The sequence below is a fragment of the Streptomyces sp. NBC_01635 genome (assembly GCF_045209715.1).
In the GTDB taxonomy this organism is placed as follows: domain Bacteria; phylum Actinomycetota; class Actinomycetes; order Streptomycetales; family Streptomycetaceae; genus Streptomyces; species Streptomyces hirsutus.
The window spans coordinates 5,982,250-6,097,592 of sequence record NZ_CP109277.1; the positions used below are offsets into that span (position 1 = coordinate 5,982,250).

General features: G+C 71.7%; 101 protein-coding genes, 2 tRNA genes, 1 pseudogene and 1 riboswitch (2 of these 105 only partly in view). Of the genes and pseudogenes, 58 read left to right on the top strand and 46 right to left on the bottom strand.

Annotation, left to right across the window (positions count from 1 at the left end):
• Positions 1-95 carry the 5' end (the start) of an enoyl-CoA hydratase/isomerase family protein gene (locus OHB56_RS27920; RefSeq protein ID WP_055597287.1) on the bottom strand. The gene continues 709 nt to the left of window position 1, outside the view, so the window shows 95 of its 804 coding nt (coding positions 1-95); its start codon is at positions 93-95; the stop codon falls past the left edge of the window.
• Positions 96-472: 377 nt separating this feature from the next.
• Between OHB56_RS27920 and OHB56_RS27925 the strand changes: the two genes are divergently transcribed.
• Positions 473-640, top strand: a complete 168-nt coding sequence (locus OHB56_RS27925) for a DUF3117 domain-containing protein (RefSeq protein WP_003966491.1) — start codon at positions 473-475, stop codon at positions 638-640.
• Between the two features lie 128 nt (positions 641-768).
• On the opposite strand, the gene OHB56_RS27930 is transcribed toward OHB56_RS27925, so the two are convergent.
• The gene (locus tag OHB56_RS27930; RefSeq protein WP_079048158.1) at positions 769-1,452 is read right to left on the bottom strand and encodes an O-methyltransferase; all 684 of its coding nucleotides are present in this window, start codon (positions 1,450-1,452) and stop codon (positions 769-771) included.
• Positions 1,453-1,701: 249 nt separating this feature from the next.
• Between OHB56_RS27930 and sigE the strand changes: the two genes are divergently transcribed.
• The 5 genes from sigE to OHB56_RS27955 all read left to right on the top strand — a co-directional run bounded on the left by sigE (position 1,702) and on the right by OHB56_RS27955 (position 7,209).
• Entirely contained in the window at positions 1,702-2,403 is a 702-nt protein-coding gene (sigE, locus tag OHB56_RS27935; RefSeq protein ID WP_079035230.1) for an RNA polymerase sigma factor SigE, read from the top strand.
• Positions 2,400-3,404: a zf-HC2 domain-containing protein gene (locus OHB56_RS27940; RefSeq protein ID WP_326754615.1), complete on the top strand. Its 1,005-nt coding sequence runs from the start codon at positions 2,400-2,402 to the stop codon at positions 3,402-3,404. The genes sigE and OHB56_RS27940 overlap by 4 nt, the downstream gene beginning before the upstream one ends.
• Positions 3,405-3,581: 177 nt before the next feature.
• Positions 3,582-5,603 (top strand): trypsin-like peptidase domain-containing protein, encoded by a 2,022-nt coding sequence (locus OHB56_RS27945; protein WP_406356315.1) that lies wholly within the window; start codon positions 3,582-3,584, stop codon positions 5,601-5,603.
• 239 nt (positions 5,604-5,842) lie between these two features.
• Positions 5,843-6,286 (top strand): sec-independent translocase, encoded by a 444-nt coding sequence (locus OHB56_RS27950; protein ID WP_326754617.1) that lies wholly within the window; start codon positions 5,843-5,845, stop codon positions 6,284-6,286.
• A gap of 248 nt (positions 6,287-6,534) precedes the next feature.
• Positions 6,535-7,209, top strand: a complete 675-nt coding sequence (locus tag OHB56_RS27955; RefSeq protein ID WP_055597697.1) for a hypothetical protein — start codon at positions 6,535-6,537, stop codon at positions 7,207-7,209.
• 140 nt (positions 7,210-7,349) lie between these two features.
• Here the strand turns inward: OHB56_RS27955 and OHB56_RS27960 are convergent, their stop codons facing one another.
• The 3 genes from OHB56_RS27960 to OHB56_RS27970 are packed head-to-tail and all read right to left on the bottom strand — an operon-like array spanning position 7,350 to position 10,480.
• Positions 7,350-8,483 carry an Mrp/NBP35 family ATP-binding protein gene (locus tag OHB56_RS27960; protein WP_326754619.1) on the bottom strand — a complete coding sequence of 378 codons (1,134 nt, stop codon included), beginning with the start codon at positions 8,481-8,483 and terminating at the stop codon, positions 7,350-7,352.
• 43 nt (positions 8,484-8,526) lie between these two features.
• A complete protein-coding gene (locus tag OHB56_RS27965) occupies positions 8,527-9,138 on the bottom strand; it encodes a DUF1003 domain-containing protein (protein WP_326754620.1) in 612 nt (203 codons plus the stop codon).
• Entirely contained in the window at positions 9,128-10,480 is a 1,353-nt protein-coding gene (locus tag OHB56_RS27970) for a magnesium transporter MgtE N-terminal domain-containing protein (RefSeq protein WP_326754621.1), read from the bottom strand. The genes OHB56_RS27965 and OHB56_RS27970 overlap by 11 nt, the downstream gene beginning before the upstream one ends.
• 252 nt (positions 10,481-10,732) lie before the next feature.
• Between OHB56_RS27970 and OHB56_RS27975 the strand changes: the two genes are divergently transcribed.
• Complete coding sequence (locus tag OHB56_RS27975; protein WP_326754622.1) at positions 10,733-11,533, top strand: hypothetical protein; 801 nt, start codon at positions 10,733-10,735, stop codon at positions 11,531-11,533.
• 23 nt (positions 11,534-11,556) lie between these two features.
• Here OHB56_RS27975 and OHB56_RS27980 read toward each other — a convergent pair whose 3' ends face one another.
• Both OHB56_RS27980 and OHB56_RS27985 read right to left on the bottom strand, forming a co-directional pair.
• A complete protein-coding gene (locus OHB56_RS27980; protein WP_326754623.1) occupies positions 11,557-12,078 on the bottom strand; it encodes a hypothetical protein in 522 nt (173 codons plus the stop codon).
• A 110-nt stretch (positions 12,079-12,188) separates the two neighbouring features.
• The gene (locus OHB56_RS27985; protein WP_364739872.1) at positions 12,189-13,307 is read right to left on the bottom strand and encodes a magnesium and cobalt transport protein CorA; all 1,119 of its coding nucleotides are present in this window, start codon (positions 13,305-13,307) and stop codon (positions 12,189-12,191) included.
• A 580-nt stretch (positions 13,308-13,887) separates the two neighbouring features.
• Between OHB56_RS27985 and OHB56_RS27990 the strand changes: the two genes are divergently transcribed.
• From OHB56_RS27990 to OHB56_RS28005, 4 genes are all read left to right on the top strand, one after another.
• Positions 13,888-14,472: a suppressor of fused domain protein gene (locus OHB56_RS27990; protein ID WP_326754625.1), complete on the top strand. Its 585-nt coding sequence runs from the start codon at positions 13,888-13,890 to the stop codon at positions 14,470-14,472.
• 366 nt (positions 14,473-14,838) lie between these two features.
• Positions 14,839-15,483, top strand: a complete 645-nt coding sequence (locus tag OHB56_RS27995) for a DUF6758 family protein (protein WP_326754626.1) — start codon at positions 14,839-14,841, stop codon at positions 15,481-15,483.
• A gap of 186 nt (positions 15,484-15,669) precedes the next feature.
• On the top strand, positions 15,670-16,527 hold the full coding sequence (locus OHB56_RS28000; RefSeq protein WP_406356320.1) for a PHP domain-containing protein: 858 nt from the start codon (positions 15,670-15,672) through the stop codon (positions 16,525-16,527).
• A gap of 186 nt (positions 16,528-16,713) precedes the next feature.
• The gene (locus tag OHB56_RS28005; RefSeq protein WP_326754628.1) at positions 16,714-17,319 is read left to right on the top strand and encodes a MarC family protein; all 606 of its coding nucleotides are present in this window, start codon (positions 16,714-16,716) and stop codon (positions 17,317-17,319) included.
• A 166-nt stretch (positions 17,320-17,485) separates the two neighbouring features.
• On the opposite strand, the gene OHB56_RS28010 is transcribed toward OHB56_RS28005, so the two are convergent.
• The gene (locus tag OHB56_RS28010) at positions 17,486-17,638 is read right to left on the bottom strand and encodes a hypothetical protein (RefSeq protein WP_095534322.1); all 153 of its coding nucleotides are present in this window, start codon (positions 17,636-17,638) and stop codon (positions 17,486-17,488) included.
• Between the two features lie 237 nt (positions 17,639-17,875).
• On the opposite strand from OHB56_RS28010, the gene OHB56_RS28015 reads away from it, so the two are divergent.
• On the top strand, positions 17,876-18,769 hold the full coding sequence (locus OHB56_RS28015) for an NYN domain-containing protein (protein WP_055597230.1): 894 nt from the start codon (positions 17,876-17,878) through the stop codon (positions 18,767-18,769).
• A 188-nt stretch (positions 18,770-18,957) separates the two neighbouring features.
• Here the strand turns inward: OHB56_RS28015 and OHB56_RS28020 are convergent, their stop codons facing one another.
• The 4 genes from OHB56_RS28020 to OHB56_RS28035 form a co-directional block, all read right to left on the bottom strand.
• Positions 18,958-20,049, bottom strand: a complete 1,092-nt coding sequence (locus tag OHB56_RS28020) for a CU044_5270 family protein (RefSeq protein ID WP_406356323.1) — start codon at positions 20,047-20,049, stop codon at positions 18,958-18,960.
• A complete protein-coding gene (locus OHB56_RS28025) occupies positions 20,046-20,714 on the bottom strand; it encodes an RNA polymerase sigma factor (protein ID WP_406356325.1) in 669 nt (222 codons plus the stop codon). The genes OHB56_RS28020 and OHB56_RS28025 overlap by 4 nt, the downstream gene beginning before the upstream one ends.
• A 428-nt stretch (positions 20,715-21,142) precedes the next feature.
• Entirely contained in the window at positions 21,143-22,105 is a 963-nt protein-coding gene (locus OHB56_RS28030) for an alpha/beta hydrolase (RefSeq protein ID WP_326754631.1), read from the bottom strand.
• A gap of 120 nt (positions 22,106-22,225) precedes the next feature.
• Entirely contained in the window at positions 22,226-24,745 is a 2,520-nt protein-coding gene (locus tag OHB56_RS28035; RefSeq protein ID WP_406356327.1) for a DEAD/DEAH box helicase, read from the bottom strand.
• A gap of 475 nt (positions 24,746-25,220) precedes the next feature.
• Between OHB56_RS28035 and OHB56_RS28040 the strand changes: the two genes are divergently transcribed.
• A complete protein-coding gene (locus OHB56_RS28040; RefSeq protein WP_055597224.1) occupies positions 25,221-25,976 on the top strand; it encodes a ferritin-like fold-containing protein in 756 nt (251 codons plus the stop codon).
• Positions 25,977-26,028: 52 nt separating this feature from the next.
• Here OHB56_RS28040 and OHB56_RS28045 read toward each other — a convergent pair whose 3' ends face one another.
• The 4 genes from OHB56_RS28045 to OHB56_RS28060 form a co-directional block, all read right to left on the bottom strand.
• Complete coding sequence (locus tag OHB56_RS28045; protein WP_055597223.1) at positions 26,029-26,298, bottom strand: hypothetical protein; 270 nt, start codon at positions 26,296-26,298, stop codon at positions 26,029-26,031.
• A 369-nt stretch (positions 26,299-26,667) separates the two neighbouring features.
• Complete coding sequence (locus tag OHB56_RS28050; protein WP_326754633.1) at positions 26,668-26,895, bottom strand: DUF3107 domain-containing protein; 228 nt, start codon at positions 26,893-26,895, stop codon at positions 26,668-26,670.
• Positions 26,896-27,069: 174 nt separating this feature from the next.
• Positions 27,070-27,708 (bottom strand): TetR/AcrR family transcriptional regulator, encoded by a 639-nt coding sequence (locus OHB56_RS28055; RefSeq protein ID WP_055597228.1) that lies wholly within the window; start codon positions 27,706-27,708, stop codon positions 27,070-27,072.
• A gap of 227 nt (positions 27,709-27,935) precedes the next feature.
• A complete protein-coding gene (locus OHB56_RS28060) occupies positions 27,936-28,163 on the bottom strand; it encodes a hypothetical protein (RefSeq protein ID WP_326754634.1) in 228 nt (75 codons plus the stop codon).
• 197 nt (positions 28,164-28,360) lie between these two features.
• On the opposite strand from OHB56_RS28060, the gene OHB56_RS28065 reads away from it, so the two are divergent.
• From OHB56_RS28065 to moeZ, 7 genes are all read left to right on the top strand, one after another.
• On the top strand, positions 28,361-29,455 hold the full coding sequence (locus tag OHB56_RS28065) for an alpha/beta hydrolase (protein ID WP_326754635.1): 1,095 nt from the start codon (positions 28,361-28,363) through the stop codon (positions 29,453-29,455).
• An 8-nt stretch (positions 29,456-29,463) separates the two neighbouring features.
• Complete coding sequence (locus tag OHB56_RS28070; protein ID WP_406356331.1) at positions 29,464-30,996, top strand: DUF3152 domain-containing protein; 1,533 nt, start codon at positions 29,464-29,466, stop codon at positions 30,994-30,996.
• 243 nt (positions 30,997-31,239) lie between these two features.
• Positions 31,240-33,021 carry a DUF3492 domain-containing protein gene (locus OHB56_RS28075; RefSeq protein WP_406356333.1) on the top strand — a complete coding sequence of 594 codons (1,782 nt, stop codon included), beginning with the start codon at positions 31,240-31,242 and terminating at the stop codon, positions 33,019-33,021.
• Entirely contained in the window at positions 33,018-34,199 is a 1,182-nt protein-coding gene (locus tag OHB56_RS28080) for a hypothetical protein (protein WP_406356335.1), read from the top strand. The genes OHB56_RS28075 and OHB56_RS28080 overlap by 4 nt, the downstream gene beginning before the upstream one ends.
• A 40-nt stretch (positions 34,200-34,239) precedes the next feature.
• Positions 34,240-35,259, top strand: coding sequence for an NAD-dependent epimerase/dehydratase family protein (locus OHB56_RS28085; RefSeq protein WP_055630982.1), 1,020 nt, complete (start codon positions 34,240-34,242; stop codon positions 35,257-35,259).
• Positions 35,247-36,071: a spherulation-specific family 4 protein gene (locus tag OHB56_RS28090; protein ID WP_326754640.1), complete on the top strand. Its 825-nt coding sequence runs from the start codon at positions 35,247-35,249 to the stop codon at positions 36,069-36,071. The genes OHB56_RS28085 and OHB56_RS28090 overlap by 13 nt, the downstream gene beginning before the upstream one ends.
• 64 nt (positions 36,072-36,135) lie before the next feature.
• Positions 36,136-37,314 (top strand): adenylyltransferase/sulfurtransferase MoeZ, encoded by a 1,179-nt coding sequence (moeZ, locus tag OHB56_RS28095; protein WP_326754641.1) that lies wholly within the window; start codon positions 36,136-36,138, stop codon positions 37,312-37,314.
• 92 nt (positions 37,315-37,406) lie between these two features.
• On the opposite strand, the gene OHB56_RS28100 is transcribed toward moeZ, so the two are convergent.
• The gene (locus OHB56_RS28100) at positions 37,407-38,882 is read right to left on the bottom strand and encodes an alpha/beta hydrolase (RefSeq protein ID WP_406356338.1); all 1,476 of its coding nucleotides are present in this window, start codon (positions 38,880-38,882) and stop codon (positions 37,407-37,409) included.
• A 153-nt stretch (positions 38,883-39,035) separates the two neighbouring features.
• Positions 39,036-41,858 carry a YbhN family protein gene (locus OHB56_RS28105; protein ID WP_406356339.1) on the bottom strand — a complete coding sequence of 941 codons (2,823 nt, stop codon included), beginning with the start codon at positions 41,856-41,858 and terminating at the stop codon, positions 39,036-39,038.
• Positions 41,859-42,056: 198 nt separating this feature from the next.
• Here OHB56_RS28105 and OHB56_RS28110 point away from each other — a divergent pair, with 198 nt between their 5' ends.
• The 5 genes from OHB56_RS28110 to nudC all read left to right on the top strand — a co-directional run bounded on the left by OHB56_RS28110 (position 42,057) and on the right by nudC (position 52,560).
• Entirely contained in the window at positions 42,057-42,500 is a 444-nt protein-coding gene (locus OHB56_RS28110) for an MGMT family protein (RefSeq protein WP_406356341.1), read from the top strand.
• A gap of 219 nt (positions 42,501-42,719) precedes the next feature.
• Entirely contained in the window at positions 42,720-46,118 is a 3,399-nt protein-coding gene (locus OHB56_RS28115; protein ID WP_406356343.1) for an ATP-dependent helicase, read from the top strand.
• A 264-nt stretch (positions 46,119-46,382) separates the two neighbouring features.
• Complete coding sequence (locus OHB56_RS28120; RefSeq protein ID WP_406356345.1) at positions 46,383-50,036, top strand: UvrD-helicase domain-containing protein; 3,654 nt, start codon at positions 46,383-46,385, stop codon at positions 50,034-50,036.
• A 10-nt stretch (positions 50,037-50,046) separates the two neighbouring features.
• Positions 50,047-51,459, top strand: coding sequence for a dipeptidase (locus OHB56_RS28125; protein WP_406356347.1), 1,413 nt, complete (start codon positions 50,047-50,049; stop codon positions 51,457-51,459).
• Positions 51,460-51,603: 144 nt separating this feature from the next.
• Positions 51,604-52,560 carry an NAD(+) diphosphatase gene (gene nudC, locus OHB56_RS28130; RefSeq protein WP_326754648.1) on the top strand — a complete coding sequence of 319 codons (957 nt, stop codon included), beginning with the start codon at positions 51,604-51,606 and terminating at the stop codon, positions 52,558-52,560.
• A 177-nt stretch (positions 52,561-52,737) separates the two neighbouring features.
• On the opposite strand, the gene OHB56_RS28135 is transcribed toward nudC, so the two are convergent.
• The gene (locus OHB56_RS28135) at positions 52,738-52,980 is read right to left on the bottom strand and encodes a mycoredoxin (RefSeq protein ID WP_326754649.1); all 243 of its coding nucleotides are present in this window, start codon (positions 52,978-52,980) and stop codon (positions 52,738-52,740) included.
• Positions 52,981-53,216: 236 nt separating this feature from the next.
• Here OHB56_RS28135 and OHB56_RS28140 point away from each other — a divergent pair, with 236 nt between their 5' ends.
• The 4 genes from OHB56_RS28140 to OHB56_RS28155 all read left to right on the top strand — a co-directional run bounded on the left by OHB56_RS28140 (position 53,217) and on the right by OHB56_RS28155 (position 56,773).
• Positions 53,217-55,454 carry an ATP-dependent DNA helicase UvrD2 gene (locus OHB56_RS28140; protein ID WP_406356349.1) on the top strand — a complete coding sequence of 746 codons (2,238 nt, stop codon included), beginning with the start codon at positions 53,217-53,219 and terminating at the stop codon, positions 55,452-55,454.
• Between the two features lie 143 nt (positions 55,455-55,597).
• Positions 55,598-55,912, top strand: coding sequence for a hypothetical protein (locus OHB56_RS28145; RefSeq protein ID WP_326754651.1), 315 nt, complete (start codon positions 55,598-55,600; stop codon positions 55,910-55,912).
• Positions 55,913-56,084: 172 nt separating this feature from the next.
• On the top strand, positions 56,085-56,453 hold the full coding sequence (locus OHB56_RS28150) for a WhiB family transcriptional regulator (protein ID WP_055573144.1): 369 nt from the start codon (positions 56,085-56,087) through the stop codon (positions 56,451-56,453).
• Positions 56,450-56,773, top strand: coding sequence for a hypothetical protein (locus OHB56_RS28155; protein WP_326754652.1), 324 nt, complete (start codon positions 56,450-56,452; stop codon positions 56,771-56,773). The genes OHB56_RS28150 and OHB56_RS28155 overlap by 4 nt, the downstream gene beginning before the upstream one ends.
• A gap of 412 nt (positions 56,774-57,185) precedes the next feature.
• Here OHB56_RS28155 and OHB56_RS28160 read toward each other — a convergent pair whose 3' ends face one another.
• Positions 57,186-58,718, bottom strand: a complete 1,533-nt coding sequence (locus OHB56_RS28160; RefSeq protein ID WP_406356351.1) for an ABC1 kinase family protein — start codon at positions 58,716-58,718, stop codon at positions 57,186-57,188.
• Entirely contained in the window at positions 58,711-59,937 is a 1,227-nt protein-coding gene (locus OHB56_RS28165) for a ThiF family adenylyltransferase (RefSeq protein WP_406356352.1), read from the bottom strand. Before OHB56_RS28165 ends, OHB56_RS28160 begins: the two co-directional genes overlap by 8 nt.
• 231 nt (positions 59,938-60,168) lie before the next feature.
• Between OHB56_RS28165 and OHB56_RS28170 the strand changes: the two genes are divergently transcribed.
• The 4 genes from OHB56_RS28170 to OHB56_RS28185 all read left to right on the top strand — a co-directional run bounded on the left by OHB56_RS28170 (position 60,169) and on the right by OHB56_RS28185 (position 64,177).
• Complete coding sequence (locus OHB56_RS28170) at positions 60,169-60,765, top strand: M48 family metallopeptidase (protein WP_326754655.1); 597 nt, start codon at positions 60,169-60,171, stop codon at positions 60,763-60,765.
• Positions 60,766-60,900: 135 nt separating this feature from the next.
• Positions 60,901-62,712, top strand: a complete 1,812-nt coding sequence (locus OHB56_RS28175; RefSeq protein ID WP_406356355.1) for a TerD family protein — start codon at positions 60,901-60,903, stop codon at positions 62,710-62,712.
• Positions 62,713-62,723: 11 nt separating this feature from the next.
• The gene (locus OHB56_RS28180; RefSeq protein WP_406356357.1) at positions 62,724-63,404 is read left to right on the top strand and encodes an AIM24 family protein; all 681 of its coding nucleotides are present in this window, start codon (positions 62,724-62,726) and stop codon (positions 63,402-63,404) included.
• Positions 63,405-63,421: 17 nt separating this feature from the next.
• Entirely contained in the window at positions 63,422-64,177 is a 756-nt protein-coding gene (locus tag OHB56_RS28185; protein ID WP_326754658.1) for an AIM24 family protein, read from the top strand.
• A 137-nt stretch (positions 64,178-64,314) separates the two neighbouring features.
• Here the strand turns inward: OHB56_RS28185 and OHB56_RS28190 are convergent, their stop codons facing one another.
• Together OHB56_RS28190 and OHB56_RS28195 are read right to left on the bottom strand one after the other, a co-directional pair.
• Positions 64,315-64,842, bottom strand: a complete 528-nt coding sequence (locus OHB56_RS28190) for an NUDIX hydrolase (protein ID WP_326754659.1) — start codon at positions 64,840-64,842, stop codon at positions 64,315-64,317.
• Positions 64,839-66,323, bottom strand: a complete 1,485-nt coding sequence (locus tag OHB56_RS28195) for a zinc-dependent metalloprotease (protein ID WP_326754660.1) — start codon at positions 66,321-66,323, stop codon at positions 64,839-64,841. Before OHB56_RS28195 ends, OHB56_RS28190 begins: the two co-directional genes overlap by 4 nt.
• Before the next feature lie 192 nt (positions 66,324-66,515).
• Between OHB56_RS28195 and OHB56_RS28200 the strand changes: the two genes are divergently transcribed.
• The 4 genes from OHB56_RS28200 to OHB56_RS28215 all read left to right on the top strand — a co-directional run bounded on the left by OHB56_RS28200 (position 66,516) and on the right by OHB56_RS28215 (position 69,844).
• Entirely contained in the window at positions 66,516-67,631 is a 1,116-nt protein-coding gene (locus OHB56_RS28200; RefSeq protein ID WP_326754661.1) for an SDR family oxidoreductase, read from the top strand.
• A gap of 86 nt (positions 67,632-67,717) precedes the next feature.
• Complete coding sequence (locus tag OHB56_RS28205) at positions 67,718-68,176, top strand: molybdenum cofactor biosynthesis protein MoaE (RefSeq protein WP_406356360.1); 459 nt, start codon at positions 67,718-67,720, stop codon at positions 68,174-68,176.
• 294 nt (positions 68,177-68,470) lie between these two features.
• On the top strand, positions 68,471-68,650 hold the full coding sequence (locus OHB56_RS28210) for a hypothetical protein (RefSeq protein ID WP_055595654.1): 180 nt from the start codon (positions 68,471-68,473) through the stop codon (positions 68,648-68,650).
• Between the two features lie 99 nt (positions 68,651-68,749).
• Positions 68,750-69,844, top strand: a complete 1,095-nt coding sequence (locus OHB56_RS28215; protein ID WP_326754663.1) for a PDZ domain-containing protein — start codon at positions 68,750-68,752, stop codon at positions 69,842-69,844.
• 45 nt (positions 69,845-69,889) lie between these two features.
• Here OHB56_RS28215 and OHB56_RS28220 read toward each other — a convergent pair whose 3' ends face one another.
• Positions 69,890-70,432, bottom strand: coding sequence for a PPA1309 family protein (locus OHB56_RS28220; RefSeq protein WP_055595652.1), 543 nt, complete (start codon positions 70,430-70,432; stop codon positions 69,890-69,892).
• 164 nt (positions 70,433-70,596) lie between these two features.
• Between OHB56_RS28220 and OHB56_RS28225 the strand changes: the two genes are divergently transcribed.
• From OHB56_RS28225 to OHB56_RS28240, 4 genes are all read left to right on the top strand, one after another.
• Complete coding sequence (locus OHB56_RS28225) at positions 70,597-73,527, top strand: UPF0182 family protein (protein ID WP_326757161.1); 2,931 nt, start codon at positions 70,597-70,599, stop codon at positions 73,525-73,527.
• A gap of 56 nt (positions 73,528-73,583) precedes the next feature.
• Positions 73,584-73,657: transfer RNA gene (locus tag OHB56_RS28230), tRNA-Met, on the top strand.
• Positions 73,658-73,880: 223 nt separating this feature from the next.
• On the top strand, positions 73,881-75,698 hold the full coding sequence (locus OHB56_RS28235; protein ID WP_326754664.1) for a tetratricopeptide repeat protein: 1,818 nt from the start codon (positions 73,881-73,883) through the stop codon (positions 75,696-75,698).
• Positions 75,699-75,806: 108 nt separating this feature from the next.
• A tRNA-Met gene (locus tag OHB56_RS28240) sits at positions 75,807-75,880 on the top strand.
• Positions 75,881-76,059: 179 nt separating this feature from the next.
• On the opposite strand, the gene OHB56_RS28245 is transcribed toward OHB56_RS28240, so the two are convergent.
• Entirely contained in the window at positions 76,060-76,476 is a 417-nt protein-coding gene (locus OHB56_RS28245; protein ID WP_055595667.1) for a Fur family transcriptional regulator, read from the bottom strand.
• 146 nt (positions 76,477-76,622) lie between these two features.
• Between OHB56_RS28245 and OHB56_RS28250 the strand changes: the two are divergent.
• Positions 76,623-77,009 (top strand): annotated as a pseudogene (locus tag OHB56_RS28250) (catalase); the annotation flags it as partial.
• A 157-nt stretch (positions 77,010-77,166) separates the two neighbouring features.
• On the opposite strand, the gene OHB56_RS28255 reads toward OHB56_RS28250, so the two are convergent.
• Positions 77,167-77,571 carry a cyclic nucleotide-binding/CBS domain-containing protein gene (locus OHB56_RS28255; RefSeq protein ID WP_055595648.1) on the bottom strand — a complete coding sequence of 135 codons (405 nt, stop codon included), beginning with the start codon at positions 77,569-77,571 and terminating at the stop codon, positions 77,167-77,169.
• A 251-nt stretch (positions 77,572-77,822) separates the two neighbouring features.
• On the bottom strand, positions 77,823-78,623 hold the full coding sequence (gene hisN / locus OHB56_RS28260) for a histidinol-phosphatase (protein WP_055595647.1): 801 nt from the start codon (positions 78,621-78,623) through the stop codon (positions 77,823-77,825).
• A 181-nt stretch (positions 78,624-78,804) separates the two neighbouring features.
• Here hisN and OHB56_RS28265 point away from each other — a divergent pair, with 181 nt between their 5' ends.
• Positions 78,805-79,419 (top strand): TetR/AcrR family transcriptional regulator, encoded by a 615-nt coding sequence (locus tag OHB56_RS28265; protein ID WP_326754665.1) that lies wholly within the window; start codon positions 78,805-78,807, stop codon positions 79,417-79,419.
• Between the two features lie 28 nt (positions 79,420-79,447).
• On the opposite strand, the gene OHB56_RS28270 is transcribed toward OHB56_RS28265, so the two are convergent.
• The 4 genes from OHB56_RS28270 to OHB56_RS28285 all read right to left on the bottom strand — a co-directional run bounded on the left by OHB56_RS28270 (position 79,448) and on the right by OHB56_RS28285 (position 83,202).
• Complete coding sequence (locus tag OHB56_RS28270; RefSeq protein WP_055595646.1) at positions 79,448-79,771, bottom strand: multidrug efflux SMR transporter; 324 nt, start codon at positions 79,769-79,771, stop codon at positions 79,448-79,450.
• A gap of 190 nt (positions 79,772-79,961) precedes the next feature.
• Positions 79,962-80,972: a ribosome small subunit-dependent GTPase A gene (gene rsgA, locus OHB56_RS28275; protein WP_326754666.1), complete on the bottom strand. Its 1,011-nt coding sequence runs from the start codon at positions 80,970-80,972 to the stop codon at positions 79,962-79,964.
• A 10-nt stretch (positions 80,973-80,982) separates the two neighbouring features.
• A complete protein-coding gene (gene aroA / locus OHB56_RS28280) occupies positions 80,983-82,299 on the bottom strand; it encodes a 3-phosphoshikimate 1-carboxyvinyltransferase (RefSeq protein WP_326754667.1) in 1,317 nt (438 codons plus the stop codon).
• Positions 82,300-82,479: 180 nt separating this feature from the next.
• Complete coding sequence (locus tag OHB56_RS28285; protein WP_326754668.1) at positions 82,480-83,202, bottom strand: M50 family metallopeptidase; 723 nt, start codon at positions 83,200-83,202, stop codon at positions 82,480-82,482.
• Positions 83,203-83,307: 105 nt separating this feature from the next.
• Between OHB56_RS28285 and OHB56_RS28290 the strand changes: the two genes are divergently transcribed.
• The 10 genes from OHB56_RS28290 (at position 83,308) to OHB56_RS28335 (ending at position 94,140) form a co-directional block, all read left to right on the top strand.
• Positions 83,308-84,162 carry an SOS response-associated peptidase gene (locus OHB56_RS28290; RefSeq protein ID WP_406356367.1) on the top strand — a complete coding sequence of 285 codons (855 nt, stop codon included), beginning with the start codon at positions 83,308-83,310 and terminating at the stop codon, positions 84,160-84,162.
• A gap of 79 nt (positions 84,163-84,241) precedes the next feature.
• Positions 84,242-84,946 carry an alpha/beta family hydrolase gene (locus OHB56_RS28295; RefSeq protein WP_326757162.1) on the top strand — a complete coding sequence of 235 codons (705 nt, stop codon included), beginning with the start codon at positions 84,242-84,244 and terminating at the stop codon, positions 84,944-84,946.
• Between the two features lie 309 nt (positions 84,947-85,255).
• Positions 85,256-85,942, top strand: a complete 687-nt coding sequence (gene sigR, locus OHB56_RS28300; RefSeq protein ID WP_326757163.1) for an RNA polymerase sigma factor SigR — start codon at positions 85,256-85,258, stop codon at positions 85,940-85,942.
• The gene (rsrA, locus tag OHB56_RS28305; RefSeq protein WP_055595641.1) at positions 85,939-86,301 is read left to right on the top strand and encodes a mycothiol system anti-sigma-R factor; all 363 of its coding nucleotides are present in this window, start codon (positions 85,939-85,941) and stop codon (positions 86,299-86,301) included. The genes sigR and rsrA overlap by 4 nt, the downstream gene beginning before the upstream one ends.
• A gap of 191 nt (positions 86,302-86,492) precedes the next feature.
• Complete coding sequence (locus OHB56_RS28310) at positions 86,493-87,998, top strand: HD-GYP domain-containing protein (protein WP_326754670.1); 1,506 nt, start codon at positions 86,493-86,495, stop codon at positions 87,996-87,998.
• Positions 87,995-89,329 (top strand): HD domain-containing protein, encoded by a 1,335-nt coding sequence (locus OHB56_RS28315; protein ID WP_326754671.1) that lies wholly within the window; start codon positions 87,995-87,997, stop codon positions 89,327-89,329. The genes OHB56_RS28310 and OHB56_RS28315 overlap by 4 nt, the downstream gene beginning before the upstream one ends.
• 291 nt (positions 89,330-89,620) lie before the next feature.
• Positions 89,621-90,601, top strand: a complete 981-nt coding sequence (locus OHB56_RS28320; protein WP_326754672.1) for a hypothetical protein — start codon at positions 89,621-89,623, stop codon at positions 90,599-90,601.
• A gap of 114 nt (positions 90,602-90,715) precedes the next feature.
• The gene (gene def / locus OHB56_RS28325) at positions 90,716-91,366 is read left to right on the top strand and encodes a peptide deformylase (protein WP_055595638.1); all 651 of its coding nucleotides are present in this window, start codon (positions 90,716-90,718) and stop codon (positions 91,364-91,366) included.
• A 321-nt stretch (positions 91,367-91,687) separates the two neighbouring features.
• Positions 91,688-92,773, top strand: coding sequence for an epi-isozizaene synthase (gene cyc1, locus OHB56_RS28330; RefSeq protein WP_326754673.1), 1,086 nt, complete (start codon positions 91,688-91,690; stop codon positions 92,771-92,773).
• The gene (locus tag OHB56_RS28335) at positions 92,770-94,140 is read left to right on the top strand and encodes a cytochrome P450 (RefSeq protein WP_326754674.1); all 1,371 of its coding nucleotides are present in this window, start codon (positions 92,770-92,772) and stop codon (positions 94,138-94,140) included. Before cyc1 ends, OHB56_RS28335 begins: the two co-directional genes overlap by 4 nt.
• A 19-nt stretch (positions 94,141-94,159) precedes the next feature.
• On the opposite strand, the gene OHB56_RS28340 is transcribed toward OHB56_RS28335, so the two are convergent.
• Positions 94,160-95,122 carry a helix-turn-helix domain-containing protein gene (locus OHB56_RS28340; protein ID WP_406356372.1) on the bottom strand — a complete coding sequence of 321 codons (963 nt, stop codon included), beginning with the start codon at positions 95,120-95,122 and terminating at the stop codon, positions 94,160-94,162.
• Between the two features lie 79 nt (positions 95,123-95,201).
• Here OHB56_RS28340 and OHB56_RS28345 point away from each other — a divergent pair, with 79 nt between their 5' ends.
• Positions 95,202-95,468 (top strand): hypothetical protein, encoded by a 267-nt coding sequence (locus tag OHB56_RS28345; RefSeq protein ID WP_406356373.1) that lies wholly within the window; start codon positions 95,202-95,204, stop codon positions 95,466-95,468.
• Positions 95,469-95,540: 72 nt separating this feature from the next.
• On the opposite strand, the gene OHB56_RS28350 is transcribed toward OHB56_RS28345, so the two are convergent.
• The 7 genes from OHB56_RS28350 to nagB all read right to left on the bottom strand — a co-directional run bounded on the left by OHB56_RS28350 (position 95,541) and on the right by nagB (position 103,901).
• Positions 95,541-96,560 carry a ribonucleotide-diphosphate reductase subunit beta gene (locus tag OHB56_RS28350; protein WP_055595635.1) on the bottom strand — a complete coding sequence of 340 codons (1,020 nt, stop codon included), beginning with the start codon at positions 96,558-96,560 and terminating at the stop codon, positions 95,541-95,543.
• Positions 96,560-98,992, bottom strand: a complete 2,433-nt coding sequence (locus OHB56_RS28355) for a ribonucleoside-diphosphate reductase subunit alpha (protein ID WP_406356375.1) — start codon at positions 98,990-98,992, stop codon at positions 96,560-96,562. Before OHB56_RS28355 ends, OHB56_RS28350 begins: the two co-directional genes overlap by 1 nt.
• Before the next feature lie 146 nt (positions 98,993-99,138).
• Positions 99,139-99,232, bottom strand: a riboswitch (cobalamin riboswitch).
• A gap of 102 nt (positions 99,233-99,334) precedes the next feature.
• Positions 99,335-99,880, bottom strand: a complete 546-nt coding sequence (locus OHB56_RS28360) for a GNAT family N-acetyltransferase (RefSeq protein WP_406356377.1) — start codon at positions 99,878-99,880, stop codon at positions 99,335-99,337.
• A gap of 78 nt (positions 99,881-99,958) precedes the next feature.
• A complete protein-coding gene (gene mctP / locus OHB56_RS28365) occupies positions 99,959-101,608 on the bottom strand; it encodes a monocarboxylate uptake permease MctP (RefSeq protein WP_406356379.1) in 1,650 nt (549 codons plus the stop codon).
• On the bottom strand, positions 101,605-101,871 hold the full coding sequence (locus OHB56_RS28370; RefSeq protein ID WP_055597707.1) for a DUF3311 domain-containing protein: 267 nt from the start codon (positions 101,869-101,871) through the stop codon (positions 101,605-101,607). Before OHB56_RS28370 ends, mctP begins: the two co-directional genes overlap by 4 nt.
• Positions 101,872-102,123: 252 nt before the next feature.
• A complete protein-coding gene (locus OHB56_RS28375; RefSeq protein ID WP_055629794.1) occupies positions 102,124-102,888 on the bottom strand; it encodes a GntR family transcriptional regulator in 765 nt (254 codons plus the stop codon).
• Positions 102,889-103,118: 230 nt separating this feature from the next.
• Positions 103,119-103,901 carry a glucosamine-6-phosphate deaminase gene (gene nagB, locus OHB56_RS28380; RefSeq protein WP_326754682.1) on the bottom strand — a complete coding sequence of 261 codons (783 nt, stop codon included), beginning with the start codon at positions 103,899-103,901 and terminating at the stop codon, positions 103,119-103,121.
• 640 nt (positions 103,902-104,541) lie between these two features.
• On the opposite strand from nagB, the gene OHB56_RS28385 reads away from it, so the two are divergent.
• A complete protein-coding gene (locus OHB56_RS28385; protein ID WP_326754683.1) occupies positions 104,542-106,008 on the top strand; it encodes a PAS domain-containing sensor histidine kinase in 1,467 nt (488 codons plus the stop codon).
• 320 nt (positions 106,009-106,328) lie between these two features.
• Here OHB56_RS28385 and OHB56_RS28390 read toward each other — a convergent pair whose 3' ends face one another.
• Together OHB56_RS28390 and OHB56_RS28395 are read right to left on the bottom strand one after the other, a co-directional pair.
• Entirely contained in the window at positions 106,329-106,586 is a 258-nt protein-coding gene (locus tag OHB56_RS28390) for a WhiB family transcriptional regulator (RefSeq protein ID WP_030219886.1), read from the bottom strand.
• Positions 106,587-106,904: 318 nt separating this feature from the next.
• Complete coding sequence (locus OHB56_RS28395) at positions 106,905-107,873, bottom strand: diacylglycerol kinase family protein (protein ID WP_326754684.1); 969 nt, start codon at positions 107,871-107,873, stop codon at positions 106,905-106,907.
• 219 nt (positions 107,874-108,092) lie between these two features.
• On the opposite strand from OHB56_RS28395, the gene OHB56_RS28400 reads away from it, so the two are divergent.
• Positions 108,093-108,536, top strand: coding sequence for a hypothetical protein (locus OHB56_RS28400; RefSeq protein WP_326754685.1), 444 nt, complete (start codon positions 108,093-108,095; stop codon positions 108,534-108,536).
• Between the two features lie 50 nt (positions 108,537-108,586).
• On the opposite strand, the gene OHB56_RS28405 is transcribed toward OHB56_RS28400, so the two are convergent.
• From OHB56_RS28405 to OHB56_RS28425, 5 genes are all read right to left on the bottom strand, one after another.
• Entirely contained in the window at positions 108,587-109,729 is a 1,143-nt protein-coding gene (locus OHB56_RS28405) for an RNA polymerase sigma factor SigF (protein ID WP_326754686.1), read from the bottom strand.
• Between the two features lie 17 nt (positions 109,730-109,746).
• Positions 109,747-110,160 carry an anti-sigma regulatory factor gene (locus OHB56_RS28410; RefSeq protein ID WP_004925829.1) on the bottom strand — a complete coding sequence of 138 codons (414 nt, stop codon included), beginning with the start codon at positions 110,158-110,160 and terminating at the stop codon, positions 109,747-109,749.
• A gap of 301 nt (positions 110,161-110,461) precedes the next feature.
• Positions 110,462-111,493, bottom strand: a complete 1,032-nt coding sequence (locus OHB56_RS28415; protein ID WP_406356384.1) for a 1-aminocyclopropane-1-carboxylate deaminase/D-cysteine desulfhydrase — start codon at positions 111,491-111,493, stop codon at positions 110,462-110,464.
• Between the two features lie 121 nt (positions 111,494-111,614).
• Positions 111,615-112,097, bottom strand: a complete 483-nt coding sequence (locus OHB56_RS28420; RefSeq protein WP_406356386.1) for a DUF6010 family protein — start codon at positions 112,095-112,097, stop codon at positions 111,615-111,617.
• A gap of 173 nt (positions 112,098-112,270) precedes the next feature.
• Positions 112,271-112,861, bottom strand: coding sequence for an N-acetylmuramoyl-L-alanine amidase (locus OHB56_RS28425; RefSeq protein ID WP_326754688.1), 591 nt, complete (start codon positions 112,859-112,861; stop codon positions 112,271-112,273).
• Positions 112,862-113,157: 296 nt separating this feature from the next.
• Here OHB56_RS28425 and OHB56_RS28430 point away from each other — a divergent pair, with 296 nt between their 5' ends.
• Positions 113,158-114,564 (top strand): family 2B encapsulin nanocompartment shell protein, encoded by a 1,407-nt coding sequence (locus OHB56_RS28430; RefSeq protein ID WP_326754689.1) that lies wholly within the window; start codon positions 113,158-113,160, stop codon positions 114,562-114,564.
• A gap of 143 nt (positions 114,565-114,707) precedes the next feature.
• A protein-coding gene (locus tag OHB56_RS28435; RefSeq protein ID WP_406359232.1) for a family 2 encapsulin nanocompartment cargo protein polyprenyl transferase crosses the window boundary here: on the top strand, positions 114,708-115,343 show its 5' portion. The gene runs 453 nt beyond the window's last position; the window shows 636 of its 1,089 coding nt (coding positions 1-636); its start codon is at positions 114,708-114,710; its stop codon lies off the right edge, out of view.

Below are 115,343 nucleotides of genomic sequence, written 5' to 3' on the forward strand. Positions count from 1 at the left end.
TTCGCCGCCACGTTCAGCGCGTTCATCGCCTCCGGGCGGTTCAGTGTGATCGTCGCGAGTCCGTCGCTCACCTCGTAGAGCACGGTGTCGGCCATGGTGTATCCCTCCGCGTCGCGGCTCGTGGACCTACCCGTCAGTAGTCCCTCTGCAGGACAGCATGACGGAGATCGTCGGCGCCGGCGTGGGGCCCGCATGTGACCTGCGTCAAAGAATTCCGGACCGATTTCCGTCGGGGGAGTGGCGTAAGGGGGCGCAGTATCGCAGCCACATCGCCGAATTGGGTGGTTTTGCTCGCGCGCGTTGCCCAAGCGATGCCGACTGGTGTTGGTCATCGGGTCCTGAGATGCGGGATAATGGCCTGGAAGCAATGTGTTCGATGCCGGTGGCGTGTGTCCTGCTTCAAGGACCGCAGGTGCCCTTCAGTGGGCCGTCGGCTAGACGGTTGAGCTGGGTTTCAGGAAGGGGAACGAGCATGGCGGCCATGAAGCCGCGGACGGGTGATGGCCCGCTCGAGGTGACCAAGGAGGGGCGGGGCATCGTCATGCGCGTTCCGCTCGAAGGCGGCGGGCGGCTCGTCGTCGAGCTGACCCCGGATGAGGCCGACGCGCTCGGCGATGCTCTCAAGAAGGTCGTCGGCTGACGCGCAAGCGACCATACCCTTTCAGTCGCCCCGGTGCCGCATACGGCACCGGGGCGACTGTTTGCGCAGGTGGGAGTGGTGCCGGAGAGGTTCGCCGCGTTTCACGTCCGCGCGTCCGGAACCGTCCGCTACCGCTTCACGGCGCAGAGCAGTCCGTCACCCACGGGCAGCAGGGACGACACCAGATCCTGGCTCTCGCGCAGGGCCCGGACCAGTTCCCGCAGCCGCAGCACCTCGGTGGGCTGCGGACCGGAGTCCACCGTCCGGCCGTTCGCGAAGACCCCTTCGAAGGCGACCAGGCCTCCCGGGCGCAGCAGACGCAACGATTCCGCGAGATAGTCCTGGTACTCGAGCCGGTCCCCGTCGCAGAAGACGAGGTCGTAGCCGGAGTCCGCGAGGCGGGGCAGGACGTCCAGCGCCCGCCCCGGGATGAAACGGGCCCTGTTGGCGGCGAAGCCCGCCGTGCGGAAGGCCTGGCGGGCGGACTGCTGGTGCTCCGGTTCCTGGTCGACCGTGGTCAGCACACCGTCCGGCCGCATGCCGTGCAGCAGGTGGATCCCGGAGACGCCGCAGCCGGTGCCGATCTCCGCGACCGCCTTGGCGTCCACGGTGGCCGCGAGCAACCGCAGGGCCGCACCCGTACCGGGCGACACCGAGCGCAGCCCTGCCTCCTGGGCCCGGTCCCGGGCCCAGTGCAGCGCCTCGTCCTCGGCGACATAGGCGTCCGCGAACGCCCAGCTCGTCTGCCGGTTGGCGGTAATGACCCTCTCCTGTCCCCGTGGTTGCCTCGGCGTGACTTTATCCGTTGACACCGGGAACCCACTGATGGGACCGGTCGTTTACAGGGAAGAGCGAGCGGCGTGTGCCGTGGAGGGGGTGGGCGTATGAGCGGGGACACCGAGCAAGTGCTGACGCAGGGCCACGAGCCGTGGCAGCCCGCATCATTTTCTCGCAAAACCGCTTATCCGGAGCTAACGGGCGAGGTGGCTATGGTAGGGGCTCTACTGGACACCACCAGAGCCGATAGGGGAGGTGCGGCTGCACCTGTGGATCGGGGAGGAGTGCTGAGGCGCTTCCTTGGATCGGCGGGTAGGCCGAAATCCGTGAACGACACCGCTGCTGACCACAGCCACGCCGCCGAGCCGGCCCAGACCGCGAGCTTCTCCACCGACGCGGACGGGCAGGCGTGGACTCCGCCCACGTGGGAGGAGATCGTCAGCACGCACAGCGGCCGGGTCTACCGGCTCGCCTACCGCCTCACCGGTAACCAGCACGACGCGGAGGACCTCACCCAGGAGGTCTTCGTCCGCGTCTTCCGCTCGCTGTCGACGTACACACCGGGCACCTTCGAGGGCTGGCTGCACCGCATCACGACCAACCTCTTCCTGGACATGGTGCGCCGCAAGCAGCGCATCCGTTTCGACTCGCTGGGCGACGACGCGGCCGAGCGGCTCCCCAGCAAGGAGCCCACCCCCCAGCAGGTCTTCAACGACACCCACTTCGACGCGGACGTCCAGCAGGCCCTCGACACGCTCGCGCCCGAATTCCGCGCCGCGGTGGTCCTCTGCGACATCGAGGGACTGTCGTACGAGGAGATCGCCGCGACCCTCGGCGTCAAGCTCGGTACGGTCCGCTCCCGGATCCACCGCGGGCGCTCCCAGCTGCGCAAGGCCCTCGCTCACCGCTCGCCCCAGGCGCGCACGGAGCGCCGCTCCTTCGTGCCGCGTGTTCCCGCATTGGGAGGAGGGGGCGCGAGCACGTGAGTGGTTCACGTCCGAAACCTGCCGAGGGACACCTCGCAGAGGAGCACCTGGGAGACCGGCTTTCCGCCCTGGTGGACGGAGAGTTGGGTCATGACGCGCGTGAGCGCGTACTGGCGCACGTCGCCACCTGCACGAAGTGCAAGTCGGAGCTGGACGCGCAGCGCCGTTTGAAGAACGTCTTCGCGGAAGCCGCGCCCCCGCCCCCGTCCGAGAGCTTCCTGGCCCGCCTTCAGGGCCTTCCGGCGGGCGGCGATCTGGGCGGCGGCTCGCCCCTGGACGGCGGAGGGCTGCCGGGCGACCCGCCCGCGCGGTTCGGCGGGATGCCCGGAGCCTTCGGGACCGGCAGACGCGGTGAGCGGTTCGAGTTCCCCTACACGGCCGCCCGGCGGCCCTCCCCCCTGCTCCCGCCCCCGTCGGGCAGGGCCACGGCGGACCGGGGCTTCCCCATCCACGACGTCGGCCGGCACGAGCAGGACCGGGCCTCCTCGCGCGGGATGCGGTTCGCCGCCGCCGCGGCGGGGGCGGTGTCCCTCGCGGCGATCGCCCTCGGCGGTGTCGCCACCATCACACCCACCGACGCGGAGATCCGCGGTTCGGGCAACGGCAGCAACGTGACCCCGCTGCGCACCCAGGGCGGCACGCCGACGACGACGCCCGATTCCCAGCGTCGCCGGAGCTCCGCCCCCCTGCTGGGCCAGCTGCAGGGCCAGAGCGCGCGGGGCGGCACCCCGGCCGCCCCGACCCAGGCGTCCGCGCCGCTGCTCCCCGGGGCCCCACCGCCCGCCCCCCGGCGCCACAGCCCCCTGGCGGCCACTCCCGTCATGGCCGACGCCGCCCTGAGGGCCCCGCTGATACCGCCGTTGTCCCTGACGGAGTGGGAGACGACCCCGGGGCTCAGGGCTCCCGGCGGCTTCCCCGCCGCCGTCCCGTCGCCCCCCGAGCCCTCCGCCTCCTCCGGCGGCGTGACCGCGGCGCCCGCCCCGCCGCTTCCTCCCGCATGATCCGCTGACCGGTACACCGGCCTGTGCACGCCCGTCCGCTGCGCACGGGCGTGCGAACCTGGTTGAATCCAGGTGGCGCGCCCAGGCTCATGGAGCCGGGTGCCGGACCAGGGCTTCGAAGCGCGGAGGCGTACGGAGCCACGGAGTCGACGATCTGCGGCCAGCTGTGGGGAGAGCATGAACGACGGGAAGTCCCCGAAGGCGAGCCCATCGGGGGAGCGGGAACAACTGGCCGAGCCGGACCGGAACGGGGACTTCGAGCTGGAGCGCCCGGCGCCGGCGGGTGGCACCACCGGCTCCGACGGCCCCGGCGGCACGGACCTCACCGACGGTGCCGGTCCGGCTTCCGCTCCGGTGGACACACCGGAGGACGCCGACTTCGAACTCGCCCGGCCCACCGCGTCCTCGGCCGAGGCAGGGGGCGACTACGAACTGCGCCGGCCCCTGAGCGCCGAGGGGACGGAAGCCGGCGTGCCCGCGGAGGGCGGCGAACCCGCGGGAGCCGCCGGCCCTCGCGAGGCCGTCGTGGCCACGGATTCCGCACGGCCCGCCGATCCTGCCGAGTCCTCCGGGTTCTCGGAATTCCCAGGGTTCTCCGAGCCCGTCGCGACCGGTTCCTTCGGGGACCGGTCCGAACAGCCCCGGCCGCTGCACGACCCCGATCCCTACAGCACCCCGCCGTACGGTGAGCCGGGCCCCTGGGCGCCCGCACCCCCGGTCCAGCATCCGGCGGCAGCCGCCGCGCCGGACGCGGCGGTTCCCGCCCCGACAGCACCCCCGGCGCCGGGCACACCGCCGCACGGCATGGCCGTGCCCGGCGCGCCTGTTCACGGCGCACCGGAACCCGCTGCCGCTGCCCCGTCCGCGCCCGGCGTCCCCGGGCCCGGGGACGGGGCCCCGGACGCGAGCCACCCCGCACCCGCGGTCGAGCCCGCACCCGCACCCGTGTTCCCGGCTCCGGGCGCTCCGGCAGGGGATGCCCAGGAGCCGGCCGACCCCTGGCAGCGTTACGACCCCTGGGCCGCCGCCGCGGCGGCGGCCCCGTTGCAGCAGACCGGGGGCGCGGTCGACACGGAGGACCGGCGGCGCAAGCGGGCCAGGAGGAAGCTCGTCGGCCTCATGCTGCTGGTCGCGCTCCTCTCGGGCAGCGTCGGCGGGATCGTCGGCACCCAGCTGGAGCGCAACGGCGGCGTGGGTTCCGTGGAACTCCCGCAGGCCGAGGAGGAGCTCGCCGGACGGGAACCCGGAAGCATCGCCGGGATCGCCGCGCAGGCCCTGCCCAGCGTCGTCACCCTGCACGTCAGCGGGGCGGCGTCGGCCGGCACCGGTACCGGATTCGTGCTCGACGGCCGCGGACACATCCTCACCAACGACCACGTCGTGCAGCCCGCCGGACGTGACGGCGAGATCACCGTGACCTTCCACAGCGGCGACACCGCCGAGGCCACGGTCGTCGGCCGGGACAGCGGCTACGACCTCGCCGTGGTGAAGGTCAAGGGTGTCGACGGGCTGGCCCCCCTACCCCTCGGCAACTCGGAGAACGTGCAGGTGGGCGATCCCGTGGTCGCCATCGGCGCCCCCTTCGACCTGGCCGGCACGGTCACCACCGGCATCATCAGCGCGCGCGAACGCCCCATCACGGCGGGCGGTGGGCAGGGCGACGGCAGCGACGTGTCGTACGTCGACGCCCTGCAGACCGACGCGCCGATCAACCCCGGCAACTCCGGCGGCCCCCTGCTCGACGCCGAGGGCCGCGTGATCGGCATCAACTCCGCCATCCGCTCCGCCGCCGGCGGCGGCGAGGCCGAGGGCGGCCAGGCCGGCTCCATAGGCCTCGGCTTCGCCATCCCGATCAACCAGGGCAAGCGCGTCGCCGAGGAGCTGATCAACACCGGCAGGGCGACCCACCCGGTGATCGGCATCACCCTGGACATGGACTACGCCGGTGACGGCGCCCGCGTCGGCACCGAGGGCAGCGACGGCGGGTCCCCGGTCAGCACCGGCGGGCCCGGCGACAAGGCCGGGATCAAGGCCGGCGACGTCATCACGAAGGTCGACGGGCAGCGCGTCCACTCCGGTGAGGAACTCATCGTCAAGACCCGCGCACACCGTCCCGGGGACCGGCTGGAGCTCACCCTGGAGCGGGGCGGCAAGGAGCGGGAGATCTCGCTGGTCCTCGGCTCCTCCGGCGACGACTAGACACCGGACGGCACGACGGCCGGCACGGCGGCGCGTGCCACGGGAGCGCGGCAGGCACGGGAAGGCGAACAGCCGGCGAAGACCGTCCCCGTCACGCAACCGGAGGCCCCGGCGCAGTACCGGTCGTGCGGGGAGGCCGGGTACCGTGGACCCGGCCCGGACCACGGAAGACCGCACGGACGCACGGGCGCGTCGACGCACTGACCACCGAGGGCCGAGGACATCGCAAGGAGCTTCAGGTGTTCAATGACATAGGACCGCTCGAGCTGGTGACGCTCGTCATCCTCGCCGTGCTCGTCTTCGGTCCGGACAAGCTCCCCAAGGTCATCCAGGACGTGACCAGGACGATCCGGAAGATCCGCGACTTCTCGGACAGTGCCAAGCAGGACATCCGCGAGGAACTGGGCCCGGAGTTCAAGGACTTCGAGTTCGAGGACCTCAACCCCAAGACGTTCATCCGCAAGCAGCTGGACAACGACGATCTGGGGCTCAAGGAGATCCGCAGCGGCTTCGACCTGAAGAAGGAGATGGCCGAGGTCACGGACGCCGTCCAGGGCCGCGACCCCGAGTCCTCCTCCGCCGCCTCCTCCGCGTCCGCCTCGGGCGGTCGCCTCGACATGACGAAGAAGCCCGAGAAGGCGGCCGCCGACGACCGTCCGCCCTTCGACGCGGACGCCACCTGAGCCTCGCCCGGCGCGACCGCGGCCGGGTGCACGGGGGTGTACGCCCCCGCATACGTGACGCGTTTCATACTCCGTCAGGGCCCCGCACGGCCCGAACCGGACGTCCACGCGGCCCACGCGCCGGGCGGTTTCCCGGGCAGGTGCCCAAGAGGTGGCTATGCTGCCCCAGTTGTTGCGCGGTCCGGACGAGTACGCCCGAAGGGGGGCGGGCCGCCCCCGGTCCGACGAGAGCGAGGAGGCGTCCGGGCATGGAGACGACGAGTCGGGCAGTCGCGCAGGCGTCGGCCGCGGAGGACGGACAACCGGTTCACTCCGCCCGGCGTACGGTCGACGGCTACCTGAGCGCGCCCTTCCCTTGGTACGGCCTCGACGAGGCGTTCACGGGGCGGCGCTGGCTGATGCAGGTCGGCACCGCGGCGGACGGGGTCGTCGAGCACGGATCGATCGGGCACGGCGACGAGCCCTCGGTGCGCAGCGAGTACACGGCCCAGAGCGGCCAGGAGACCAAGGAGAGGTTCGCGGTCGCCGTGACGGTGGCCGCCAACCCGGTGCGCCGCAGCGCGGACGGCACCGGCCTGCTGGAGGCCACCTCCGTGTCCTCCGCGGCCTGGCTCGCCGGAGTGGGGCTGCTGTCGTTCACCTGGCCGGGCCAGATGGACCACTCCCTGCGCGACGACTGGCTGGAGCAGCAGACGGAGACGGCCTGGGTGCTGGCGGACGACCTCGACGGACCGGACTGGTCGACGCTGTCCCTCCCCGTGGACGGGGTGCCGACGCCGTTCCACTACCGGGAGTCCGAGTTCGGCTGGGTGCTCGCGGGATCGACGCGGGCGGGCGTGCACGTCGGCGCGTACGGCAGGGGCATGAGCGCGTACGGGCTGGGCTTCGCCGTGGTCAAGGACATCACCGCCTACGCGTCCTGAGTCGGGGAGCGTACCCGCCGGGCCCCGGGCGGGGAACGCACCGCCGTCCTCGTACGGCGAAGGGCGCCGCCCCGGAGGACGGCGCCCCGGCAGGACGCGGCACAGCGGCTCTCAGGGCCCCGTACGGGCGCCCGGAGCCCTCAGAACTTGTTCCGGGGCGTGATGCCCAGTGCCAGGCCCGCCAGACCGCGCTGGCGCCCGCCGAGCTTGCCGGCGATCGAGCGGAGCGCCGCACCCGCGGGGGACTCCGGGTCGGACAGGACGACCGGCTTCCCCTCGTCGCCGCCCTCGCGCAGGCGCACGTCGATGGGGATGGAACCGAGCACCGGGACGGTGGCGCCCGTGGTGCGGGTCAGGCCGTCGGCCACCGACTGGCCGCCACCGGTGCCGAAGACGTCGACCATCTCGTCGCAGTGCGGGCAGGGCAGGCCGGACATGTTCTCGACCACGCCGACGATCTTCTGGTGGGTCTGCACGGCGATGGAGCCCGCCCGCTCGGCGACCTCGGCCGCCGCCTGCTGAGGCGTGGTGACGACCAGGATCTCGGCGTTCGGCACGAGTTGCGCGACCGAGATCGCGATGTCGCCGGTGCCCGGCGGCAGGTCGAGCAGCAGCACGTCCAGGTCGCCCCAGTACACGTCCGCCAGGAACTGCTGCAGCGCGCGGTGCAGCATCGGGCCGCGCCACACCACCGGTGCGTTGCCCGGGGTGAACATGCCGATGGAGATGACCTTCACGCCGTGCGCGGACGGCGGCATGATCATGTTCTCGACCTGGGTCGGACGCCCGTCGGCGCCCAGCATGCGCGGCACCGAGTGACCGTAGATGTCGGCGTCCACGACGCCGACCTTCAGGCCGTCGGCCGCCATCGCCGCCGCCAGGTTCACCGTCACCGACGACTTGCCGACACCGCCCTTGCCGGAGGCGACCGCGTACACCCGGGTGAGGCTGCCCGGCTTCGCGAAGGGCACCTCGCGCTCGGCCTGGCCGCCGCGCAGGGCGTTCGCCAGTTCCTTGCGCTGCTCGTCGCTCATCACGTCCAGGGTGACGTCGACCCGCGTGACACCCTCGAGCCGGGAGACCGCGTCCGTCACCCGCTGTGTGATCGTGTCCCGCATCGGGCAGCCGGAGACCGTCAGGTACACGGTGACCGCGACCGCTCCGTCTGCCCCGATCTCCACCGACTTGACCATCCCGAGCTCGGTGATGGGCCGGTTGATCTCGGGGTCGTTCACTGTCGCCAGTGCCTCGCGCACCGCGTCTTCCGTAGCCATGGTGTCGATGGTACGGCGCTCCGCACGTCCCCCGGTAAGCCCGCTACCGGTCGTCTGCGTCACGTCCGGGAGACCTCTGTGCCCGCATTGCCGCGATGGAGCCGTGGTGGTCCCGGTGTCCGTTCTGTCTTTCCTCGAGATCCTTCATCATGTCCTGGAGCTCCGAGCGGATCCAGTCGCGCGTCGCGACCTCCCCGAGCCCGATCCGCAGGGCGGCGATCTCCCGGGTCAGATACTCGGTGTCCGCGATCACGCGCTCGTCCTGCTTGCGGTCCTGCTCCAGGTTGACCCGGTCGCGGTCGTCCTGCCTGTTCTGCGCCAGCAGGATCAGCGGGGCGGCGTACGAGGCCTGGAGGGACAGCATCAGGGTCAGGAAGATGAACGGGTACTCGTCGAAGCGCAGTTCCTCCGGCGCGGACACGTTCCACACCAGCCACACGATGATGACGACCGTCATCCAGACGATGAACCGGCCGGTCCCCAGGAAACGCGCGATCCGCTCCGAAAGGCGCCCGAAGGCCTCCGGATCCCACTCGGGCAGCAGTCGGCGCCTGGGCGGACGCGGCTGGTCCAGCCGGGGCGTCCGCACGCGGCCGGCGGCCGTGGCGCCCGCCGGGTGACGCTGCTCGCGCACGCCGTCGCGCTCAGGTGCCATCGGTCACCACCCCCCCGTCGTCGTCCCTGACACCCCTGCCGTCCGCGTCGTCCGTGTCCTCCGCGCCGTTCGGTGCGTCGTTCTCGTTCAGATGGAACTCGGTCTCCCGCCAGTCGTCCGGCAGCATGTGGTCCAGTACGTCGTCCACCGTCACCGCGCCCAGCAGCGCACCCGTCTCGTCGACCACGGGCGCCGCCACCATGTCGTACGTGGCGAAGAACCCGGCGACCACGGGCAGCGCCGCCTCCGGTGCCAGACGCTGCAGATCGTCGTCGAGGATCGAACCGACCAGCGTGTACGGAGGATCGCGCAGCAGCCGCTGGAAGTGGACCGTGCCCAGGTACTTGCCGGTCGGGGTCTCCTCCGGCGGACGGCACACGTAGACCTGGGCCGCGTGCGCCGGGGACAGGTCCGGGTTGCGGATGCGGGCCAGGGCGTCGGCGACGGTCGCGTCGGGCCTCAGCACGATCGGCTCGGTCGTCATCAGACCGCCCGCCGTGTGCTCCTCGTACGCCATCAGGCGCCGCATGTCGGCCGCGTCCTCCGGCTGCATCAGGCTCAGCAGCCGCTCCTTGTCCTCCTCGGGCAACTCGGAGAGCAGGTCGGCGGCGTCGTCCGGATCCATGGCCTCCAGGACGTGGGCGGCGCGCTCCTCCTTCAGCTTGCCGAGGATCTCCACCTGGTCGTCCTCGGGCAGTTCCTCCAGCACGTCCGCGAGGCGGTCGTCGTCCAGAGCGGCGGCCACCTCGGCGCGGCGCTTGGCGGAGAGGTGGTGCAGGACGTTGGCCAGGTCGGCGGGGCGCAACTGCTCGAACGTGGCGAGCAGATTCTCGGCGCCCTGCCCCTGCTCCTCCAGCGAGAACCCGCTGACCGCCGACCACTCGACGGTGAGCGTCTCCCCCTTGCCCCGCCGAAACGTTCCACCCTTCTTGCCCTTGCGGACGAACACCCGGTCGATCAACCATTCCCGGCGGGCCGACGGCTGGTGCACCGACAGGTCGAGGACGGTGACCTCCTCACCGGTCTCCACGAGCGTCACCCTGCGGTCCAGGAGCTCGCCGAAGACGAGCCGTTCGGTGGGCCGCTGCTCGAAGCGCCGGACGTTGAGCACGCCGGTGGTGATGACCTGACCGGACTGCACGGCGGTCACCCGGTTCATGGGCAGGAAGATGCGGCGCCGACTGGGGAGTTCGACCACCAGACCGAGCAGCCTCGGTGGTCGCCCGCCCACCCGCAGCATCACGACCAGATCGCGCACACGCCCCACCAGGTCACCGGCCGGATCGAAGGCGGCGACGCCGGAGATGTGGGAGACGAAGAACCGGGGGGCGCCCGCTGCCATGGCGGCGGCTCCTTTTCGTACGGGTCGGTGCTGCCGTGCGTGTGTGCTGCTGCTTGCTCTGGCCCTGCTGTGCTGTCCTGTCCGCTGCTGTGTCGGTTGTCCGGATGGCCCGTTCGGGCGGCTTCAGGCTAGCCCGTCCCGATCAGCGGTGCCTTTGTGGCCGGTCCGGACGGACTGCCTCCGACCGGCCGGTACGGCCCCGGTAATCTGCGGTACGCCGTTCAGGTCCCCGTCAGAGAGGCAGCGCAACCTGTGACTCCGATCTCCCCGGGCCGTTCCCGCACAGCCATGCTGGCGAGTGCCGTGTGCGTGCTGCTCGTGACCGGAATGGCGCTCACGGGATGCTCCTCCGAGGAAGAAGACCCGAACAAGGGCACCAACGGCGTCGGCAAGCTGTCCGCCGCCGAGATCCAGAACAGGACACGGACGGCCGCCAAGTCCGTCGACACCGTGCGGCTGCACGGAAACGTCGTCACCAGCGGGCGTACGTACACGCTCGACATGCGGCTCAAGCCCGAGGGCGGCATCGGATCGGTCACCGCCGAGGGCCGGACGTTCCGGTTGCTGAAGGTCGACGACGAGCTCTTCCTGAAGGCCGACGCCAAGTTCTGGGGCCAGGCGAACGACGGGACCGGCGAGGACGGCGCGCAGGGCGAGGGCGAAGGGGACGGGGGCGGGGCTTCGGACGCGGCAGCGGCCGGCAAGCTCGCCGAGAAGTACGTGAAGGTGCCGGAGGGCGACCCCTCGTACAAGAAGTTCATCGGGTTCGCGGACAAGGACGTCCTCCTCAACAGTCTGCTGCCCCTGCACGGCACCCTCGCCACGGACGGCCACCACGAGCAGGGCGGCGTCCGCACCATCCGCATCACCGGCGACGAGGGCTCCGGCGGCACCCTGGACGTCTCCCTCGAGGGCAAGCCGTACCCGCTGCGCCTGGTGCGCGCCGGCAAGGCGGGCACCCTCACCTTCTCGGCCTGGGGCGCCGACTTCGCCCTGGAGCAGCCGGCCGAGGACGAGACGCTGGACTACGAGGGCCAGCTCCCGACGTCGTAGGAGGACCGGGGCGGGGTGATCGGTCAGCGGCGCTTCCCGCGCCCCGCCAGCAGCCGGGGCAGGCCCGCGGGGGCCGGGTGCCGGGTCGTCACCGGCGTCGGCAGCGGGGGCTCGGCCAGGGAACCCTCGGGCAGCGGTGCCGTCGCCCCGGTCGGCTCCAGGCGCAGCACCCGGCACTCACGCGCCCAGCGCTCCGTCATCGTCTCGCCGTCGGGCGCGTTGAGCCGCTTGCCCTTGAGCACGGCGACCGCCGCGTCCCACTCCTCGGACCCGGAGGGCAGCTCCACGACCGTCGCGGCCCAGGAGACCAGCCGGCCGCCCTTGTCCTTGCTGCGCACCGTCACCTCGGCCGGCCCGCCGTCCGCCAGCCCGGGCAGCGGCTGCTCCCCGGGACCGTCGCCGACCAGGCACATCGCGCCCTCGTGCCACACGTGCCACAGCGGCCGGGCCGGGCCACCGGAACCCCGGACCCAGACGAGGCCGGACTTCTTGGTGGCCTCCTCGACGAGGGCCCGGTCGAACAGCGCACTGGTCGCACTTGTCATGGGCCCAGCCTATCCAGGGCCTCCGAGCCGGATTCCGGATTCCGGGGTTCATCCTGGTCCCGTCCCGTGTCCGGCCCGTGCCCATTCCGGCGCTGATCCCGGAGCCGGTGTCAGAGCCAGCCGTTGCGCTTCAGCGTGCGGTGGATACCCAGGCAGAGGGCCACGGTCACGCTGAGGATCACCGGGTAGCCGTACTTCCAGTCCGTCTCCGGCATGTAGTCGAAGTTCATGCCGTACACCCCGCAGACCATCGTCGGCACGGCGATGATGGCGGCCCACGAGGTGATCTTGCGCATGTCCTCGTTCTGCGCCACGGAGGCCTGCGCGAGATTGGCCTGGAGGATGGAGTTGAGCAGCTCGTCGAAGCCGATCACCTGCTCGTGCACCCGGGCCACGTGGTCGGCGACGTCACGGAAGTACTTCTGGATCTCCGGGTCGATCAGCCGCATCGGCCGCTCGCTCAGCAGCTGCATGGGCCGCAGCAGTGGGGACACCGCTCGCTTGAACTCCAGCACCTCCCGCTTGAGCTGGTAGATCCGTCCGGCGTCGGTGCCGCGCGGGGTGCCCCCGCGGCCGGGCGAGAACACCTCGGTCTCCACCTCGTCGATGTCGTCCTGCACCGCGTCGGCGACCGCGATGTAGCCGTCGACGACGTGGTCGGCGATGGCGTGCAGAACCGCCGAGGGGCCTTTGGCCAACAGTTCGGGGTCTCCCTGGAGGCGGTGCCGCAGGCCCCGCAGGGAGCCCTGGCCGCCGTGCCGGACGGTGATGAAGAAGTCCCGGCCGGTGAAGCACATCACCTCACCGGTCTCGACGACCTCGCTGCCGGAGTCGAGCCGGTCGTGGTCGAGGTAGTGGATGGTCTTGAAGACCGTGAAGAGCGAGTCGTCGTAGCGCTCCAGCTTGGGCCGCTGGTGGGCCTGGACGGCGTCCTCCACGGCCAGTGGGTGCAGTCCGAACTCGCGGGCGATACCGGCGAACTCGTCCTCGGTCGGCTCGTGCAGGCCGATCCACACGAAGCCCGAGTCCCGGCGCACCAGGCGCATCGCCTCCTGAGGGGTGAGCGGGCTCTCGGTCTCCACACGGCGGCCGTCGCGGTAGATGGCGCAGTCGACGACCGCGGTGGTCGTCGCCGGGTCGCGGGTGGTGTCGTACGGGGCGCTGCTCTCCTTGCGCAGCGGGGCACGGGAGGGACGGACCACGGCACGCAGGTCGCGGATCATCGACATGGCGGGCTCCTTCGCGAAACGGGCAACGAAAGGCGCCGGCGCGACGGGTGGAACCACCCGGAATGAGGACGTCCTGACCAGAGATGACCCGGCTTCCGGAAAAAGCCCGGGCAGGGGATGTTTGGCACGTCCACAAAGCGGGGAGCACCGCACCGTCGCGGTGGCGAGTCTCGTCGCTGATGCAGCTACTGGGGCAGATCAGTCGGGACGAAACGAAATGCTCTTCCGATGAAGACGCGATGATGCGAGGTGACAGCCGGAACGGAGCAGCTACATCAACGGGTGGAAGAGCGGGTGCTACTGCACGGTCGACTTCGGTCCATGCCAGCCCCACCTCCTCCGGCCGGTCCCTCGTAAGGGACGATCCTCATCCCCTGAAGGGGATTCCCCCGTAGGGGGAGTGTCAGAGCGGTACCGGGGCTCCGCGGACTCTCCCAGTGCCCTGAAAATGCCCTGCCGGGCTTGGGCGTTGCCTGGGGGGCCTCCTGCGTGCTGCCCCGAACCACCGGGCCAGACTAGCAGCCGACCGCTGTGTCAAGGTGCCGCTTCGCCTGCTGCCGACGGGTTCTATGCTCGCCGCATGGCAGATGTTCTTCCTCTGGTCGAGGCCCGGTTGCTCACGGCTCTGGGCGAGCCGGTCGCGCGCGCGGCAGTCACCTTTCTGGGTACGGACCGCGTCGAGGTGCTGCGCTTCCAGGAGGGCGACATCGTGCGCTACGCCACCCTCGGCATGTCCGCGCGGCCCATGGCCGACCCCACGGCGGTGATCGCGGATCCGGTCGCGGGCCCGCGCGCGGAGCTGGTGCTGTCGGTGCGCGGCGGTCTCGCCGACACCGACAAGGTGCTCCGCCCGCTCGCCGTTCTTGCCGCGTCCCCGCAGGTCGAGGGTGTGGTCGTGACCCCCGGCGCCTCTCTCGACGTCGGCGAACCGCTGTGGCCCGGAGCCCCGTTCACCTCGGTGCTGGTCGCCGAGCCGGGCGGTCTGGTGGAGGACCTGGAACTCGACGAGCCCATGGAGCCCGTACGGTTCCTGCCGCTGCTGCCCATGACGCCGAACGAGGCGGCCTGGAAGCGGGTGCACGGCGCCCAGGAGTTGCAGGAGCGCTGGCTGGCCCGCGGAACGGACCTGAGGCACCCCACTCGGGCCTCCGTCGCGCTGGACTGACGCGCTCCCGCCTTCGACGGGCGGCCGTTCGTCGAAGTGAGCAAGATCACCCATGTCGGGCCGTCAATGACGAGCCGGGACAGTTCAGTTGGCGGGGCGGGGCGGGGCGGGGCGGGGCGGGGCGGGGCGGGGCGGGGCGGGGTGGCGGTGGCGGTGGCCGGGTGCCGGCCGGGTGTCTGCCGGGGACAGCCGGTGTCTGTCGGGTCGGTCGGGTCGGGGCGTGCGCCCCGGATGCGGCCACCGGATGAGCGGTGCCGTAGTCCGAACCGGTCGGTGTGTACCGTTTCCGGCCCCCGGGTGACCGGTTCGGTCCGGACGGGTGATCGTCCTTGACGTGGAGGGGCGAGGGTAGGACCGTGGGGCCCTATGAGGGGCGAACCCAGTTGCCCGAAGTGTGGTGGCCGGGTCAGGGCTCCCGGCCTCTTCTCCGATGCCTGGCAGTGCGATGTGCACGGCATCGTGCATCCGGTCCAGCCCGTGATACCGCCGAGCGTCGAGGCGCTCGACGTCGTCGTGCACCGTACCCGGGTACCGGTGTGGATGCCGTGGCCGCTGCCGGTGGGCTGGCTGTTCACCGGGGTGGCCAGCGCGGGCGACGACCGCGGAGGCGGCCGCGCCAGCGCCGTCGCGTGCACCGGACCAGGACCGCTCGGCGGCATGGGCGAGCTGATCCTCGTGGCCGAGGAACTCGGCGTCGGGCTCGGCGCCCGGTACGCGGGTGTCGACGGCCCGGACCCGGGGCCGTACCTGGACATCGAGAAGGCCGCCGAGACCAAGGTGCTGGCCGCCGGCCGCCCGACCCCGCTCTGGCGCGTCTCCGGGGCGCCGGACGACCGGGCCGTCTTCGCGGGCGAGGCGCTCGGGATGTGGCTGTGGGCGGTGCTGTGGCCCGAGCAGTCCGGGCTCCTGATGTACGAAGAGCTGGTCCTCACCGACCTCCGGGACGCCGGGGCCGAGTCGGAACTGGTGCCCTGCGGGGCTCTGTCGCCGCGGCTGATGGAGACGCCGTGAGGGGCGGCGGCGGGAGGGCCGACGCGGAGGGCCGGCGCGAAGTGTGCGGGTAAGCGGGCACGGGGCGCGGGCACGGGGCGCGCGTGTAGGGGGCGCCGGGCGGGTTCGGGTGTGACGGAAGCGTGCGGAAGTGCGGCTATCCTGAAGCGTCCCCCGTCCGCCCGTCACCGCTTGGAGCAACGCGTCGTGCGTATCGATCTGCACACCCACTCCACCGCGTCCGACGGTACGGACTCCCCGGCCGGTCTGGTGCGCGCGGCCGCCGCCGCCGGCCTCGACGTCGTCGCGCTGACCGACCACGACACCACCCGCGGCCACGCCGAGGCCCTCGCCGCGCTTCCCCCGGGGCTCACGCTGGTGACCGGTGCCGAGCTCTCCTGCCGGTACGACGGCATCAGCATGCACATGCTGGCCTACCTCTTCGACCCCGGGGAACCGGCGCTGCTCGCCGAGCGTGAGCTGGTTCGGGACGACCGCGTACCGCGGGCCCAGGGCATGATCGCCAAGCTGAACGGCCTGGGGGTGCCCGTCACCTGGGAGCAGGTCGCCCGGATCGCCGGCGACGGCTCGGTGGGCCGCCCGCACATCGCCACGGCACTCGTCGAGCTGGGTGTGGTGGAGACGGTGAACGACGCCTTCACCCGGGAATGGCTGGCGGACGGCGGCCGGGCCCACATGACGAAGCACGAGACCGACCCCTTCGAAGCGCTCCGGCTGATCAAGGGCGCGGGCGGGGTGGCGGTGTTCGCCCACCCGGCCGCGAGCAAACGCGGCCGGACCGTACCGGAGTCCGCCATCGCGGATCTGGCCGAGGCCGGTCTCGACGGCATCGAGGTCGACCACATGGACCACGACCCCGACACCCGGGCGCGGCTGCGGGGCCTCGCGAAGGAACTGGGGCTGCTCGTGACCGGGTCCAGCGACTACCACGGCAGCCGGAAGAACTGCGTGCCCGGCGAGTACACCACGGATCCCGAGGTGTACGGCGAGATCACGCGTCGCGCGACCGGCGCGTTCCCGGTGCCGGGGGCCGGCGGGGCCTGAGCCACCCGTACCTCCTGGGCCCGCCCCGCGCCGGGGCGGCGCCCGCTTTCCCCTTGGGCTCTTTCGTTGAGCACACCTGAGCGAGCACACCCGAGCGCGCGCCTTCCCGAGTGCCGCATGCTCACCGCTCTCCCTCACCCTTCCCCCCTCCCCTCTCGTTTCGTTTCGTTTCCCAGCAAGGCAGACATGTTCGACGTCGCCGTCTTCGGCTCCCTCTTCCTGACCCTCTTCGTCATCATGGATCCCCCCGGGATCACCCCGATCTTCCTGGCCCTGACCGCGGGCCGGCCCGCCAAGGTGCAACGGCGGATGGCCTTCCAGGCCGTCTGCGTGGCCGGAGGCGTGATCGTCCTGTTCGGGCTGATCGGGCAGCAGATCCTCGACTACCTGCATGTGTCCATGCCCGCGCTGATGATCGCGGGCGGACTGCTGCTCCTGCTGATCGCGCTCGACCTGCTCACCGGCAAGAACGACGAGCCCCAGCAGACCAAGGACGTCAACGTCGCTCTGGTCCCGCTCGGCATGCCGCTGCTGGCCGGGCCCGGCGCGATCGTGTCGGTCATCCTCGCGGTGCAGAAGGCCGACAGCACCCCGGCCCAGGTCTCGGTGTGGGCGGCGATCCTCGCCGTCCACGTGGTGCTGTGGCTGGTCATGCGGTACTCGCTGCTGATCATCCGGGTCATCAAGGACGGCGGGGTGGTCCTGGTGACGCGGCTCGCGGGCATGATGCTCTCCGCGATCGCCGTGCAGCAGATCATCAACGGGGTCACGCAGGTGATCCAGGGCAGCTGACCGCCCCGCCCTCGCTCGCCCCGCCCTCGCTCGCCCCGCCCTCGCTCGTCCCGCGGGGCGCGGGGCGCGAGGCGCAGGAAGTGGGACGCACAAAGCCCCCGTACCCGTCGAGGTGGTACGGAGGCTTCGGAACAGGCGGTACCGGTACAGGACCCGGCGTTCTGCGTTATGAGGCCGGCGTGTCGGCCGGACGGATCCACAGGCGCTGCCCGATGGAGGCGGCCTGCTGCACGATGTGGTTGACGGAGGCGGCGTCCACGACGGTGGTGTCCACGGCGGTGCCGTCGACGTCGTCGAGTCGCATGATTTCGAAGCGCAAGGGCTTCTCCCTTCGTCTGGTCATCCTCCTGAAGGAGAACTGCTGGATGGGTGGCCACGAGCCGGACCGGCCCGTGTTTCATCAGTAAATAACGGTTTGCCCCCTGCAAACATTCCCTATGCTAAGAAAATTCTTTGATTGGCTAAATACTGACGGGTTGTCGATGGGCGAATGTTTGGAAGGAGACCGATCGGGACCGGTTGTGTTCGCACAGTGACCGCCGGGACAATGGAGATGATGAACGACGACCTGGCGGACCTGAACTCCCGTATCGACCGCACGAACGAGCTGCTTCAGCGCATGCTCGCCGAAGTGGCGAAGACGCCCTCCACGCACGCGATCTTCGTCGACGCGGGTTATCTGTACGCGGCGGCGGGGCGGCTGGTGGCCGGGACGGAGGACCGCCGGGCCTTCGACCTCGACGCCGAAGGACTCATCGACGCGCTCATCGACCGGGCCCGCACCATCTTCGCGGACAGCAGACTGCTGCGCGTCTACTGGTACGACGGCGCCAGGCGCCGCATCCACACCGCCGAGCAGCAGACCATCGCAGAGCTCCCCGACGTCAAGGTCCGCCTCGGCAACCTCAACGCCAACAACCAGCAGAAGGGCGTCGACTCCCTGATCCGCTCCGACCTGGAGTCGTTGGCCCGGCACCGCGCCATCAGCGACGCCGCCCTGCTGGGCGGCGACGAGGACCTGGTCTCGGCGGTCGAGGCCGCCCAGGGGTACGGCGCCCGCGTCCACCTCTGGGGCATCGAGGCGCCCGAGGGCCGCAACCAGGCCGAGCCCCTGCTCTGGGAGGTCGACAGCCAGCGCACCTTCGACCTCGACTTCTTCAAGCCGTACGTCTCCCGGCGCACGGCCCCCGGATACGAGCCGACGGCAGACCGGCCCACCCGCGAGGACGTCCGCTTCGTCGGGGCGCAGATCGCCGCGAAGTGGCTCTCCGAACGCGGGCGGGACTCGCTGGTGGAACTGCTGCCCGGCCATCCCTATCTGCCCGGATCGGTCGACCAGGACCTGCTGGTGGAGGCCGAAGGCCTGCTGCAGTACTCCCTGCGCGGCCAGGCCGACCTGCGACGCGCCCTGCGCGACGGCTTCTGGGCCCACCTCCAGGCGCAGTACTAGGCCGTTTCGTTTGGATCAGCTGATCGTTGGTCCGGACCTGTCGTTGACTGATGCGCAGTGGGCGAGGATCGAGCCGTTGCTCCCGGCCCGGATGCCGAAGCGTGGTGCTCGGCGTGCCTGGCGGGGATCGTGCAGAGAGCGACCGGTGCCGGGGCGCGTAGCCACACCTCGGCAGCTCCCTGTCGGGATCAGGTCGTCGTTGACGGCTTCTCGGTCGACGGCCTTTCGCGGAGGGCGTTGACGACCGCGCGCTCCAGGACCGCCGACTGGTTGATCAGGGTGCCCTTCTTGCCCATGGAGGTGTCCCTGATGAGGTAGCTCCGTTCGCCCAGGTACTCCAGGGTGGTCGAGTCGAAGATCCAGGCGGTGCGCCAACCGGCCCGGGTGTTGTCGCGGGCCACGCCGATCCCGTGCCGGCCGGCCGCGTCCACCGCGTCGGAGTCCTCGGTCACGCCGGAGATCTTCGCCGCGGCCTTGTAGAGGGCGGCCGCGGTCTTCGGCGGCATCACCGTCTCCCGCAGCAGCTCACCGATGGCGTCGAAGGCGTCCTGGTCCGGGTCCCGGTCCTCGGCCGGGGTATCACGCGCGTCCTGGTCCGTGGTGATCTCGGTGGCGAGCCGCTGGAGCAGGGCGTCGGGGTCGGTGGGCAGGGAGGCCAGCCACGTGTACGTCGGCCGGCTGAGGCCCGCCGGGTAGCCGACGGCCGTCTCGCCGTCCGGGGCCCCGACGGTGATCGGGATGTACGAGCCGTCCTGGTGGATCAGGCCTTCATCGATCACCGGCCCCGACTTCTGCGTGATCCAGACCTCACGCTCGCGGGGCTCGGTCAGCTTCACCGGGCCGTCGAACTTGCCCTCGTTCTCGGTCTGCAGTGTCCTGACGTACACGAACTGGTCGCCGGTGACCTTCTGTTCGCCCTTCTTCGCGGCAATCGAGGCGACCCGGTCGAGCAGTACGGCCGCGCCACGCGGGGCCGTGGCCTGAGAACCCGTGCCCGCGGCGGACGGTGCCGGAGCGCGGTCCTGGCCGGTCACGGTGAGCGTGGTCAGCAGCACCCCGCCCAGGGCCAGTCCGGCGGCGGGCAGCAGGACGGCGGGGCGCAGGAGGCGGGGTCGGGGGCGTGCGGTGGTGTGGTCGCCGTCCTGGTCGATCAGATGCATCAGGGTGTCCTTGTGGTGGAGATGACGGCCCGGGGGCAGGTCCCGTTCGGCCGGGGCCGGCAGCAGCCGGGCCAGTTCCTCGTGTTCGGCCCGCTCGGGGCCGGAGGTGCGGTCGTTCATCGGGCTTCCTCCTGGATGGGCAGGGCCACGAACGCGGCCCTGCTCTCTACCTCTCCGCAGCGGGGGCGGGGTTCCCTTCCGGATCGGACCGCTTCTCCGGGTCGTGCTTCCCGCGCGGACCCGTCCGGTGTCCGGCGGAGCTGCTCGTCGGTGAGCCGTCGCAGCTGGGTACGGGCGCGGGACAGCCGCGACCGCACGGTGCCCACCGGGATACCGAGGGCTTCGGCGGCCTCGGCGTAGTTCAGTCCGGACCAGACGCAGAGGGCCAGCACCTCGCGTTCCTGGCGGCGGAGTCCGCCCAGTGTCTGCCGGATCGCGGCGAGCCGCCGTGTGTCGTCGACGCGTCCGGCCGTGGCGTCCGCGATGTCCGCCACCGGTTCCGGGGCGGGGCGGCGGGCCAGGAAGGCCAGGCGCCGCCCGATACCGCGGTTGGCGTTGCGTGCCTTGTTCGTGGCAATCCCGAGCAGCCACGGCCGCAGCGAGTCGCCCTCCGGCTCGACGGCGTGACGGGCGCGCCAGGCGGCCAGGAAGGTCTCGGACAGAACCTCCTCGGCCGTCGACCAATCGCCCGTCAGCCGGTAGGCGTGGTTGTAGACCGCCCGCGCGTACTCCTCGTAGAGCGCGGCGAACGCCTCGCGGTCGCCCGCTCTGATTCGTGCGCGCATGCGCTCCCGATCTTCCTGTTCATCACATCTCACACCCCCTACCTCTCCGGCCGGGTCGAGGAGTTCCCGTGACCCGCGCCACACCACGGGGCCGCTGATACCGGACGCGGATCCACGGACCACCGGTGAGACGCAGCCTTCCCGCTGCTGCCCCACGGCTGAGGCGGCCGGGGACCGAGAGCAGGGACTTGCGGCGGCGCGGCACCCGTTTCGCCGGGCCCGGACCGGCCGTGGGGGCAGGAGTCCCGGCATCCGCACTTACTGCGCACCGGTCTGGAACTTCCAGGCGATCCCGTCGATCACCCCACGGTGGTCCCGCCGCCGGCCGCCTCGCCGTCCGGCCCGGCAACAGCGGCTCAATCCGCGCCCCCTGGGCGACCGTCAACGGCACGACCGGACCAACGGTTTGATGGTCTAAACGAAACGGCCTAGGCGAGGGGGCGGGCGTCGGTGCCGGTGGCGGTGTCGTTGTGGGGGGCCTGGAGGCCGTCCCAGAAGGCGGCGAGGGCGTGCGCGGTGGGCTCGGGCCGTTCGACGGCGGGGGAGTGCTCGGCGCCGACGACGACCGTGCGGTGCGCGTTCAGGCGTACGGCCATGGCGTCGAGATCCGGTACCGGCCAGGTGTCGTCGTGCGCACCCGACAGCACGTGGAACGGCAGCGGCACGGTGGCGAGTTCGTCGACCAGGTCCGGCTCCGCGCACAACTGCCGCCCAGTAGCCAGTAGTTGAGCGGGACTGGTGCTCAACCAGCGTCGGCGCAGATGCTCCTGGCCGCCGAGCCCGCGTGCGGGCCCACCGACCTCCTCCGGCGGGCCCAGGGCCAGGATCGCCTCCCAGCACTGCGCCATCGTCATCCGGGAGAGCGCGTCCCGCAGCAGCGTCACGCGCTGCTCCTGGGAGCCGGAGATCCGAGCGGGGCCGGACGAGATCAGGGTGAGCGAACGAAAGGGGGCGTGGTCCTCGAGCACCGCCGCACGGGCGATCTGGCCGCCCAGCGAGTGCCCGACCAGATGCAGCGGTACGTCCGTGCCGAGCGCCTCCGCCTGCGCGAGCACGTCCCGCGCCAACTGCGCCCGCGCATAAGCGGACTCGTCGTCCACGGGCCCGTCCGACTCGTACTGTCCCCGCCCGTCCACGGCGACGCTGCGGTACCCGCGAGCGGCGAGCGGCCCGTGCACCAGTGTGAAGTCCTCCTTGCTCCCCGTGAACCCGGGCAGCGACAGCACGACCCCCTTCGGTTCGGCCCCCTCGGCCGGCGGCACGTCGACGACGGCGAACTCCCCACGAGAGGTGCGGAGTCGGTACGTCCGAGCGCCGGGCGGCGTCGCGCGGAGGAGAGAGGGGGAGAGGGAAGAAGCAGGAGGGGAAGCGGAGGCGGCGTCGCTGGTCACGGGGTGAGGGTAGCGGGCGCCGGTGCGAGGACGGGGTGCCGGGGGACGCCTGTCGGGGGACGCCGACGGCCCGGCCCCACAGAGGGGGACCGGGCCGTCGAATCGTGCCTCTGGTGCGGGTCAGGCCTCCGTGGACTCCGCGGGAGCCGTTGCCGCGGCCTTGCGGGTGCGGCGGACCCGGGGCTTCGCCTCGGCCGTCTCCGGCGCGGCCTCGGATGCGGCCTGTGCCGGGATGCCGACGGCGGCCTCGGCGGTCACGGTGGCCTTGCGGGTACGGCGGCGGGGCTTGGCCTCGGCCACCTCGACAGCCTCGGCGGCCTCGGTGGTGTCGACGGCCTTGGCAGCCGCCGTCTTCCTGGTGCGCTTGGGCTTCACCTCGGCTGCGGCGTCCACCGCGGCTTCCGGCTCCTGCACGGCGGTGGCCGCCTTGCGGGTGCGGCGCGGCTTGACCTCGGTGGCCTCGACCGTGTCCACGGCCGTCTCCGCCTTGGCAGGAGCCTTGCGGGTGCGCCGGGGCTTGGCCGCCTCGGTCTCCGCCGGCTCGGCCTCGGAAGCGGCCTGTGCCGGGATACCGGCGGCGGTCGCGGTGGCCTCGGCGGTCACGGTGGCCTTGCGGGTGCGGCGACGGGGCTTGGCCTCCGTGCCTTCGGCGGTGTCGAGCACGGCCTCGGCCTCGGCAGCCTCGGGGGCCTTGGCCACGCTCTTGCGGGCGCGGCGCGGCTTGGCAGGAGCCGGCTCCGGTGCGGATCCGGCGGTCACCTCGGCGGTGTCCACCACCGCCTCGGCAGCCGAAGGCGCGGTCGCGGCCACGGACTTGCGGGTCCGGCGGCGACGCGGCTCGACGGGGGCCTCGGGCTCCCCGGCCTCCGGGGCTGTCCCGGTCACGGCGGTGCTCTCGGCCGACGGGGCGACGGCGACCGCCACCGCCGCGTCGGCCTCGACCGGCGAACCGGCCGGGGCCGCGGTGTCGACGGCTGCCGTCTCCGCGGACCTGCGGGAACGGCGGCGGCGCGGCTTCGACGGGGTCTCGGGGCTCTCCGGGTGCTCCACAGCGTCCCCGGACGTGCCCTCCACCGTCGCGACAGCGGCCTCGGCGGACTCCACGGGCCCGGTGGACTCGACCGGTCCGGTGGACTCGACCGCGGTCACCGGGGAGGTCGTGGCCTCGGCCGGGGCTCCGCCGCGCATACGGCGACGGCGACGCGGGGTGCGGGAAGCCGTACCGGCCTCCGTCTCACCGGTGTCCTCGACGGGCAGGGCCGTCGGCTGCTGCGCCGAGTCGCTCAGCGGCGTACCGCCCCGCGTACGGCGACGGCGGCGCGGCGTACGGGCCGGACGCTCGTGGTCGGCGGACGGGGAGTCGCCCCGGTGGTCGGCCCGCTCACCCCGGTCGGTCCGGTCGGCCCGCTCGTTGCGGCCACCGCGTCCGCGCGGGCCGCCACGGCCGCCCGGCTCGCCCAGGTCCTCCAGCTCCTCCGCGTCGAGCCCGGCGCGGGTGCGCTCCGAGCGCGGAAGGACACCCTTCGTGCCCTCGGGGATGCCGAGGTCGGCGAACAGGTGCGGGGAGGTGGAGTACGTCTCCGGCGGGTCGCTGAAGCCCAGGTCCAGCGCCTTGTTGATCAGCTGCCAGCGCGGGATGTCGTCCCAGTCGACCAGCGTGATCGCCGTACCCTTCGCTCCCGCGCGGCCGGTACGGCCGATGCGGTGCAGGTACGTCTTCTCGTCCTCGGGGGACTGGTAGTTGATGACGTGCGTGACACCCTCGACGTCGATGCCGCGGGCGGCGACGTCGGTGCAGACGAGTACGTCCACCTTGCCGTTGCGGAAGGCGCGCAGCGCCTGCTCGCGGGCGCCCTGGCCGAGGTCGCCGTGGACCGCGCCGGAGGCGAAGCCGCGCTGCTTGAGCTGGTCGGCGAGGTCGGCGGCGGTGCGCTTGGTGCGGCAGAAGACCATGACCAGGCCCCGGCCGTCCGCCTGGAGTATCCGCGAGACCAGCTCGGGCTTGTCCATGTTGTGCGCGCGGTAGATGAACTGCGTGGTGTTCGCGACGGTCGCGCCCTCGTCGTCCGGCGCGGTGGCGCGGATGTGCGTGGGCTGCGACATGTAGCGGCGGGCCAGCCCGATGACCGCGCCCGGCATCGTCGCCGAGAACAGCATGGTCTGACGGCGGGCCGGAAGCAGGTTGATGATCTTCTCGACGTCGGGCAGGAAGCCCAGGTCGAGCATCTCGTCGGCCTCGTCGAGGACGAGGGCCTTGACATCCTTCAGGTTCAGCTTCTTCTGCCCGGCCAGGTCGAGCAGCCGGCCCGGGGTGCCGACGATCACGTCGACCCCCTTCTTCAGGGCCTCGACCTGCGGCTCGTAGGCCCGTCCGCCGTAGATCGCGGTGACGCGGACATTGCGCACCTTGCCGGCGGTCAGCAGGTCGTTGGTGACCTGCGTGCACAGCTCGCGGGTGGGGACCACGACGAGCGCCTGCGGCGTGTCGGTGAGGTCCTCGGGCTTCGCGCGGCCCGCCTCCACGTCCGCGGGGACGGTCACGCGCTCGAGGAGCGGAAGGCCGAAGCCCAGCGTCTTGCCGGTACCGGTCTTGGCCTGGCCGATGACGTCCGTACCCGTCAGGGCCACGGGGAGCGTCATCTCCTGGATGGGGAAGGGAGTGATGATGCCGACGGCTTCCAGGGCCTCGGCGGTCTCGGGGAGAATCCCGAGCTCTCGGAACGTAGTCAGGGTGCTGCCTCTTCTGTGTGCGCGGTGCGAGGCGAGCGCGGGGGTCGTCTATGGACCGTGCCGGGGACGTCGGCTGCCTTACGGGGATGCCGTAGGGCACGGGACCACTGCCGACGCTCTAGCGCTCGTACCGCTGAGGGTCCCTCCGATCGTCGTACGCAATGTGCCGTACGGTCAGGGAGAGCGGTCGGGGCGGAGCCGATCGGGCCTCCGACCGGGCATCCTCATACACGCGCCCTGCCGACTACGTCAGAGTATTCGGCGGGCGCATTACCACCATACCCTGGATTCGCGCACACACCATGGCCGATTTGGCCACGTAGCCGTCGTCACACGTGTTGACCAGCGCCTTACGGCCCGCGACGAGCGGGCTATTGTGCGGATTATGACGAGCTCTGACAAGCCTGACCGCGCCGGGGACACCCCCGACACCTCTGCCGCGCCGACCGGCGTCGCCGCCATGGACTGGGCGGCGGCCTCCGCCGATCCGCAGTACCGCGCGGCCATCGTGGACCTGCTCGGCGCGCTCGCGTACGGGGAGCTGGCGGCGTTCGAGCGGCTCGCGGACGACGCCAAGCTGGCCCCCACGCTGGATGACAAGGCGGAGCTGGCGAAGATGGCGTCGGCCGAGTTCCACCACTTCGAGCGGCTGCGCGACCGCCTGGCCGGGATCGGCGAGGAGCCGACCGTCGCGATGGAGCCGTTCGTGGCCGCGTACGAGGGCTTCCACAAGCAGACCGCGCCCTCCGACTGGCTCGAGGGACTCGTCAAGGCCTACGTCGGCGACTCGATCGCCAGCGACTTCTACCGGGAGGTCGCGGTCCGGCTGGACTCCGACACCCGCGCGCTGGTGCTGACCGTGCTCGACGACACCGGACACGGCGGGTTCGCCGTGGAGAAGGTGCGCGCGGCGATCGACGCGGACCCGCGGGTGGGCGGACGGCTCGCCCTGTGGGCGCGTCGGCTGATGGGTGAGGCGCTGTCCCAGTCGCAGCGGGTGGTGGCCGACCGGGACGCGCTGTCGACGATGCTCGTCGGCGGAGTCGCGGACGGCTTCGACCTCGCCGAGGTCGGCCGGATGTTCTCCCGGATCACGGAGGCCCACACCAAGCGGATGGCGGCCCTGGGCCTGGCGGCCTGAGAGCCGCCGGGCCCCGCCCGCTTCCGTCCCTCCGTAGGGTGCCGGTGGCCGGTCAGGCGGTCGCCGACCGGCCTCGGAGTCTGCCCGCGGGACGCAGGAGCAGCGACAGTGACGCCACGGAGAGGATCGCCGCGCCGGACAGGGTCGTGAGCAGGTTGCCCGCGTCCAGCGCGCTGTGCGTGAGGAACGCGCCCAACAGTGCCCCGGCCGCGCCGGTCGACAGGACCAGGGCGCGGGCGGGGAGGCGGTGCGGCAGGCGGCGCGTGGCCGCCCATGCCAGAGCCAGGCCGAGCATCACTGAACTGAGCGCTTCCAAGAGCATGTCGGGGTCCCTCCCACATGGCCGGCCTGCTCGCATCGGTCGTAGCCCGTCTTACCCCTGACCTGCGGAGTCCAATCCTCCCCTGGAGGGGCCTATGTCCCGTCCGTGCGGGTGGAGACGCTGGCGCGCGGCAGCGGAAAACAGCCGGGGGCGCAGGGGGAGGACAGGGAGAGAAGCCGAACGGAGCAGAGGCGGAGGCCGCGCGGAGGCGCCGACCGGAAGAGGGCGGAGAGCCGGAGCGGCGGAGCGTGGGAACGACGGGGAGAACGGGGAGGCGGAGCGACGGAGAGCCGCGGAGCGGGGACACGGAAGGGCCTGGCGGCTCGAGGTGTCGAGCCGCCAGGCCCTTCCGTGTCTGCCGGTCGTCGCCTACAGCGCGCCGAAGCCCACCTTGCGCGGGGCCGGCTCGCCGATCTCGACGTACGCGAGACGGTCGGCCGGGACCAGGATCTTGCGGCCGTGCTCGTCCACGAGACTCAGCAGCTGAGACTTCCCGGCCAGCGCCTCGGCCACCAAGCGCTCGACCTCCTCGGCGCTCTGACCGCTCTCCAGAACGATCTCGCGGGGCGCGTGCTGCACGCCGATCTTGACCTCCACGGCTATGTCCCTCCGACGGTCAGTGAAGTGCGCGGCCTTCCGCGCCGTACTCAGCACACATTAGCCCGGTGCGGGGACCCGCACGCTCAGCCCCCACAACGCCAGGAGCGAACAGCCGACGGGAACACAAGGCGGCCCCCGCCGGCTCGCACGCGCCGTCCGGCGCTGTCGGAACTACTGCTCGCTGCCGTGCAGCGGGAATCCGGCGATGCCCCGCCAGGCCAGCGAGGTCAGCAGTTGGACCGCCTGGTCGCGCGGCACACTGCGGTCGCTGTGCAGCCAGGACCGCGCGACGACCTGGGCCAGACCGCCCAGCCCCGAGGCGAGCAGCATCGATTCCTGGCGGGACAACCCGGTGTCCTCGGCGATGACGTCGCAGATCGCCTCGGCGCAGTCGTTGGTGACCCGGTCCACGCGCTCGCGCACGGCGGGCTCGTTCGTCAGGTCCGACTCGAAGACCAGGCGGAAGGCGCCGCCGTCGTCCTCGACGTACGCGAAGTAGGCGTCCATGGTCGCCCGTACGCGCTGCTTGTTGTCGTGCGTCGACGCGAGCGCGTGGCGCACCGACTGGATCAGCGATTCGCAGTGCTGGTCCAGCAGCGCCAGATAAAGGTCGAGCTTGCCCGGGAAGTGCTGGTAGAGCACCGGCTTGCTGACACCCGCACGCTCGGCGATGTCGTCCATCGCCGCCGCGTGGTAACCCTGCGCGACGAACACTTCCTGGGCGGCGCCCAGGAGCTGGTTCCGTCGGGCACGGCGCGGCAGGCGTGTACCCCTCGGGCGCACGGTCCCTGTCTGCTCGATGGCTGTCACGCCGCCTCCCATTGTCGTCCACGTGCGGTGTGAGCCGCGCCGTCATCGTACTTTTCGGTAACCGTGCTGTGCGCGGTGAGAGCGCAGAATTTCACGGACCGGACGATGCCGAAAGGCGTACAGACGGTTTCAAAAGCTGCCAGACGGGGCAAAGTGAAGCCTCGCTTCCACATGTGTCTTTCCCGTGAAGGTGCCCTTCGGTGGCCTCCCCGGCTCTCTCGTCGCCGTTACCGGTAGTCGTCCTCGTCGAGGGAGACGACCCTGGCCTGCTCGGCGAGGTCCGCCTCATTGGCCCGGTCGGCGTCCGCGCCGGTCAGCGGGTCGTCGCGGTCCGGGGTGAGCTCCGCGAACTGTTCGGCCGCATCGGCCTCCGGCGCCTCGACGCCGTACTCCATGCCTTCGTCGGCGTCGTTGCTTTCCTCGAACGTCTCGGGATCGGTGGGGTCTATGGCCATGGCTGGGCTCCCTTCCTACGAACGTCCCCGGAGCATGCGGGGGCCACATACGGGTGCCCTGGGTACGAGCCTAGGAGACACCCGATCCGGGCGCTATGCGATCCGCGGCCGGGATGTGCCGCGGCGCGCACGCGCCGGGGTCGTCCTGTGACCGCAGACACAGGAGTCCCGGCGTGATCGTCTCGTAACATTGCCGCATGTCTTCGACCGACCTGCCGCCCGTGCCGCCGCCTGTGCCGCCCGTGCCGCCCGCGACCGTGCTTCCCGAGGCGGCCGCCGTGAGGGTCGCCGAGGGCGAGCGTCTCAGGTCGGTCGAGCTCCCGGGCGTCACCCTGTCCGTGCGGTCGAGGTCACCCGCGCGCGAAGGGCTGCCGCCCGCACTCCACATCCACGGGCTCGGGGGATCGTCGCAGAACTGGTCGTCGCTGATGCCCTTCCTGGAGGACGTCGTCCACAGCGAGGCCGTCGACCTTCCGGGCTTCGGCGACTCGCCGCCCCCGGACGACGGCAACTACTCGATCTCGGCGCACGCACGCGCGGTGATCCGTTATCTCGACTCCACCGGGCGCGGCCCCGTGCACCTCTTCGGTAATTCTCTCGGCGGCGCGGTCGCCACCCGCGTCGCCGCCGTACGTCCCGACCTCGTCCGCACGCTCACGCTCGTGTCACCGGCCCTTCCCGAGCTGCGCGTGCAGCGCACCGCCGTGCCGACGGGACTGCTGGCGCTGCCCGGGGTGGCACGGCTGTTCACCCGGATCAGCCGGGGATGGACGGCGGAACAGCGCGTCCGGGGTGTCGTGGCGCTCTGCTACGGGGACCCCGGGCAGGTGTCGCCGGAGGCGTTCCGCCACGCCGTGCAGGAGATGGAACGGCGGCTGCGGCTGCCGTACTTCTGGGACGCCATGGCACGCTCCGCGCGGGGACTCGTCAACGCGTACACCCTCGGCGGCCAGCACGGGCTGTGGCGTCAGGCCGAGCGGGTGCTCGCGCCGACCCTGCTGCTGTACGGCGGCCGGGACCAGCTCGTCGGCTTCCGGATGGCCGGGCGCGCGGCCCGCGCGTTCCGCGACTCCAGATTGGTCACCCTGCCCGACGCGGGCCATGTGGCGATGATGGAATACCCGGGGGCGGTGGCTGCCGCGTTCCGTGAACTCCTCTTGGATACAACGGATTCGGCCGAGAAGGGGGATACTTTGGAGCTGGGCGCGAAGGGCGCACCGGGCTCGGCCGCCGGTATCACCGCGGACGAGGCCGCCGACGGCGGGGCCACCGCCGAGAGACTGAGGGGCTGAGGCGCGACGTGGGACGCCACAGCCGTCGTGGACCCGCACCCAAGGGCGACGCCCGCCCGGCGCGGGGGACGACGCCCCCGGAGCAGGGGGCGACCTCCGGCGGAACCGGCGCGTACAGCCCGCCCGGCCCGTACGGCTCACCCGGGCAGGGAGCACAGGGGGGCGTCCGGCCCGCAGGGCCCGGGACCCCGGCCCACGGCGTACCGCGGCTTCCGGACGGCTGGCTCCCGGACGGGACACCGGCGCGTGGAGTGCCCCGCCCGCCCGACGGTACCCCCGCCCACGGCTTCCCCCGCGTCCCCGACGGCACCCCCGGGCACGGCGTACCGCGGGCCCGCGGCGCCGGCCATCCCGAGCAGCGGGACCCCGGCGGCGGCTGGGGCGAGTGGGAAGGAAGCAGCGCGGATCCCGGGTACGCCGGGCCGGCCGGCAGGGCGGCCGTACCCCTGCCGCGACAGCGCCAGGCACCGCCCGAGGGGCCGCGCGGGTCACTGGGGCCGCGAGGGCGGCGGGGCCCGCGGCAGGACTACCTCGACGCCTTCGACGAGGGTGACGACTTCTTTGCTTCCCGCCCGCCCGCAGCGACCCGCCCGGCCTCCGTGCATCCCGCGGACCCCTACGACGCCGTCACCGACTGGCGCGCCGCCTCGGCCGCCCGGCCCCCGGCCGGCACCGACGACGTCGCGCCACCCACCGGGACACCGGCACAGGCCAAGGGCGCCAAGGGGCGCGCGTTCACCGGGATCGCGGCCGCCGCCGTCACCACCGTGCTGGCGGTCGTCGTGGCCGGCCAGGTCGCCGAGGGAGGGGACGGTTCCGACGACCTCCAGGCGCAGTCCGCCCCCGAACAGGCGGCGCGCGACGCCCGGGACCCCGGTGTGAACGGGGGCGCGGGTGATGAGCGGAACACGTCCCCGGACGCTCCCCGCGCCGCCGGGCCGCTGACGTACGCCCAGAAGATGGACAAGAAGTACCCGCTCGGCGCCACGGCCGAGGGCTCGGGGAAGTTCGACGCGGTCCCCGGCATCGCCGACGCGCCGGGCAAGGGGCAGAGGGTCACCTATCGCGTGGACGTGGAGCGGGGGCTCGGTCTGGACGGCGTGCTCTTCGCCGATGCGGTGCACAGGACGCTCAACGACAACCGCAGCTGGGCGCACAACGGCGCCCGCGCCTTCGAACGGATCCATTCCGGCAGTCCCGACTTCGTCATCACCCTCGCCAGTCCCGGGACGACCGCCGACTGGTGCGCCAGGTCCGGCCTGGACACCACGGTCGACAATGTCTCCTGCGACTCGGCCGCCACCGAACGCGTCATGATCAACGCGTTCCGCTGGGCGCAGGGCGCCGAGACGTACGGCGACGAGATGCTCGCCTACCGCCAGATGCTGATCAACCACGAGGTCGGCCACCGCCTCGGGTACAACCACCTCAGCTGCGACAAGGACGGCGATCTGGCCCCGGTCATGCAGCAGCAGACCAAGTTCCTCGACCACGACGGAATCAGCTGCCTGCCCAACGCCTGGCCGTACCCGAAGGGCTGACGGACGCGTCGGGGCCGGCACGGGCCGTGGGCGCCCGTGCCGTGTCCGTCGCCGTCCGCATGGTCATCCGATCTCTTGGCGCGACCAAACGCGCCCCGCGCCGGAAAGTTACGACCGTTCACCCCTTCCGGTGGTGCGACGGACAACCGTCCATCACGCCACCCCCTTGACCGTCTACGTTCGTCCCGCTGCGAGCCGCCGGGCCAACGGCGGCTCCCCATACGGGAGATCGGGGGTGCACTCGTGCGCATCGGACTGCTTACGGAGGGTGGTTATCCGTATGTGAGCGGTGACGCCGGACTCTGGTGCGACCGTCTCGTGCGCGGGCTCGGGCACCACGAGTTCGACGTCTACGCGTTCAGCCGCAGCGAGGCCCAGGAGGACGGCGGCTGGGTGCCGCTGCCGCCCCAGGTCGGACGGGTGCGCACCGCGCCGCTGTGGACGGCCGAGGACGACGGGGTGGTGTACGGCAGGCGCGCGCGCCGGCGCTTCGCCGAGCACTACGGCGAACTCGCCGCCGTCCTCTGCACGTCGGACCCGGGGCCCGCGTCGGACCCCGCGGCCCCCGACGCGGACCCCGGGACGGGAGGGACGCCCCGTGCCCCGGCCGAGGCGGACCGTTTCACCGGAGCTCTGTACGGCCTCGCCGAACTCGCCCGCGACGAGGGCGGTCTCGTGGCCGCCCTCCGCTCCGAGACCGCCGTACGCGCCCTGGAACGCGCCTGTCGTGCGCCCCGCGTGCTGCCCGCCGCGCGGGAGGCCCGGGTGTCGGACCTGCTGGCTGTGGCAGCGCACCTGCACGAGGCCCTGCGCCCCCTCTCGCTCGACTGGTACGAGGAGGACGGGCTCGGCGCGGTCGACCTGTGCCACGCCGCCTCCGGCGGCACGGCCGCCCTTCCGGGCCTGCTCGCCGGCCACTTCTTCGACGTCCCCCTGCTGGTGACCGAGTACGGCGTACGGCTGCGCACGCACTATCTGACCCGGCCGGACTCCTCACCCGCCGTCCGGTCCCTCCTCGCGGCCTTCCACGGCCGGCTCGCCGCCGAGACCTACCGGCGGGCCGTTTTCCTCACTCCGGGCAACACGCATGCCCGCCGCTGGCAGGAGCGCTGCGGCGCCGACCGGGCGAAGGTCCGCACGGTCCACCCCGGGATGGACGCGGCGCCCTTCGCGGAGGTGGGCGAGTCCCCGGAGCGCGCCGATCCGCACACCCTGGTCTGGACCGGCCGGGTGGAGCCCGCCAAGGACCTGGTCTCGCTGCTGCACGCGTTCGCCGGGATCCGCGCCGCCGAGCCCGGGGCCCGCCTGCGGATCATCGGCGGCCCGGCCGGCCCCGAGGGCGCCGCCTACCTCGAGCACTGCCGGGAACTGGCCGCGCGGCTCTTCCCGCACGGGACCGGGTCCCCGCACGCCGACGGCGCCGGTCCGGTGTCCTTCGAGGAGGTGGGCGGTCCGGGGCTCGCCGGCCCCGCCGACGCGTACGCCGCAGCCGCCGTGACCGTTCTGTCCAGCGTGGTCGAAGGCTTCCCCACCGGACTGGCCGAGGCGATGCTCGCCGGCCGCGCGACGGTGTCCACGGACGTCGGCGCGGTGGTCGAGGTCGTCGGCGGCACCGGACTCGTCGTACCGCCGCGCGATCCGCAGGCGCTCGCGGAGGCGTGCGTGTCGCTGCTGCGCGATCCCGAGCGGCGCGCGCGCCTCGGTGCCGCCGCGCGCGCCCGCGCACTCGAACTCTTCACCGTCGAGCAGAACATCGCCGCGTTCCACGACCTGTACCTGGAGATCGTCGCGCGTACCCCGGCCCGCCGCGTCCGCCTGAACGGCACGGGTGATCCCTTGCCCTTCGCCGCCCCGGTCGAGGCCCACGTCCCCGGCCACTGGACCGACCTCGCCTCCCGCCGGCCACCCCGTACCACCCCCACCTGGGCCACGGACACACCGGCTCGGGCCCTCTCTCCGGCTCGGGCGGCCACCGACCCGGTGCCGGGTGCATCACCGGTCCCCGCGACGGAGGCGGCACGATGACGGACCTCGACGAACTGGACCGCGAGTCCGCCCGGCCCGGCGCCGGCCGAGGCACCGCCGACCCCGTGAAGGCGCTGCTGCACCGCCACCGCGAGCTGTGCGAGAGAGCGGTGGACCCCCTGGAGATCGCGGCGGGCCTGGAGGCGCACGGCGTCACCGACCGGACCGCCGCGCGCTTCAAGCACCGGGACGTCTTCTCCCTCGCGGAGGAGCTGTACGCCCGGATCCCGCGCGACGGCGACGCCCCCCGCCCCTCCGCCGCCACGACCGCCCCGGGGCCCCGCGTCGGCTGGGTCGTCCTCACCCTGCTCCCCGGCGCCCTCGGCCTCGCGTCGGTGGCCGCCCTGCGCCTCACCCACGGCCAGAGCCGCCTCTACGCGGTCGCCGCGGGCGTCCTCGCCATCGCCCTGGCCCTGCGCGCGGCCCTCCGACGCGGCAGCCCGCTCGGCACCACGCCCACTACGTCCACCCCGTCCACCACGGGCACGGCGGCCTGGACCTGCTGGCTCCTCGGCTACGCCCTCCTGGGTGACGGCCTGCTCCACACCGCGATCACCGGTGGCCCCGACGGCCCGCCCACCCGCGGCCCCGGCAGCCCCGAGGGCGACTGGGCGCTCGCCGTAGCCCCGGCCCTGGCCCTCACCCTGGCCTTCGCCCCCGGGGCCTGGAGTGCCCGGCTCTTCGCCGTACGGGCCCGCCGCAAGGTCGCGGCCAGCCGCGGCCTCGAAGACTTCGCCGACTCCGTGCGCCCCCTGCTGTTCGGAACCTTCGGCCTGTTCCTGTGCGCCCTGGCAGCTCTCTTCACCCTCTGCGCCACGGTCCTGGACGAGCCCTTCACCCACCACGAAGTGCTCACCCTGGGCGCTCTCCTCTTCCTGGCCCGCCTTCTCACCCTCCACGGCTTCACCCATGCGCCGAAGGTGGTCCTCGCTGCCGCCGCCCTCGCCCAGGCCGCGGCCCTGGCCGCGGTCTTCGCGGCCCGCCTGCCCGGCTGCGGGGCATTGGCCACCCCCGTGGAAACCCTGGTCACCACCTGGGACCCCAGCGGCGTCGCCACCCTCATCTGCGGCGCGGCCGCCCTGACCCTTCTGATCCACGCAGCACGCACCCTCACCCGAGCCTCGGCCCACGCCCAGCACGCCCAGCCGGAGGCACCACCCCAAGGAGATCCCGCATGATCACCCGCCCAGCAGCCTCGGCCGTCACAGGAGCCACCCGATGAGAGTCCTGCTGATCGGAGCCAACGGGTACATCGGCCGCTTCGTCGCCGACCGTCTGCTCGCCGACCCGGCCGTCCAGCTCACCGCCCTCGGCCGCGGCGACGACGCCGACGTCCGCTTCGACCTCGCCACCGGCAGCCCCGGCGCACTCACCCGGTTCCTCGACGCCGTCCACCCCGGCGTCGTGGTCAACTGCGCCGGCACCACCCGCGGCGGAGCCCGCGACCTCACCCGGCACAACACCGTCGCCGTCGCCACCGTCTGCGAGGCCCTGCGCCGCAGCGGCTGCGGCGCCCGGCTCGTGCAGATCGGCTGCAGTGCCGAGTACGGCCCCAGCCAGCCCAACTCCTCCACGGCGGAGGACGCCGTCCCCCGCCCCGGCGGCCCGTACGGCGTGAGCAAGCTCGCCGCGACCGAACTCGTCCTCGGCTCCGGCCTGGACGCCGTGGTCCTGCGGGTCTTCTCACCCGCGGGACCCGGCACCCCCGCCGGTTCGCCGCTCGGCCGCCTGGCCGAGGCCATGCGCCGCGCCATGCAGTCCGGCGACGGCGAACTGAAGCTCGGCGGTCTCGGCGTCCAGCGCGACTTCGTCGACGTCCGGGACGTGGCCCGGGCCGTGCACGCGGCCTCGCTCTCCGCCGCGCAGGGGGTCATCAACATCGGTTCGGGCCGTGCTGTCCGCCTGCGGGACGCCGCCGCGGTACTCGCCCGCGTGGCCGGCTACGGCGGTGCCCTCCAGGAGCTCGACGGCCCGCCCGGGGCCCACGCCTCCCACGGCGGTCATGGCGGTCACGCGGGGCACATCGCCCACACCCCGCATCTCAGGCCGGCCATCGGGCACCCACGCGGCGAGTCCGACCCGCACGCGGCATCGGTCGCGTTCCCGTACCCGGACGGCTGCGGCAGCTGGCAGCAGGCGGACGTGCGCACCGCGCGCGACCGGCTCGGCTGGCGCCCTCGGATCAATCTCGAGGAGTCCCTCGCCGACATCTGGATGGAGGCGGCATGTCGTATCTGATCAACCGGAGCCATCCGAGCGGTCCAGGTCATCCGAGCGATCCGGTCCTTCCCGTCCCTCCGGTCGCCGCGGGCGACAGCAGGCCCGGCACCGGCGTCGGTGCCCGTACCGGCTTCGGGGTGCCCGGCCTGGCGCACCCCCTTCTCGCCCCGGCCGAGTGGAACGCGCTCACCCGCCCGGGAGGCGCAAGCCCTCTGCACTGGGTCGTCCTGAACGTGGCCGACGGGCCCGGAGTACACCCCGACCCGAGCTGCCTGGAAGCGGTCGGCCGCCTGCGCAACGCCGGTGTCCGCATTCTGGGCCGTCTCGACTCGGCATACGGCCTCCGGGACGTCGGCGAGCTGCTCTCGGACGCGCACCGGTTCATCGACTGGTACCGAGCCGACGGCTTCCTCCTGGACCGCTGCCCCGCGGACCGCGCCGCGCTCCCCGCGGTCCGGCGCGCGGTCCGTGTCCTCCGGGTGATCCGGGACGACGCCCACATCGTCCTCGGCCACGGGACCCACCCGCACCCCGGCCACGCCGACATCGCCGACCAGCTGGTCACCTTCTCCGGCTCGTGGCACGACTACCGCTGGTCACAGGCGGCCGAGTGGACCGTCGACCACCCGCCCGAGCGCTTCTGCCACTTCGTCCACGGAGTGCCCCGGCCGCATCTGGAGGAGGCGCTGCGCATCGCCCGCTGGCAGGGCGCCGCGACCGTCTGGTTCACCGACCGCACCGACCGCGACAGCCGCATCAGCCCCTGGGAACCGCTGCCCGGCTACTGGGACGAGGTCGTCTCGCAGGTCGGGATGGGTGTCTCGGAATGAAAAGGGCCATGGCACTGTTGGAGGGAAGAACAACCGTAGTGATTGACCGACCAACGGAGTCCCCGTGTCGTTGCCACCCCTGGTCGAGCCGGCCGCCGAGCTCACCGTAGACGAGGTCCGCAGGTACTCCCGCCACCTGATCATCCCCGACGTGGGGATGGCCGGGCAGAAGCGGCTGAAGAACGCCAAGGTGCTGTTCGTCGGCGCCGGTGGCCTGGGTTCGCCGGGGCTGATGTATCTGGCCGCGGCCGGCGTGGGCACGCTCGGCATCGTGGAGTTCGACGAGGTCGACGAGTCGAACCTGCAGCGACAGGTCATCCACAGCCAGGCCGACATCGGCCGGCCCAAGGCCGAGTCCGCGCGCGACACGATCAAGGGCATCAACCCTTACGTGAACGTGATCCTCCACGAGGAGCGCCTCGAGGCCGACAACGTGATGGGCATCTTCAGCGACTACGACCTCATCGTCGACGGCACGGACAACTTCGCGACCCGGTACCTGGTCAACGACGCGTGCGTGCTGCTGAACAAGCCCTACGTCTGGGGTTCGATCTACCGCTTCGACGGCCAGGCCTCCGTGTTCTGGTCCGAGCACGGCCCCTGCTACCGCTGCCTCTACCCGGAGCCCCCGCCCCCCGGCATGGTCCCCTCCTGCGCCGAGGGCGGCGTCCTGGGCGTGCTGTGCGCGTCCATCGGCTCCATCCAGGCCAACGAGGCCATCAAGCTCCTCGCCGGCATCGGTGAGCCGCTCGTCGGCCGCCTGATGATCTACGACGCCCTGGAGATGCAGTACCGCCAGGTCAAGGTTCGCAAGGACCCCGACTGCGCGGTCTGCGGCGAGAACCCGACCGTCACCGAGCTCATCGACTACGAGGCCTTCTGCGGCGTCGTCTCCGAGGAGGCCCAGGCGGCGGCCGCCGACTCCACGATCACTCCCAAGCAGCTCAAGGAGTGGATGGACGAGGGCGAGAACATCGAGATCATCGATGTCCGCGAGCCGAACGAGTTCGAGATCGTCTCCATCCCCGGCGCCCGGCTGATCCCGAAGAACGAGTTCCTCATGGGCAGCGCCCTGGAGAGCCTCCCGCAGGACAAGAAGATCGTCCTGAACTGCAAGACGGGCGTCCGCAGCGCGGAAGTCCTCGCGGTCCTGAAGTCCGCGGGCTTCGCCGACGCCGTCCACGTCGGCGGCGGCGTGGTCGGCTGGGTCAACCAGATCGAGCCGGCGAAGCCGATCTACTGACCGATCGGCAGGCCCGGGCTCGCCACCGCGACCCCGGACAGGTCCCGGGCGGGGGCCCCACGCACCACGGGTGCGTGGGGCCCCCGCCGCCGTCATGAACAGACCTTGCCGTCCTTCGGCACCGTGCCGTCCAGCAGATACGCGTCCACGGTGGAATCGACACAGTCGCTCCCACTGCCGTACGCGCCGTGGCCCTCGCCCTCCCAGGTGAGCACGATCCCCACGCCCTCGCCCAGCTCGTCCGCCATCCGCTGAGCGCCCTCGTACGGAGTGGCGGGATCGCCGGTGTTGCCGATCACCAGGACCGGAGCGGCACCCGGCGCGCTCACCTCCGGGGTGTCGTGCTGACCGGGGACCGGCCAGTCGTGGCACCAGCCGGCCGTGTCCCAGCCGAGGAAGGGGCCGAACACCGGCGAGATCCGCTCGAACTCCGGCAGCAGTTCCCCGGTCTGGGCCGCGGTCATCCGCTGCTTGTCGTCCAGGCACGATATGGCCCGCTGCGAGTGGGTCGTCGTGCCGTACTTCCCCGACGCGTCCCGTTCGTTGTAGCCGTCGGCCAGCGCCAGCAGCTCCGAACCGTCGCCCTCCTCGGCCGCCTCCAGCGCGCTGGTCAGCACCGGCCAGCCGTCCTTGCTGTACAGGGGGAGGACGATGCCGGTCAGCGCCAGCGACTGGGTCAGCTCCCGCCCCTTCGAGGACGTCGGCAGCGGCTCGGCGTCCATCCGGTCCAGCAGCTCCGCGATCTCACGCGACCCCTGCCCGGGGTCCCGGCCGGTGGACTTCAGATAGTTGTCCAGCGCACGCTGGAATCCGCGGGTCTGGTTCTCGGCGTGCCCCACCGTGTCGGCGCTCGGGTCGACCACCGCGTCGAGGGTCAGCCGCCCCACCTTCTTCGGGAACAGATGGGCGTAGACGCCGCCGAGTTCGGTGCCGTAGGAGATGCCGAAGTAGTTGAGCCTGTCGTCGCCCAGAGCCTGCCGGATGCGGTCCATGTCACGGGCGGTGTCGGTGGTCGACACATGGGCCAGCAGCTTGCCGGCCGACTCCTGGCAGCCCTTGCCGAAGTCCGCCGCGTCCGCGAGGTACGCCTGCTCCTCGGCCGGGGTGTCCGGGGTGGAGTCCACCGACTCGGCCGCCTGGATCTCCTCGTCGTCCCGGCAGCGGATGCCCTCGCTGGCGGCCACCCCGCGCGGATCCCAGCTCACCAGGTCGTACCGCTCGCGCAGCTTCGAGGCGGTGGTGGCGTAGGAGGGCATCATGGAGACACCGGAGCCGCCGGGCCCGCCGAAGTTGAACAGCAGGGACCCGAGGCGGTCGTCCCCCGTGGCCTTCGCCCGTATCAGCGCCAGCCCGATCGTCCCGCCGTCCGGTTCCGACCAGTCGAGCGGCACCCGGAGGGTGCCGCACTGCCATTCCTCACCGGGCGCGGGCGTGTCCCCGGAGGCCTCGCAGCGCCCCCAGTCGATCGCCGTACCGCCCCTGTCGTGGTCGTCGGAGCCGCCGCTGCACCCTGCCGTCAGCAGCGCGGCACAGGCCGCCAGAGCCGTCCACCGTGCGAAACGCGTCATGTGCCCCATTCCCCTCGCGGGCCGTCCGCACCGTGCGGCGGATGGCGGTCAGGCCATGGTAGGCAGGTCCCGCGTTCGCCGCGGAAGCCTGTGGACAACCTTCTGACCTGCTGTTTCATGGTGTTCGTTGTCTGCTCGTGCCGCCTGTTGCGGCTACAGCGCTTGCTTGCGGGTGAGGTGGTTGAAGGCCAGCCATCCCGGGAGGACCGGCAGCCACAGGGTCAGCAGCCGGAACAGCAGCACCGCCGGCGCGGCGACCTCGCTGGGCAGTCCGACCGCGATCAGACCGACCGTCAGCGTCGCCTCGACCGCTCCCACACCGCCCGGGGTGGGAGCCGCCGACCCCAGCGCGTTGCCCGCGAGGAAGACCACCGCGACACCGGCCAGGCTGATCGACGTCGTCCCGTCGCCGAACGCATGGACGGAGGCGTACAGGCACAGCACGAAGCAGGCGGTCAGCAGCAGCATGCCGCCGATGCCGGTGACCAGCTTCTGCGGGCGTTGCAGCACATCGAGCATCCGCGGCACGACACCCGCGAAGAGCGATCGCACACGGGTGAAGAGGAACTTCCGCAGGAACGGCACCGAGGTCACCACCAGCACCAGCACCGCCACCGTCAGCAGACCCGCGATGACCGTACGGGACGGTGACAGCGAGGGAGTCTTCTCGGTACCGGTCAGATAGCCGAACGCCAGCAGCATCAGGATGTGGCAGCCCAGCCCGAACAGCTGGGAGGCGCCGACACTCGCCACCGCGAGCCCCGGGCGCACCCCGGCACGCTGGAGGAACCGGGTGTTCAGGGCGACACCGCCCACCGCAGCCGGGGCGACGATCTTCACGAAGGAACCGGCGACCTGCGCCGCCACCGTCCTGACGAACGGCACCCGCTCCGGCACGAACCCCAGCAGCGCCAGGGCGGCGGCGAAGTAGCTGGCGGCCGAGAACAGCGCGGCCGCAGCCACCCAGCCCCACTCCGCGTTGGCGATCAGCGGCCCGAACTCGATGTGGGTGAGCTGCGTCAGCAGGAAGTACCCGCCGATGGCGCCGGCGATGAAACTGATCAGCGTGCGCGGACGCACCCGCTCCAGGCGGACCGGCTCGACCGGCGCCTGCGGCCTGATCCGCAGCACCTCGTGCCGGATCTGCGTGAGCATGTCCTCCTCGCGGGCCTCCTCCAGTGCCTCGTCGAGCGCCCGCTTCTCGGCCCGCTGCTCCGCGCGTACGGCCTTCTTGTCGGGCTTCCCCGCGACGGCGGGCCCGTCGGCCGGGGGCTCCCCGGAGAGGTCCGCGGCCTGCTCCGCGCGCAGCTGCTTGGCCTGACGGGAGGCCTCCAGGACCGCCTCGCGCTCGCGCTCGGCCCGCTCCCGGGCGAGCCGGCGCAGCGTCGCGCGCGTGGAGCGGCTCAGCGCGATCGGCTGAAGCATCGGCAGGCAGTCCGCCACGGCGTCGGGACCGAGCACGCCCAGCGCCGAGGCCACCGCGCGTTCGGCGCCCACCCGCAGCCCCAGCGTCACCAGCAGCTGGGCGACGTCCATGCGCAGCAGCACTTCGCCGGCCGCGATCTCCCCGACCCGCAGATCGGTGAGGATCACCGTGCCGGAACGATCCACCAGGATCGCGTCGCCGACCAGCCTGCGGTGTGCGATCCGGCGGGACTGCAACGCCTGCACCTGACACCAGGTGTCGTGCAGCAACGCGTCGGTGATCTCCTCGTCCGGCAGCGAGTCGAGGGTGCGCCCGCCGCTGTGCTCGTAGACGAGCATCACCGCGTCGGGCCCGAGCTCGGACATCGCGATCAGCTTCGGCGCATTGGCACCGGCCGCGATGGCCGCGTACGCCAGCAGCGCCTCCTGCTCGAGCGCCTGGCGCAGGGACTGGAGGCTTCTGCGGGTGGCGAAGCCGCGCAGGGTCAGATTGCGCCACGCGCGGTAGAAGAAACCCTGCGCCTGCTGCTCGCGGTCGACCACGGTCACGTCCAGCGGCGGACCGTTCTCCAGGGTGACGAAGTACCGGCGGCCCCGGTCCCCGGCCTCGACGGCGTCCGGCGTCTCCTGGCGGGACGCGCTCACCGGACGGAAGCCGACGGTCCGCAGACCCGCCATCAGGGTCTGCCCGGTGGGGCGCACATTGGGCGACCCGACCGCGTAGAGGGTGCCGTAGGCGACGGTCCAGCCGAGCAGCACCGTCAGGATGATGGAGAACGGAGTCGTGTACCCGGTGACGAGCATCGAGAAGGCGTCGAGGAGCAGCACGACCCACAGCACCGCGCGCCATCTGGGTCTGCGGGACATGCCGACGGCCGTCATGTAGGCGATGACCGGAGCCAGGTAGCCGTGCACCGGATCGGTGAGGACGTGGATGTCGCCGGGGGAGGGCTGGGTCAGCGCATCCTGGATCGAGCCGGGGGCGGCCCGCGCGACCCACAGATCGGTGGCGAGTGTCACGCCGTGCGCGAGGACGGCGGCGAGCACCCCGTCGGCGATCCGCAGCCCGTCCCGTTTGATCAGCCGTTCGATGGCGAAGGCGACCGGCACGAGGAGGATCGCGATGCTGGAGGCCAGACCGGCGATCTTGATGAGCAGGTCGGGCGCCTGACCGGTGCCCTTGGTGATGTCCTGTTCCAGCCCCGAGGTGGTGCCGTGGGCGAACGCGGCGATCGCCAGCAGCACCCCGATGGCGAGCACGCCCACCAGGAGCCGCATGAGATCGGACGGACGGTGCACGCGCGCGGGGAGAAGGGGTTCGTCGCCCTCGACCTCCTCGACGTGCGCCGGATCGGTGCCGTTCGTGCCGTCGGCGCGGTGGGCGTCCAGAGCGGCCTGCTTCCCGGCCGCCTCGGTGCCGGCGTCCTTGGTGTCGGCGTTCTGCGGATCGATGGGATCGATGTCCTGTGGACCGGTGCGACCGGGGTCCGGGCGCGACGAAGCGGCAGGGGTGCCCGCCGTGTCCCCGGGGTGCGCACCCTGCTCCGTCATTGCCTCTTCTTGATCTCTTATCACCAGTCACCGCCCGCACGATGGTGGCATGCCGCGCCGCCGCACGCGGGCAGCAGGGTCGACGCGCGGGGTCGCACAGTCTGCCCGAAGCGCGGTTCCCGGGCGAGGCGTACACACGCCCCGGTACGCGACACATCGCCGGCCGCGTTGTCGGTGGGGTGGTGCAGGATGGGACGGATGAGCCAGCAGCGCCTTCCGTCCGAAACCGGCCCGGAGCACGCGGACGCCCTGCCCGAGTACGCCGAGCGTGTCCTCGACGTGGCCGAGCGGATCCCGCCGGGCCGCGTCATGACGTACGGCGACGTGGCCGAGTGGCTGGAGGAGGGCGGTCCCCGGCAGGTCGGGCGCGTGATGGCGCTCTACGGGGGAGCCGTCCCGTGGTGGCGGGTCGTCCGCGCGGACGGGGTGCTGCTGCCGGGCCACGAGCTGAGAGCCCTCGACCACTACCGCGCGGAGGGGACTCCCCTGAAGGAGGCGAGCCGGGCCGCCGACGGGCACCTGCCGCGCCTCGAGATGAAGCGCGCGCGGTGGGACGGCGGCGGGCTCGCGGACGGCGACGGGCACGCGGGGGATCACATCGGCCGGCTTCCGCCCTCGGACGTACCGCCGTACGGCCTGTGAGCCGTACAGGCAAAACAGGACACGCCCGTGGCATGACGTACGTTCGTGAGGCGGGTGGCACGAGTGCCGCAGGTGCCGGGAGGGAAGAAACGGAAGCTCTGCTTCCATGCTCTCTGTCGGCGTAGCGTCAACCGCACGTGTCCCCCTCGACCCCGCGGCCACCGCCCTCCACACGCGGTGGAACGGCAACCAGCACACCCACCAGGACCGGCGAACCACGTGAGCTCCTCTTTCTCCACTCATGGCCTGTCGCACCCCCAGGTGCGGCGGGGGAACCGTGGCGTTCATCGACTGGTTCGTACCCCGCCGGCCCGTACATCCCCCCCTCGGCTGGACGCTGCACAGCGCTCCGTGGTTGACCACGGGACCGGACCGATGCTCGTCCTCGCAGGTCCGGGCACCGGGAAGACGACCACACTGGTCGAGTCGGTGGCCGCGCGGATCGCCCGCGGAGGTGATCCCGGACGCATCCTCGTGCTGACGTTCAGCCGCAGGGCGGCGGTCGAGCTGCGCGACCGCATGGCCCTGCGCACGGGGGCCGCGCACGCGCCCCAGGCGACCACGTTCCACTCGCTGTGCTACGCCTTGATCCGCGCCCACCAGGACAGCGACCTCTTCGTCGAGCCGCTGCGGCTGCTGTCGGGCCCCGAACAGGACGTCACCGTCCGTGAGCTGCTCGCGGGCCAGGTCGACCTGGAGCGCCTCGGCCTGGCGCATGTGCGCTGGCCGGACGAACTGCGCGCCTGCCTGACCACCCGCGGCTTCGCCGACGAGGTCCGCGCGGTGCTCGCCCGCAGCCGCGAGCTGGGCCTCGGCCCCGACGCCCTGGACGCCTTCGCCCGCCGCATCGGACGCCCCGACTGGCGTGCCGCGTCCGCCTTCCTCGCCGAGTATCTCGACGTCCTCGACCTGCAGGGCGTCCTCGACTACGCCGAACTGGTCCACCGCGCGGTGCTCCTCGCCCGCCGCCCCGAGACCGCCCGGCAGCTCGCCGCGCGCTACGACGCCGTCTACGTGGACGAGTACCAGGACACCGACCCGGCGCAGGTGCGGCTGCTGCAGGCGCTGGCCGGCGGCGGCCGCACCCTGGTCGCCCTCGGCGACCCGGACCAGTCGATCTACGCCTTTCGGGGCGCGGACGTGAACGGCATCCTGGACTTCCCCGACGCTTTCCCCCGCGCGGACGGCCGTCCGGCCCCGGTCGAGGTGCTGCGCGTCGCGCGCCGCTCCGGCGCGTCCCTGCTGGCGGCCACCCGTCTGATCACCCAGCGCATGCCGCTGCCCCGGCTGCCCGCCGAGAAGGTCCGCGCCCACCGGGAGCTCGCCCCGGTGCGGGACGGCGGCCGGGCCGAGGTCTACACGTATCCGACCTCCGGCACGGAGCTGGACAACATCGCCGACATCCTGCGCAGGGCCCACCTGGAGGACGGCGTCGCCTGGAACGACATGGCCGTCCTGGTGCGGGCCGGTTCCCGCACCCTTCCCGCCGTCCGCCGCGCCCTCGCCTCGGCGGGCGTCCCGGTGGACGTCGACGGCAACGACCTTCCCCTGCGCCACGAACCGGCGGTGGCCCCGCTGCTCACGGCCCTGCGAGCGGTGGCGACGGCGGAGGCGGCCGACGGGCCGGAGCAGGAGCCGGAGGCTCCGGGGCAGGAGGCTCCGGGGCAGGAAGCTCCGGGGCAGGAACAAGGGCGGGAAAAGGGACAGACACAGGAGGCAGGGTCGGAGCAACCCTGCTGGCTCGACACCGAGACCGCGCTCACCCTGCTCACCTCCCCCCTCGCCGGCATGGACGCCGCGGACCTGCGCCGTCTCGGCCGGGCCCTGCGCGAGGAGGAGCGGGCCGCGGGCAACGTGCTGCCACCGCCCTCGGACGAACTCCTCGCGCGGGCCCTGGCCGAACCCGAGCGGCTGGTCGTGCACGACCCCGCCTACACGCGCGGAGCCCAGCGGCTCGGCACGCTGCTGCGCACGGCACGTGAGCGCCTGGCGAGCGGCGGCACCGCGGAGGAGGCGCTGTGGGACCTGTGGGACGGCACCCCGTGGCCCACGCGACTGGAACGCTCCGCCCACCGCGGCGGTGCGGCCGGCCGCAACGCCGACCGGGACCTCGACGCGGTGTGCGCCCTGTTCGCCACCGCCGCCCGTGCGGAGGAACGCACCGGAGGCCGCGGCGCCCTGAACTTCCTGGAGGAGATCGACGCCGAGGACATCGCCGCGGACACCCTCACCCGTCGCGCCGTGCGCCCCGACGCCGTACGCCTGATGACCGCGCACCGCGCCAAGGGCCTGGAGTGGCGGCTGGTCGTCGTGGCCGGTGTCCAGGAGGGCCTGTGGCCCGACCTGCGCCGCCGCGGCTCCCTGCTGGAGGCCGACCGCATCGGCCGCGACGGGCTCGCCGAACCGCTCACCCCCGGTGCGCTCCTCGCCGAGGAACGCCGCCTGTTCTACGTCGCCGCCACCCGCGCGCGTGAACGGCTCGTCGTGACGGCCGTGAAGGCCCCCGCCGACGACGGCGACCAGCCCTCCCGCTTCCTGACCGAACTCGGCGTCGAGCCCAAGGACGTCACCGGGCGCCCGCGCCGCCCGCTGTCCGTCGCCGCGCTCGTCGCCGAACTGCGTGCCACCACCGTCGACCCGCGTGTCTCCGACACCCTCAGGGAGGCCGCCGCCCGCCGGCTCGCCCGGCTCGCCGCCCTCGCCGACGAGGACGGCCGCCCCCTGGTGCCGTCCGCCCACCCGTACCGCTGGTGGGGCATGTACGAGCCCACCCGGAGCAAGGTGCCGCTGCGCAGTCGCGACCAGCCCGTCGTGCTCTCCGGCAGCGCCCTCGACCAGCTCGCCAACACCTGCGCCCTGCAGTGGTTCCTCGGCCGGGAGGTGAAGGCCGACGCCCCCGCGACCGCCGCCCAGGGATTCGGCAACGTGGTGCACGTCCTCGCCGACGAGGTGGCCTCCGGGCACACTCCGGCCGACCTCGCCGTCCTCATGGAACGGCTCGACTCCGTGTGGAACGCACTCGTCTTCGACGCGCCCTGGAAGTCCCAGCAGGAGAAGCAGAACGCGCGTGTGGCCCTCGAACGCTTCCTGAAGTGGCACGTCATGGACCGCACCGGCCGCACCCCGGTGGCCAGTGAGCACGACTTCGACGTCCGGCTCGAAGCAGGCGACTACGAGGTCCGCATCCGCGGTCAGATGGACCGCGTCGAAGCCGACGGCGAGGGCCGCGCCTACGTCGTCGACTTCAAGACCGGCAAGCACGCCCCCAGCTCCGCCGAGGTGGCCCGCCACCCCCAGCTCGCCGTCTACCAGCTCGCCGTGCAGGAGGGTGCCGTCGACGAGGCGTTCGACGGGACGCGGCCCGGGACGGGCGGCGCCGAACTGGTCCAGCTGCGCCAGCCGGCCGCCAAGCGGGACGGCGGGGAGACCCTGCCCAAGGTGCAGGCCCAGGAGCCGCTGGAGGGGGAGCAGGGGGAATGGGTCGGCGACCTGCTGGCGACGGCCGCGGGGAAGGTCCTCGACGAACGCTTCACCCCGAGCGCGGGGCAGCACTGCGCCCACTGCGCCTTCCGCGCCTCCTGCAGCGCCCGCCCCGAGGGCCGGCACGTGATCGAGTGACCGGGCGGATCATCGCGGTGGCGCCCACGGCCCCGTGAGGCGCGCGAGGGGCGGTGCACGCCCCGGAGGCACAGGACCTGACGGGACGCACGACCTGGTGGGACACACCACCTGACGGGACACGCGACCTGGTAGGACACACCACCTGGCGCGGGGCGCCGACGGCCGGCGTGACGCATCGCACCATCCGCGCCGACCTGCGGTTATCCGGCAGGTGAGGGACGGTACGGCCTTTTTGTCAGCGGCCGCCGCTAGCCTCTGCATGTGCATGCACGCATCAGCGATCCCGAGCAGCTCAAGGAGCTCCTCGGGATCCCTTTCACTCCCGAGCAGACGGCCTGCATCATCGCGCCGCCCGCTCCTCAGGTGATCGTGGCCGGAGCGGGCTCCGGCAAGACGACGGTGATGGCGGCACGCGTGGTGTGGCTGGTCGGCACCGGCCAGGTCGCCCCGGAGCAGGTGCTCGGCCTCACCTTCACCAACAAGGCCGCCGGCGAACTCGCCGAACGCGTCCGCAAGGCGCTGATCAAGGCGGGCGTCACCGATCCGGACACCATCGACCCGGACAACCCGCCGGGCGAACCGGTGATCTCCACCTACCACGCCTTCGCGGGCCGCCTCCTGACCGACCACGGGCTGCGCATCGGCCTCGAACCGACCTCCCGCCTCCTCGCCGACGCCACCCGCTACCAGCTCGCCGCGCGGGTGCTGCGCGAGGCCCCCGGCCCCTACCCCGCCCTCACCCGCTCCTTCGCCGACCTGGTCGGCGACCTCCTCACCCTCGACGGCGAACTCTCCGAGCACCTCGTACGGCCCGAGGACCTGCGCGGCCACGACACCGAACTGCTGCGCACCCTGGAGAACACCAAGCTCACCAACGCCGACCTGCGCAAAGTGCCCGAAGCGGCCGCCGCGCGGCGCGAACTCGCCGACCTCGTCCTGCGCTACCGGGCCGCCAAACGCGAACGCGACCTGCTCGACTTCGGCGACCAGATCGCCCTCTCGGCCCGGCTCGCCCGGATCCCCGAGGTGGGCCGCGTCCTGCGCGACGAGTTCCGCGTGGTCCTCCTCGACGAGTACCAGGACACCTCGGTCGCCCAGCGCGTCCTCCTCGCAGGCTTGTTCGGCGGGGGCACCGGCCACCCGGTCACCGCCGTCGGCGACCCCTGCCAGGCGATCTACGGCTGGCGCGGCGCCTCCGTCGCGAACCTCGACGACTTCCCCGAACACTTCGCCCGGGCCGACGGCGGCCCCGCCACCCGCCAGTCGCTCAGCGAGAACCGCCGCAGCGGCGGCCGCCTCCTGGACCTCGCCAACGGCCTCGCCGAGCCCCTGCGGGCCATGCACGCGGGTGTGGAAGCCCTCCGCCCGGCCCCGGGAGCCGAGCGGGACGGCACCGTCCGTTGCGCCCTGCTGCCCACCCACGCCGAGGAGCTCGACTGGATCGCCGACTCGCTCGCCCACCTCGTACGCACCGGCAAGGAGCCCGGCGAGATCGCCGTCCTGTGCCGCACCGCGACCGACTTCGCCGAGATCCAGAGCGCCCTCGTCGCCCGGGACGTACCCGTCGAGGTCGTCGGCCTGTCCGGGCTGCTGCACCTGCCCGAGATCGCCGACCTGGTCGCCGTCTGCGAGGTCCTCCAGGACCCCGGTGCCAACGCCTCGCTCGTCCGCCTGCTGACCGGCCCCCGCTGGTGCATCGGCCCGCGCGACCTCGCCCTCCTCGGCCGCCGCGCGCGCCTGCTCGTGTCCCACGCGCGCGTGGACGGCGAGGACGACCCCGACCGCCGCCTCGCCGAAGCCGTCGAGGGCGTCGACCCGTCCGAGGTGATCTCGCTCGCCGACGCCCTCGACACGTTCCTGGAGACCCCGCTGGACGGCCACGGGGACGACGACGGGCTGCCCTTCTCGCCGGACGCGCGCGTGCGGTTCGCCCGGCTGGCCGCCGAACTGCGCGACCTGCGCCGCTCCCTGGCCGATCCGCTGATGGACGTCCTGCACCGCGTCCTCGCCGTCACCGGCCTGGAGATCGAACTGTCGGCGTCCCCGCACGCCCTGGCCGCCCGCCGCCGCGAGACCCTCTCCAACTTCCTCGACATCGCCGCCTCCTTCGCCGCCGGGGACGCCGAGGCCGGCCTGCTCGCCTTCCTCGGCTTCCTGCACACCGCCGCCCAGTACGAGAAGGGCCTCGACAACGCGCTGCCCGGCGGCGAGAACACCGTCAAGGTGCTCACCGCGCACAAGTCCAAGGGTTTGGAGTGGGACGTCGTGGTCGTCCCCGGACTGGTCACCGGCACCTTCCCCAGCGGCCAGGGCCGCGAGAAGTGGACCGCGCAGGGCAAGGTCCTGCCGCACGAACTGCGCGGCGACGCCGACACCCTGCCCGACATCGAATCCTGGGACTCCCGGGGCCTGAAGGCCTTCCACGAGGCGATGAAGGACCACCAGCACACCGAGGAGCTCCGCCTCGGCTACGTCACCTTCACCCGCCCCCGCTCGCTGCTGCTCGGCTCCGGCCACTGGTGGGGGCCCTCCCAGAAGAAGCCGCGCGGGCCGTCCGCGTTCCTCCGGGCCCTCCACGACCACTGCGCCGCCGGGTACGGCGAGATCGAGGCATGGGCGGACGAGCCCGCAGAGGACGACGAGAACCCCGCCCTGCAGCGGGCCACCCAGGACCAGGTGTGGCCCCTCCCGCTGGACGACGACGCCCTCGCCCGCCGCCGCGCCGCCGCCGACACCGTCCTGGCCCACCTCGAGAGCCTCGCCGGCCACCCCGACGATCCTCCCCCGGCCGTACACGCCGCGGACCCGTACGACGACCCGGACTGGCCCCTGCCCCCGGACGACGAGGACCTCCCGCCCGACGACGTCGACCCCTTCGCCGACGACGCGTCCGGCGAGGGCGACTGGGACTCCTGGACCGCCGACCGCCCCACCGGCGGTCTTCCGGCCGACCGCCGCCCCGCCATTCCGCACCAAGCGACGGCCCCGGAGCCCGCCGGGCCCCCCGGCGTCCCGGAGCCCGCCGGTCGCCCCGGCGCTCCGGATCCCACCCGACGCGTGGGCCCCGCGACCCCGGAAACCGCGACCCCGGAAACCGCGGCCCCGGAAACCGCCACGCCCCGCCTCACGCCGGAGGAGGCCCGCACCGTCGCCTCCTGGGACCGCGACCTCGACGCCCTCGCCGGCGAACTGCTGCGCGCCCGTGAGAGCGTCACCGAGGTCCTGCTGCCCCCGTCGCTCACCGCGTCCCAGCTGCTGCGGCTGGCCGCGGACCCGGACGGCTTCGCGCGGGAGCTGGCCCGCCCCATGCCCCGCCCGCCCCAGCCGGCCGCCCGCCGCGGCACCCGCTTCCACGCCTGGGTCGAGGCCCGTTTCGAGGAACTGACACTGCCCCTGCTCGAACCGGACGACCTCCCCGGCAGCGAGGCCGAGATCGCCGACGAGCAGGACCTCGCCGCCCTCAAGGAGGCCTTCGAACGCACCGTGTACGCCCACCGCACGCCCTACCGCGTGGAGGCCCCCTTCCAGCTGGAGATCGCCGGCCGGGTCGTCCGCGGCCGCATCGACGCCGTCTACCGGCAGGACGGCAGCGACGCGGGCGGGACCGGGGCCGGGACCGGGGACGGCGACGGCGACGGTGCCTCCGCCGGCGCCGGGACGACGTACGAGATCGTCGACTGGAAGACCGGCCGCAGCCGCACCGCCGACCCGCTCCAGCTCGCCGTCTACCGGCTCGCCTGGGCCGAGCAGCAGGGCGTTCCCCTGGAGTCGGTCGGCGCCGCCTTCCTGTACGTACGTACCGGCGAGGTCGTACGCCCCGACGCGCTGCCGGACCGCGCGGCCATCGAACGGCTGCTCCTGGAGGAACCGTCCGGTGAGATACCGCACTCCGAGGACACCCCCGCGGGCCGATAGGCTCGAGTCCATGAGCCAGCCCGTTGACAGTGCCGTCAGCGCCGTCCGTACGTACGTCGAGCAGCACCGCGCCGCCTTCCTCGACGACCTCACCGAGTGGCTGCGCATCCCCTCGGTGTCGGCCCAGCCCGATCACGCACCCGACGTGCGCCGCAGCGCCGACTGGCTGGCCGCCGCACTCACCGCGACCGGCTTCCCGACCGCCGAGGTCTGGCCGACCCCGGGCGCCCCCGCCGTCTACGCCGAATGGCCCTCCTCGGACCCCGGGGCGCCCACCGTCCTGGTCTACGGCCACCACGACGTGCAGCCCGCCGCCCGGGAGGACGGCTGGCACAGTGAGCCCTTCGAACCCGTCGTCCGGGACAACCGGATGTACGCGCGCGGGGCGGCCGACGACAAGGGCCAGGTGTTCTTCCACACCCTCGGTGTCCGGGCCCACCTCGCCACGACCGGCCGCAGCGCCCCCGCAGTGCACCTGAAGCTGCTGATCGAGGGCGAGGAGGAATCCGGCTCACCCCACTTCCGGACCCTCGTCGAGCGGCACGCGGACCGGCTCGCCGCCGACGTGGTGATCGTCTCCGACACCGGGATGTGGTCCGAGGACACCCCCACCGTGTGCACCGGCATGCGCGGCCTCGCCGAGTGCGAGATCCGGCTGCACGGCCCGGACCAGGACATCCACTCCGGTTCCTTCGGCGGCGCGGTGCCCAACCCGGCCACCGCCGTCGCCCGCCTGGTCGCCGCGCTGCACGACGAGCACGCGCGCGTGGCGATCCCCGGCTTCTACGACGGCGTCATCGAGCTCACCGACCGCGAACGCGAACTCTTCGCCGAACTGCCCTTCGACGAGCGGGAGTGGCTGCGCGCCGCCTTCTCCCACGCCACCGCCGGCGAGGCCGGATACAGCACCCTAGAGCGCGTCTGGGCCCGCCCCACCGCGGAGGTCAACGGCATCGGCGGCGGCTACCAGGGCCCCGGCAGCAAGACGATCATCCCGTCCTCCGCCATGGTCAAACTGTCCTTCCGGCTGGTCGCGGGACAGGACCCCGACCACATCGAGAAGGCCGTCCGCGACTGGGTGGCCGGGCGGATTCCCGACGGCGTCCGGTACGAGATCGCCTTCAGCCCCGCCACCCGCCCGTGCCTGACCCCGCTGGACCACCCGGCCCTCAAGTCCGTGGCCCGCGCCATGGGCCGCGCCTTCGGCACACCCGTCCGCTTCACGCGCGAAGGCGGTTCCGGACCGGCCGCCGACCTCCAGGACGTGCTCGGCGTCCCCGTGCTCTTCCTCGGCATCTCCGTCCCGTCCGACGGGTGGCACGCCCCCGACGAGAAGGTCGAACTGGACCTGCTCCTCAAGGGCGCCGAGGCCTCCGCACATCTCTGGGACGACCTCGCCGAGCACTGGCAGCGCGTGCCCTGAACGCTCTCGGGCCGTCCGACCCGTGCCGCCCGCGCGGGGCACACTGGAAGCGCCCCGCCGCCGCGCGCGCCGCCGGGCCAGGTCGTCTCCCGCCCGTACGACCCGCCGAACCGACCGCCGATCCCATCCGTTTCACCGGGGGAGTTGGAAGCACCCGTGACCACCTGGACCGACCACACCGCCGACCGCCCCGTCTCGCTCACCGCCCCGAGCGGCATCAACCGCGCCGCCCACCACCGGCTCGACGAAGCATGGCTCGCGGCGGCCTGGAGCCACCCTTCGACGCGCTGCTTCGTGGTCTCCGGCGGCCAGGTTCTCATCGACGAGACGGCCGACGGCCGCACCGAACTCGTCATGACGCCCTCCTTCGAGGCGCCGCTCACCGAAGCACACCGCTATTTCCTGGGCACCGACGAGGACGGCGTCAGCTACTTCGCCCTGCAGAAGGACGCCCTGCCGGGCCGCATGGACGAATCCGCCCGGCCGGCCGGCCTGCGCGAGGCGGGCCTGCTCCTGTCACCCCGTGACGCGGGCCTGATGGTGCACGCGGTCGCCCTGGAGAACTGGCAACGGCTGCACCGCTTCTGCTCCCGCTGCGGCGAGCGCACCGTCATCGCCGCGGCCGGCCACATCCGCCGCTGCCCCGCCTGTGGCGCCGAGCACTACCCGCGCACCGACCCCGCGGTGATCATGTCCGTGATCGACGACCAGGACCGCATCCTGCTCGGCCGCCAGGTCCACTGGCCCGAAGGCCGCTTCTCGACGCTCGCCGGCTTCGTCGAGCCGGGGGAGTCCATCGAGCAGTCGGTGCGCCGCGAGGTCCACGAGGAGGTCGGCATCACCGTCGGCGAGGTCGAGTACGTCGCCAGCCAGCCCTGGCCGTTCCCCTCCAGCCTCATGCTGGGCTTCGTCGCCCGCGCCACCTCGACCGAGATCGAGGTCGACGGCGACGAGATCCACGAGGCCCGCTGGTTCTCCCGGGACCAACTGGGCGCCGCTTTCGAGTCCGGCGAGATGCTCCCGCCCTACGGCATCTCGATCGCGGCCCGTCTGATCGAGCGCTGGTACGGCAAGCCCCTCCCGACCCGCGGCGCCTTCTGACCCGTACCGCCTTCTGACCCGTACCGCCTTCCGGCCCGCGGCGCTCCCGGCCCGCACCGCCTTTCGCCCCCCCCGGTGCCCGCTGTACAGCGAAAGAGCGGGGTGGGCGTCCCACGACCAGGCCTTGACCAGGCCCTCGGTCAGGAACGCCCACCCCGCTCCGGGTGAACCGCTCGCTCAGACGCCGATCTTCTGCTTCACCTGCGCCAACGACGGGTTGGTGAGCGTCGAACCGTCATGGAAAAGCACGGTGGGGACTGTCTGGTTCCCGCCGTTCGCCTTCTCCACGAAGGCCGCGGAGTCCGGGTCGTGCTCGATGTTGATCTCGGTGTACGCGATGCCCTCGCGGTCCATCTGACCCTTCAGACGGCGGCAGTATCCGCACCACGTGGTGCTGTACATCGTCACAGTGCCCGGCATGTCTCTCGCGCTCCTTCGGCGACTCGGGGAAGTCCTCGCTGAGGAGGAACGTACTTGAAAGCGCCACCATTCCCCGGGCCGTGCCCGCCCCACCCGCGTGACGTGATCTCCGCCCCACCTGCGTGACGCGAGGCCTGCCGCACGAGGACGTGATGCCGGTCGCATTGGTACGACTGCGAAGGCGCGCCTGTGGACAACCGGCTCAGCCGTCTCCGGCGACCTGGCAGCATGGCTGTGTGACAGCAGCAACGCACTCCCCTCTCTTCCCGCGGGTACCGGACTCGGCCGACGCGGTGCTCGAAGGGCTCGACCCCGAGCAGCGCGAGGTCGCCACCGCCCTGCACGGCCCGGTGTGCGTGCTGGCGGGCGCCGGTACCGGCAAAACCAGGGCGATCACCCACCGGATCGCCTACGGGGTACGCGCTGGGATCCTCCAGCCCTCCAGCGTGCTCGCCGTCACCTTCACCAACCGCGCCGCCGGGGAGATGCGCGGGCGGCTGCGCCAGCTCGGCGCCGCGGGGGTCCAGGCCCGCACCTTCCACTCGGCGGCGCTCCGCCAGCTCCAGTACTTCTGGCCGAAAGCGGTCGGTGGCTCCCTGCCCCGGCTGGTCGACCGCAAGATCCAGCTCGTCGCCGACGCGGCCGCCGCCTGCCGCATCCGGCTCGACCGGGGCGAGCTGCGGGACGTCACCGCCGAGATCGAGTGGTCCAAGGTCACCCAGACCGTTCCCGCCGACTACCCGCCCGCCGTCGCCAAGGCCGAGCGTGAGGCACCCCGGGACCCCGCCGAGATCGCCCAGCTCTACGCCGCCTACGAGGACCTCAAGCGGGAGCGGGGAGTCATCGACTTCGAGGACGTACTGCTGCTCACCGTGGCCGTGCTCCAGGACCGCCAGGACATCGCGGAACAGGTCCGGGCCCAGTACCAGCACTTCGTCGTCGACGAGTACCAGGACGTCAGCCCGCTCCAGCAGCGGCTGCTGGAGCTCTGGCTCGGCGACCGGGAGAGCCTGTGCGTGGTCGGGGACGCCAGCCAGACGATCTACTCGTTCACGGGGGCAACGCCCGACCACCTGCTCGACTTCCGTACCAAGCACCCCGGTGCCACCGTGGTGAAACTGGTCCGTGACTACCGCTCGACCCCTCAGGTGGTCCGCCTCGCCAACGGGCTGCTCGCCCAGGCACACGGCCGGGCCGCCGATCACCGGCTGGAACTCGTCTCCCAGCGCGGCCCGGGGCCCGACCCCGTCTTCATCGAGTACACCGACGAACCCGCGGAGGCCGAGGGCGCCGCGCGCCGGATCGGCGAACTGATCGGCGCCGGTGTCCGGGCCAGTGAGATCGCCGTGCTGTTCCGCACGAACTCCCAGTCCGAAACCTACGAGCAGGCCCTCGCGGACGCCGGAGTGCCGTACCAGTTGCGGGGCGCCGAGCGCTTCTTCGACCGCCCGGAGGTGCGCAAGGCGGGCAGCGCCCTGCGCGCGGCGGCCCGCTTCGGCGGCAACGACAGCCTCCTCGACGACGTGGTGGACCTGCCCTCCCAGGTACGTGCCGTGTTGTCGGGCGAAGGCTGGACGGCGCAGCCGCCGGCGGGTTCGGGGGCGGTGCGGGAGCGCTGGGAGTCCCTGGCCGCTCTGGCGAACCTCGCCCAGGACTTCGCCGCCGCGAAGCCGGACGCCACCCTCGCCGATCTCGTCGCCGAACTCGACGAGCGGGCGGGCGCCCAGCACGCCCCGACCGTGCAGGGCGTCACGCTCGCGTCGCTGCACTCGGCCAAGGGCCTGGAGTGGGACGTGGTCTTCCTGGTCGGTGTCGCCGAGGGCATGATGCCGATCACCTACGCGAAGACCGACGAACAGATCGAGGAGGAGCGCCGCCTCCTCTATGTAGGTGTCACCCGGGCCCGGGAGCGTCTCCATGTCTCCTGGTCGCTCGCCCGCTCGCCCGGCGGGCGGGCCAACCGCCGGCCCAGCCGTTTCCTCGACGGGCTGCGTTCCGGCTCGCCGGCGGGCCGCGGCGGCGCGGCCGGCAGCGGCAGCGGAGCCATGGGAGGTGTGGAGCGTGGTGTGCCCGGAAGGGCGACCGCCGTCTCCGTGGCCCCGGAACCGAGACGCAGGCAGCGCAGCCCCGCCCGCTGCCGGGTCTGCGGCCGCACGCTGACGGACGCGGGCGAGATGAAGCTGATGCGCTGCGAGGACTGCCCCTCCGACATGGACGAGGGTGTCTACGAGCGACTGCACGACTGGCGGGGTGAGCAGGCGCGGCGCAGTGGTCAGCCCGCCTTCTGCGTCTTCACCGACAAGACGCTGATGGCCATCGCCGAGGCCGTCCCCGAGGACCCGCCGGGGCTCGCCCGCATCCCCGGCGTGGGCAAGCGCAAGCTGGACCGCTACGGGGCCGACGTACTGGCGATCTGCGCAGGGACGGAGCGCAGGACAAAGATCAGGACTGATTCCAACTCGTCGGGAAAATAGTTTGCGCATGCCCCGGGAATCCCCATAGGTTCTTAGACACGAGAGCAGCGGCCTTCTCGGAGGCCCTGATTCCGTGTTGTACTTGCATATCCGTCGGACCGGCTGACCCCGGTCCCCCGATGCGCCGAGAGGAGGCGAGTCCTGTGATCAACATCAACACCAGCTCCATCGTGAAAATGACCGATCGCTCGGCCGTCTCCCTGTGCATTCTCGGCGCCTCGAATCAGGGCACCGGTCTGTCCGGCATCTCTGCCGCACGTCCGGCGTCCTCCGTTGCTCCTGCGGGCCTTGTCGTCCGTGAGCGCGATGAGCGACCGATCAAGGCACTGGAAGCGGTAGAGGCACAGGCGAAGGCCTATGCCTTCGCGGCAGCCGGTGCCGGATTCCGGGAGCAGACGACGCAGCACCACCTGATGTGGGCCTTCCGTGGGCCAGAACCCTGGAGTGATCCAGCCTGATTCGATCAGGCCGGCGCCTTCAGGGCCGCGGAACCCCATCCGGGATCCGCGGCCCTTCTGTTTGTCCCCGAACGGGGACGACGGACCGAAGCGCCTCGGGGCAGGACAAGAACCCGGTACCAGCCGCCACCCGGCCCACCGGCCGGAAACGACCAGACGAGGAAGACGAACCGTGCAACTCGAAGCGCACGCCCCGTCCGTACCGCCTTCCGACACGATCCCCAAGCCCGGCTCCACGGAGGACCCGACCTTGACTCCGCTCACCGCGCTCACCGCGCTCGACGACGCCATCGAGAACCTCGGCGTACCCGTCCCCTGCCGTTCCTACGACCCGGAGGTCTTCTTCGCCGAGTCGCCGGCGGACGTCGAGTACGCCAAGTCCCTCTGCCGCACCTGCCCGCTGATGGAGGCCTGCCTCGCCGGCGCCAAGGAGCGGCGCGAGCCGTGGGGCGTCTGGGGCGGCGAGCTGTTCGTCCAGGGCGTCGTTGTCGCCCGGAAGCGGCCGCGTGGCCGTCCGCGGAAGAACCCGGTCACGGCATGAACACCCCAGGAACGATCGACCGCCCCCTCACGCACGAACCCCAGAAGCAGGCCCCGATGACGCCGACCGCCGACGAGCCCGCAGGCTCCGCGACCGAAGACTTCACCACCCGTGGTGCGAACGACTCGCGCCAGAACAGGACCCGTGAGATGCAACTCATTCCAGAAGCCCTGGCCCGTGCGCATATGCACGAGCGCCTGCACGAGGCCGAGCAGGAGCGTCGGGCGGCACGCCTGATGACCGCTCGCCGGATGCAGCGCCGCGCCGAGCGCGCCTCCCAGCGTGCCCGCCGCGCACTCGCCATGGCCGTCATGCAGTAACCGATCCAACCGATCCAACCGATCCAACCGATCGAGTCGATTCGACCTTCGAGTCGCCCCAGCCCGTCGTGGCTCTCCCCGCGGGGGCCGGTCCGTGCCGAACGGACCGGCCCCCGCGGTACGTTGCGCCGAGCGGGCCGTCCGGTACGGCATGGTCGTCACCCGGTGACGAGCCATTCCGCAGGCGGAGACGGAGACGGCGGCTGCCGCTCGGCCGCGGAACAGACGCACCGGAGGTGCGCCCGCTGCGGTGCGACGGCCGAGGGCCCGCTGCCGCCCCGGACCCTTTCAGCGGGGAGCGGCGCCCGTCGGCACCCCTGCGGGGCCTCTTCCCTGGAGCACCTGCGGGCGATCGAGGGCCGCCTGGACGCACAGTGGTGGTGACCGTGGGCGCGGTCCGGATCGGTGTCCCTCACGCCTGCGCCGCCGACGCCTCCTCGGCCGGTTCGACCGCCTCGTCCCCGGTGGCCGCCTCCGAAGGCTTCCCCTCCGCTGCCTTCCTCGCCGCGGACTTCCCCTTCGCGGGCTCCTTCACCAGGATCTCGTCCACCGCCTGCCTCGGCACCAGTTCCCCTGCTTGCCCTGCTTCTCCTGGTGCCGCTGCTTCCGCTTCCTCCGGGACGAACCCCGGCAGCCACTCCCGCAGTTCGTCGCGCAGCCGTACCGTCCCGCCCAGTTGGCACAGCACACCGATCGTGCTCAGGGTCACCCGGTGGATCAGCAGATACGCCGGGGGAAGGTTGAGCTGCTTGGCCAGCTGGTAGGCGGGGGAGCGGGGGTCGCCGATGCGGGCGGCCTGGCCGCGCATCCAGCCACGGGTGAACGTGAACGCCTCGATCTGCGCCGGTTCGATGATCGGCAGGAGGTACGCGAGGACCGCGTCGGGATCCAGCTCGACGGTCTCCCTGATGAACCCCTCCGCGCACAGCATCTCGTAGACGGCCTCCGCCTCGCCGTCCAGCGTCATCCGCAGTGCCTCGCCGATGGGAGCGGGCAGTCCGCCCGGCAGCCGGTCGACCGTGCCGAAGTCCAGCACACCCAGACGCCAGTCGTCCCCACCGCCCGGGCCGCCGGGCAGCAGACGGAAGTTGCCCGGATGCGGGTCGGCGTGCAGCAGCCCGGTGCGGGCCGGCCCGGAGAACAGGAAACGGGCGAGGAGCTGACCTGCCCGGTCCCGCTGTTCCTCCGTACCGTCCGAGATGATCTCCGACAGCGGTACGCCGTCCATCCACTCGGTGACCAGCACCTGTTCGCACTGGTGGACCACCGCCGGTACGACGACATCGGGATCGTCCGCGAACTCCTCGGCGTGGGCCCGCTGGGCCTGGGCCTCCAGACCGTAGTCCAGCTCCTCCGCGACCCGGTCCTTGAGCTCCGCGATCAGCGGCTTGATGTCCATTCCGGGAACCAGCGGACCCAGTAGCCGGGCGAACCGGCTCAACTGGTTCAGGTCGGACAGCAATGCCTTGCCGGCGCCCGGATACTGCACCTTGACCGCCACCTCACGGCCGTCGTGCCACACCCCATGGTGCACCTGGCCGATCGAGGCCGCGGCGGACGGCTTGTCCTCGAACTCCAGGAACAGGTCGGGCCAGTCCTCGCCGAGCCGCTCCTCCAGCACCGCGTGCACGGTCCGGGTCGGCATCGGCGGGGCCGCCTCCTGGAGTTTCGTCAGCGCCGCACGGTAGGGTCCGGCGATCTCCTCCGGCAAGGCCGACTCGAAGACCGACAGGGCCTGGCCGAACTTCATCGCACCGCCCTTGAGCTCTCCGAGCACCTTGAACAGCTGCTCCGCGGTGCGCTGCTGCACCTCGCGGCCGACGATCTCGGCGGACTCGCCCACGATCCGCTTGCCGAGCCCCCAGGTCGCCCGCCCGGCGAAACCGAGCGGGAGCGCGGCCAGTTTGGCGGTCCTGGTGACCGCCTTCCGGGGAAGATCAGACATGAGCCCTCCAAGTCCCTGCCGGCCGCTCCGCGTCCGCCTGACGGCACACCTTCCTCGACGGCCCGTGCGGGGTCATTGTCTCGTGCGTCCGGTCGTGTTCGGAGGTCCGCTCCGACTCCGTTCCCGCCGCGTTCTGATCCGCCGCTCCGCACGGACACCCGGGATGCGCCCCGACCGGCCGCGCATGCCAGTGCAGACCCGGGAGCGAAGCCTCCCAGCGGGCACCGGCACTGGACGGAACATGGCCGTCCAGGAAGGCGAGCACGTGGGCACCGGCCAGTCCGGCCACGGTCGCGGCCAGTGACAGATCGCAGGCTCCCACCCGGCGCTGCCGCCCGGAACGCCACTGGGCGACCATACGCGGCCAGGTCGGATCCCGGTCGGTCCTGTCTTCCTGGAGACAGCCCGCGCAGCCTGTCTCACCGGGCAGGACGAGCGGACCGACGAGGCCGGTCGCCTCCACCACGCCCACGTAGAGGTGGGGTGTCCCCGAGGCCATCAAAGGCTCGGTCCCCGCCGGGTCCGGGGTGTGCACGGCGACGTCGTCCCGCGGAGCGACGATCACCAGGGAGAACCCGGGGGCGCCCTCCTCCGGAGAGGACTGAGCGGTCCGACGCGGCGGCCGGTCCGGTGCGGCCCGGCGCACCACACGGCGGGCCGCCTCGTGCCTGCGGTCGCCGACGGCTTCCGGGGGCAGCCCGCCCGGCGCGACGTCCCAGGGCTCGACCCGACCGATGTCGCGCACGTCGACCTCACCCACCCCGGCCCCGGACAGCAGCGCCGCCAGCATCGAGCCGACCCGGCCCGCGCCCCTCACCTGCACCCGGGCTCCGCGGCGCGCCGCGAGCCGTCCGAGCGCGTCGCCCGGCGCGGAAGTGGTCAGGGTCAGCGAGGCCAGATCCGGACGCAGCCGGTCGAGGACCTCCCGTTTCTCGCGCAGGGCGTCGGCGGCCGGGCCGCCGCCCCGGGAGTCGTCGAGGAGCCCGGCCCGGGACAGCCGGGCCACGAGCCGGTCGACATGACCGTCGGGCAGATCCATCCGCAGGCCCTCTTCGCGCAGACGATCGAGCCCACAGGTGCCGTTGAGCAGATCGAGGAAGCTGCCCGTCGCCGTGTCCATCGGTCCCAGGGTCAACGCGTGCGCGGGTGTCATCCCGAACTGCACGGTGTTGAGGTCGCGCCAGCCGCGCCGGAGCGCCGGCTTCACCATCGGATGCATGTCAGGTCCCCGTATCTCCCTGAACGGCTGCCGCTCGAACGGCTGCCGTAGTACCGTCGCCCACCCGTGGGCCGGTCGGCGGATGCCAGCATGCCCGGATCTGGAGTGACTTGCGGAAAGTTGTCCACAGGCGAGGTGATTCGTCATATAAATCCGGCGCATGGCGGGGGGATCGGTATCGAAGCGTCCCGGAGCCGGGACTTCCCCGTGTGCAGCGGGTAACGTCGGGGCGTGCCCGCCGACCCACTGCACAGCGCCACACCTCCTCAGCGCAGCACGACGAGTCAGCCGACGAGCGGCTCACGGGCGAGCGCGATCGAGGTCCGCAGGAGCGCCCGCCGACGCAGAACGGTCTCCGCGTACCGCGAGGGCGATCGTACGGTGGTGCTCATCCCCGCCCGGATGTCCGAGGCGGAGGAGCAGCGCTGGGTGAACGTCATGCTCGACAAGCTGGCGGCCCAGGAGAGCAGACGGGCGCTCGGGGACACCGAGCTGGCCGAGCGCGCCGAGCGGCTGTCGGCCCAGTACTTCAACGGGCGGGCCCGGCCCCACTCCGTACGCTGGGTGACCAACCAGAACACGCGCTGGGGTTCGTGCACGCCGTCCGAGGGCAGCATCCGCCTGTCGCACCGGCTGCAGGGCATGCCCGAGTACGTCGTCGACTATGTCCTCTGCCACGAACTGGCTCACCTGCTCGTGCCCGGACACGGGCCCGGCTTCTGGCGTCTGCTGGAGGCGTATCCGAAGACGGAACGGGCCCGGGGCTACCTCGAAGGAGTGGTCGCGGCCGAGCGGCTGCCCCATCTGCCGGGGGCCCACAACGCGTGAACGCCGCCCGATGTGGGTGTCCGCAGGGGCGCCCGCGCGTTATGTACCGGGTCTGTACCGGCTTCATCGGATGTCCGAGTTTGCGGTTAGCCTGGCGCGACGCACTCACATTCGGGACGGGGGACGGTCGTGCGCATGGCCAGGGAATTCCAACGCGGCCACAAGGCCAGGATCAGTGACCTCACCGCGGGCACGGATCTGTACGTAGGCGTGCAGATCTCCGGCCCCGGGCTCACCTTCGACATCAGCTGCTTCGGCCTCGATGCCGACGAACGGCTCTCGGACGACCGGTACTTCATCTTCTTCAACCAGCCGAAGTCCCCCGAGGAGTCCCTTCAGCTGCTGGGCCCCCAGGCGGGAGACACCGAGTCCTTCCGCGTGACGCTGGACGGGATTCCGCAGCAGATCAAGAAGCTGTCCTTCACGGCGACGCTCGACGGCGCCGGGCAGATGTCCCAGATCGGTCCCGGATACATCCGCATCGTCGCGGGCGGCGAGGAAGTGGCCCGCTATCCCTTCAGCGGCTCGGAGTTCTCCACCGAGCGGGCGGTGATGCTGGGGGACTTCTACTTCAAGGACGTATGGCGGTTCGCCGCTGTCGGACAGGGCTTCGACGGCGGTCTCGAAGCGCTGCTGAAGAACTTCGGCGGCGAGGTGGCCGAGGAGGAGCCCGCTGCCCCGCAGCAGCCGCAGCCGGGAGGCGCTGTCCCGGGCTTCGCCCCGCCCGCGTTCGGTGTTCCCGGCACCCCCGCGCAGGTTCCCGCCCCCGTCCCGGCACCGGCCCCTGCTCCCGCACCGGCGCCTCAGCCCGCCGCGCAGGGGTTCGCCCTTCCCCTCGGCGCGACCCCGCCGGCTCCCGCGCCGTCGGTGCACGCCGCGCCGACGATCGTCGCGCCCCTGAACACTCCGCCCGGCGGTTCCCCGGTGCCGCCGCCTTCCCCGGCACCCGCCTTCGGCCGGCCCGGTCAGCAGCCGCCCGCCCCGAGCGCCCCGCCGCCCCCGGGCTACGGCGCGCAGCCGCACGCACCGCACGTACCGCAGGCTCCCGCCCCGCCGCCTGGTTACGGTCAGCCGACACCCCCGCCCGGTTACGGTCAGCCGACACCCCCGCCCGGTTACGGTCAGCCGACACCCCCGCCCGGTTACGGTCAGCCGACACCCCCGCCGGGCTACGGCCAGCCGCCTCCCGGACAGATGCCTCCCGGACAGATGCCTCCGGGGCAGATGCCGGGTCAGCAGGCCTCTTACGGGGCACCGCAGGGCGCGCCCCAGGGAGCGCCGCAGACTCCGGGTGTGCTCGGCGCGCTCCAGATGTTCAAGGAGACGCCCACCGGGCAGCGCTGGACCCAGCAGAACCCGAAGCTGGTCCGCGCCGACCTGGGCATGGGCGGACAGCCGGTGCTGGCCCGTCAGGGCAGCATGGTGCTCTACCAGGGCAAGGTCGACTTCAGTTACAAGGGCGCCGGGTTCAGCGGCCGGATCGTCGGCAACGCGACCGGCCAGGAGATGCAGCTGATGCGCTGCACGGGCCAGGGCCAGGTGTTCTTCGCCGAGAACGCCACGATGCTGCACCCGATCGAGCTCCAGGGAGACGCCGTGTGTGTCTCCGCCGAGAGCGTCCTCGCCTTCGACGAGAGCCTCCAGTACGAGGTCCGCCGCATCGAGGGACACGGCATCCCCGGCGGCGCGCTGTTCACGATGCAGTTCCAGGGGACCGGCACCATCGTCGTCAAGACGCACGGGGTGCCCGTGGTCCTGCCGGTGACCCCCACCACGTTCGCCGACGCCAACGCCGTGGTCGCCTGGTCGGCCGCCTCCCAGGTGATCGTCTCCAGCCAGGTGCGGATGCGCCGCAACTCCTACCCCGGCGACACCGGGGAGAGCGTCAACCTCCAGTTCCGGGGCGCGCCCGGCAACTTCATCGTCGTCCAGCCGTACGAGATCTGAGGGAGCCCGTCATGAACCAGCCACTCGCGGGCTACGCCCCCGCACCGGTCACCGCGCGCATGGAGAACCACGGCGATCACATGCTCAAGGTCGCCATGCAGACCGGGAACGACCTCCTCGCGCGCGTCGGGTCGATGATCGCCTACGAAGGATTCATCCAGTACGAGCCCAACCCGTCGGCCGTGCGCCAGATCGCCCGGGACTGGGCCACCGGGGAGGGCGCCCCGCTGATGAAGTGCTCCGGCGACGGACTGCTCTACCTCGCCGACTACGGGGCGAACGTCGTCGTGCTCAACCTCAACGGCGACGGCATCTCCGTCAACGCCACCAACCTGCTCGCCTTCGACGCCGGCCTGACCTGGGGCGTGGAGCGGGTGAAGGGCCTGGCGAAGTTCGCCGGTCAGGGTTTGTGGAACACCAAGATCTCCGGGCAGGGCTGGGTCGCGCTGACCTCCCGGGGCACGCCGATCGTCGTCGACTGCGGCGGCGGTGACGACGAGACGTACGTCGACCCGGACGCCCTGGTCGCCTGGTCCCCGAACCTGAAGGTGAAGGGCAAGCGCAGCTTCCGGGCGCAGTCTCTGATCGGCCGCGGCAGCGGCGAGGCCTACCAGATGGCGTTCTCCGGTCAGGGCATCGTCGTCGTCCAGCCCAGTGAGGACAGCACCGACCGTCTCCGGGTCCGGGGCTGAGGGGGAGCAACCACACCATGCAGAGCCCGCTTTTCGCCTTCAACGACCAGCAGACCCAGGAACGCTGGAGCCTGCAGAACAAGCAGATGCTCCGGGTCGCTCTGGGAGGGCACGACGACATCCTCGCCCGCAAGGGCAGCATGATCGCCTACCAGGGACTCGTCGAGTTCGACGCCGAGTACCAGAGCCGCAGCCAGGCACGCAGCCGTTCGCGCACCGGCGAGGGACTGGACCTGATGCGCTGCCACGGACAGGGCACGGTCTACCTCGCCAACCTCGCCCAGCACATCCATGTCATGGACGTGGACCATGAGGGACTGACCGTCGACAGCAGCTACGTGCTCGCCATGGACTCCTCGCTGCATCACGAGGTCATCGCCGTCGACAGCCTGTACGGCATCTCCGGCTCCGGAAAGTACCAGCTCAACATCACCGGTCAGGGCAAGGTCGCCCTGATGACCTCGGGTATGCCGTTGCTGATGCAGGTGACGCCGGACAAGTACGCCAACTGCGACGCCGACGCGATCGTCGCCTGGTCCACGGGGCTGCGCGTGCAGCTGCAGGCCCAGACGCACTCCTCCGGGGTGTGGCGGCGCCGCGGCAACACCGGCGAGGGCTGGGAGCTCAGCTTCATGGGCAGCGGTTTCGCACTCGTTCAGCCCAGCGAGCTGCTGCCGCCGCAGAACGCCCAGATCGGTTCCGGCGTCGCCGCGCAGTACGGCATGGGACAGCAGGGCGCCCGCGGACAGAACCAGGGCAACGTCTGGAGCTGAGCGGCGTCCGGAAGACACGACGGGTGAGGGGCGACCGCCGAGCGGTCGCCCCTCACCCGTATCCGCACAGCAGCCGGGTGCCGGGCTGCTTCCCGTATCCGTGGAACAGCCGGGTGCCGGCCGGTCACTCCCGCAGATCAGGTGCCCAGCCGTGTCAGGGTCGCCTCCAGCAGACGGACGACCGAGGCGTCCGCCACCCCCGCCACCTCGTCGTACGGGAACCAGCGCAGGTCGAGCGACTCGTCGCTGATGGCGTGCACGGCATCGGGAGCGGCCACGGCCGCGTACTGGACGTCGAAGTGCCAGTGACAGGGTGCCGGGATCGCATGCCGGTCCAGGCGCACCGGCCCGCCCGCCAGGAGGGTCAGCCCCGTGATGCCCGACTCCTCGGTGGCCTCCCGCAGAGCCGCCGCCGTCAGCGACGGGTCGCCGGGCTCGCAGTGCCCGCCCATCTGCAGCCACATCCGCAGCTTCCGGTGCAGGGTCAGCAGCACCCGGCCGCGTCCGGGGTCGACCACCAGGGCGCTGGCGGTGAGATGGCCCGCGTGGCAGGCCTTCCCCATGCCGTCCGGATGCGCGGCGAGGTGGTCCAGGTAGGCCTGGCGCAGCTCCGGCTGGTCCTCGTACCCCTTGAGTACGAGAACCGCGTCGTCGTACAGACTCACTCGGCGCCGTCACCCTTGCGGTCGTCGTCCTCGCCGCCGTCGTTCCTTCCCTCGCCGCCGTCCCCGGCGGCGTCCTCGTCCTTGCCCCGCTTGCCGAGGTCGTGCTTGCCCGCCGCCTCGCCGAGCATCTTGTCCAGCTCGGAGAAGTCGATCTGCTCGCGGTGCACGAAGCCGTCCGGGTCGTCCAGATCGGTGGCCGTCGGCAGCATGTCCGGGTGGGCCCACAGGGCGTCCCGCCCGTCGACGCCGCGCGCGTCCGTGAGCGAGGCCCACAGCCGCGAGGCGTCGCGCAGCCGGCGCGGGCGCAGCTCCAGGCCGATCAGTGTGGCGAACGTCTGCTCCGCGGGGCCGCCCGAGGCGCGGCGGCGGCGCAGCGTCTCGCGCAGCGCGTCCGCCGACGACAGGCGGGGCTTCGCCGCCGCGTGCACCACGGCGTCCACCCAGCCCTCGACGAGAGCCAGTGCCGTCTCGAGGCGGGCCAGTGCCGTCTTCTGCTCCGGGGTGTCCTCCGGCTGGAACATGCCCTGCTGAAGAGCTTCCTGGAGCTGCTCCGGGTTCTGCGGATCGAACTGGCCGACCACGTCCTCCAGCTTGGCGGTGTCGACCTTGATCCCGCGCGCATAGCCGTCGACGGCACCGAACAGGTGCGAGCGCAGCCACGGCACATGCGCGAACAGGCGCTGATGGGCGGCCTCACGCAGGGCGAGGTACAGCCGCACCTCCTCCTGGGAGACGCCCAGGTCCTTGCCGAACGCCGCGATGTTCACCGGCAGCAGCGCGGCCTTGCCCACCGGCCCGAGCGGCAGGCCGATGTCGGTGGAGCCGACGACCTCACCGGCCAGCACGCCGACCGCCTGCCCGATCTGCGTACCGAACATGGCACCGCCCATCGAGCGCATCATGCCGATCAGCGGGCCCGCCATGGCCTGCATCTCCTCCGGCAGCACGTCGCCCATCGCGGTGCCGACGCGCTCGGCGACCGGATCCACGAGCTCCCGCCACGCTGGCAGTGTCGCCTCGACCCACTCCGCGCGGCTCCAGGCCACCGAGGAGGCCGCACCGGACGGCAGCGAGGTGGCGTCGTCCAGCCACAGGTCGGCCAGCCGGACGGCCTCGTCGACGGCCCTGCGCTCGGCGGGGCCGACGCTCGCGTCCTTCGTGCCGTCGGCGGTGCCCTGGGACACCGTCTGGCGGGCGATCTGCTTGGCCATGTCCCAGTTCACCGGGCCGCCCTCGTAGGAGAGCATCTGGCCGAGCTGCTGGAACGCGGCGCCCAGGTCGTTGGGGTTCAGGGAACCGAACATCGCGGCGAACGGATTGTCCGCGCCGGGAGCGCCGAAGCCGCCGGCTCCGGACATGCCGAAACCGAACGGGTTGGCCGGGTCCTGACCACCACCGCTCTGCTGGTCCTTCTTCTTGCCCTCGTCGCCGTCGTCCGGCTCCTCCGGCGGAAGGCCGAATCCGAATGGGGTGTCACTCACGGGATTCCTCGGCTGATAGGGCCACCGGTTCTTTCCGGCGGCACGGCTGCCCGACAACACCACCCAGCGTAGACACCTGAGGCGGTTCGAGCCTCGATGCTTCGCCGACAGAAGGCCTGCGGCAGGATGGATGCCACCTGGTACACATGCTTCGCATGCGCTCGTACTGAAGACAACCGCTGGAGACGCCCGGTGAGTTCCCCAGATCCACAGGTTCGCGCAGCGCGAAACCGGTCAACCCGCTCCTCGCCCGCGCGGGGGCCCGTCGTCGCGGTCACCGGCGCCGCCTCCGGGGTCGGTGCGCTGCTCACCGAGCGGCTCGCCGCCTCGGAGGAGATCAAGCAGGTCATCGCCATCGACGAGCGCCGCGGGGACTGTGCCGAGGCACAGTGGCACATTCTGGACGTACGGGACCCGGCCATCGCGGAACGACTGCGCGGAGCGGACGTCGTGGTGCACCTGGCGCTCGACCTCGACCTGGAGAGCGACGCCGCCGCCCGGACGGCCTACAACGTCCGCGGGACGCAGACCGTACTGACCGCCGCCGCGGCGGTCGGAGTGCACCGGGTCGTGCTGTGCACCTCGACGATGGTCTACGGAGCGCTCCCGGACAACGAGCTGCCGCTGTCCGAGGACGCGGAGCTGCGGGCCACCGCCGAGGCCACCGGCGTGGGCGACCTCCTGGAGATCGAGCGGCTCGCGCGCAGGGCACCCCGCGCGCACCCCGGGCTCAACGTCACGGTGGTACGGCCCGCTGTGCTCGTCGGCGGCACCGACACCGCGCTGACCAGGTACTTCGAGTCGCCCAGGCTGCTCGTGGTGGCCGGATCACGGCCCGCGTGGCAGTTCTGCCACGTCGACGATCTGTGCAGCGCCCTGGAGTACGCCGTCCGGGAAGAAGTCGAGGGTGAGCTGGCCGTCGGGTGCGACGGATGGCTGGAGCAGGAGGAGGTCGAGGAGCTCAGCGGGATCCGGCGGATGGAGCTGCCGTCGGCGGTCGCGCTGGGCGCGGCGGCCCGGCTGCACCGGATCGGACTCACCCCGTCCCCGGCCGGGGACCTGGCGTACACGATGCACCCCTGGGTGGTCAGCGGGAGCCGGCTGCACGACGCCGGGTGGCGGCCCGCCTACACCAACGAGCAGGTGCTGGCCGAACTCCTGGAGGAGGTCGCCGGCCGGCACACGGTCGTCGGGCGGCGGCTCGGACGCAAGGACGCGACGGCGGCGGGCGCCGCGGGAGCGACCGTGGCCCTGCTGGGCGCGGCCGCGGTGGTGCGGCGGGCGCGGAAGGCCCGGCGGCGGATCTGAGGAGGGGCGGACCCCTCGGCGACGGGGCGCCGCGGAGTGCCCGAGGGCGCTTCCGCACTGCCGGGCCGTGGGGCACGATGGAGGACATGGCATCCACGAACGATCACCCCGGTGAGCAGGCCGCGCAGGACCCGATCAAGCTGATCGCGATCCGGGACGCGCTGCTGTCCGTGGACGAGATCTTCCGGGCCGTCGGCGACGACGCGGCCGGCGGGACGGCACTGTTCGTGGGGACCGTGCGCAATCATGACGACGGGACCGACGTCGACGAACTGGGCTATTCGTGTCACCCGAGTGCCGAGGACGAGATGCGGCGGATCGCCGAGAAGATCGTCGCCGAGTACCCCGTACGGGCGCTGGCGGCCGTGCACCGGGTGGGGGACCTCGAGGTCGGGGATCTCGCCGTCGTCGTCGGTGTGTCGTGCGCGCACCGGGGCGAGGCCTTCGAGGCCTGCCGGAAGCTGATCGACGACCTCAAGCACGAGGTGCCCATCTGGAAGCACCAGAAGTTCTCCGACGGTACAGAAGAGTGGGTCGGCGCGTAGCGACGTCGTCGGGGGGTGGTGGTCGGGCGGCGGGAGGGCGGGTCGGCGCGTAGCGGCGTCGTCGGGGGGTGGTGGTCGGGCGGCGGGAGGGCGGGTCGGCGCGTAGCGGCGTCACCGGCGGAGGGCGGGCCGCCGGCCGGACGCCTCGGAACCGGTCCACCGCTCCCGTTCTCGAATCTCTGTTCCCGCTCCACTCCGCTTGCATAACCGCACCCCGGGTATGAGCGTTGTCACTGCGGATGGTTAATCTGCTGATCAGTCAGTCGCGGACGCTCATGGGGATGGGAGGTCGGCATGGCGGCACTTGCCTGGTTGCTGATTCCGTTTGTGGCCGCGGTCGGCGCGGGACTGTGGGGCAGTTGGGCCAGCCGGACTCGCCGGGTGCGGAGCGACGGCCCCGAGCTCATCGGTTACGCCCGCTTCCGCGAGGCCATGGAGAGGTCCCGGCCGTCGGAGGAAGAGCTCCGGCCCTAGGGCCGGAAACAGCAGGTCACCGGCGTAGGACAAGGCCAGGGCTGCCCGGACGGGCGGCCCTGACAGTGCGCTGACAGGCCCGTCCCGTACTGTCGGTGCATGCCACGCCGCACCGCGACGATGCTCGCTTCTACCCTCATGCTGATCGTGCTTCTGTGCGCGGGTGTGTTCCTCCCCGTGCCGTACGCGGAGATGTCCCCGGGGCCGACGGTGAACACCCTGGGCGACCACGACGGCGAGCCGGTGCTGCGGATCGACGGGCGCAAGACCTATCCGACCGACGGCCACCTCAACATGACCACGGTGCGGGTCACGAGCGCCGACTACCGGATGAACCTGGTCGAGGCCGTCTACGGATGGCTCGCGCACGACAACAAGGTCGTGCCGCACGACACGCTCTACCCCGACGGCAAGACGGAGGAGCAGTCCACGCAGGAGAACGCCGAGGAGTTCAGCCAGTCCCAGGAGAGCGCCAAGGTTGCGGCCCTGAAGGAGCTCGACGTCCCGGTGAAGTCCTGGGTGATCGTCTCCACGGTCGTCAAGGACTCGCCCGCCGAGGGCAAGCTGCACGCCGGTGACGTGATCAAGAGCGTCGACGGCAGCGTGGTGCGCGAGCCGGCCGACGTCGCCGAGCTGGTGACCAAGCACAAGCCCGGCGAGGACGTCGACTTCACGATCGTGCCCGCCAAGGAGCAGGCCGCCGCCGAGAAGGAGAACCGGACACCGAAGCGGACCGAGAAGATCACGATCACCACCACGGCCTCCGACGACGCCGGGGACGAACGCGCCGTCGTCGGGATCGCCGCCGGAACCGACCACACCTTCCCGTTCACCATCGACATCGAGCTCGCCGACGTCGGCGGGCCGAGCGCCGGTCTGATGTTCGCGCTCGGCATCTACGACAAGCTCACCCCGGGCAGCCTGACCGGCGGCGAGTTCGTCGCCGGCACCGGCACCATCGACGACGCCGGCAAGGTCGGGCCGATCGGCGGGATCGAGATGAAGACGGTCGGCGCGCGTGCCAAGGGCGCCGAGTACTTCCTCACGCCCGCCGACAACTGCGAGGCCGCCGCCGCTGACGCCCCCGAGGGCCTCACGCTCATCAAGGTGGACACCATCCACGACGCCCTCGGCGCCCTGAAGGACCTCGGCTCCGGTGACCCCGCCGACCTGCCGACGTGCACGGCCTCCTGACCGGGCGGATCGCTTGCCGCGGCTTCCCGAGGGCCGCGCCCCGAACTACGCCTCGAACGTTGCCGTCAGGGCCTCCGCCAGGCCCGGCACCAGGGCGGAACCGGTGAGGACCTCCGTCGGTGAGTCCTTCGCCCGCAGCCGCAAGGCGGAATCACGGGCACCGTCGCGCAGCACCGCGACCGTCATGCGGACCTCCTGGCGCTCCGGGTGCTTCGCCACCCACGCCGCCAGCGCGGCCTCGTCCAGATCCTGCGGAACCTGGGCCTCCGCGGACGGCGGCAGCATCAGGCGCTCCACGGTCAGGGCACAGCCGGCCACCGAGTCGGGCCAGGCGACGGTGCCCAGGAACTCGTCGAGCGGCTTGCCCGTTGGAATGGCGTCCTGCTCGATCGGCGTGAGGGCCGTTGCCGCCTGCTCGTCGCCCGGACCGAGCCGGTCCGCGAGAGAGGGCTGCTCGGCGCGCAGCCGTGCGGTGTCTACGAGGGCGAAGAGGCGGGCGGGCTGGTCCCAGCCGAGGCCGGAGACGTACTCGTCGATCTCGAGCACGGCCCGGGTGAGCGGGCTCGCCGCCATGGGTGTGTTGGACATGGTCACAATCCTCTCTCGTTGAGGGCCGAAATCGGGAACCGAGTAAAGGGTGAGTAAGTTGCATAGGTGTGGGCCCGTGAACAAGGGGGCCCACACATGGTCCACGAACTCGCGGACCTGACGAATCGACAGCGAACTTCGAGGTGCCTACCTTGGCTTTCCAGATGCCGGACCGTGGCGGAGGCCCGACAGGGCCACGGATGAGAGTGGGCCGCCCGTCCCGGCGGGTCCGGACCCTGCTCATGACACTGGGTGTCCTGGCCGTCCTCGGCATGGTGTTCACCATGTTCGCGGGGTTCTGGACCGACTGGCTGTGGTATCGCTCGGTCGACTACTCGTCGGTGTTCACGACAACCCTGTGGACCAAGATCGGGCTCTTCTTCGTCTTCGGCCTGCTGATGGCCCTCGCGGTGGGCTTCAACATCTGGCTGGCGCACCGGATGAGGCCGCCGCTGAGCGCCATGTCGATGGAGCAGCAGAACCTCGACCGGTACCGGATGAGCATCGCCCCGTACAAGAAGTGGCTGCTTCTCGGTATCACCGCGCTGCTGGGGCTGATCGCCGGCGCCTCGGCCTCGGGCCAGTGGCGCACCTGGCTGATGTGGGTCAACGGCGTGCCGTTCGGCCAGAAGGACCCGCAGTTCAAGCTCGACGTCGCGTTCTACGCCTTCGACCTGCCCTGGTACCGGTTCCTGCTCGGGTTCGGCTTCGCGGCCACCATCCTGTCGCTGATCGCCGCCGCGCTCACCCACTACCTGTACGGCGGCCTGCGGGTCACCAGCCCCGGCGCGCGTGCCACGTCCGCGGCCACCGGGCACCTGTCGGTGCTCCTCGGCGTCTTCGTCACCCTGAAGGCGGTCGCGTACTGGCTCGACCGGTACGGCCTGGCGGTCAAGTCCAGCGACTTCAAGGCGACCGACAACTGGACCGGTCTGCGGTACGTCGACGCCAACGCCTATCTGCCGGCGAAGACGATCCTGTTCTGCATCGCCGTCATCTGCGCGCTGCTGTTCTTCGCCACCCTGTGGCGGCGTACCTGGCAGCTGCCCGTGATCGGCTTCGGCCTGATGGTGCTGTCGGCCATCCTCATCGGCGGCCTGTACCCGGCGATCGTGCAGAAGTTCCAGGTCCAGCCGAACGAGCAGGCCAAGGAAGCGCCGTACGTCGAGAAGAACCTCAAGGCGACGCGTGAGGCCTACGGCATCGACGACGCCCAGGTCGACGAGTACCCGGGGACCAGTCAGACCAAGGACAAGACCAAGCTCCGGGACCAGGTCTCCGAGACGGCGAGCATCCGGATCATGGACCCGAACATCGTCTCGCCGACGTTCCAGCAGCTCCAGCAGATCAGGAACTACTACGCGTTCCCGACCAACCTGGACGTGGACCGCTATCCCGATCCCAAGACCGGCGCGGAGCAGGACACCGTCATCGGTCTGCGCGAGATCAACCTCAACGGCATCCCCAAGCGGAACTGGATCAACGACCACTTCCGGTACACCCACGGATACGGCGCCGTCGCCGCCAAGGGCACCAGCGCCGACGACGGCCGTCCGGTGTTCACCGAGTCCGACCTGCCGTCCAAGGGTGACCTCGGTACGTACGAGCAGCGCGTCTACTACGGCGAGCGGACGACGACGTACTCGATCGTCGGCGGTCCCCAGAAGGAGATCGACTACTCCGACGACAGCGGCGAGAAGACGACCAGCTACAAGGGCGACAGCGGGGTCAACCTCGCCAACCCGATCAACCGGGCCGCCTACGCCGCGGCGTTCAGCGAGCCGCAGATCCTGTACTCCGGCGCCATCGGCGAGGGCTCGCGGATTCTGTACAACCGCACACCCAAGGAGCGTGTCGAGGCGGTCGCTCCGTGGCTGACCATCGACGGTGACGCCTACCCCGCGGTGGTGGACGGCCGGATCCAGTGGATCGTCGACGCCTACACCACCACCAACGGTTATCCGTACGCGTCGCGGACGACCCTCGGTGACACCACGGCCGACTCGCTGACCGCCACCAACGACAACCGCGCGGTGGTGGCCCAGGAGAACCGGGTCAACTACATCCGCAACTCGGTGAAGGCGACCGTCGACGCGTACAGCGGCGAGGTCAAGCTCTACCAGTGGGACACCAAGGACCCCATCCTGAAGACGTGGATGAAGGCGTTCCCGGACACGGTGGAGCCGAGGAGCGAGATCTCCAGCGGTCTGATGGACCATCTGCGGTACCCGCAGGACCTGTTCAAGGTGCAGCGCGAACTGCTGACCCGCTACCACGTGAAGGACGCCACCACGTTCCTCAGCGGCAGCGAGGTGTGGCAGGTGCCGGACGACCCGACGAACAAGACGGGCGACGCGGTCCCGCCGTACTACCAGAGCATGAAGATGCCCGACCAGAAGGAACAGGCCTTCTCGCTCACCACGACGTTCACTCCGAACGGCCGTGACAACCTCAGCGCGTTCATGGCGGTCGATGCCGAGGCGGGCAGCGAGGGGTACGGCAAGATCAGAGTTCTGAAACTGCCGACGAGCACCACGGCCGCCGGACCCAAGCAGGTCCAGAGCCAGTTCAACTCCGAACAGGACATCGCGGAGTCGATCAGGCTGCTGAGGGGCGGCGACTCCGAAGTGGAGTACGGCAACCTGCTGGCCGTCCCGCTCGACGGCGGACTGCTGTACGTGGAGCCGGTCTACGTGCGCGGTGGCGGACTGAAGTACCCGCTGCTGCGGAAGGTGCTGGTGACCTACGGAGGCCAGACCGCCTTCGAGGACACGCTCGAGCAGGCTCTCGACAAGGTCTTCGGGACGGAGGCTTCGGCCACCGAGCCGCCGCCGGGCCGGGACGAAGGCACGCAGCCGCCGCCGAAGTCCGACAACCCGACGGTCCAAGAGGCTCTGAACGACGCCCAGAAGGCCTTCGAGGCCGGCCAGGAAGCCCTGCAGAAGAACGACTGGGAAGCCTACGGTCAGGCGCAGAAGGACCTCGAGGCGGCCTTGCGCAAGGCCGAGGAGGCCCAGTCCGGGGACGGCGGAGGCGGAGGCGGCCCGGGCGCGTCGGACAGCAGTCCCAGCCCCGCCCCGAGCCCGAGCAGTTAGCGATTCGGCTGGTCAAAGGCCCACTCCGCGCCGTGGTACGGTTGTACACACAACGGCGCGGGGTGGAGCAGCTCGGTAGCTCGCTGGGCTCATAACCCAGAGGTCGCAGGTTCAAATCCTGTCCCCGCTACTGAAGTCGCGCAGTCGGCGACAGCAAAGGCCCGGATTCCTCAAGGAATCCGGGCCTTTGTGGTGTGCGAACGCATGTGCCGGGACATGTGACGGCCGCGCCGGCGACGGGAGTTGGCGGATCTGTGTTTCACTTGTCTCTCTGTGGGCATGTCGACAAAACGCTGAAGTGACCTCACTGACTGCGGCATACCAGGTGTACCCAGGTTGCAGGTGGTGCGACGATGGATGTTATGGGGGACAGGACAACTCTGTTCGAGACAGGGCGTATTGAGCAGCCCTCCCCTCGGGAGGAACCTCGCGACGAGACCGCGGAGGCCGCCGACGAGGCAGCCGAGGAGCTGCGCCGGCGGCTCGCCGCCGAAGCCGGCGACGTCGAGGCGATGAGCGTCCTCGGTGCCATGCTGCTGCGCCGCGGTGACCTCGCCGGAGCCGAATCCCATCTGCGTGCCGCCACCGCCGCGGGCGACCGTGCCGCCGCCAACAACCTGGGTGTCCTCCTGTTCCAGCGCGGCTACCCGGAGGAGGCCGCGGGATGGTGGCGGATCGCCGCGGTCGCCGGTTCGGCCCCGGCGGCGCACGCGCTCGGCCGGCACCACCGCGAGCGCGGCGACGAACCCGCCGCCGAGTACTGGCTGCGCCAGTCCGCCGAGCAGGACCACGCCCTGGGCGCCTACGCACTCGCCGACCTGCTGGAACACCGCGGGGACGCGGCCGGCGCCGAGCGCTGGATGCGGGCGGCCGCCGAGCGGGGACACCGGGAAGCGGCCTACCGGCTGGCGAGGACGCTGGACCGGAAGGCCGCACGGGAGACCGGCGACGACACCGTCCCGTTCGTGGAGGAGGCCGAGCAGTGGTACCGGCAGGCCGCCGCGCGGGGGCACCGCAGGGCCGCGCTGCACCTCGGCGCGATCCTGGAGAAGCGCGGCGAGCTCAGGGAGGCCGGCCGCTGGTACCTGATGTCCGCCAAGGACGGGGAGGCCCGGGCCGCCTGCGCGCTCGGGTTCCTGCTGCGTGACGCCGGCGACACCGAGAACGCCGCCGTGTGGTGGCTGCGCGCGGCCCAGGACGGAGACGGCAACGCCGCCAACGCACTGGGCGCCCTGCACGCCGAGCGCGGCGAGACCCAGACCGCCGAACGCTGGTACCGGGCCGCGATGGACGCGGGTGACGTCAACGGCGCGTACAACCTCGGGCTGCTCTGTGCCGAACAGGGCCGGACCGTACCGGCCGAGCAGTGGTACCGCCGCGCCGCCTACGCCGGTCACCGCGAGGCGGCCAACGCGCTGGCGATCCTGCTGCTGACGTCCGGCGACGAGAAGGGCGCGGAGCCCTGGTTCTCCAAGGCGGCGGAAGCGGGCAGCGTGGACGCCGCCTTCAATCTCGGCATCCTGCACGCGGGCCGGGACGAGGAGACGGCCGCGCTGCGCTGGTACGAGCGGGCGGCGGGCGCCGGGCACACGGAGGCCGCGCTCCAGGTGGGCATGGCCCGGCTGCGCGACGGAGACGAGGGCGAGGCGGAGCGGTTCCTGCGGTGCGCGGCGGGCGGCGGCAGCGCCGAGGCCGCCTACCGTCTGGCGGCCGTGCTGGACGCCCGCCGTCCGCCGGAGCCGGCGCACGAGCTGGGCGAGCCGGTGAACCGGCGCAGTGAGTGCGAGGAGTGGTACGAGCGTGCCGCCCTGCAGGGCCACCGGCGCGCACAGGTGCGGGTCGGCATGCTCGCCGCGGCCCGTGGCGACGTGGTCGAGGCGGCCCGCTGGTACCGCGAGGCGGCCGAGGCCGGCTCCCGCAACGGCGCGTTCAACCTGGGCCTGCTGCTGGCCCGGGAGGGCAGTGAGCCCGAGGCGGCCGTGTGGTGGGCCCGTGCGGCCAATGCCGGGCACGGGCGCGCCGCCCTGCGCCTCGCCCTGGTCTACGCGCGCCGGGGCGAACTCGCCGAGGGCCAGGGCTGGGCCGACCGCGCGGCGGCACTGGGCCCGGCGGCGGTGACGGAGCGTGCGATCCGCCTGCGCGACGCCCTCCGCGAGGAACTCTCCGCGTGACCGCGTGCCCGGGGCGGGCGGTCGTGTCGCCGCACCTCCGCGGCGTACGGCCGCTCCGCAAGGGATTTGCCTCCGCCGGCATTCTTGACGTAACGTTGCATTCAACGGCGCGGGGTGGAGCAGCTCGGTAGCTCGCTGGGCTCATAACCCAGAGGTCGCAGGTTCAAATCCTGTCCCCGCTACTGAAGACCGAGGGCCGGAATCCGAAAGGGTTCCGGCCCTCGGCGCATGCACGCATCTATGCATTTGCACATCCACGGGTCCACGCATCCGGACATCGCGCGACGAAGCCCCGGCACCATCGGTGCCGGGGCTTCGTCGCGCGTGTGAAGGGGGTGGTGCTCTGCCGGGTCCGTCGTCGTTACGCCGTCGCGCAGTTCGGGCAGACGCCGCGGTACGTCATCTCGACGCCCGAGACCGTGAAGCCGAAGCGCTCCGTGTCGGGGAGGTCGGCCAGTGGATTGCCGACCGGATGCACGTCACGGATGGCGCCGCACTGCCCGCACACCAGGTGGTGATGCGGCTGGTGGGCGTTCGGGTCGTAGCGCTTGGCCCGCTTGTCCGTGGAGACCTCCAGCACCTCGCCGATCGTCACCAGCTCGCCCAGCGTGTTGTAGACGGTCGCCCGGGAGATCTCGGGCAGCTTGGTGACGGCTCGGGCATGCACCTCGTCGGCCGTCAGATGGACGTGATCGCCGTCGAGGACCTCGGCCACCACACGACGCTGTGCGGTCATCCGCCAGCCACGTCCGCGCAGTCGTTCCAGAAGGTCGCTCATGAACACCAGCCTAACAGCTAGGAGGAAGCGAGTTCGAATGAGTGTGACTTTGGAGTCTTGCTTGACTTAGACATTGTCCATCATAGGATCGGAGGCGGCTTCGGCCAAGGGGCGCAGTGGGTTGGAACGATCTTCAGGAGACGCGCGTGACGCAAGGACCGCTCACTGCGGAGGCCAGGGCTCCGGTAACCGGCCATCAGGACAGTGGGAGTGCCGGCGCCGACGGCCCGGTGCTCGTTCAGGACCAGGTGCTCCGGGGGAAGCCGGCCCGCTTCGACCGTGAGCGTATTCCGGAGCGCGTGGTGCACGCCCGCGGCGCCGGTGCCTGCGGAACCTTCACGGTCACCGCCGACGTGACGAAGTGCACCAGGGCCGGGTTCCTCTCCGAGATGGGCAAGGGGACCAAGGTCTTCCCGCGCTTCCCGACCGTGGCCGGCGGTCCGGGCGCCCCGGACGCCGTGCGCGACCCGCGCGGTTTCGCGCTGAAGTTCTCCACCGAAGAGGGCGACTGCGACCTCGTCGGCAACGACTCCCGCCGGGCGGACGAAGACTTCGGCAAGCGGCTGGAGGCCGCGGTCCAGGCCCTTCGCGGCTGATTCCAGCGCTGGACCGCTTGCCGTGGCGACGGGCCGGACTCCCCCACGGGGAGCCCGGCCCGTTTCGCGTGCCGAGCGGGTCCCGGCGCGGCGGTCACGCCGGTGTGTGCTGGGCGGCCTGGCGTCGTAGGGGAACCCAGCAGCGGATGATGTCGCGCACCGAGACGATGCCCACGGGCTCGCCCCGTTCCAGGACGATCAGATGACGGAAGCCGCCGTGGGTCATGGCGTGGGCGGCGTCCTCGAGCGTCCAGGACGGGGTGGCGAAGACGACGTCGGTGGTGGTGTGGGCGTGGGCGCGCTCGGAGTCCGGGTCCTGTCCCAGGCCCAGGGAGTTGAGGACGTCCCGTTCGGTGAGAATGCCGATGCCGGTGCCCTCGGGGTCGAGGACCACGGCCGCTCCGACGCGGCGGGCGGACATCAGGGTGGCGGCCTGGCGGAGGGTGTGGGCGGGGCCGATGGTGAGGACCACCGAGCTCATGGCGTCGCGGACGAGCATGGGATGGAGCCACCTCCTACCGGAAACCGCGCCGTCGGACGCCGAGGCGGTCCACTGGTTCACGGTTTCACAAGTTCACAAGTGGGCAGGTCTTCAGAATCGCAGGCAAAGCCCGGGTCAACAAGAGGGCGTGTGTGGCGGATCGAGGGCGCGCGCAGGCCTCGCGCGCGGGCCTCGCACGGCCCGGAGCGCCGTCGGCGCCGTCGGCGCTCACACCGTGGACGCCGTCGGCCCCGTGAACGCCGGCAGCGCTAGTAACGCTGGTTGAGGTAGCCCAGCAGCTCGTCGTGCAGCAGGCCGTTCGAGGCGGCCGCGTTGCCGCTGTGCGGTCCGGGGCGGCCGTCGAGTCCGGTGAAACTGCCGCCGGCCTCGGTGACGACGATCGCGGGGGCGGCCATGTCCCAGAGCGACAGCTCCGGCTCGGCGCACATGTCGACCGACCCCTCGGCGACCATCATGTACGGCCAGAAGTCGCCGTACGCACGCGTACGCCACACCTCGCGGGTGAGGTCCAGGAAGCCGTCCAGGCGTCCCTGCCCCTCCCAGCCGCTGAGTGAGGAGTACGCGAACGAGGCGTCGGCGAGCTTGGAGACCCGGGAGACCTGGAGCCGGGAGGCCGAGGACAGACTGCGGCCGCTGTAGGCGCCGTGGCCCTTCGCCGCCCACCAGCGGCGGCCGAGCGCGGGAGCCGAGACGAGACCGACGACGGGCTGGAAGCCCCCCTCACCGGCCTCCATCAGGGAGATCAGCGTGGCCCAGACGGGAACGCCGCGCACGTAGTTCTTGGTGCCGTCGATCGGGTCGATCACCCAGCGCCGCGGCCCGGTACCCTCCACCCCGTACTCCTCGCCGAGCACCGCGTCCCTCGGACGGGCGCGCTGGAGGTGGCCGCGGACGACGTCCTCCGCGCCCTTGTCCGCCTCGGTCACCGGCGTCATGTCGGGTTTGGTCTCCACCTTGAGGTCGAGGGCCTTGAACCGGTCCATCGTCGCGGCGTCGGCGGCATCCGCGAGGACGTGGGCGAGACGCAGGTCATCAAGGTAGTCGGGCATGCGACAAACCGTATCTGCCGAGGTGGGGCCAGGGCTACAGGGGGCTTCCGGCCCGCGTACGGGCCGGAAGCCCGCACACCGCGCGGGCGCCGGGACTCCGCACCCCGCGCGAACCCTTGACAGTGCCCGACGGCGCGTCAAATCTGAGGCGCAGAGCCGCTCGCCCGCCCCGAGGGAGGCGATGATGCCCGCAGCGCGGGAATCTCTGCTGGACGCCGCCTACGCGGCCCTCGCGTGCCGTCCGTGGTCCGCGGTACGGATGGTGGACGTGGCCGCGGCGGCCGGAGTGTCCCGGCAGACGCTCTACAACGAGTTCGGCAGCAAGGAGGGGCTCGCCAGGGCCCTGGTCCGCAGGGAGGCCGACGGCTACCTCGCCGGTGTCGACCGCGCCCTCACGGTTCACGACGACCCCCGCGACCGGCTCGCGGCGGCGGCCGAGTGGACCGCCGCCGCGGCCCGCCGGAACGCCCTAGTCCGGGCCATGCTCACAGGCTGCTGGAGCGAGCGCCTGCCCTCCCCGGCCCTGTCACCGGTCCGGTCCGGCTCCGCCGTCCCCGCCCAGCGCCGCGCCGACGGCCCGCTGCCCTCGCCCGGTGACCTCGTCGCGCTCGTCCGCGACCGCGCGGTGGCCGTCCTGACCGGCCCCGGCGTGCCCGGGGCGGCCGACACCGCGGAGCTGGCCCGCGTCTGTGAACTGGTGGTGCGCCTCGCCCTCTCCTGCATCGCCGCGCCGCCGGTCGAGGGCGGCGTCGCCGACCTGGTCCGCAGTGCCCTGCGCCGTCAGCCGGCGCCGTAGCGCCCCCGCGCGCACCGGGGGGCGGCGCTCAGTGCGCCGATCCCGACAGCTGCAACCCGATCACGCCGACGATCACGAAGGTGATCGAGACGATCTTCAGCGTCGACACCAGGTCCCCCAGGAACACCATCCCGTAGATCGCCGTACCCGCGGCCCCGATCCCCGTCCACACGGCGTACGCGGGCCCGACGTCCAGCTTCTTCAGGGCCAGGGTGAGCAGGCCGAAGCTGCCCAGCGCGAACACGCAGAAGGCGACCGTCGGCCAGAGCCGCGTGAAGCCGTGGGACAGCTTCAGGCACACGGCGAAACCGGTCTCGAGCAACCCGGCCACCACGACCAGCAGCCACGCCATGTGTCGTCCTCCCGTTGTCCCCACGCGCAGTGACCGCTTTTTGCGGGCGGTGGCCGTTTCGCCGGGTTCGACGGCTTCGGATCCGGCTCGGTGCGATTATGCACTTACCGTCTGCGGGGCATGACAAACACGCGAGGGCCGACGATCCCGCGTCGCGGGCCGGGGGCCGGTCGCCCCCGGCTGCTCCGGGTCAGTCGCCCTCCGTGTGCTCCCGGGTCGCCAGCAGCCGCCGCAGCGAGTACAGCCGCGCCGGGTCCGCGTGTCCCTCGGCGACCCAGGCGTCCAGCGCGCAGTCCGGTTCGTCGTGGCTGCACGCGCGGGGGCAGCCCTCCGTACCCGGCTCGAGGTCGGGGAAGGCGTGGATGACCCGCGACGGATCGACGTGGTGGAGGCCGAACGACCGGACTCCGGGAGTGTCGACCACCCACCCCTCGGCCCCCGACAGCGGCAGCGCCAGCGCGGACGTCGTCGTGTGCCGCCCCCGCCCCGTCACCGCGTTGACATGCCCGGTCGACCGCCGCCGCTCCTCGGGCACCAGCGCGTTCACCAGCGTCGTCTTGCCGACCCCGGAGTGCCCCACGAACGCCGTGATCCGGCCCGCCAGCTGCTCCCGCACCCGGTCGGCCGCCGTGCCGTCCTCCAGTTCCTCACGGCTGGTGACGACGTACGGGATGTCGAGGTCGCCGTACAGCTCCAGCAGCTTGTCCGGCGGCGCGAGGTCCGACTTCGTCAGGACGAGCAGCGGGGTCAGCCCGCCGTCGTACGCCGCGACCAGACAGCGGTCGATCAGACGCGGGCGGGGCTCGGGATCGGCGAGGGCGGTGACGACGGCCAGCTGGTCGGCGTTGGCGACGACGACCCGCTCGTAGGGGTCGTCGTCGTCCGCGGTACGGCGCAGTACCGACGTCCGCTTCTCGATGCGGACGATCCGCGCGAGGGTGTCCTTCTGGCCGGAGAGGTCGCCCACGATCGCGACCCGGTCGCCGACCACCGCCGCCTTGCGTCCCAGCTCACGGGCCTTCATGGCGAACACCGTGCGGTCCTCGACGAGGCAGGTCAGCCTGCCCCGGTCGACGGTGAGGACCAAGCCCTCGGAGGCGTCCTCGTGTTTGGGCCGGATGTGGGTGCGCGGCCGGTTGCCCTTGCGGTTCGGGCGGGAGCGGATGTCGTCCTCGTCGGTGTGCTTGCCGTAACGGCGCATCGTCTTGGTCCTAGGCCCCGAGCATCCCGGCCCACAGTTCGGGGAAGTCCGGGAGCGTCTTCGCCGTGGTCGCCACGTTCTCGATCCGTACGCCCTCCACCCCGAGGCCGATGACCGCGCCCGCGGTGGCCATGCGGTGGTCCTCGTAGGTGTGGAAGAGGCCGCCGTGCAGCCGGCGCGGGCGGATGTGCAGACCGTCGGCGGTCTCGGTGACGTCCCCGCCGAGCTCGTTGATCTCCTTGGTGAGCGCGGCCAGGCGGTCCGTCTCGTGCAGCCGGAGGTGGGCCACACCGCGCAGCGTGGACGGCGAGTCCGCGAGCGCCGCGACGGCCGCGATGCCCGGCGTCAGCTCACCGACCTCGCCGAGGTCCACGTCGATGCCGTGGATCGATCCGGAACCGGTGAACACCAGCCCCTGCTCGGTCAGCTCGCAGGAACCGCCCATCTCGGTGAAGATCTCCCGCAGCCGGTCACCGGGCTGGGTGGTGCGGGCCGGCCAGTCCGGGACGACGACCCGGCCGCCGGTCACCAGCGCCGCCGCCAGGAAGGGCTGGGCGTTGGACAGGTCGGGCTCGATGGTGAGGTCCCGTCCGAGCAGGGCTCCCGGGGTGACCCGCCAGACGTTGGGCTCGCCGCCCGACTCCGGGCTGTCCACCTGGGCGCCCACCGCGCGGAGCATGTCGACGGTCATCCGGATGTGCGGCAGGGAGGGGAGCGTCGCGCCGGTGTGCCGGACCTCGACGCCCTGGTTGAAACGCGGCGCGGACAGCAGCAGCGCGCTGACGAACTGCGACGACGAGGACGCGTCCACCGACACGGTGCCGCCCTCCAGGGCGCCGCCGCCGTGCACGGTCAGCGGCAGCGCGCCCCGGCCGTCGTCGTCGATCCGGGCACCGAGGTGACGCAGCGCGTCGATGACGCCGTTCAGCGGGCGCTCGTACGACCGCGGGTCGCCGTCGAAACGGACGGGACCGTCGGCCAGTGTGGCGACCGGGGGGAGGAACCGCATCACCGTGCCAGCGTTGCCGACATCCACGGTGGCCGGTCCACGCAGGCCGGTGGGCAGTACCCGCCAGGCCTCACCGGTGCCGTCGGGGCCCACACCCTCCTCGATCTCGATCCCCATGGCCCGCAGCGCGTCGGCCATCAGCAGCGTGTCGCGCGAGCGGAGCGGGCGGCGCAGCCAGCCGGGCTCGGAGGCCAGGGCGGCGAGCACGAGGGCACGGTTGGTGACCGACTTCGACCCCGGCACATGGACCGTCGCGTCGACGGCTCCGCTTGCGTGCGGGGCGGGCCAGAGGGCGGTGGATGCGGGATTAGCGGTCATGCGCACCACTTTAATGGCGGCCTGGTCCGCCGGGTGTGCCCGGGACCGTCCGGCCCCGAGCCGTCGTCCCCCGGTCGGGCCACTCCACCGGGCGTCCTCGGCCGACTACGGGTGGAGTCCCGCGCGTGTGCACCCCTGTCGAGGAGTCGACGAACACCGTCCCCGAGCCACCCTGCGGTGTCACAGCCCCAGCAGCCAGCGCCCTCCGCCGAGCAGCGAGCACAGGGACACCGCGTGGAACAGGAAGAACCACAGCCCCGCCGGTACGTGCGTCAGCCGGGACAGCTGGTCCGCGTCCGAGTCGCCCGCGCCCCCGCGCGCCCGCTTGGCCTGGAGTTCGAACGCCGGGCGCACTCCGCCGAGCAGCAGGAACCACACCACGGCGTACGCGAACGCCGCTTGGACCTGCGGGCCGGCCAGCCAGGAGACGAGGACGAACGTGCCGCCGGTGAGCAGCACCGTCAGCGCCCCGTACGCATTGCGGATCATCACCAGCATCACCACGAGCAGCACCGTGGCCAGCCACAGCAGCAGCGTGATGCGCCCGGCGCCCAGCAGCGCCGCCCCGCCGAGGCCCAGCAGCGGGGGAGCGGTGTAGCCGGCCGCGGCGGTGAGGATCATGCCGATACCGGTCGGCTTGCCCCGGCTGACGGTCAGGCCGCTGGTGTCCGAGTGGAGGCGTATCCCCGTGAGGGTGCGGCCGGTGAGCAGCGCCACGAGTCCGTGGCCGCCCTCGTGGGCGATGGTGATGGCGTTGCGCGAGAGTCTCCACAGCCCGTGCGGCGCGACGACGGCGAGCGCGGCGACCAGGGTGGCGATCACCACCCACAGGTCGGGGTCGGGCTGGGTGCCCGTGACCTCGTCCCAGAGGGAGGCGAGCGAGGCGGATGCGGTGCTGTCCATGTTCGGCGGGGACTCCTCGTGGTCGCGAACCGAGGGGGCGGCGCGAAGCGCCTCATGGCAAGGGGCGGTGGCAGGGAGACGGGTGGGCCTGGCAGTGTTGCATGTATGTGCGGACGGTATGCAGCGAGTCGCAGGCCCGAGGATCTCGCAGAGGTCTTTGGGATCGAGATGGGGGTCCCCCCTGCTCAAGCGGAGTCGAGAGCTTGGGGGAGGGAGCCGGAAGAGGCCCTGGAGCCCGATTACAACGTGGCGCCCACCAAAGAGGTCTTCGCCGTACTCGACCGTGCAGTGAAGGACGCGGACGACCCGCGGCCGGTTCGGCAGCTGCGGAAGCTGAAGTGGGGCCTCGTGCCGTCCTGGGCCAAGACACCCGAGGGCGGGGCCCGGCTGATCAACGCCCGCGCGGAGACCGTCCACGAGAAACCGTCCTACCGTCGTGCCTTCGCCACCCGGCGCTGCATCCTGCCCGCCGACGGCTACTACGAGTGGGTCACCGGCACGCAGGAGCGGGACCTGGAGGTCGAGGGCAGGCGGAAGCGCCCCCGCAAGCAGCCGTACTTCGTGACACCGGCCGACGGCTCGGTGCTCGCGATGGCGGGTCTGTACGAGTTCTGGCGGGACCGGACCCTGCCGGACGACCATCCCCGGGCCTGGTGGGCGACGTGCTCCGTCATCACCACCGAGGCGGAGACCGAGCCGCTCGCGATGGCACCGGCGGACGGCCCGACGACCCTGGCCGACATCCACCCGCGGATGCCGCTGATGCTCACACCGGACCGCTGGGACGCCTGGCTCGACCCCGCCCGCACGGACACCGAGGAGGTGCGCGGGCTGCTCGCGCCGCCGCCCTCCGGCCTGATGCGCGCCTTCCCGGTCTCCACGGCGGTCAGCAACGTCCGCAACAACGGCCCGGACCTGCTGAGGGAACTGGAAGCACCGGAGGAGAGCACACTCTTCTGACGTGACGCATGTGGAGAACGCGAAGAGCCCGAAGAACACCCCTGCCGCCGCCGGTACGGCAAAACCGTGGGCCGAGACCGTGGAGACGGACGCGGGCCTCGCCCGCATCACCTGGCACCCCGCCCGGCCCACCGCGCGCCTCGTCCTCGCGCTGGGGCACGGCGCCGGCGGCGGCATCGAGGCGCGGGACCTGAAGGCCCTGGCCGCCGTGCTGCCCGCGCACGGCGTGACCGTGGCCCTGGTGGAGCAACCCTGGAGAGTGGCCGGCAAGAAGGTGGCCCCCGCGCCGAAGACCCTGGACATCGGCTGGCGCGGCCTCTGGCCCGCGCTGACGAAGCCGGGCCTGCCGGTGATCTCCGGCGGGCGCAGCGCCGGAGCCCGGGTCGCCTGCCGGACCGCCGGTGAACTGGGCGCCCGTGCCGTGCTGGCCCTCGGCTTCCCCCTGCACCCGCCCGGCAGACCCGAGAAGTCCCGCGCCGACGAGCTGCTCGGGGCCGGGGTGCCCACCCTCGTCGTACAGGGCGGCAACGACCCCTTCGGCAGGCCCGGCGAGTTCCCCGAGTACGGGAGGGGCCGCGCGATGGAGGTCCCCCCGGGCGTTCGGCTCCGGGGAAGCGTCGGTGCAAGGGCGGTGGCGGGAGACGGGTGGGCGTACGAACTGGTCGAGGTGGCGCACGGCGATCACGGTCTCGCCGTGCCCAAGCGGGCGGACATCACGCAGGAGGAGGCCCTGACGGTCGTCACGGACGCCGTCGTGCGGTGGGCCGGCTCCCTCGTGCCGTAGGGGGGCGCCTCTCTCCCATGGCGGCGGCCGCCCGGCCCGCCCGGGTAAAGCTTCGGGAATGTCCGGACGCCCTCCGCTGTTGACGCCGACGTGCCCGCCGGTCTCCGGCACAGCCGTCGTAGTCGTATAGGAGAGGAAGTCCGCCGCATGGGTTCGACCTTCTGCCCGAGCCGCAAGGGCCGCACCGACCTGGACTGGACGGTGCTGCACGCGGCCAGGACCGTCTCCCTCCGGGCGGCGGACGGACCGGATCGTCGTCTATCCTCCGATTCGGGTGAGGCCGTTCCCGGTCTCGCGACAACGGAGGAGGTGGGTCCGGTTCCCGGTACCGGCGCAGGGACCGATCACGGCCAGGCGGAGCAGCCCGAGGGCCGGGGCGACGGGCGGGCGGAATCGGCCGCCGAGCGCAACGCGCGCTTCGAGCGGGACGCGCTCGAGTTCCTCGACCAGATGTACTCGGCCGCCCTGCGCATGACGCGCAACCCGGCGGACGCGGAGGACCTGGTCCAGGAGACGTACGCCAAGGCGTACGCGTCCTTCCACCAGTTCCGCGAGGGCACCAACCTCAAGGCGTGGCTGTACCGGATTCTGACCAACACGTTCATCAACTCGTACCGCAAGAAGCAGCGGGAACCGCAGCGCAGCGGGGCCGAGGAGATCGAGGACTGGCAGATCGCGCGTGCCGCGTCGCACATGTCGACCGGTCTGCGTTCCGCGGAGTCGCAGGCGCTGGACCACCTCCCCGACTCGGACGTCAAGGAAGCGCTCCAGGCGATCCCCGAGGAGTTCCGCATCGCCGTGTATCTCGCGGATGTCGAGGGCTTTGCCTACAAGGAGATCGCCGACATCATGGGCACACCCATCGGTACCGTGATGTCCCGGCTGCACCGTGGCCGTCGCCAGCTGCGCGGCATGCTCGAGGACTACGCGCGCGAGCGCGGACTGGTTCCGGCGGGCGCCGGAGAGTCGAACGAAGCGAAAGGCTCGAGGTCATGAGCTGCGGAGAGCCGCACGAGACGGATTGCAGCGAAATCCTCGATCATCTCTACGAGTTCCTCGATCGTGAGATGCCGGATTCCGACTGCGCGAAGTTCGAGCACCACTTCGAGGAGTGCTCGCCCTGTCTCGAGAAGTACGGGCTCGAGCAGGCGGTGAAGAAGCTGGTCAAGCGGTGCTGCGGGCAGGACGACGTGCCGGGTGACCTGCGCGCGAAGGTCATGGGCCGGATCGACGTGATCCGCTCGGGCCAAGCCGTTCCCGACCAGGACGTCGCTGTTTCCGAGACGACCGCACCGCCCCGGACCGCTCCTGCGCCGCAGGCGCCCCGGACCGCTCCGGCGCCGCAGGACTCCTGAACCCCGCTGTTCGAGCGCTCTGCGCTCTGCGAACACCTGCCCAGGAAGGCACCCCTCGAAAGGGGAGTGCCGTCACTCGTACGTGCTAATCCGCGGGTCATGACCCCGCGGAGGTGTCGTTCGTCCCCCTAAGCTCCGGACCCTGACAGGCGACAGGCCGAGCGCGGCCGTCACAGTCGGGGGAGGGACTCATGGAGGCGTTACCGGCACGGGCCCGCATGTACGTGACCGGTGTCGCCGTGGCGGGCCTGCTCTGTCTGCTGCCGGCGGTGCCCCTGTCGTCCGCGCCGCTGTCGCTGACACTGCCGCTGCCACTGTCAGCCGCGTCCGGTCCGGACGCCCCCTGGGGAGCCGTCGCCCTGCTCGCCGTGCTGTACGCCGGCTGCGAACGCCTGGCCCGGTCCCGGCACCTCGGTGCCCCGAACCCGGGCGGCACCTTCCACCCCGTTCTGCTCGCCGCGGCCTTTCTGCTGCCGCCGTCCGCCGCCGCGCTGGTCGCGCTGCCCGGCGCGCTGCTCACCCCCGTGGAACAGCGGCCGTTCCTCGCGCGGCGGATCTGGCGGGCCGGCCAGCTGACCCTCGCCGTGTGGGCCGCGGGCCGGGCGCACCTCGCGGCCGGCGGCCGGGAAGCGGTCGCGGACGGGGACGTTCCGGCAGCGCTGGGCGCAGCCGGCGCCTCGGTACTGGTGTTCTGCCTGGTACTCACCCTGCTGGACCGCGGCATCCTGGCACTGGCGGGCGGTGTGCCGTTTCGCCGCGGGAACCGGGCGCCCCGTCCGGAGTGCCGGCGGACGACCTGGCGGAGGACGCGACGGAGGCCCCGGCGGAACACCCGGCAGACGACCTGGTGGCGGCTGTTCCTGCGGTCGCTCGCACCGGTCGCCGTGCACGGGCTCGCCGGACTGATGATGGCCCTGCTGTGGCGCAGCCCCTACGGGCCCGTGGCCGCGCTCCTCGTGCTGCTGCCGATGTGCGTCTCGTGGTGGGCGTTCGCCCAGTACCACCGGGAGCGGGCCGCCCATCAGGCGACGATCCGGGCGCTCGTGCAGGCCGTCGACATCAAGGACGGGTACACGCGCGGGCACAGCGAGCGGGTCGGCCAGGCCTCCACGATGATCGCGCGTGAGCTCGGCATGGACGACGAGCGGACCGAGGTGCTGCGCTTCGCGGGCATCCTGCACGACGTCGGCAAGCTCGGGGTGCCCACCCGGCTGCTCACCAAGGACGGGCCGCTGACCCCCGAGGAGCGGCGGGTGATCGAGCTGCACCCCGAGTACGGGCACGAGATGGTGCGCGGGATCTCCTTCCTGGGCGAGGCCCGCGCGGCGGTGCTGCACCATCACGAGCGGCTGGACGGCAGCGGCTACCCCTACGGGCTGGCGGGCGCTCAGATCCCGGAGTCCGCGCGAGTGGTGGCGGTCGCCGACGCCTTCGACGCGATGACCTCCAACCGGTCCTACAGCAGGGCCCGGCCGGTGCCCGTGGCGCTGGACGAGCTCCAGCGGTGTGCGGGCGACCACTTCGACCCGCGGATGGTGGAAGCGCTGGTGCGGGCGATCGGCCGGACCGGCTGGCATCCCGCGGTGACGGCCGAGGACGTCCGGCAGCCTCCCGGCCCGCCCGCCCCGCCCGTCGACGAGCCCGCCGACGAGCCGGTTGCCGCTCAGGTCGCCGATCCGCCCGGAGCGCGCCGATGACCCTCCGGCCGCACACCCTCGTGCACGCCTGCGCCGCCGCGCTCGCCGCCGGCTGTCTCGGCGCCACCCTGTGGCACGGGATCGCGGAACGCGGTGCCGCCCTCGCCTTCGGTCTCCTCGTCGCCGTCGGCGAACTCACCCGGCACCACGGACCGAGGCCCCGCGACGGACGGCGGCCCGGCGAAGGAGTGCCGCCGGGCGCCGGAACGCAGCCCCGTGACGGACCGCGGATCCGGCAGGCCGCGCCGCTCGCCGCCGCCGGGTCACTGGCGTACGCGCTGCTCGGCGAGGCCGGCGGGCGGCCCAGCCACCACGGCGCGGCCCAGGTCGTCACCGTGGTCCTCGCGGCCTCACTGCTCGGCAGCGTGCCGCACATCGGGCGCGGGCGCGGGCCCACCCGCGACCGGCTGGCCCGCCGGACCCTCACCGTCGGGTTCGTCGCCGTGTGCTTCCAGCCGTTGTACGGCCGGGGGACGTTCGACGACTGGGGCGGCCCCGCCCACGCGCTGCTGCTGCTCGCCCTGCTGTCGCTGTCCGCGCTGTGCGACGCCGTGCTCGCCGCCGCGCTGGCCCACTCCCGCACCGGCTGGCCCTTCCCACCGGTGCTGCGCGACGAACTGCGGGCGCTGCCCGGTATCGGGGCCGCCGTCGTCGCGACGGGCGCGGTGATGGCGCTCGGTGTCGCGGTCGTGGGGCTGTGGGCGCTGCCCCTGCTCTCCGTGCCCCTGCTGCTCGCCCAGCTGTCCTACCGGCGGTACGCGGCCGTCCGTGCCACCTACCGGCAGACCATCGCCTCCCTCGCGCGGGCCACCGAGATCGCCGGCTGCACCCCGGCCGGGCACGCCCGCAGGGTCGCCGACCTCAGCCAGTCGGTGGGCCGGGACCTGGGGCTGACCGAGCCGGACCTGACCGTGCTGGAGTACGCGGCCCTGATGCACGACATCGGTCAGCTCAGTCTTGTCGACCCGGTGCCCGCGGGTGCCACCGCCGCCCTGCCGGCCCCGGAGCAGCGGCGGATCGCCCTGCTCGGCGGCGCCGTGGTCCGCCAGACCGGGGTGGACCCGAAGGTGGCCGGGATCGTGGAGCGGCAGGCCGAACCCCACCGGGAGCAGCCGCTGGCCGCGCGGATCGTCCGGGTGGTGAACGCGTACGACGAGAAGTCCCGGGCAGGAGGCCCCGGCGGGCCCCTGACGGCACTGGAGGAACTGCGCCTCGGCACCGCCGGCGCGTACGCACCCCAGGTCGTCGAATCCCTGGCCCGGGTGCTGTCCAGGGCAGCCGGGGCAGGGGAGCACGGAGACGGGTACGAGGACGGAGGCGGCCGGCCGTGAGGCGGCGGGAGGTCGCCGGGGCATTGCGGGGGCCGGGATGTGAGGATGAGGACGGCGCGGTGAGCAGGGGCGACGAGGACGACTTCGGGTGTGCCGGGGGAAGGGGCGCGAGGACCGGCGCGAGGACGGCGCCCGAGCGCGGCGAGAGCCGCGAACGGGACGGTCTGACCCGGGCGGGCCCGGGGTAACCCATGGGTAATGAGCGCCCTTCCAGCCGTACGTGGTTGGATGCGAAGGAGACGGTGTCCGGGGGCTAGGCCGCCCACCGCACGGAACTGGCAGGCGGGAATCGTGAGGATCTTCGGCAAGGGACGGAACAGGCCCTCCGCCTCCTGGCGGCAGGCCACCGACCGGGCGTTCACACTCATCGGCGACGGCCGCTACGAGGACGCGGGCGCGCTGCTCACCCGGGCCGCCGATCTGGAGCCCTGGCTGTCGGAGTCCTGGTTCAACCTCGCGCTGCTGCACAAGTTCCGCCACGACTGGGAGCAGGCGCGGTCCGCGGGGCTCAGGGCCGTGGCCCTGCTCGACCGGGACGCCGGAGCGCCGGACTGGTGGAACGTCGGCATCGCCGCCACCGCCCTGCAGGACTGGCCGCTGGCCCGCCGCGCCTGGCAGGCCTACGGGCTGAAGGTGCCCGGGAGCCCCACCGACTCCGGCGAACCGCTCGGCATGGACCTGGGCAGCGCGGCGGTACGGCTGTCCCCGGAGGGGGAGGCCGAGGTCGTCTGGGGCCGGCGGCTCGATCCCGCCCGGATCGAGGTGCTGTCCATTCCGCTGCCGTCCTCCGGCCGCCGCTGGGGCGAGGTCGTCCTGCACGACGGGGTGCCGCACGGCGAGCGGAGCACGGCCGCCGGGCACACCTACCCGGTGTTCGACGAGATCGAGTTGTGGGCGCCCTCACCGGTGCCGACCTGGGTGGTCCTGCTGGAGGCCGCGAGCGAGGCCGACCGGGACGCCCTGGAGCAACTGGCCGCGGACGCCGGGTTCGCCGCCGAGGACTGGTCGTCGTCGGTGCGGCTGCTGTGCCGGATGTGCTCGGAGTCCCGGATGCCGTCCGACGAGGGCGAAGGAGAGCACCTCGACCCGCACGACCACAGTGAGCCGGGGCATCCCGGACCGCTCGGCCACCGCACCGACGGGCAGTTGTGGGTGCCGGAGCGCGAGTGCGGGCTCGCCGCGCCGCCCTCACTGGTCCGCGGTCTGCTGGACGGATGGGTCGCGGACAGTCCGGACTCGCGGGACTGGCGGGATCTCGAAGAGGTCTGCTAGGGCGTTCACCGGGCCGGTCGTCGGACAGGGCGCTGGCCGGTCGGCGGGCGGGCCGTTCGCCGTACCCTGTACCAGCATCACACCCCATGTTTTCCAGGAAGGCGTACGTCGGTCATGGCTCAGCAGGACACCGATCAGCAGCACGCGGGCGTGCTCCCCGTCGACGAGGAGGGGTACGTCATCGACACGGAGGGCGGCGCGGAGCGCGAGGCCGCCTGGGTCGAGCGCGGCACCTCGCGGCCGATCACCGTGGTCGGCAACCCGGTGCTGCACAAGGAGTGCCGGGACGTCACCGACTTCGGCCCGGACTTCCAGCAGCTGGTCGCGGACATGTTCGCCAGCCAGCGCACCGCCGAGGGCGTGGGCCTGGCCGCCAACCAGATCGGCGTCGACCTGAAGGTCTTCGTCTACGACTGCCCGGACGACGACGGCGCGCGCCACGTCGGCGTGGTCTGCAACCCCGAGCTGGTCGAACTGCCCGCCGAGAAGCGCCGGCTGGACGACTCCAACGAGGGCTGCCTGTCGGTCCCCACCGCGTACGCGCCGCTGGCCCGGCCCGACTACGCCGAGGTGACCGGTCAGGACGAGCTGGGCAACCCGGTCAAGGTGCGCGGTACCGGCTACTTCGCACGGTGTTTGCAGCACGAGACGGATCATCTCTACGGCTACCTGTACATCGACCGGCTCTCCAAGCGGGAACGCAAGGACGCGCTGCGGCAGATGGCCGAGAACGAGCCGCGCTATCCCGTGGTCGCCAACGACTGACCCCCTGCCCCATTCATGACCGCCAGGGTGCTTCGGCTCCCTGGTTCGCGGAACTTCCTCGCGCACGGCGCCTGGTCCGGTGTCCCCTCCGGACCAGGCGCCGTTCGTCCTTCCGTCAGGTGTTCGACCCCTCGATGGACGGACGGCCCGAAACCGGACACGCAAGGGGAGGATCTCGGCACCGTCGGGTAGTGAAGGAGGCAAATGCGTTCCCAGGACGGTCAGTTGTGGTGCTGAATGGTGGGGTGGGGATACGCATGGGCGTGCGTCCGGCACAGGGGAAGGGGCGCACGCCGACTGGCGGCTGAGAGGGGATTGTTCGTGCATGCTTTGTCACACGGCACCACATCGAAACCGACCACCATCGCAGTTCCACCGGCGCTGTCTCTCCCGGTGATCGAGGCGGCGTTTCCTCGGCAGCTCCATCCGTATTGGCCGAAGCTCCAGGAGGAAACCCGCGCGTGGCTGCTCGAAAAGCGGCTGATGCCGGCGGACAAGGTGGAGGAATATGCCGACGGACTGTGCTACACGGACCTCATGGCGGGCTACTACACAGATGCCGCCGACGAGGTCCTCCAGGCGATAGCGGACTACAGCGCGTGGTTCTTCGTCTGGGACGACCGGCACGACCGCGACATCGTGCACGGCCGCCCCGACGCCTGGCGGCGGCTGAAGGACCACCTGCACACGGCTCTCGACAGTCCCACGGACCACCTGCATCACGGGGACGCACTGGTGTCCGGGCTCGCGGACAGTGTGCGGCGGCTGTACTCGTTCCTTCCGGACACGTGGAACGCCCGGTTCGCCCGGCACTTCCACACGGTGATCGAGGCGTACGACCGGGAATTCCGCAATCGTGCGGAGGGAATCGTCCCCACTGTCGAGGAATATCTGGAACTGCGCCGGCTCACCTTCGCGCACTGGATCTGGACCGATCTCCTGGAGCCGAGCGCGGGCTGTGAACTGCCGGACAGCGTACGAAAGAACCCGTCCTATCGGAAGGCGGCCCTGCTGAGTCAGGAATTCGCCGCCTGGTACAACGACCTCTGCTCGCTCCCGAAAGAATTGGCGGGTAATGAGGTGCATAATCTCGGGATCAGTCTCATCGTCCATGAGGGGCTCACCCTCGAAGAGGCGGTCGTCGATGTGAGGCGCCGCGTCGAGGAATGCATCACCGAATTCCTCGACGCGGAACAGGGAGCCTTACGATTCGCCGACGGTCTCGACGACGGCACGGTGGGAGGGAAGGAACGGGGCGCGGCCGTGCGGGCCTGCCTCGGAAACATGCGGAACTGGTTCAGTTCCGTCTACTGGTTCCACCACGAGTCCGGCCGGTACATGGTCGACAGCTGGGACGACCGGTCCACGCCCCCGTACGTCAACAACGAAGCGGCAGGTGAGAAATGACCGTCGAGTCGGTGAAACCCGGAGCGTCCGAGGCGACCGCGCTGCGCGAGCCGCCCTTGGCCGGCGGAGGTGTCCCCCTCCTCGGCCACGGCTGGAAACTGGTGCGCGATCCGCTGGCCTTCATGGCCCAACTGCGCGATCACGGCGACGTCGTGCGCATCAAGATCGGACCGAAGACGGTGTACGCCGTCACCACCCCCGCCCTCACCGGGGCGGTGGCGCTGAGCCCCGACTACATCATCGCCGGGCCGCTGTGGGAGTCCCTGGAGGGACTGCTCGGAGAGGAGGGCGTCGCCACCGCCAACGGCCCGCTGCACCGGCGTCAGCGCCGCACCATCCAGCCCGCGTTCCGGCTCGACGCGATCCCCGCGTACGGGCCGATCATGGCGGAGGAGGCGTATGCGCTCGTGGAGCGCTGGCGCTCCGGCGAGGTGCTGGACGTCACGGCGGAGTCCTTCTGCGTGGCCGTCCGGATCGCCGCCCGCTGCCTGATGCGCGGCAGTTACATGGACGCCCGGACCGAGCGCATCTGCGCCGACCTCGCCACGCTGTTCAGCGGTATGTACCAGCGCATGGTGGTACCGCTCGGACCGCTTTATAAGGTGCCGCTTCCGGCCAACCGCGAATTCAACCGGGCGCTGGCCGATTTGCATGTCCTGGTCGACGAGATCGTCGCCGACCGACGGGCGAGCGGTCAAAAACCGGACGATTTGCTGACGGCTTTGCTGGAGGCGAAGGACGAGAATGGTGAGCCCATCGGGGAACAGGAGATCCACGATCAGGTCATCGCCATCCTCACCCCCGGCAGTGAAACCATCGGAGCCACCGTCATGTCGCTCCTCCTGGTTCTCACCGAGCACCCGGAACTCGGCGACAAGATCCGCGACGAGGTGAAAACCGTCGTCGGTGACCGCCCCGTCGCATTCGAGGACGTCCGAAAGCTGACGTACACCGCGAATGTCGTCACCGAGACCCTGCGGCTGTATCCGGCCGTATGGATATTGACGCGCCGGGCGGTGACCGACACGGAACTCGGCGGATACCGCATTCCCCGGGGGGCGGACCTCATCTACAGCCCGTACGCCATCCAGCGCGATGGACGGTCGTACGAGCGGAACGAGGAGTTCGACCCGGACCGCTGGCTTCCGGAGCGGGCCGGGGACGTGCCCAGGCACGCGATGAGTCCGTTCAGCGTGGGCAACCGGAAATGCCCCAGTGACCACTTCTCGATGGCCGAGCTCACGCTCATCACCGCGGCGGTCGCCTCCGCCTACCGGTTCGAGCACGCGCCCGGTTCCGACACCCGGCCCCGGATCGGCATCACCCTCCGGCCGCGCCGGCTGATGCTGCGGGCGCTGTCCCGCTGACCGGCCGCGCGGCGGACGTTCAGGCGGCCTCCGGGCCCCTGAACGTCCGCCGGTAGGCGTTCGGGGTCGTCCCCACGGCGCGCACGAAGTGGTGGCGCAGCGCGGCCGCGTTACCGAAACCGGTGCGGCCCGCGACCGTGTCCACCGTCTCGTCCGTCGCCTCCAGCAGATGCTGCGCCAGCAGCACCCGCTGGCGCAGGATCCAGCGGTACGGCGTGGTGCCGGTCTCCTGCTGGAAGCGGCGGGCGAACGTGCGCGGGGACATGTGGGCGCGGGCCGCGAGCTGCTCGACGGTCACCTCCTCGTCGAGATGCCGCTCCATCCACACCAGCACCTCGGACACGGTGTCGCCGCCGGGCGGCGGCAGCGGGCGCTCGATGTACTGGGCCTGGCCCCCGTCGCGGTGCGGGGGCACCACCATGCGCCGGGCGATCCGGTTGGCGACCTCGGGACCCTGCTCCTTGCGCACGAGATGCAGACAGGCGTCGATCCCGGCGGCGGTGCCAGCGGAGGTGATCACCGGGTCCTCGTCGACGTAGAGCACATCCGGTTCGACGGTCAGGTGGGGGTACCTCCTGGTCAGCGCGTCCGCGTGCCGCCAGTGGGCGGCGGCGCGCCGGCCGTCGAGGAGGCCGGCGGCGGCGAGGACGAACACGCCGGAGCAGACGCTGAGCACCCGGGCGCCCCGGTCCACGCCCCGGCGCAGCGCGTCCAGCAGCCCGGGCGGGAAGTCCCGCGTCTCGTAGCACGACCCGGCGGGCACGGCGATGAGGTCCGCCGCCTCCAGCCGCTCCAGGCCGTGCTCGACCTGGAGCGAGAAGCCCGTGTTGCTGCGCAGCGAGGGGCCTTCGGCGGAGGCGACCGCGAAGTCGTAGACGGGCAGGCCGTCGTCGCTGCGGTCGATGCCGAAGACCTCGCAGACGACGCCGAGTTCGAAGGGGTTCACGCGGTCGAGCAGGACGGCGGCCACATTGCGGAGCATGACCCCAGTGTGCCTTGCCGCTGGCAGTAAATCGAGGGTGTGCGGCAGTCCTGCCACTGTTCGGTAAGGAGCGTCCGGCGTGACAGTGGTGTCCATGGAGACGACACATGTGGAAGCGCTGATCGCAATGCTGACCGTTCTCGGACTGCTAGTCCTGATGGTCCTCCCCGCCGTCATCGGCATCGCGCACGAGCGGAGGATCGACCGACAGCTCGAGCGGGCCGGGACCGACCGCGCCGCCGCCGAGCGGCGCCACGCCCCCACCGGGCCGTCCCGGCCGGAGCGGACCTCGGGGTCCCGTTCCGCGCGGAGTGCCACCCCGCACCGCACCGCGCGCGCGGCGTGAGACGCGGGCGCCGGCGGGCGGCGCCCGGGCCGGCAGCCCGGGGAGGAGAGACCTCCCCGGGCCGGACCGGCTCTAGAACTCCTCGTCCAGGTCGACCGTGCCCTCCACGGCGACCTGGTACGCGGACGGACGCCGCTCGAAGAAGTTCGTCAGTTCCTGGACCCCCTGGAGCTCCATGAACGAGAACGGATTGTCCGAGCCGTACACCGGAGCGAAGCCCAGCCGGGTGAGCCGCTGGTCGGCCACGCACTCCAGGTACTGCCGCATCGACTCGGTGTTCATGCCCGGCAGCCCGTCACCGCACAGGTCGCGCCCGAACTGCAGCTCCGCCTCGACCGCCTCGCGCAGCATGTCCGTCACCTGCTGCTGAAGCTCGTCGTCGAACAGGTCCGGCTCCTCCTTGCGGACGGTGTCGACCACGTCGAAGGCGAAGGACATGTGCATCGTCTCGTCCCGGAACACCCAGTTGGTGCCGGTCGCGAGACCGTGCAGCAGGCCCCGGCTGCGGAACCAGTACACGTAGGCGAACGCCCCGTAGAAGAACAGGCCCTCGATGCACGCGGCGAAGCAGATCAGGTTGAGGAGGAAGCGGCGGCGGTCGGACCGTGTCTCCAGCCGGTCGAGCTTCTCCACCGAGTCCATCCACCGGAAGCAGAACTCCGCCTTCTCCCGGATGGACGGGATGTTCTCCACCGCCGCGAACGCGGCCGTCCGGTCCTCCGGATCGGGCAGGTAGGTGTCCAGCAGGGTCAGATAGAACTGGACGTGCACCGCCTCCTCGAAGAGCTGCCGCGACAGGTACAGCCGCGCCTCCGGGGAGTTGATGTGCTTGTAGAGGGTGAGCACCAGGTTGTTGGCCACGATCGAGTCGCCGGTGGCGAAGAAGGCCACCAGACGGCCGATCAGATGCTGTTCGGCGGGGCTCATCCTCGCGAGGTCGGCGACGTCCGAGTGGAGGTCGACCTCCTCCACGGTCCAGGTGTTCTTGATCGCGTCCCGGTAGCGCTCGTAGAAGTCGGGGTAACGCATGGGGCGCAGGGTGAGTTCGAAGCCCGGGTCGAGCAGGTTCTGGGTTCGGGGGGCGGTGGTCATTACTGGCAGGCCTCGCAGGACTCGGGGTTCTCAAGGGAGCAGGCGACGGCTTCGGGATCGGCGGCCGGCTGCCGGGTGGGGACAGGGGCGGGAACGGGGCCGGTGGCGGCGGTGGTCTGCGCCTGGGCCGCGCGGGCGATGCGGGTCGCCGGCCGGGAGCGCAGGTAGTACGTGGTCTTCAGGCCCCGCTTCCAGGCGTAGGCGTACATCGAGGAGAGCTTGCCGATGGTCGGCGTCTCCATGAACAGGTTCAGCGACTGCGACTGGTCCAGGAACGGGGTGCGGTCGGCGGCCATGTCGATCAGGGCGCGCTGCGGGATCTCCCACGCGGTCCGGTACAGGCCGCGCACCTCCTCGGGGATCCAGGTGAAGTCCTGCACCGAGCCGCCGGCCTCGCGCAGTGCCTCGCGGGTCCGCGCGTCCCACACGCCCAGCCGCTTCAGGTCGTTCACCAGATACGAGTTGACCTGGAGGAACTCCCCGGACAGCGTCTCGCGCTTGAACAGGTTGGACACCTGCGGCTCGATGCACTCGTACACGCCCGCGATGGACGCGATGGTGGCGGTCGGCGCGATCGCCAGCAGCAGCGAGTTGCGCATGCCGACGGAGGCGATCCGTTCGCGCAGCGCCGACCAGCGCTCGGGCCAGGCGAGTTCGGTCTCGTAGTGGTCGGGGTGCAGTACGCCCCGGGCGGTGCGCGTGTGCTCCCACGCCGGCAGGGGGCCGATGGGGGTCCCCCCTGCACCGGAGCCTGTCGTAGGCGCTTGGGGGCGTTCGGCGAGGCCGGCGGAGGTCTCGTACGCGGCGAGCATGATGCGCTCGGCGATCCGGGTGGAGAGCCGCCGGGCCTGAGGGGAGTCGAAGGGCAGGCGCAGGGCGAAGAAGACGTCCTGGAGGCCCATCACCCCCAGCCCCACCGGCCGCCAGCGCGCGTTGGAACGGGCCGCCTGCTCGGTCGGGTAGAAGTTGATGTCCACGACCCGGTCGAGGAAGGTGACGGCCGTGCGCACGGTCTCGTCCAGCCGTTCCCAGTCCAGGTCGCCGGCCGCCGGGTCGACGAGCGCGCCGAGGTTGATCGAGCCCAGGTTGCACACCGCCGTCTCCCCGTCGCTGGTGACCTCGAGGATCTCCGTGCACAGGTTGGACGAGTGGACGACGTGACCGGGCTCGGCCGTCTGGTTGGCGGTGCGGTTGGCGGCGTCCTTGAACGTCATCCAGCCGTTGCCGGTCTGAGCGAGGGTCCGCATCATGCGCCCGTACAGCTCCCGGGCGGGGATCGTCTTCCGCGCCAGGCCCGCGGCCTCGGCGGCCCGGTAGGCCGCGTCGAACTCCTCGCCCCACAGGTCGACCAGGTCCGGGACGTCGGACGGGGAGAACAGCGACCAGGCGGCGTCGGCGCCGACCCGGCGCATGAACTCGTCCGGCACCCAGTGCGCGAGGTTCAGGTTGTGCGTACGGCGGGCGTCCTCGCCGGTGTTGTCGCGCAGCTCCAGGAACTCCTCGATGTCCGAATGCCAGGTCTCCAGGTAGACCGCCGCCGCGCCCTTGCGCCGGCCGCCCTGGTTCACGGCGGCGACGGAGGCGTCCAGGGTCTTCAGGAACGGGACGATGCCGTTGGAGTGCCCGTTGGTACCGCGGATCAGCGAACCCCGCGAGCGGATGCGGGAGTAGGCCAGACCGATGCCGCCGGCGTGCTTGGAGAGGCGGGCCACCTGGTGGTAGCGGTCGTAGAGGGAGTCCAGTTCGTCCTTGGGGGAGTCGAGGAGGTAGCAGGAGGACATCTGGGGGTGCCGGGTACCGGAGTTGAACAGGGTGGGGGAGGACGGCAGGTACTCCAGGCGGCTCATCAGGCCGTACAGCGAGGCGACTTCGTCCACCGAGCGGGGGGTGCCGTCCTCGGCGAGACCGGAGGCGACCCGCAGCAGGAAGTGCTGCGGCGTCTCGACGACCTTGCGGGTGACCGGGTGCCGCAGCAGATAGCGGCTGTACAGGGTGCGCAGCCCGAAGTAGCCGAACCGGTCGTCCGCGCGGGGGTCGATCAGCGCGTCGAGACGGTCCGGGTGCAGCAGGACGAACTCGGCGGTCCGGTCCGCGATGAGGCCCTCGCGGTGCCCGGTGGCGATCGACGAGGTGAACGACGTGACCCCCTGTGAGGCGGCCTCGGTGCGGATGGCGAGGGTCAGCAGCCGGGCGGCGAGCCGGGAGTAGACGGGGTCCTCGGAGATGAGCCCGGCCGCCGCCTCGGTGGCCAGCCCCCGCAGTTCGGCCTCGTCCGCACGGGCGGACCGGCCGCGCAGCGCGGCGGCGGCGACCCGGCCGGGGTCGGCGTCGGGGAGGTCGGCGGTCAGCTCGGTCAGGGTCCGCAGCAGCGCGGCACCGGGGCCGTCGCTCACGTCGACCGCTGAAGCAGGATCGGCTGGCGCGATGGTCACGTGGGGCTCTCCCTCGCTCGGCACGGGGCCTCGGCGAGGGCAGGGGGCAGCACACGGGCACGCGAACGGGCCTCGCGTCCACCGGCCCATTCCGCGAGGCCCGGACGTCAGGCACCCGGACCGGACGGCCGGGCGCACTGTCGGCAGGTCCTCGGACTGAAGCCCGTGCGGGCACGCGGAAAACGCGAACACACACAAGTACACCGTTGCGGGACAGTTCCGGATTCGCACCGGATTCCCCTGCGGCGACAGCGAGCATGAGCATACATCTTGTGCCGGGTGCTTTCGGCAGCCCCATATCTTGTGTCCCGGCGGGTGTGGCGACGCAGGGCCGCAGGGGTGTCAGAGCGTCAGCTCATAGGTGAGCAGCGTGATGTCGTCCAGGTGCGGAACAGGGTTCCAGTCCCGCCCGGGAGAGCGGACGAAACCGAGACGCTCGTAGATGCGGTGGGCCGCACGCATCGTCCGCTGGGTCGACAGCACGATGCGTACACACCCCTCCGTGGCCCGTGCCCGGTCGGCACAGGCGCGGACGAGGGCCTCCCCGACACCCCGGCGCCGGGCGGCGCGGGCGACCGCGAGCATCCGGATCTCCGCCTCGCCGGGCCCGGCGATGTCGGCCATCGGCCCGCCGCGCGGCACGAACGTCACCCCGCCCAGCACTCTCCCCGCCCCGCCCGCCCCCGCTTCCCCGGCAAGTGCACCGGTGCCCTCCACGGCGACCAGTACCTCGGCGGCCGCGGCCCGCCCGGCGACGTTCCTGAGCTCACCGAGGTACGTGTCGTTCTCCCCGAAGTCGAGCAGTCCGTCGCGCAGGTAGGCCTGCGCGGTGATCTCACCGAGTTCCTCGCACTCGTACGGCTCCACCGGCCGGATGACGATGTCCATGGGGCGAGTGTGCCCCACGGGGGTACGGCAAGGGGCCGCCGGACGTCCGGCGGCCCCTTGCCGTACCCCCGTACTGCGTCAGTGCTTGCCGTCGGCGGTCGCATCGGCCGCATCGGCCGTGTCCAGGGGCAGCTCGGTGCTGACGCCCGGATCGCCCGCGTCCGCCGTGTAGTCCTGCGGCCGGGTCTCGTCGATGCCCTCGGGCGCCTTGACGGCCCTCAGGACGAAGGTCAGGCCGATCGTGACCAGGGCGTTGATCACGAAGGCGGTGAGACCGATGTAGCCGATCTCGCCGATGCCCGGGATCTCCTTGGAGGAGCCGCCGAAGTGCTTCTGCGTCGGCGAGGCCACCCCGTACGCCGCGACCGTGCCGTAGACCATGCCGACCGCCCAGCCCGCGAGCAGCGCCCAGCGGTGGAACCAGCGGGTGAACAGGCCGCCCACCAGCGCCGGGAAGGTCTGCAGGATCCAGATGCCGCCAAGGAGCTGGAAGTTGATGGCGACCGTCTTGTCCATGGTGAGGACGAAGGCCAGCGCACCCACCTTCACGAGCAGCGAGACCACCTTGGAGACCTTGGTCTCCTGCGCGGGTGTCGCGTCCGGCTTGATGAAGTCCTTGTAGATGTTGCGGGTGAACAGGTTCGCGGCCGCGATCGACATGATCGCCGCCGGCACCAGCGCCCCGATGCCGATGGCGGCGAAGGCCACACCGGCGAACCAGGCCGGGAACATGTTCTCGAACAACTGGGGGATCGCCAGCTGCCCGTTGCTGACCTCGACCCCGGCCGCGATCGCCATGAAGCCGAGCAGCGCCAGCAGGCCCAGCATCAGCGAGTACAACGGCAGGATCGTGGTGTTGCGGCGGATCACCTCACGGCTGCGCGAGGACAGCGTCGCGGTGATCGAGTGCGGGTACATGAACAGTGCGAGCGCCGAGCCCAACGCCAGCGTGGCGTACGTCCACTGCCCCGCCTCGCCCGGCACCAGCGAACCGCGCGGCGCGCCCGTGGCCGGGTTGGTCTCGCTGTACGCCTCGCTCGCCCTGGCGAAGATGTCGTCGAAGCCGCCCAGCTTGATCGGGATGTAGATGATCGCCACCGCGATCACGAGGTAGATCAGCGTGTCCTTCACGAACGCGATCAGCGCCGGGGCCCGCAGACCCGACGAGTACGTGTACGCCGCCAGCACACCGAAGGCGATCAGCAGCGGCAGGTCCTTGACGAACCAGTTGGTGTCCTCGCCGCCGCCAACGCCCATCACGTCCAGCACGGCCTGGATGCCGACCAGCTGGAGCGCGATGTACGGCATCGTCGCCAGGATGCCGGTGACCGCCACCGCCAGCGACAGCCCCTTCGAGCCGAACCGGCCGCGCACGAAGTCGGACGTCGTCACATAACCGTGCTTGTGCGACACCGACCACAGCCGCGGCAGGAAGGTGAAGATCAGCGGGTAGACGAGGATGGTGTACGGCACGGCGAAGAAGCCCGCCGCGCCCGCCGCGTAGATCGCCGCCGGTACGGCCACGAAGGTGTACGCCGTGTACAGGTCGCCGCCGAGCAGGAACCAGGTGACCCAGGTGCCGAACGACCGTCCGCCCAGGCCCCATTCGTCGAGACTGTTCTCGTTGGCCGCCTTGCGCCAGCGGGCGGCCAGGAACCCCATCGCCGTGACGAGGACGAAGAAGAAGATGAAGACGGCGAGTGCCACGCCGTTCACGCCGTCGTTCATCGCTCGGCACCGCCCTTCGCCGCCGCGCGGGCACGCTGGTCACGCTGCCACAGCTTGTACGCGATCACCGTCAGCACGGTGGAGAGCAGCACCCACAGCATCTGGTACCAGTAGAAGAACGGGATGCCGATGAAGGTGGGGTCGGTCCTCGCGTACGAGCCGACCCACAGCATGGCCACGAACGGTGCTAAAAGACAGACGCCGATGACGACGCGCCCGGGCGTCACCACCGGACCTCTGCTGGAATCTGGGGCTTGCGACATCGAACGACTCCGTCCCCTCGCTGATCACCTGCGCTGCGTAATGCGCAGGAAATCTAGGTCAGCGCCGGAGCGGGGCGGAACCCCTCGCGGGGATTGCGTACTTAAACTCCACGGAAGGCTGACCCGAGGGCGGTGATTTTCCCGTCAACCGTCCGGCTTGTGCTGTTCCGCCCACGGCTCGGCGCCGCCGCTCCGAGCGCTCCGGGCTGCGGGCTCGGCGGTGGGGTTCGGCGGTCGGGTCCGGCTTCGGGCTCAGTCCTGCGGGCGCTTCAGCCGGGCCACGAACTTGTACCGGTCGCCCCGGTACACCGAGCGCACCCATTCCACCGGCTGTCCGTCCCGGTCCAGCGAGTGCCGGGAGAGCATCAGCATCGGCAGCCCCACATCGGTGCCGAGCAGACCGGCCTCGCGCGGGGTGGCCAGGGAGGTCTCGATGGTCTCCTCGGCCTCCGCCAGATGGACGTCGTACACCTCGGCGAGTGCGGTGTAGAGGGAGGTGTACTTGACCAGGCTGCGGCGCAGCGCCGGGAAGCGCTTCGCGCTGAGGTGGGTGGTCTCGATGGCCATCGGCTCGCCGTTCGCCATGCGCAGCCGCTCGATGCGCAGCACCCGCCCGCCGGCGGTGATGTCGAGCAGTGAGGCGAGCTCGTCGTCGGCGGTGATGTAGCCGACCTCCAGCAGTTGAGAGGTGGGCTCCAGACCCTGCGCACGCATGTCCTCGGTGTACGAGGTGAGTTGCAGCGCCTGTGAGACCTTGGGCTTGGCGACGAAGGTGCCCTTGCCCTGGATGCGCTCCAGACGCCCCTCGACCACCAGCTCCTGGAGCGCCTGGCGCACGGTGGTGCGCGAGGTGTCGAACTCCGCCGCCAGGGTGCGCTCGGGCGGGACCGGGGTACCGGGAGGAGCCGTCTCCGTCATGTCGAGCAGATGCTTCTTCAACCGGTAGTACTTGGGCACGCGCGCCGTACGGACGGTAGCCCCACCCTCGTTCTCCGTAGTGCTGACGTCGGTGCTCATGCTCTGCCTTCCCGGCTCCGAGTGCCGAACGGCCGACACCCCATCGGCCCCGGCCCACATCGTGGCACGACCGCGGCCGGGGATGTTCTCCCCCGTACGCTCCGTGATCCCCTCTGTATACCGCCGAGCCGGGGGTTGGTCTAGTCCACCGCGGCCGCCCGGGGGCCACGGCCGCCCGGGGCCGTTGCGGCCCCGGGCGGTGGGAGCGAGGGGCGCCCCGGGGCTTCCGGTCAGATCCCCTGCCAGTCCGGCTTGTTGACGTAGGTGCGCCGGAAGTAGTCCGCGAACTTGAGCTTGCTCGCGGCGGCCTCGTCGACGACGACCGTGGCGTGCGGGTGCAGCTGCAGGGCGGACGCCGGGCACACCGCGGCCACCGGGCCCTCGACGGTCGCGGCGACCGCGTCCGCCTTGCCCTCGCCGGTGGCGAGAAGGACCAGGTGGCGGGCCTCCAGGATGGTGCCGATGCCCTGGGTGATGACGTGGTGCGGCACCTGGTCGATGTCGTCGAAGAAGCGTGCGTTGTCCACCCGGGTCTGCTCGGTCAGCGTCTTGATCCGGGTGCGCGAGACGAGCGAGGAGCACGGCTCGTTGAACCCGATGTGCCCGTCCGTCCCGATGCCGAGCAGTTGCAGGTCGACGCCGCCGGCCTCGGTCAGTGCCCTGTCGTACGCCTCGCACGCGGCCTGGACGTCCTCGGCCGTGCCGTCGGGGCCCATGAAGGCGTCCATACCGATGCCGAGCGGCTCCAGGACCTCGCGCCGGAGCACCGAGCGGTAGGACTCGGGGTGGTCGGCGGTCAGCCCCACGTACTCGTCGAGCTGGGCGATCCTCGCCCGGGAGGTGTTCACGGAGCCGGAGCGCACCTGGGCCGCCAGCGCCTCGTAGACGGGCAGGGGCGTCGAGCCGGTGGCCACGCCGAGCAGGGCGTCGGGGGTGCGCCGCAGGAGATCCGCCATGGCCCCGGCGATGAGCGCGCCGCCGGCCTTGGCGTCCGGAACGATGACAACTTCCACGCTGAGCCTGCCGTTCTGGGAGGGGACTAGTCTGGGGGCCGGCCCCGGAAGAGAGCGGGGCAGCCATGTGGTTTAGACCAATATCAATCTAACAGAGCGGGGGGTCCGCTCCCAGGCGGAGGGCGGCATTCCCCGCGGGAGTCCGCCCCGGTCTCTCCTCAGCATCCCAGCGCGGGACGGGCGCGGCCCGTCGGCCGAAATGACCATGGAATTCCGTTCCCTGGCGCACGCTTGCGGGATAGGGTGCATGGCGGATGCCCGCATGTCCGCTCGACCGTTGTCCCGCTCGGCCGTCGTCCCGACGGCCGCGTGAGCACGTGATCGCGTGATCGCGAAAAAAGACAACAACGAACAGTCTCCGACACATGGACACGGGTAGTGGTCTAGTCCACAATGCGTAACAGTGCAGTGCACGCAAGCCTGCCTTCCCCGCACAGGAAGGCGGATCGAGGACCCGGAGCTCTCTGCCCTGACTGCCCCGGATCCTCGTCCCTCGGCCGAACGGGACCGCACACCCCGCGGCCGATGTCGCTCCGGGCTGCGGTGCCGGGAGGGCTGAGGGTCCCTCTCAGGCGCCGCGGCCCGCGGGTGCTTCCGGGGGAGGGCGCGATGTCCCGGTACGCTCGCTGACGTGCCCTCCATGAACGAACTCGTACACCAGCACACCGCTCTCGACGACTCCGATCTCGAGTGGCTTCACCTGCTGGTCTCGGAGTGGCAGCTGCTCTCCGACCTCTCCTTCGCCGACCTGGTCCTGTGGGTCCCCACCCGCGACGGCACCCGCTATGTCTCCGTCGCCCAGATGCGGCCCAACACCGGCCCGACCTCGTACCAGGACGACATGGTCGGCCATCTCGTCCCGCGCGGCCGCCGCCCCATGCTGGACGCGGCCCTGGACGAGGGGCGGATCGTGCGCGAGGGCGACCCGGAGTGGCGCGAGGAGGTCCCGGTCCGCGTCGAGTCCATTCCCGTACGGCGGGAGGGCCGCGTACTCGGGGTCATCGCGCGCAACACCAACCTGCTCACCGTGCGTACTCCCAGCCGGCTGGAGCTCACCTACCTCCAGAGCGCCTCCGACCTCGCCCAGATGATCGCGGCCGGCGCCTTCCCGTTTGCGAACCAGCAGCTCGACATGGACGCGCTGCCCCGTGTGGGGGACGGACTGATCCGGCTCGACGCCGAGGGGATCGTCCAGTACGCCTCCCCGAACGCCCTGTCCGCCTACCACCGGATGGGCCTGGCGTCCGACCTGGTCGGCCACCACCTCGGCCAAACCACCGCCGAACTGGCGCCTTCCCGCGGGCCGGTGGACGAGGCGCTGGCGAAGGTCGCCAGCGGTTGGGCGCCGCGCGAGTTCGAGATCGAGGCGCCCGGCGGGGTGATCCAGTTCCGGGCGATCCCGCTCAAGCCGAAGGGAACCCGCATCGGGTCGCTGGTCCTGCTCCGGGACGTCACCGAACTTCGCCGTCGTGAAAGGGAGTTGATAACCAAGGACGCGACCATCCGGGAGATCCACCACCGGGTGAAGAACAACCTCCAGACGGTGGCGGCGCTGTTGCGCCTCCAGGCCCGGCGGATCGGCTCCGAGCGCGGCCGCGCGGCGCTGGAGGAGGCGGTGCGCCGGGTCGGTTCCATCGCGATCGTGCACGAAACGCTCTCCCAGAACCTGGACGAGCGGGTGGAGTTCGACGAGATCGCCGACCGTGTCCTGGCGATGGTCGCCGAGATCTCGCCGGGCAAGGTCACCGGCCGGCGCACCGGCCGCTTCGGCATACTCGACGCGGAGGTCGCCACCCCGCTGTCGATGGTGCTGACGGAGGTTCTGCAGAACGCCCTGGAGCACGGCTTCCGGGAGGGTGACATCGGCACGGTCGAGGTGACCGCGGTCCGCGGCGGCACCACCAAGGAGGCCCGACTGCTGGTCACCGTCCAGGACGACGGCGTCGGTCTGCCCGCGGACTTCGACCCGCACACCGGCGGCAACCTGGGGCTGCACATCGTACGGACCCTGGTCGAGGGCGAGTTGGGCGGCACCTTCGACATGGTGCCGGCCCCGGACGGGGGGACGCGGGTGCTCCTGGACGTTCCGGTGGCCATGGACAAGTGACGACGAGTGACGTGCGCCAGTGGTCTGGACCAGTGAGGCGCCGCAGGCGTGGGTCGCCGGGAGCAGGCCGCGGGTGGAGGGTCGGCGACGTGGGCCGGTGACGTGGTGGGCCCGTGATGAGCCCGTGAGGGCGGAGCGCAGCGAAAAGCCCCGGACGGTTGTCCCGTCCGGGGCTTTTGCTTGACTGATGGGTTCCCCTCCGGCTCGAGATGAGCCGGGACTCGGGGAGCACCGGGGAACTGCGTGCTGCGGCTCGGGGGCGGGAGATGCGTACGCGCTGTACGCGCCGCCAAGCTCAGGCTGTCAGCAGGGGTGGGTTGTCAGGCGGAGGCCTGACGGGCCCGGTTGCGGGCGGCGCGGCGCTTCATTGCGCGGCGCTCGTCCTCGCTGAGACCACCCCAGACGCCGGAGTCCTGACCGGATTCGAGTGCCCACTGAAGGCAGCTCTCGATCACCGGGCAGCGACGGCAGACGGCCTTGGCTTCCTCGATCTGCAGCAGCGCAGGACCGGTGTTGCCGATGGGGAAGAAGAGCTCGGGGTCTTCCTCGCGGCAAACGGCGTTGTGACGCCAGTCCATGGCTGCTACCTCTCCTTGGTATGAACTACATGTGGCTTGTGAATGTGAACGCTTTCACGAATCCCCCAACAAGTGAAGGGCCGAACGCCAGGTTCCCTGGCGTGGTCCTTGGATTGAAGAGGGGTTCCGGTGATCTGTGGAGGCCGGTGTTGCGGGCCGTCCCGATCGCCATGTAGAGACTCGCAAACCTCGGCGGCGGATACAACCCCTTCCGGAAAGTTTTTTTTGATTCATCGGTGTCGACTAGGTCACAGCCGTACTTCCATGGGGTGGATCCTGGCCTAAACGTTCGAGTGAAAGGACTTTAGCCTTTTCCGCTCACACAATCACACGCAGTGCACGGCGAACGCCTGTGAACGTCACGCTGGTTCGCAGTCCGAGGTGGTCGCCGTCCATCTGGAGGGGCAGTGGCACCTTCGAATGCAAGGTGAACTGGGTCAGGTCGTGCCTCGCGGTCACGTGCCTGCCCCGGGGTCCGCGCTCGGGGGACGAAGTGAGCAACTGGGTGCCATACCGGGCAAGGGCGGAGGCGGACAGCCGCTTCAGACCGAAGAGGTCGAGGCCGGTATCGAACGAGGCCTTAGGTGACGCGTAGATCGGGCGATTGCCGAGAAACGTCCACGGGGAGGCGTTCGAGACTATGGAGAGCGCCAGATCGCGGACCGGTTCCTCGCCCGGCTGCTCGAGCGTTATCACGCCGTGCAGGCGGTGCGGTTCCCCGATCAGCTGACGCACGACCTGACGCATGTACAGCGCGTGAGTGGACTTCCTGCCGCGCTCCCGGTGCTGTTCCACCCGGCCGACCACGCCGGCGTCGAAGCCCAGCCCCGCGTTGAAGGTGAACCAGCGGGGTGGCACGCCTTCGTCGTCCGTTCCGGGTGTGCCCGATGTCAGGCCCAGACCGACGGTGCGTTCGCGGCCCTCGCGCAGGGCGTCCAGCAGGGCGCCGGTGGCCTCCACGGGATGGTTGGGCAGGTCCAGGGCGCGGGCGAAGACGTTGGTGGAGCCGCCGGGGACCACGGCGAGACCGGGCAGGTGCTCCGGATCGGGGCCGGCGTGCAGCAGACCGTTGACGACCTCGTTGACCGTGCCGTCGCCGCCGAGGGCCACCACCAGGTCGATGTCGTTGCTCTCCGCCGCCTGCCGCCCCAGGTCGCGTGCGTGGCCGCGGTACTCGGTGGTGACCGCCTCCAGCTTCATCTCACTGGCGAGGGCGTGGATCAGCACATCGCGCGTACGCGCACTTGTGGTGGTTGCCGCCGGATTGACCACGAGAAGTGCACGCATGCGTTGCAGAGTACCTACTGGGTGGTACCGGGGCCCAGGCCGAGGTGAGGTCGGGAGCGGGAACGAGGGCGGGTCCAGGGACGTGATCAGGGGGCGGGTCCAGGGACGAACCGGGCCAGGGACGGGGAGAGCCGGGGACGGAGTCAGGGGCGGCACGGGCGGAGAAGGGGGCGTGAACCTCGGCATGGAGGCGCGCGGGGTGAGAGCTACCCTTCAGGGGTGAGCAGCGAGCAGACCCCCACCACCGCCCCGGCCCCCGCCGGCCCCCGCCCGCGCCGCCTGACGTACGCCGCGGGGCTCGCCGCCCTGGAGGGGCTGGCCCTGCTGATCGGCGGGATCTGGATGCTGGTCCGCGGGCTCACAGGACAGCCGGACGACCGGCAGCAGGCCGTCACCGGCGGAGTGACGCTCGCGGTCCTCGCCCTGCTGCCGCTGCTCGCCGCGCGCGGGCTGCTCGGACGCCGCAGCTGGAGCCGCGGCCCGGCCCTCATCACCCAGCTCCTGGCCCTGCCCGTGGCCTACAACCTGCTGCAGTCCGACAGCGTGGCCATCCCGGCGGGGATCGTGCTCGCGGTGGTGGCCGTCACGGCCCTGGTCCTGCTGCTGAACCCCGAGACGACCCGGGCCCTCGGTATCCGGGGGCCCGGGAACGCCGAGAAGTAACGCCCCCCACGACCCGAGCGCGGGTTCGCGGTCCGGGCCCCCTTCGCAGCTCACTCCTCCACGAGCAACTTCTCCCGCAACTGGGCCAGTGTGCGGGCCAGCAGCCGGGAGACGTGCATCTGGGAGATGCCCACCTCCTGGGCGATCTGCGACTGGGTCATGTTGCCGAAGAAGCGCAGCAGCAGAATCCGCTTCTCGCGCGGAGGAAGGTCCTCGAGCAGCGGCTTCAGCGACTCGCGGTACTCCACGCCCTCCAGCGCCTCGTCCTCCGCGCCCAGGGTGTCCGCGACCGCCGGGGAGTCGTCGTCGGTGTCGGGAACGTCCAGGGACAGAGTGGAGTACGCGTTGGCGGACTCCAGGCCCTCCAGGACCTCCTCCTCCGAGATCGCCAGCTTCTCGGCGAGTTCGTGGACCGTGGGGGAGCGGCCGTGCTGCTGCGAGAGCTCGGCCGTCGCCGTCGTCAGCGCCAGCCGCAGCTCCTGCAGCCTGCGGGGGACGCGCACCGCCCAGCCCTTGTCGCGGAAGTGTCGCTTGATCTCGCCGACGACCGTCGGGGTCGCGTACGTCGAGAACTCCACGCCACGGTCCGGGTCGAAGCGGTCGACCGACTTGATCAGGCCGATGGTGGCGACCTGGGTCAGGTCGTCCAGCGGCTCCCCGCGGTTGCGGAAGCGGCGCGCGAGATGCTCGACGAGCGGCAGATGCATGCGGACCAGCCGGTTGCGCAGCTCCGCGTACTCCGGAGTGCCGTCCTGCAGCGTGCGCAGCTCGAGGAACAAGGCACGCGCCCCACTGCGGTCCTGCGGGTCGCGCTGCGCGCCGTGCGTGCCCGGGGTGTCCGGGGCGCGCTGGGAGCCCTGCGCACCCGGCGTCCGCGGCGCCTCGCTCTCGGCGTGTCGCTCGTGCTCGTTCATCGTCCCGCCCGTCGCCCTTCCCCGAGCGCTCGCCTCGTCCCCCGCCACCGGCTCCCCACGCGCCCGGCCTCCCCCGGGGCCGGGGGAGGTCCTGGGCCGACCGGCCTCAGGCCTGCTCCGCGCGGCGGGGTCGTGCTGCCCGTCGTCCGGAGCGCCGGCCACCGGGGCGTCGTCCTCCGGATGCGGCCGGGCCTGTTCCGGGATGGCGTCGATGCCCTCGATGCCGCCGGAGACCCGCTCGGCCGGCAGCTCGCGTGTGCCGCGTTCTTCGTCCCGCACCGGCCCGTCCTCGTTCCTCACGCCGGCCCGGGTCCCGCGCCGCGCTGTTTGTAGAGGCTGATCGAAACGGTTTTGTCCTCGTCCACGGCGGAGGAGACCTTGCCCGCGAGAGCGGACAGCACGGTCCACGCGAAGGTGTCGCGCGAAGGGGCGTGGCCGTCCGTGGTGGGCGCCGAGACGGTGACCTCGAGCGAGTCGTCGACGAGGCGGAAGACACAACTGAGCACCGAACCCGGCACGGCCTGCTGAAGCAGGATCGCGCAGGCCTCGTCGACCGCGATGCGCAGGTCCTCGATCTCGTCGAGGGTGAAGTCCAAACGGGCCGCGAGGCCGGCCGTAGCCGTACGCAGCACCGACAGGTAGGCCCCCGCGGCCGGCAGCCGGACTTCCACGAAGTCCTGGGTCGCGGGCTCGCCTGCGATCTGGGACACCCTCACCTCCAAGGTGGTACAAGCGTTCAGGATCGGGGTTGCCCCCGGATGACGCGATACGTGGTTCAGCGGTGACGCTACCGCGCTCCGGATGGTCCTGTCCCCGGGACCCCGACCCCGCGCTGTTACTCATAGTAAAGCTACGGATACGCTCCGTGGCTAGGGGGCTGCGGGCCCGAATGGGAAGAGCGCGCGCCGCATTGACGTACCCAGACGTCAGACGGTCGAACCGTCCGTGCCGGAGTCCTCTCGGGGGCACCTCGGGAAACACCCGGAAGCCCTTGCCCACAGGCCCGCCCGCTCACGGGAAAGGGCGCCCGGTGACGACGGCCGCGACCGTGCTCCCGCGCGGGAACGCGTTTTCCTCGACCAGGACGACAAGAGCGTAAAGCAATTTGGCGACATAGACACGTTCGACGGGTACGCCGTGACGGCGCTCGAAATCCGCGGCGAACGCGTCGAGTTCCGGGGTGGTCCGGGCGTAGCCGCCGAAGTGGAAGCGGTCGTCCAGGCTCCAGTCGCCGCGCGGACCACCGAACGCCTCGGCCTGCAGCCCCCGTATCCCGGCGGCCAGGAAGCCGCCCTTGAGTACCGGAACGCCCAGCGCGCGCCCGCCCCGGCCGAGCCCGGAGGCCAGTCCGGCGAGCGTTCCGCCGGTGCCGCACGCCGTCGCGACCACGTCCGCCCGGCCGGCCAGCTCCTCCCCGAGCGCCCGGCAGCCGCGCACGGCGAGGGCGTTGCTGCCGCCCTCGGGGACGACGTACGCGTCCACGGCGCCCGCCTCGCGCAGGACGGCCGCGAGGGTCGCCGGCGCGGTCTTGTCGCGGTAGGTCGCCCGGTCGACGAAGTGCAGCCGCATGCCGTCGGCCACGCACCGGGCCAGTGAGGCGTTGAGGGGGCGGCCGGCGAGTTCCTGGCCGCGCACCACGCCGACCGTGGGCAGCCCCAGCAGTCGTCCGGCGGCGGCGGTGGCCCGCAGGTGGTTGGAGTAGGCGCCACCGAAGGTGAGCACCGTCCGGCCGGTCGCCGCCGACAGGTTCGGCGCGAGTTTGCGCCACTTGTTTCCGATCAGCTCCGGATGGATCAGATCGTCCCGCTTCAGCACCAGCCGGACCCCGCGCCGCTCGAACCGTTCGTCCACGACGTCCTGCACCGGCGAGGGCAGCCGGGGGCGCAGGCCCGCGAGGCCTCCGTGGCCGACGGGGGCCGGGGAAGCCGTGGCGGTGGAGGTCAGGGGGGTGGAGGCCGCGGAGGCGGATACCGCGGGCTCGGGGCCGGGACGGGCGCCTGGCGTCGGGCCGGTGTCGGGATCGGGGGTGTCCGGGCTGGTCACGGGGTCATTGTCGCCCGGTGGGGGCGACGGGGCGCCGGAGGGTCGGACCGGGAGAGTGAGCATGGCTGGATTTCGCCGTTGCCGACCGGGCTCCGGGCGAACGCGTGGCCGAGGCGTGCCGTCAGCTCGAACTGCCGCTCGGGACCGGCGCCCCGGTGCCGGGGTGTCCGGCGGGTTCGGCGGGCGTGGATTCCCTGCTGCCGGGGCGGCGCCCGCGCCGTCGGCGGCGGACGAGGCCGATCAGGGACGGGCCTCCCCGAAGACACCACAGGGCGATCACCGGGTCGCAGATCGCGCAGCCCAGCGACGAGGTGGGGGCGAACGGGACGATGGGGTTGCCCTTGAGGTGGTGGACGACGTCCCACGCGGTGTGCAGCAGCCAGCCGATGCCGATGAACGTCCACGAATCCAGGCCGCGGAACGCGACGTAGGCGATCAGCGCGGTGAAGGCGAACTCCCAGCCGCCCAGGCCGCCCCCGCTGAGGTAGGCGGCGCCCGCACCGGCGAGCATGACGGCGTTCAGACGCCGCCGGTGCGGCTCGCGGGCGAAGGACATCAGCAGTGCGTAGAGAACCCCGACGGCTACGGGTGCGACGTATTGCATGGCGGCGCCTTTACCTGGGACGACCTGGGACGACTCACCACGCTAGAAGCGCGTGCGCCGCATCCCCAGGGGTCCGGGCGACAGCTTCCGACGGATTGTCGCCAGCTCGGTCCCGGCCCTCCTCCCGTCCGCCCTCCCGCCCGTCTTCCCGCACGCGCGTACGCCCGAGTGCGTCACTTGAGCCGGTCGCGGATCCGCTTCCGCATCGACGCCATCGTGAACCCGCGCGGGTCCACCTTTCCGGGCTGCCACTCCAGGTGCCCGATCACCGACCGCTCGTTCCAGCCGTGGCGGCGGCAGACCGCGGCGGCGGCTCTCTCGATGGCCTCCAGCTGCGCCGCGGGCCAGGGGTCCTCCCCGTCGCCCAGGTTCTCGCACTCGAAGCCGTAGAAGTGCCGGTTGCCGTCGGTGTTCTGCTCGTTGTCCGCGGGCAGCCCCTTCTCCGCGATCACCGCGCGCAGCACGTCGTCGTCGCCCAGGCCGGCGTGGTTGGCGCGGCCGTAGCCGACGAGGTGGACCTTGCCGTCCTTGGTGATGACGCCGTGGCACAGCGGCCCCGGCAGGCCCGAGTAGCCCTTGCGGCACAGGTCCACGGTCCGGGCGCTGCCCTGGGTGACCGTGTGATGGATCATCACGCCGTGCACCGGCCCCCAGGGACCCTTGTGGTTGCGGTTGTGATCGCGCCAGTCACCGACCTCGACGACCGTGAGGCCCTCCGCCTTCAAGGAGCTCAGGAACGCACTCGCGGACATGGGTGGGGCCATGGGCCGCGCCTCCTTCTCGCAGCGCGACGGCTGCCGGTCGCAGCCGCCTCGTACCGGTGCTTGTACCTGAACGGAACGAACGCAACCCCTCGTTCGGTCCCTGTGCGGCCCGATTCGGACAACGTTCGGCCACGGGGCCACCGCTGAACGGAATCCCCATGAATGCCCACACAGTTGAAGATCCATTCCCGCTCATTCGGGTAATACCGCGGACACGTTCCGTGAGGAAGGCTTTGCCGCGGAGACCGACGCCCGGCACGGATGGGCGCCGGTCACAACTGGGAGGGCAATTCTTTATGTCGGTAGGCGAAGAGGTCCGCACCGAGCAGACCCGGCAGCAGCAGAGCCTCGGCACGGCCGCGGCGCGGAACCTGGCCACCACCACCAAGTCCGTACCGCAGATGCAGGAGATCAGCTCGCGCTGGCTGCTGCGCATGCTGCCCTGGACGGACGTGCAGGGCGGTACGTACCGGGTGAACCGGCGGCTGACGTACGCCGTCGGCGACGGACGCGTGACGTTCGTGAAGACCGGCGATCGCGTCGAGGTCATCCCGGCCGAGCTGGGCGAGCTGCCGGCCCTGCGGTCGTACGAGGACGAGGAGGTGCTCTCGGAGCTGGCCTCCCGCTGCCGGCAGCGGGAGATCGAGGCCGGCCAGGTGATCGCCTCCTTCGGCAGCCCGGCCGACGAGGTGTTCCTGCTGGCGCACGGCCGGGTCGAGAAGGTCGGCACCGGCCCCTACGGCGGCGACGAGTCCCTCGGAGTCCTCGCCGACGGTGCCTACTTCGGCGACCAGGCGCTGCTGGACGAGGGCGCCATCTGGGAATACACCACCCGCACCCTGACCGCCTGCACCGTGCTCGTGCTGCCGCGTGACGCCGTCGAGCAGGTCGCCGAGCGGTCCGAGACGCTGCGCGGGCACCTCCTGCAGCAGCGATCCATCCCCAGCCAGCGCACCAACAAGTACGGCGAGAAGGAGATCGACCTCGCGGCCGACCACAGCGGGGAGCCGGACATCCCGCACACCTTCGTCGACTACGACGCCAAACCCCGCGAGTACGAACTGAGCGTGGCCCAGACCGTGCTGCGCATCCACTCACGCGTGGCCGACCTCTACAACCAGCCCATGAACCAGACGGAGCAGCAGATCAGGCTGACCGTCGAGGCGTTGAAGGAGCGCCAGGAGCACGAACTCGTCAACAACCGCGGCTTCGGCCTGCTGCACAACTGCGAGTACGACCAGCGGATCCAGCCGCACGACGGCGTGCCCGCCCCCGACGACCTGGACGAACTGCTCAGCAGGCGGCGTGGCACCAAGCTGCTCCTCGCCCATCCGCGCGCGATCTCCGCCATCGGCCGCGAGCTCAACAAGCGGGGGCTGGTCCCGGAGACCATCGACATGGCGGGCAACCGCATCCCCACCTGGCGGGGCGTGCCCATCTTCCCGTGCAACAAGATCCCGGTCACCGAAGAGCGTACGACCTCCATCATCGCCCTGCGCACCGGTGAGGAGGACCAGGGCGTCATCGGTCTGCGGGCCTCCGGCATCCCCGACGAGATCGAGCCGGGCCTCTCCGTGCGGTTCATGGGCATCAACGAACAGGCCATCATCAAGTACCTGGTCACGGCCTACTACTCGGCCGCGGTCCTGGTGCCGGACGCGCTCGGCGTCCTGGAGAACGTCGAGATCGGTCGCTGGCGGTGACCTTCCGGGATCTCTCGGCCCGCACGCCGTGTCCCCGCCCACCCGGGCGGGTACACCCTGGGGGTACGCGCGCGACGCCGGCGGAAGCGCCACCTCCGGTCATCCTCCGAGACGGGTCCAGAGGTGATTTCATGACGGAGTCCATGGCCGGGCTCACGACGGAGACGGAGGACGAGCACCCTCCCGTCGAAGGCCACGAGGCGACGACCGAGGCTCACGAGGCGACGATTCTGCTCGAGCGGGCACGGGCCGAGGTCGACCCGGTGCTCCGGGCCGCCATCGGCTCGCTGCCCGGCCCGCTGCGCAGGATCGCCCGCTACCACTTCGGCTGGGAGCACGCGGACGGGACCCCGGCCACCGGCGGTTCCGGCAAGGCGATCCGCCCCGCACTGGTTCTCGCCGCGGCCTCCGCCCTGGGCGGCCCCGCGGCACGGGCGACGGCCGTCCGGGCAGCCGCCGCGGTGGAACTGGTGCACAACTTCACCTTGTTGCACGACGACGTGATGGACCGGGACACCACCCGGCGCCACCGGCCCACCGCATGGACCGTCTTCGGCGATGCCGACGCGATCCTCGCAGGAGACGCCCTCCACGCCCTCGCCCTGCGGCTGCTCGCGGAGGACACACACCCGTCGGCCCCGGCCGCGGTGGCCCGGCTCGCGGACTGCGTCGTGGAACTGTGCGCGGGACAACAGGTGGACACGGCCATGGAAGGGCGCGCTCCCGGCGAGGTCACCCTCGACGAGACGCTGTCCATGGCCGAGGCGAAAACGGGCGCG

Coding starts and splice junctions, on each gene's coding strand:
- OHB56_RS28210 (WP_055595654.1), top strand. CDS start 68,471: ATGGCGGCACTTGCCTGGTTGCTGATTCCGTTTGTGGCCGCGGTCGGC.
- OHB56_RS27990 (WP_326754625.1), top strand. CDS start 13,888: ATGGCAGATGTTCTTCCTCTGGTCGAGGCCCGGTTGCTCACGGCTCTG.
- OHB56_RS28035 (WP_406356327.1), bottom strand. CDS start 24,745: ATGACGCTCCCCGTGGCCCTGACGGGTACGGACGTCATCGGCCAGGCC.
- OHB56_RS28135 (WP_326754649.1), bottom strand. CDS start 52,980: ATGCCGGGCACTGTGACGATGTACAGCACCACGTGGTGCGGATACTGC.
- hisN (WP_055595647.1), bottom strand. CDS start 78,623: ATGCCCGACTACCTTGATGACCTGCGTCTCGCCCACGTCCTCGCGGAT.
- OHB56_RS28255 (WP_055595648.1), bottom strand. CDS start 77,571: ATGCTCGTCCGCGACGCCATGAGCTCGGTGGTCCTCACCATCGGCCCC.
- OHB56_RS28420 (WP_406356386.1), bottom strand. CDS start 112,097: ATGCAATACGTCGCACCCGTAGCCGTCGGGGTTCTCTACGCACTGCTG.
- OHB56_RS28370 (WP_055597707.1), bottom strand. CDS start 101,871: ATGTCGCAAGCCCCAGATTCCAGCAGAGGTCCGGTGGTGACGCCCGGG.
- OHB56_RS27955 (WP_055597697.1), top strand. CDS start 6,535: ATGGAGACGACGAGTCGGGCAGTCGCGCAGGCGTCGGCCGCGGAGGAC.
- OHB56_RS28185 (WP_326754658.1), top strand. CDS start 63,422: ATGCAGAGCCCGCTTTTCGCCTTCAACGACCAGCAGACCCAGGAACGC.
- OHB56_RS27970 (WP_326754621.1), bottom strand. CDS start 10,480: ATGGCAGCGGGCGCCCCCCGGTTCTTCGTCTCCCACATCTCCGGCGTC.
- OHB56_RS28015 (WP_055597230.1), top strand. CDS start 17,876: ATGAACGACGACCTGGCGGACCTGAACTCCCGTATCGACCGCACGAAC.
- OHB56_RS28165 (WP_406356352.1), bottom strand. CDS start 59,937: ATGCATCCGATGGTGAAGCCGGCGCTCCGGCGCGGCTGGCGCGACCTC.
- OHB56_RS28215 (WP_326754663.1), top strand. CDS start 68,750: ATGCCACGCCGCACCGCGACGATGCTCGCTTCTACCCTCATGCTGATC.
- OHB56_RS28425 (WP_326754688.1), bottom strand. CDS start 112,861: ATGGCCCCACCCATGTCCGCGAGTGCGTTCCTGAGCTCCTTGAAGGCG.
- OHB56_RS28065 (WP_326754635.1), top strand. CDS start 28,361: ATGTCTTCGACCGACCTGCCGCCCGTGCCGCCGCCTGTGCCGCCCGTG.
- OHB56_RS28125 (WP_406356347.1), top strand. CDS start 50,047: ATGAGCCAGCCCGTTGACAGTGCCGTCAGCGCCGTCCGTACGTACGTC.
- OHB56_RS28100 (WP_406356338.1), bottom strand. CDS start 38,882: ATGACGCGTTTCGCACGGTGGACGGCTCTGGCGGCCTGTGCCGCGCTG.
- OHB56_RS28155 (WP_326754652.1), top strand. CDS start 56,450: ATGAACACCCCAGGAACGATCGACCGCCCCCTCACGCACGAACCCCAG.
- OHB56_RS28060 (WP_326754634.1), bottom strand. CDS start 28,163: ATGGCCATAGACCCCACCGATCCCGAGACGTTCGAGGAAAGCAACGAC.
- OHB56_RS28310 (WP_326754670.1), top strand. CDS start 86,493: ATGGAGGCGTTACCGGCACGGGCCCGCATGTACGTGACCGGTGTCGCC.
- OHB56_RS28265 (WP_326754665.1), top strand. CDS start 78,805: ATGATGCCCGCAGCGCGGGAATCTCTGCTGGACGCCGCCTACGCGGCC.
- OHB56_RS27980 (WP_326754623.1), bottom strand. CDS start 12,078: ATGACAAGTGCGACCAGTGCGCTGTTCGACCGGGCCCTCGTCGAGGAG.
- OHB56_RS27985 (WP_364739872.1), bottom strand. CDS start 13,307: ATGTCGATGATCCGCGACCTGCGTGCCGTGGTCCGTCCCTCCCGTGCC.
- OHB56_RS27995 (WP_326754626.1), top strand. CDS start 14,839: ATGAGGGGCGAACCCAGTTGCCCGAAGTGTGGTGGCCGGGTCAGGGCT.
- OHB56_RS27945 (WP_406356315.1), top strand. CDS start 3,582: ATGAACGACGGGAAGTCCCCGAAGGCGAGCCCATCGGGGGAGCGGGAA.
- OHB56_RS28020 (WP_406356323.1), bottom strand. CDS start 20,049: ATGAACGACCGCACCTCCGGCCCCGAGCGGGCCGAACACGAGGAACTG.
- OHB56_RS28040 (WP_055597224.1), top strand. CDS start 25,221: ATGACGAGCTCTGACAAGCCTGACCGCGCCGGGGACACCCCCGACACC.
- OHB56_RS28390 (WP_030219886.1), bottom strand. CDS start 106,586: ATGGACTGGCGTCACAACGCCGTTTGCCGCGAGGAAGACCCCGAGCTC.
- OHB56_RS28350 (WP_055595635.1), bottom strand. CDS start 96,560: ATGACCACCGCCCCCCGAACCCAGAACCTGCTCGACCCGGGCTTCGAA.
- OHB56_RS28285 (WP_326754668.1), bottom strand. CDS start 83,202: ATGGACAGCACCGCATCCGCCTCGCTCGCCTCCCTCTGGGACGAGGTC.
- OHB56_RS28005 (WP_326754628.1), top strand. CDS start 16,714: ATGTTCGACGTCGCCGTCTTCGGCTCCCTCTTCCTGACCCTCTTCGTC.
- OHB56_RS28335 (WP_326754674.1), top strand. CDS start 92,770: ATGACCGTCGAGTCGGTGAAACCCGGAGCGTCCGAGGCGACCGCGCTG.
- OHB56_RS28315 (WP_326754671.1), top strand. CDS start 87,995: ATGACCCTCCGGCCGCACACCCTCGTGCACGCCTGCGCCGCCGCGCTC.
- OHB56_RS28085 (WP_055630982.1), top strand. CDS start 34,240: ATGAGAGTCCTGCTGATCGGAGCCAACGGGTACATCGGCCGCTTCGTC.
- mctP (WP_406356379.1), bottom strand. CDS start 101,608: ATGAACGACGGCGTGAACGGCGTGGCACTCGCCGTCTTCATCTTCTTC.
- OHB56_RS28110 (WP_406356341.1), top strand. CDS start 42,057: ATGAGCCAGCAGCGCCTTCCGTCCGAAACCGGCCCGGAGCACGCGGAC.
- OHB56_RS28205 (WP_406356360.1), top strand. CDS start 67,718: ATGGCATCCACGAACGATCACCCCGGTGAGCAGGCCGCGCAGGACCCG.
- rsrA (WP_055595641.1), top strand. CDS start 85,939: ATGAGCTGCGGAGAGCCGCACGAGACGGATTGCAGCGAAATCCTCGAT.
- OHB56_RS28180 (WP_406356357.1), top strand. CDS start 62,724: ATGAACCAGCCACTCGCGGGCTACGCCCCCGCACCGGTCACCGCGCGC.
- OHB56_RS28430 (WP_326754689.1), top strand. CDS start 113,158: ATGTCGGTAGGCGAAGAGGTCCGCACCGAGCAGACCCGGCAGCAGCAG.
- OHB56_RS28160 (WP_406356351.1), bottom strand. CDS start 58,718: ATGTCTGATCTTCCCCGGAAGGCGGTCACCAGGACCGCCAAACTGGCC.
- aroA (WP_326754667.1), bottom strand. CDS start 82,299: ATGACCGCTAATCCCGCATCCACCGCCCTCTGGCCCGCCCCGCACGCA.
- OHB56_RS28340 (WP_406356372.1), bottom strand. CDS start 95,122: ATGCTCCGCAATGTGGCCGCCGTCCTGCTCGACCGCGTGAACCCCTTC.
- OHB56_RS28080 (WP_406356335.1), top strand. CDS start 33,018: ATGACGGACCTCGACGAACTGGACCGCGAGTCCGCCCGGCCCGGCGCC.
- OHB56_RS28225 (WP_326757161.1), top strand. CDS start 70,597: ATGCCGGACCGTGGCGGAGGCCCGACAGGGCCACGGATGAGAGTGGGC.
- OHB56_RS28235 (WP_326754664.1), top strand. CDS start 73,881: ATGGATGTTATGGGGGACAGGACAACTCTGTTCGAGACAGGGCGTATT.
- OHB56_RS28245 (WP_055595667.1), bottom strand. CDS start 76,476: ATGAGCGACCTTCTGGAACGACTGCGCGGACGTGGCTGGCGGATGACC.
- OHB56_RS28090 (WP_326754640.1), top strand. CDS start 35,247: ATGTCGTATCTGATCAACCGGAGCCATCCGAGCGGTCCAGGTCATCCG.
- OHB56_RS28290 (WP_406356367.1), top strand. CDS start 83,308: ATGTGCGGACGGTATGCAGCGAGTCGCAGGCCCGAGGATCTCGCAGAG.
- OHB56_RS28025 (WP_406356325.1), bottom strand. CDS start 20,714: ATGCGCGCACGAATCAGAGCGGGCGACCGCGAGGCGTTCGCCGCGCTC.
- def (WP_055595638.1), top strand. CDS start 90,716: ATGGCTCAGCAGGACACCGATCAGCAGCACGCGGGCGTGCTCCCCGTC.
- OHB56_RS28360 (WP_406356377.1), bottom strand. CDS start 99,880: ATGGACATCGTCATCCGGCCGGTGGAGCCGTACGAGTGCGAGGAACTC.
- OHB56_RS28395 (WP_326754684.1), bottom strand. CDS start 107,873: ATGCGTGCACTTCTCGTGGTCAATCCGGCGGCAACCACCACAAGTGCG.
- OHB56_RS28175 (WP_406356355.1), top strand. CDS start 60,901: ATGGCCAGGGAATTCCAACGCGGCCACAAGGCCAGGATCAGTGACCTC.
- OHB56_RS28385 (WP_326754683.1), top strand. CDS start 104,542: ATGAACGAACTCGTACACCAGCACACCGCTCTCGACGACTCCGATCTC.
- rsgA (WP_326754666.1), bottom strand. CDS start 80,972: ATGCGCCGTTACGGCAAGCACACCGACGAGGACGACATCCGCTCCCGC.
- OHB56_RS28270 (WP_055595646.1), bottom strand. CDS start 79,771: ATGGCGTGGCTGCTGGTCGTGGTGGCCGGGTTGCTCGAGACCGGTTTC.
- OHB56_RS27960 (WP_326754619.1), bottom strand. CDS start 8,483: ATGGCTACGGAAGACGCGGTGCGCGAGGCACTGGCGACAGTGAACGAC.
- OHB56_RS27925 (WP_003966491.1), top strand. CDS start 473: ATGGCGGCCATGAAGCCGCGGACGGGTGATGGCCCGCTCGAGGTGACC.
- OHB56_RS28220 (WP_055595652.1), bottom strand. CDS start 70,432: ATGTCCAACACACCCATGGCGGCGAGCCCGCTCACCCGGGCCGTGCTC.
- OHB56_RS28105 (WP_406356339.1), bottom strand. CDS start 41,858: ATGACGGAGCAGGGTGCGCACCCCGGGGACACGGCGGGCACCCCTGCC.
- OHB56_RS27965 (WP_326754620.1), bottom strand. CDS start 9,138: ATGGCACCTGAGCGCGACGGCGTGCGCGAGCAGCGTCACCCGGCGGGC.
- OHB56_RS28045 (WP_055597223.1), bottom strand. CDS start 26,298: ATGCTCTTGGAAGCGCTCAGTTCAGTGATGCTCGGCCTGGCTCTGGCA.
- OHB56_RS28375 (WP_055629794.1), bottom strand. CDS start 102,888: ATGAGCACCGACGTCAGCACTACGGAGAACGAGGGTGGGGCTACCGTC.